The sequence below is a fragment of the Pseudomonas maumuensis genome, from assembly GCF_019139675.1.
Lineage (GTDB): Bacteria > Pseudomonadota > Gammaproteobacteria > Pseudomonadales > Pseudomonadaceae > Aquipseudomonas > Aquipseudomonas maumuensis.
Genome location: NZ_CP077077.1, coordinates 1 through 110048 on the forward strand (window position 1 = coordinate 1; position 110048 = coordinate 110048).

General features: G+C 63.7%; 108 protein-coding genes (1 of these 108 running past the window's edge). 56 read left to right on the top strand and 52 right to left on the bottom strand.

Annotated features, from left to right (window positions below):
• Genes dnaA through gyrB form a run of 4 tightly spaced genes read left to right on the top strand, consistent with a single transcriptional unit; the run spans position 1 to position 6215 of the window.
• Entirely contained in the window at positions 1-1527 is a 1527-nt protein-coding gene (dnaA, locus tag KSS90_RS00005; protein ID WP_217867751.1) for a chromosomal replication initiator protein DnaA, read from the top strand.
• A gap of 40 nt (positions 1528-1567) precedes the next feature.
• A complete protein-coding gene (gene dnaN, locus KSS90_RS00010) occupies positions 1568-2671 on the top strand; it encodes a DNA polymerase III subunit beta (protein ID WP_217867752.1) in 1104 nt (367 codons plus the stop codon).
• 15 nt (positions 2672-2686) lie between these two features.
• On the top strand, positions 2687-3790 hold the full coding sequence (gene recF / locus KSS90_RS00015) for a DNA replication/repair protein RecF (RefSeq protein WP_217867753.1): 1104 nt from the start codon (positions 2687-2689) through the stop codon (positions 3788-3790).
• Between the two features lie 4 nt (positions 3791-3794).
• Positions 3795-6215, top strand: a complete 2421-nt coding sequence (gyrB, locus tag KSS90_RS00020) for a DNA topoisomerase (ATP-hydrolyzing) subunit B (RefSeq protein ID WP_217867754.1) — start codon at positions 3795-3797, stop codon at positions 6213-6215.
• A gap of 74 nt (positions 6216-6289) precedes the next feature.
• On the opposite strand, the gene KSS90_RS00025 is transcribed toward gyrB, so the two are convergent.
• Positions 6290-7591, bottom strand: coding sequence for a sigma-54 interaction domain-containing protein (locus KSS90_RS00025; protein WP_217867755.1), 1302 nt, complete (start codon positions 7589-7591; stop codon positions 6290-6292).
• Positions 7592-7823: 232 nt separating this feature from the next.
• On the opposite strand from KSS90_RS00025, the gene KSS90_RS00030 reads away from it, so the two are divergent.
• From KSS90_RS00030 to KSS90_RS00040, 3 genes are read left to right on the top strand one after another with little or no spacing between them, the layout of a single operon-like run.
• Entirely contained in the window at positions 7824-8708 is an 885-nt protein-coding gene (locus KSS90_RS00030; protein WP_217867756.1) for an MBL fold metallo-hydrolase, read from the top strand.
• Between the two features lie 41 nt (positions 8709-8749).
• The gene (locus tag KSS90_RS00035; protein ID WP_217867757.1) at positions 8750-10030 is read left to right on the top strand and encodes an NAD(P)/FAD-dependent oxidoreductase; all 1281 of its coding nucleotides are present in this window, start codon (positions 8750-8752) and stop codon (positions 10028-10030) included.
• Positions 10027-10845, top strand: coding sequence for a sulfite exporter TauE/SafE family protein (locus tag KSS90_RS00040; protein ID WP_217867758.1), 819 nt, complete (start codon positions 10027-10029; stop codon positions 10843-10845). Before KSS90_RS00035 ends, KSS90_RS00040 begins: the two co-directional genes overlap by 4 nt.
• Here the strand turns inward: KSS90_RS00040 and KSS90_RS00045 are convergent.
• On the bottom strand, positions 10834-11721 hold the full coding sequence (locus KSS90_RS00045; RefSeq protein WP_046857656.1) for a LysR family transcriptional regulator: 888 nt from the start codon (positions 11719-11721) through the stop codon (positions 10834-10836). The genes KSS90_RS00040 and KSS90_RS00045 overlap by 12 nt on opposite strands.
• A gap of 252 nt (positions 11722-11973) precedes the next feature.
• Between KSS90_RS00045 and KSS90_RS00050 the strand changes: the two genes are divergently transcribed.
• Entirely contained in the window at positions 11974-13623 is a 1650-nt protein-coding gene (locus KSS90_RS00050) for a GMC family oxidoreductase (RefSeq protein ID WP_217867759.1), read from the top strand.
• 96 nt (positions 13624-13719) lie between these two features.
• On the top strand, positions 13720-15339 hold the full coding sequence (locus tag KSS90_RS00055) for an MFS transporter (protein ID WP_217867760.1): 1620 nt from the start codon (positions 13720-13722) through the stop codon (positions 15337-15339).
• A gap of 304 nt (positions 15340-15643) precedes the next feature.
• Here KSS90_RS00055 and KSS90_RS00060 read toward each other — a convergent pair whose 3' ends face one another.
• From KSS90_RS00060 to glyQ, 4 genes are all read right to left on the bottom strand, one after another.
• The gene (locus KSS90_RS00060) at positions 15644-16414 is read right to left on the bottom strand and encodes a lysophospholipid acyltransferase family protein (protein ID WP_217867761.1); all 771 of its coding nucleotides are present in this window, start codon (positions 16412-16414) and stop codon (positions 15644-15646) included.
• Between the two features lie 65 nt (positions 16415-16479).
• Complete coding sequence (gmhB, locus tag KSS90_RS00065; protein ID WP_217867762.1) at positions 16480-17007, bottom strand: D-glycero-beta-D-manno-heptose 1,7-bisphosphate 7-phosphatase; 528 nt, start codon at positions 17005-17007, stop codon at positions 16480-16482.
• Positions 17008-17011: 4 nt separating this feature from the next.
• Positions 17012-19066 carry a glycine--tRNA ligase subunit beta gene (gene glyS, locus KSS90_RS00070; protein ID WP_217867763.1) on the bottom strand — a complete coding sequence of 685 codons (2055 nt, stop codon included), beginning with the start codon at positions 19064-19066 and terminating at the stop codon, positions 17012-17014.
• A complete protein-coding gene (gene glyQ, locus KSS90_RS00075; protein ID WP_217867764.1) occupies positions 19063-20010 on the bottom strand; it encodes a glycine--tRNA ligase subunit alpha in 948 nt (315 codons plus the stop codon). The genes glyS and glyQ overlap by 4 nt, the downstream gene beginning before the upstream one ends.
• A gap of 84 nt (positions 20011-20094) precedes the next feature.
• Here glyQ and KSS90_RS00080 point away from each other — a divergent pair, with 84 nt between their 5' ends.
• Together KSS90_RS00080 and KSS90_RS00085 are read left to right on the top strand one after the other, a co-directional pair.
• Positions 20095-20646 carry a DNA-3-methyladenine glycosylase I gene (locus KSS90_RS00080; protein ID WP_217867765.1) on the top strand — a complete coding sequence of 184 codons (552 nt, stop codon included), beginning with the start codon at positions 20095-20097 and terminating at the stop codon, positions 20644-20646.
• Between the two features lie 41 nt (positions 20647-20687).
• Positions 20688-21575 carry a lysophospholipid acyltransferase gene (locus KSS90_RS00085; RefSeq protein WP_023629851.1) on the top strand — a complete coding sequence of 296 codons (888 nt, stop codon included), beginning with the start codon at positions 20688-20690 and terminating at the stop codon, positions 21573-21575.
• A gap of 87 nt (positions 21576-21662) precedes the next feature.
• Here the strand turns inward: KSS90_RS00085 and KSS90_RS00090 are convergent, their stop codons facing one another.
• The 5 genes from KSS90_RS00090 to def all read right to left on the bottom strand — a co-directional run bounded on the left by KSS90_RS00090 (position 21663) and on the right by def (position 26186).
• Positions 21663-21971 carry a hypothetical protein gene (locus KSS90_RS00090; RefSeq protein ID WP_217867766.1) on the bottom strand — a complete coding sequence of 103 codons (309 nt, stop codon included), beginning with the start codon at positions 21969-21971 and terminating at the stop codon, positions 21663-21665.
• An 11-nt stretch (positions 21972-21982) separates the two neighbouring features.
• Complete coding sequence (trkA, locus tag KSS90_RS00095; protein WP_217867767.1) at positions 21983-23356, bottom strand: Trk system potassium transporter TrkA; 1374 nt, start codon at positions 23354-23356, stop codon at positions 21983-21985.
• A gap of 24 nt (positions 23357-23380) precedes the next feature.
• On the bottom strand, positions 23381-24688 hold the full coding sequence (gene rsmB, locus KSS90_RS00100; protein WP_217867768.1) for a 16S rRNA (cytosine(967)-C(5))-methyltransferase RsmB: 1308 nt from the start codon (positions 24686-24688) through the stop codon (positions 23381-23383).
• Positions 24685-25617, bottom strand: coding sequence for a methionyl-tRNA formyltransferase (gene fmt, locus KSS90_RS00105; RefSeq protein ID WP_217867769.1), 933 nt, complete (start codon positions 25615-25617; stop codon positions 24685-24687). Before fmt ends, rsmB begins: the two co-directional genes overlap by 4 nt.
• Before the next feature lie 62 nt (positions 25618-25679).
• Positions 25680-26186, bottom strand: coding sequence for a peptide deformylase (gene def, locus KSS90_RS00110; RefSeq protein WP_003260000.1), 507 nt, complete (start codon positions 26184-26186; stop codon positions 25680-25682).
• A 209-nt stretch (positions 26187-26395) separates the two neighbouring features.
• Between def and dprA the strand changes: the two genes are divergently transcribed.
• From dprA to KSS90_RS00125, 3 genes are all read left to right on the top strand, one after another.
• A complete protein-coding gene (dprA, locus tag KSS90_RS00115; protein ID WP_217867770.1) occupies positions 26396-27493 on the top strand; it encodes a DNA-processing protein DprA in 1098 nt (365 codons plus the stop codon).
• Positions 27494-27531: 38 nt separating this feature from the next.
• Positions 27532-28089, top strand: a complete 558-nt coding sequence (gene tsaC, locus KSS90_RS00120) for an L-threonylcarbamoyladenylate synthase type 1 TsaC (protein WP_038707096.1) — start codon at positions 27532-27534, stop codon at positions 28087-28089.
• A 435-nt stretch (positions 28090-28524) separates the two neighbouring features.
• A complete protein-coding gene (locus KSS90_RS00125; RefSeq protein WP_110696911.1) occupies positions 28525-28836 on the top strand; it encodes a hypothetical protein in 312 nt (103 codons plus the stop codon).
• A 116-nt stretch (positions 28837-28952) separates the two neighbouring features.
• Here KSS90_RS00125 and KSS90_RS00130 read toward each other — a convergent pair whose 3' ends face one another.
• On the bottom strand, positions 28953-29930 hold the full coding sequence (locus KSS90_RS00130; protein WP_217867771.1) for an NADPH:quinone reductase: 978 nt from the start codon (positions 29928-29930) through the stop codon (positions 28953-28955).
• Positions 29931-30062: 132 nt separating this feature from the next.
• On the opposite strand from KSS90_RS00130, the gene hemF reads away from it, so the two are divergent.
• Positions 30063-30974 (top strand): oxygen-dependent coproporphyrinogen oxidase, encoded by a 912-nt coding sequence (gene hemF / locus KSS90_RS00135; protein ID WP_046853587.1) that lies wholly within the window; start codon positions 30063-30065, stop codon positions 30972-30974.
• A gap of 25 nt (positions 30975-30999) precedes the next feature.
• Positions 31000-31824 (top strand): shikimate dehydrogenase, encoded by an 825-nt coding sequence (aroE, locus tag KSS90_RS00140; RefSeq protein ID WP_217867772.1) that lies wholly within the window; start codon positions 31000-31002, stop codon positions 31822-31824.
• A gap of 145 nt (positions 31825-31969) precedes the next feature.
• On the opposite strand, the gene KSS90_RS00145 is transcribed toward aroE, so the two are convergent.
• The 3 genes from KSS90_RS00145 to betC all read right to left on the bottom strand — a co-directional run bounded on the left by KSS90_RS00145 (position 31970) and on the right by betC (position 36159).
• Positions 31970-33535, bottom strand: a complete 1566-nt coding sequence (locus KSS90_RS00145; RefSeq protein WP_217867773.1) for a SulP family inorganic anion transporter — start codon at positions 33533-33535, stop codon at positions 31970-31972.
• 168 nt (positions 33536-33703) lie between these two features.
• Positions 33704-34627, bottom strand: coding sequence for a choline ABC transporter substrate-binding protein (gene choX / locus KSS90_RS00150; RefSeq protein WP_217867774.1), 924 nt, complete (start codon positions 34625-34627; stop codon positions 33704-33706).
• Positions 34628-34641: 14 nt separating this feature from the next.
• Entirely contained in the window at positions 34642-36159 is a 1518-nt protein-coding gene (betC, locus tag KSS90_RS00155) for a choline-sulfatase (RefSeq protein ID WP_217867775.1), read from the bottom strand.
• Positions 36160-36268: 109 nt separating this feature from the next.
• Between betC and KSS90_RS00160 the strand changes: the two genes are divergently transcribed.
• Positions 36269-37168, top strand: coding sequence for a choline sulfate utilization transcriptional regulator (locus KSS90_RS00160; protein ID WP_217867776.1), 900 nt, complete (start codon positions 36269-36271; stop codon positions 37166-37168).
• A 138-nt stretch (positions 37169-37306) separates the two neighbouring features.
• A complete protein-coding gene (locus KSS90_RS00165) occupies positions 37307-37639 on the top strand; it encodes a DOPA 4,5-dioxygenase family protein (protein WP_011531491.1) in 333 nt (110 codons plus the stop codon).
• Positions 37640-37729: 90 nt separating this feature from the next.
• Here KSS90_RS00165 and trpA read toward each other — a convergent pair whose 3' ends face one another.
• Positions 37730-38539 carry a tryptophan synthase subunit alpha gene (gene trpA, locus KSS90_RS00170; RefSeq protein WP_217867777.1) on the bottom strand — a complete coding sequence of 270 codons (810 nt, stop codon included), beginning with the start codon at positions 38537-38539 and terminating at the stop codon, positions 37730-37732.
• Positions 38536-39753, bottom strand: a complete 1218-nt coding sequence (gene trpB, locus KSS90_RS00175; protein WP_217867778.1) for a tryptophan synthase subunit beta — start codon at positions 39751-39753, stop codon at positions 38536-38538. Before trpB ends, trpA begins: the two co-directional genes overlap by 4 nt.
• Before the next feature lie 111 nt (positions 39754-39864).
• On the opposite strand from trpB, the gene KSS90_RS00180 reads away from it, so the two are divergent.
• Positions 39865-40761, top strand: coding sequence for a LysR family transcriptional regulator (locus tag KSS90_RS00180; RefSeq protein ID WP_217867779.1), 897 nt, complete (start codon positions 39865-39867; stop codon positions 40759-40761).
• Here the strand turns inward: KSS90_RS00180 and KSS90_RS00185 are convergent.
• Positions 40758-41081 (bottom strand): ElaB/YgaM/YqjD family protein, encoded by a 324-nt coding sequence (locus KSS90_RS00185; RefSeq protein WP_023632598.1) that lies wholly within the window; start codon positions 41079-41081, stop codon positions 40758-40760. The two genes, KSS90_RS00180 and KSS90_RS00185, sit on opposite strands and share 4 nt — an antisense overlap.
• A 150-nt stretch (positions 41082-41231) precedes the next feature.
• Between KSS90_RS00185 and KSS90_RS00190 the strand changes: the two genes are divergently transcribed.
• Complete coding sequence (locus tag KSS90_RS00190) at positions 41232-41447, top strand: dodecin (protein ID WP_023632599.1); 216 nt, start codon at positions 41232-41234, stop codon at positions 41445-41447.
• A gap of 102 nt (positions 41448-41549) precedes the next feature.
• Positions 41550-41771: a DUF1161 domain-containing protein gene (locus KSS90_RS00195; protein WP_023632600.1), complete on the top strand. Its 222-nt coding sequence runs from the start codon at positions 41550-41552 to the stop codon at positions 41769-41771.
• A 50-nt stretch (positions 41772-41821) separates the two neighbouring features.
• On the opposite strand, the gene KSS90_RS00200 is transcribed toward KSS90_RS00195, so the two are convergent.
• Positions 41822-42826, bottom strand: coding sequence for an LLM class flavin-dependent oxidoreductase (locus KSS90_RS00200; protein WP_217867780.1), 1005 nt, complete (start codon positions 42824-42826; stop codon positions 41822-41824).
• Between the two features lie 153 nt (positions 42827-42979).
• Here KSS90_RS00200 and KSS90_RS00205 point away from each other — a divergent pair, with 153 nt between their 5' ends.
• Both KSS90_RS00205 and KSS90_RS00210 read left to right on the top strand, forming a co-directional pair.
• Positions 42980-43405: an OsmC family protein gene (locus KSS90_RS00205; protein WP_217867781.1), complete on the top strand. Its 426-nt coding sequence runs from the start codon at positions 42980-42982 to the stop codon at positions 43403-43405.
• 75 nt (positions 43406-43480) lie between these two features.
• On the top strand, positions 43481-43714 hold the full coding sequence (locus tag KSS90_RS00210) for a DUF1161 domain-containing protein (protein ID WP_217867782.1): 234 nt from the start codon (positions 43481-43483) through the stop codon (positions 43712-43714).
• A gap of 132 nt (positions 43715-43846) precedes the next feature.
• Here KSS90_RS00210 and KSS90_RS00215 read toward each other — a convergent pair whose 3' ends face one another.
• A complete protein-coding gene (locus KSS90_RS00215) occupies positions 43847-44260 on the bottom strand; it encodes a PA0061/PA0062 family lipoprotein (protein WP_217867783.1) in 414 nt (137 codons plus the stop codon).
• A 55-nt stretch (positions 44261-44315) separates the two neighbouring features.
• Positions 44316-44729: a PA0061/PA0062 family lipoprotein gene (locus KSS90_RS00220; RefSeq protein WP_217867784.1), complete on the bottom strand. Its 414-nt coding sequence runs from the start codon at positions 44727-44729 to the stop codon at positions 44316-44318.
• An 88-nt stretch (positions 44730-44817) separates the two neighbouring features.
• On the opposite strand from KSS90_RS00220, the gene KSS90_RS00225 reads away from it, so the two are divergent.
• Positions 44818-45936: an aminopeptidase gene (locus KSS90_RS00225; RefSeq protein ID WP_217867785.1), complete on the top strand. Its 1119-nt coding sequence runs from the start codon at positions 44818-44820 to the stop codon at positions 45934-45936.
• 7 nt (positions 45937-45943) lie between these two features.
• Here KSS90_RS00225 and KSS90_RS00230 read toward each other — a convergent pair whose 3' ends face one another.
• Positions 45944-46591: an HAD family hydrolase gene (locus KSS90_RS00230; RefSeq protein WP_217869709.1), complete on the bottom strand. Its 648-nt coding sequence runs from the start codon at positions 46589-46591 to the stop codon at positions 45944-45946.
• Positions 46592-46611: 20 nt separating this feature from the next.
• Entirely contained in the window at positions 46612-47160 is a 549-nt protein-coding gene (locus KSS90_RS00235; RefSeq protein WP_102682994.1) for a gamma carbonic anhydrase family protein, read from the bottom strand.
• Positions 47161-47226: 66 nt separating this feature from the next.
• Between KSS90_RS00235 and prlC the strand changes: the two genes are divergently transcribed.
• The 5 genes from prlC (at position 47227) to KSS90_RS00260 (ending at position 53584) form a co-directional block, all read left to right on the top strand.
• On the top strand, positions 47227-49314 hold the full coding sequence (gene prlC, locus KSS90_RS00240; protein WP_217867786.1) for an oligopeptidase A: 2088 nt from the start codon (positions 47227-47229) through the stop codon (positions 49312-49314).
• Entirely contained in the window at positions 49311-49595 is a 285-nt protein-coding gene (locus KSS90_RS00245; protein WP_217867787.1) for a YheV family putative zinc ribbon protein, read from the top strand. Before prlC ends, KSS90_RS00245 begins: the two co-directional genes overlap by 4 nt.
• Positions 49596-49795: 200 nt before the next feature.
• A complete protein-coding gene (locus KSS90_RS00250; protein ID WP_217867788.1) occupies positions 49796-50851 on the top strand; it encodes a PA0069 family radical SAM protein in 1056 nt (351 codons plus the stop codon).
• Between the two features lie 289 nt (positions 50852-51140).
• Positions 51141-51860, top strand: coding sequence for a carbonic anhydrase (locus tag KSS90_RS00255; RefSeq protein ID WP_217867789.1), 720 nt, complete (start codon positions 51141-51143; stop codon positions 51858-51860).
• 188 nt (positions 51861-52048) lie between these two features.
• Complete coding sequence (locus KSS90_RS00260) at positions 52049-53584, top strand: SulP family inorganic anion transporter (RefSeq protein ID WP_217867790.1); 1536 nt, start codon at positions 52049-52051, stop codon at positions 53582-53584.
• A 122-nt stretch (positions 53585-53706) separates the two neighbouring features.
• Here KSS90_RS00260 and KSS90_RS00265 read toward each other — a convergent pair whose 3' ends face one another.
• Entirely contained in the window at positions 53707-54348 is a 642-nt protein-coding gene (locus KSS90_RS00265) for a hypothetical protein (RefSeq protein WP_217867791.1), read from the bottom strand.
• Between the two features lie 381 nt (positions 54349-54729).
• Between KSS90_RS00265 and coxB the strand changes: the two genes are divergently transcribed.
• The 4 genes from coxB to KSS90_RS00285 are packed head-to-tail and all read left to right on the top strand — an operon-like array spanning position 54730 to position 58962.
• Positions 54730-55857: a cytochrome c oxidase subunit II gene (gene coxB, locus KSS90_RS00270; RefSeq protein WP_217867792.1), complete on the top strand. Its 1128-nt coding sequence runs from the start codon at positions 54730-54732 to the stop codon at positions 55855-55857.
• Positions 55858-55900: 43 nt separating this feature from the next.
• On the top strand, positions 55901-57490 hold the full coding sequence (ctaD, locus tag KSS90_RS00275; RefSeq protein WP_217867793.1) for a cytochrome c oxidase subunit I: 1590 nt from the start codon (positions 55901-55903) through the stop codon (positions 57488-57490).
• Positions 57491-57500: 10 nt separating this feature from the next.
• Positions 57501-58058 (top strand): cytochrome c oxidase assembly protein, encoded by a 558-nt coding sequence (locus KSS90_RS00280; RefSeq protein WP_217867794.1) that lies wholly within the window; start codon positions 57501-57503, stop codon positions 58056-58058.
• A gap of 16 nt (positions 58059-58074) precedes the next feature.
• Positions 58075-58962: a cytochrome c oxidase subunit 3 gene (locus KSS90_RS00285; RefSeq protein WP_217867795.1), complete on the top strand. Its 888-nt coding sequence runs from the start codon at positions 58075-58077 to the stop codon at positions 58960-58962.
• A 54-nt stretch (positions 58963-59016) separates the two neighbouring features.
• Here the strand turns inward: KSS90_RS00285 and KSS90_RS00290 are convergent, their stop codons facing one another.
• On the bottom strand, positions 59017-59220 hold the full coding sequence (locus KSS90_RS00290) for a twin transmembrane helix small protein (protein ID WP_023628968.1): 204 nt from the start codon (positions 59218-59220) through the stop codon (positions 59017-59019).
• A gap of 62 nt (positions 59221-59282) precedes the next feature.
• Between KSS90_RS00290 and KSS90_RS00295 the strand changes: the two genes are divergently transcribed.
• From KSS90_RS00295 to KSS90_RS00315, 5 genes are read left to right on the top strand one after another with little or no spacing between them, the layout of a single operon-like run.
• Positions 59283-60026 (top strand): SURF1 family protein, encoded by a 744-nt coding sequence (locus tag KSS90_RS00295; protein WP_217867796.1) that lies wholly within the window; start codon positions 59283-59285, stop codon positions 60024-60026.
• Positions 59992-60570: a PA_0111/PP_0108 family redox-active disulfide protein gene (locus KSS90_RS00300; RefSeq protein ID WP_217867797.1), complete on the top strand. Its 579-nt coding sequence runs from the start codon at positions 59992-59994 to the stop codon at positions 60568-60570. Before KSS90_RS00295 ends, KSS90_RS00300 begins: the two co-directional genes overlap by 35 nt.
• Positions 60571-60579: 9 nt before the next feature.
• Positions 60580-61653, top strand: coding sequence for a COX15/CtaA family protein (locus KSS90_RS00305; RefSeq protein WP_217867798.1), 1074 nt, complete (start codon positions 60580-60582; stop codon positions 61651-61653).
• A complete protein-coding gene (gene cyoE / locus KSS90_RS00310; protein ID WP_217867799.1) occupies positions 61638-62537 on the top strand; it encodes a heme o synthase in 900 nt (299 codons plus the stop codon). The genes KSS90_RS00305 and cyoE overlap by 16 nt, the downstream gene beginning before the upstream one ends.
• The gene (locus tag KSS90_RS00315; RefSeq protein WP_028688687.1) at positions 62534-63166 is read left to right on the top strand and encodes an SCO family protein; all 633 of its coding nucleotides are present in this window, start codon (positions 62534-62536) and stop codon (positions 63164-63166) included. Before cyoE ends, KSS90_RS00315 begins: the two co-directional genes overlap by 4 nt.
• A 117-nt stretch (positions 63167-63283) precedes the next feature.
• Here KSS90_RS00315 and KSS90_RS00320 read toward each other — a convergent pair whose 3' ends face one another.
• From KSS90_RS00320 to KSS90_RS00330, 3 genes are all read right to left on the bottom strand, one after another.
• Positions 63284-64054, bottom strand: a complete 771-nt coding sequence (locus KSS90_RS00320; RefSeq protein WP_102683007.1) for a MetQ/NlpA family ABC transporter substrate-binding protein — start codon at positions 64052-64054, stop codon at positions 63284-63286.
• Positions 64055-64118: 64 nt separating this feature from the next.
• Positions 64119-64790, bottom strand: coding sequence for a methionine ABC transporter permease (locus tag KSS90_RS00325; protein WP_023632566.1), 672 nt, complete (start codon positions 64788-64790; stop codon positions 64119-64121).
• Complete coding sequence (locus KSS90_RS00330) at positions 64790-65797, bottom strand: methionine ABC transporter ATP-binding protein (RefSeq protein ID WP_110696963.1); 1008 nt, start codon at positions 65795-65797, stop codon at positions 64790-64792. Before KSS90_RS00330 ends, KSS90_RS00325 begins: the two co-directional genes overlap by 1 nt.
• A gap of 223 nt (positions 65798-66020) precedes the next feature.
• Here KSS90_RS00330 and katE point away from each other — a divergent pair, with 223 nt between their 5' ends.
• The gene (gene katE, locus KSS90_RS00335) at positions 66021-68165 is read left to right on the top strand and encodes a catalase HPII (RefSeq protein WP_217867800.1); all 2145 of its coding nucleotides are present in this window, start codon (positions 66021-66023) and stop codon (positions 68163-68165) included.
• Positions 68166-68280: 115 nt separating this feature from the next.
• On the opposite strand, the gene KSS90_RS00340 is transcribed toward katE, so the two are convergent.
• The 4 genes from KSS90_RS00340 to zur form a co-directional block, all read right to left on the bottom strand.
• Positions 68281-68988 (bottom strand): PA5502 family lipoprotein, encoded by a 708-nt coding sequence (locus KSS90_RS00340; protein WP_217867801.1) that lies wholly within the window; start codon positions 68986-68988, stop codon positions 68281-68283.
• A gap of 129 nt (positions 68989-69117) precedes the next feature.
• Positions 69118-69900 carry a zinc ABC transporter permease subunit ZnuB gene (gene znuB, locus KSS90_RS00345; RefSeq protein ID WP_217867802.1) on the bottom strand — a complete coding sequence of 261 codons (783 nt, stop codon included), beginning with the start codon at positions 69898-69900 and terminating at the stop codon, positions 69118-69120.
• Positions 69893-70666: a zinc ABC transporter ATP-binding protein ZnuC gene (znuC, locus tag KSS90_RS00350; protein ID WP_217867803.1), complete on the bottom strand. Its 774-nt coding sequence runs from the start codon at positions 70664-70666 to the stop codon at positions 69893-69895. The genes znuB and znuC overlap by 8 nt, the downstream gene beginning before the upstream one ends.
• The gene (gene zur, locus KSS90_RS00355; RefSeq protein ID WP_046853615.1) at positions 70663-71148 is read right to left on the bottom strand and encodes a zinc uptake transcriptional repressor Zur; all 486 of its coding nucleotides are present in this window, start codon (positions 71146-71148) and stop codon (positions 70663-70665) included. The genes znuC and zur overlap by 4 nt, the downstream gene beginning before the upstream one ends.
• A gap of 18 nt (positions 71149-71166) precedes the next feature.
• On the opposite strand from zur, the gene KSS90_RS00360 reads away from it, so the two are divergent.
• Complete coding sequence (locus KSS90_RS00360) at positions 71167-72123, top strand: zinc ABC transporter substrate-binding protein (protein ID WP_217867804.1); 957 nt, start codon at positions 71167-71169, stop codon at positions 72121-72123.
• Positions 72124-72198: 75 nt separating this feature from the next.
• On the opposite strand, the gene KSS90_RS00365 is transcribed toward KSS90_RS00360, so the two are convergent.
• Positions 72199-73149, bottom strand: coding sequence for a homoserine kinase (locus KSS90_RS00365; protein ID WP_217867805.1), 951 nt, complete (start codon positions 73147-73149; stop codon positions 72199-72201).
• A gap of 71 nt (positions 73150-73220) precedes the next feature.
• The gene (locus KSS90_RS00370) at positions 73221-73508 is read right to left on the bottom strand and encodes a DUF2782 domain-containing protein (RefSeq protein ID WP_217867806.1); all 288 of its coding nucleotides are present in this window, start codon (positions 73506-73508) and stop codon (positions 73221-73223) included.
• 74 nt (positions 73509-73582) lie between these two features.
• Here KSS90_RS00370 and polA point away from each other — a divergent pair, with 74 nt between their 5' ends.
• On the top strand, positions 73583-76333 hold the full coding sequence (gene polA / locus KSS90_RS00375; protein WP_217867807.1) for a DNA polymerase I: 2751 nt from the start codon (positions 73583-73585) through the stop codon (positions 76331-76333).
• Between the two features lie 337 nt (positions 76334-76670).
• Here the strand turns inward: polA and yihA are convergent, their stop codons facing one another.
• Entirely contained in the window at positions 76671-77303 is a 633-nt protein-coding gene (gene yihA / locus KSS90_RS00380; protein ID WP_217867808.1) for a ribosome biogenesis GTP-binding protein YihA/YsxC, read from the bottom strand.
• A gap of 208 nt (positions 77304-77511) precedes the next feature.
• On the opposite strand from yihA, the gene KSS90_RS00385 reads away from it, so the two are divergent.
• The 8 genes from KSS90_RS00385 (at position 77512) to KSS90_RS00420 (ending at position 85289) form a co-directional block, all read left to right on the top strand.
• Entirely contained in the window at positions 77512-77814 is a 303-nt protein-coding gene (locus tag KSS90_RS00385) for a c-type cytochrome (RefSeq protein ID WP_217867809.1), read from the top strand.
• A gap of 31 nt (positions 77815-77845) precedes the next feature.
• Positions 77846-78463: a c-type cytochrome gene (locus KSS90_RS00390; protein WP_217867810.1), complete on the top strand. Its 618-nt coding sequence runs from the start codon at positions 77846-77848 to the stop codon at positions 78461-78463.
• A gap of 165 nt (positions 78464-78628) precedes the next feature.
• Positions 78629-79261: a thiol:disulfide interchange protein DsbA gene (gene dsbA / locus KSS90_RS00395; RefSeq protein WP_217867811.1), complete on the top strand. Its 633-nt coding sequence runs from the start codon at positions 78629-78631 to the stop codon at positions 79259-79261.
• 12 nt (positions 79262-79273) lie between these two features.
• Positions 79274-80128: an endonuclease/exonuclease/phosphatase family protein gene (locus KSS90_RS00400; RefSeq protein ID WP_046853623.1), complete on the top strand. Its 855-nt coding sequence runs from the start codon at positions 79274-79276 to the stop codon at positions 80126-80128.
• A gap of 96 nt (positions 80129-80224) precedes the next feature.
• The gene (locus KSS90_RS00405; protein WP_217867812.1) at positions 80225-82216 is read left to right on the top strand and encodes a GGDEF domain-containing protein; all 1992 of its coding nucleotides are present in this window, start codon (positions 80225-80227) and stop codon (positions 82214-82216) included.
• A 99-nt stretch (positions 82217-82315) separates the two neighbouring features.
• Positions 82316-82711, top strand: a complete 396-nt coding sequence (locus KSS90_RS00410) for a hypothetical protein (RefSeq protein WP_217867813.1) — start codon at positions 82316-82318, stop codon at positions 82709-82711.
• A gap of 71 nt (positions 82712-82782) precedes the next feature.
• Entirely contained in the window at positions 82783-83559 is a 777-nt protein-coding gene (locus tag KSS90_RS00415; RefSeq protein WP_217867814.1) for an N-acetylmuramoyl-L-alanine amidase, read from the top strand.
• Between the two features lie 110 nt (positions 83560-83669).
• Positions 83670-85289, top strand: a complete 1620-nt coding sequence (locus tag KSS90_RS00420; RefSeq protein ID WP_437180046.1) for an EAL domain-containing protein — start codon at positions 83670-83672, stop codon at positions 85287-85289.
• Between the two features lie 27 nt (positions 85290-85316).
• On the opposite strand, the gene KSS90_RS00425 is transcribed toward KSS90_RS00420, so the two are convergent.
• Complete coding sequence (locus KSS90_RS00425) at positions 85317-87095, bottom strand: KinB sensor domain-containing domain (protein ID WP_217867816.1); 1779 nt, start codon at positions 87093-87095, stop codon at positions 85317-85319.
• Positions 87092-88438: a sigma-54-dependent response regulator transcription factor AlgB gene (gene algB, locus KSS90_RS00430; protein WP_046853630.1), complete on the bottom strand. Its 1347-nt coding sequence runs from the start codon at positions 88436-88438 to the stop codon at positions 87092-87094. Before algB ends, KSS90_RS00425 begins: the two co-directional genes overlap by 4 nt.
• 210 nt (positions 88439-88648) lie before the next feature.
• Between algB and KSS90_RS00435 the strand changes: the two genes are divergently transcribed.
• The 6 genes from KSS90_RS00435 (at position 88649) to KSS90_RS00460 (ending at position 94133) form a co-directional block, all read left to right on the top strand.
• Positions 88649-89470, top strand: a complete 822-nt coding sequence (locus KSS90_RS00435; RefSeq protein ID WP_217867817.1) for a BON domain-containing protein — start codon at positions 88649-88651, stop codon at positions 89468-89470.
• Positions 89471-89644: 174 nt separating this feature from the next.
• The gene (locus KSS90_RS00440; protein ID WP_217867818.1) at positions 89645-89932 is read left to right on the top strand and encodes a hypothetical protein; all 288 of its coding nucleotides are present in this window, start codon (positions 89645-89647) and stop codon (positions 89930-89932) included.
• A 39-nt stretch (positions 89933-89971) separates the two neighbouring features.
• Positions 89972-90133, top strand: coding sequence for a DUF1328 domain-containing protein (locus KSS90_RS00445; RefSeq protein WP_008092060.1), 162 nt, complete (start codon positions 89972-89974; stop codon positions 90131-90133).
• Positions 90134-90138: 5 nt separating this feature from the next.
• On the top strand, positions 90139-90609 hold the full coding sequence (locus KSS90_RS00450; RefSeq protein ID WP_217867819.1) for an inhibitor of vertebrate lysozyme family protein: 471 nt from the start codon (positions 90139-90141) through the stop codon (positions 90607-90609).
• 730 nt (positions 90610-91339) lie between these two features.
• Entirely contained in the window at positions 91340-92674 is a 1335-nt protein-coding gene (gltP, locus tag KSS90_RS00455) for a glutamate/aspartate:proton symporter GltP (RefSeq protein ID WP_023629390.1), read from the top strand.
• A gap of 229 nt (positions 92675-92903) precedes the next feature.
• Complete coding sequence (locus KSS90_RS00460; RefSeq protein ID WP_046853634.1) at positions 92904-94133, top strand: nucleoside recognition domain-containing protein; 1230 nt, start codon at positions 92904-92906, stop codon at positions 94131-94133.
• On the opposite strand, the gene KSS90_RS00465 is transcribed toward KSS90_RS00460, so the two are convergent.
• The 9 genes from KSS90_RS00465 to KSS90_RS00505 all read right to left on the bottom strand — a co-directional run bounded on the left by KSS90_RS00465 (position 94115) and on the right by KSS90_RS00505 (position 104281).
• Positions 94115-94729 carry an ABC-type transport auxiliary lipoprotein family protein gene (locus KSS90_RS00465; RefSeq protein WP_217867820.1) on the bottom strand — a complete coding sequence of 205 codons (615 nt, stop codon included), beginning with the start codon at positions 94727-94729 and terminating at the stop codon, positions 94115-94117. The two genes, KSS90_RS00460 and KSS90_RS00465, sit on opposite strands and share 19 nt — an antisense overlap.
• Positions 94726-95664: an MlaD family protein gene (locus KSS90_RS00470; RefSeq protein ID WP_217867821.1), complete on the bottom strand. Its 939-nt coding sequence runs from the start codon at positions 95662-95664 to the stop codon at positions 94726-94728. Before KSS90_RS00470 ends, KSS90_RS00465 begins: the two co-directional genes overlap by 4 nt.
• 3 nt (positions 95665-95667) lie before the next feature.
• On the bottom strand, positions 95668-96453 hold the full coding sequence (locus KSS90_RS00475) for an ABC transporter ATP-binding protein (protein WP_225933116.1): 786 nt from the start codon (positions 96451-96453) through the stop codon (positions 95668-95670).
• Entirely contained in the window at positions 96450-97583 is a 1134-nt protein-coding gene (locus KSS90_RS00480; RefSeq protein ID WP_217867822.1) for an ABC transporter permease, read from the bottom strand. Before KSS90_RS00480 ends, KSS90_RS00475 begins: the two co-directional genes overlap by 4 nt.
• A 118-nt stretch (positions 97584-97701) precedes the next feature.
• Positions 97702-98712 carry a DUF5924 family protein gene (locus KSS90_RS00485; RefSeq protein WP_217867823.1) on the bottom strand — a complete coding sequence of 337 codons (1011 nt, stop codon included), beginning with the start codon at positions 98710-98712 and terminating at the stop codon, positions 97702-97704.
• A 97-nt stretch (positions 98713-98809) separates the two neighbouring features.
• Entirely contained in the window at positions 98810-100213 is a 1404-nt protein-coding gene (locus tag KSS90_RS00490) for a M16 family metallopeptidase (RefSeq protein ID WP_217867824.1), read from the bottom strand.
• A gap of 31 nt (positions 100214-100244) precedes the next feature.
• Positions 100245-101903, bottom strand: coding sequence for a Na/Pi cotransporter family protein (locus KSS90_RS00495; protein ID WP_217867825.1), 1659 nt, complete (start codon positions 101901-101903; stop codon positions 100245-100247).
• A gap of 227 nt (positions 101904-102130) precedes the next feature.
• Positions 102131-102901: a TerC family protein gene (locus tag KSS90_RS00500; RefSeq protein WP_023629725.1), complete on the bottom strand. Its 771-nt coding sequence runs from the start codon at positions 102899-102901 to the stop codon at positions 102131-102133.
• A gap of 72 nt (positions 102902-102973) precedes the next feature.
• A complete protein-coding gene (locus KSS90_RS00505) occupies positions 102974-104281 on the bottom strand; it encodes a CitMHS family transporter (protein WP_046853643.1) in 1308 nt (435 codons plus the stop codon).
• Between the two features lie 268 nt (positions 104282-104549).
• Between KSS90_RS00505 and KSS90_RS00510 the strand changes: the two genes are divergently transcribed.
• A complete protein-coding gene (locus KSS90_RS00510) occupies positions 104550-104951 on the top strand; it encodes a GFA family protein (RefSeq protein ID WP_217867826.1) in 402 nt (133 codons plus the stop codon).
• A gap of 109 nt (positions 104952-105060) precedes the next feature.
• On the opposite strand, the gene KSS90_RS00515 is transcribed toward KSS90_RS00510, so the two are convergent.
• From KSS90_RS00515 to KSS90_RS00540, 6 genes are all read right to left on the bottom strand, one after another.
• Complete coding sequence (locus tag KSS90_RS00515; RefSeq protein ID WP_217867827.1) at positions 105061-107019, bottom strand: DUF7844 domain-containing protein; 1959 nt, start codon at positions 107017-107019, stop codon at positions 105061-105063.
• Positions 107016-107336, bottom strand: coding sequence for a DUF2388 domain-containing protein (locus tag KSS90_RS00520; protein ID WP_011531558.1), 321 nt, complete (start codon positions 107334-107336; stop codon positions 107016-107018). Before KSS90_RS00520 ends, KSS90_RS00515 begins: the two co-directional genes overlap by 4 nt.
• A gap of 35 nt (positions 107337-107371) precedes the next feature.
• Positions 107372-107665: a DUF2388 domain-containing protein gene (locus KSS90_RS00525; RefSeq protein WP_217867828.1), complete on the bottom strand. Its 294-nt coding sequence runs from the start codon at positions 107663-107665 to the stop codon at positions 107372-107374.
• Between the two features lie 87 nt (positions 107666-107752).
• On the bottom strand, positions 107753-108070 hold the full coding sequence (locus KSS90_RS00530; RefSeq protein WP_217867829.1) for a DUF2388 domain-containing protein: 318 nt from the start codon (positions 108068-108070) through the stop codon (positions 107753-107755).
• A gap of 297 nt (positions 108071-108367) precedes the next feature.
• Positions 108368-108580: a DUF1127 domain-containing protein gene (locus KSS90_RS00535; protein WP_011531561.1), complete on the bottom strand. Its 213-nt coding sequence runs from the start codon at positions 108578-108580 to the stop codon at positions 108368-108370.
• A gap of 442 nt (positions 108581-109022) precedes the next feature.
• A protein-coding gene (locus KSS90_RS00540; protein ID WP_046853648.1) for a NorM family multidrug efflux MATE transporter crosses the window boundary here: on the bottom strand, positions 109023-110048 show its 3' portion. Its footprint extends 363 nt past the window's final position; the window shows 1026 of its 1389 coding nt (coding positions 364-1389); the start codon falls outside the window, past its right edge; the stop codon is at positions 109023-109025.

The following is a 110048-nucleotide window of genomic DNA, read 5'->3' on the forward strand; positions in this document are numbered from 1 at the left end:
GTGTCAGTGGAACTTTGGCAGCAGTGCGTGGAGCTTCTGCGCGATGAACTGCCTGCCCAGCAATTCAACACCTGGATCCGTCCGCTACAGGTCGAAGCCGAAGGCGACGAGTTGCGCGTCTATGCGCCCAACCGCTTCGTGCTTGATTGGGTCAACGAAAAGTACCTTGGCCGCTTGCTCGAACTGCTGGGTGAACAGGGCAGCGGCATTGCCCCTGCGCTTTCCTTGTTGATAGGCAGCCGCCGCAGTTCCGCAGCGCGTGCTGCCCCCAACGCCCCCGTCAGCGCCGCCGTTGCTGCAACGCTTGCACAGCAGGCACAGGTGCAGCCGGCAGTGTCGGTGACCCAGCCTGCGAATGCTCCCGTGGTCGAGCCAGCACAGGCTGCCGAGGTTGAAGAACCTTCGACGCGCGACAGCTTCGACAGCATGAGCGACACCACCACGACCCCGGTGGTCAGCGGGCGTACCGAGCAGCGCACGGTGCAGGTCGAAGGTGCCTTGAAGCACACCAGCTACCTGAACCGTACCTTCACCTTCGAAACCTTTGTTGAGGGTAAATCCAACCAGTTGGCCCGTGCGGCTGCCTGGCAGGTCGCCGACAACCCCAAGCATGGCTACAACCCACTCTTCCTTTATGGGGGCGTAGGCCTGGGTAAGACTCACTTGATGCATGCTGTGGGTAACCACCTGCTGAAAAAAAATCCGAATGCCAAGGTGGTCTACCTGCATTCCGAGCGTTTCGTGGCCGACATGGTCAAGGCGCTACAGCTGAACGCGATCAATGAATTCAAGCGTTTCTACCGTTCGGTCGATGCGTTGCTGATCGATGACATTCAGTTCTTCGCCCGCAAGGAGCGCTCGCAGGAAGAGTTTTTCCACACCTTCAACGCTCTGCTCGAAGGTGGCCAACAGGTGATCCTCACCAGTGACCGCTACCCTAAGGAAATCGAAGGCCTGGAAGAGCGCCTCAAGTCGCGCTTCGGCTGGGGGCTGACGGTTGCCGTCGAGCCGCCAGAGCTGGAAACACGCGTAGCGATCCTGATGAAGAAGGCCGACCAGGCCAAGGTCGAGCTGCCGCACGATGCCGCTTTCTTCATTGCCCAGCGTATTCGTTCCAACGTACGTGAACTCGAAGGTGCCCTGAAGCGGGTGATTGCCCACTCGCACTTCATGGGGCGCGACATCACCATCGAGTTGATCCGCGAGTCGCTCAAGGACTTGTTGGCATTGCAGGACAAGCTGGTCAGTGTGGATAACATTCAGCGCACAGTGGCCGAGTATTACAAGATCAAGATCTCCGATCTGTTGTCCAAGCGTCGCTCGCGTTCGGTGGCGCGGCCACGTCAGGTGGCGATGGCGCTGTCGAAAGAGTTGACCAACCACAGTCTGCCGGAGATCGGCGACATGTTCGGCGGCCGCGACCACACCACCGTGCTGCACGCTTGCCGCAAGATCAACGAATTGAAGGAATCCGACGCGGACATCCGCGAGGACTACAAGAACCTGCTGCGTACGCTGACGACCTGATGGCCGTCTGCGCAGCTATTTGAAGGCAAGGGACTAGACCATGCATTTCACCATTCAACGCGAAGCCCTGTTGAAACCCCTGCAACTGGTCGCAGGCGTCGTCGAGCGCCGCCAGACCTTGCCGGTCCTGTCCAACGTCCTGCTGGTCGTGCAAGGCCAGCAATTGTCGTTGACCGGTACCGACCTGGAAGTCGAACTGGTTGGCCGTGTACAGCTGGAAGAACCGGCTGAACCGGGCGAGATCACTGTCCCGGCGCGCAAGCTGATGGACATCTGCAAGAGCCTGCCTAGCGACGTGCTGATCGACATCAAGGTCGACGAGCAGAAGTTGCTGGTCAAGGCCGGTCGCAGCCGTTTCACCCTTTCCACCCTGCCGGCCAACGACTTCCCGACCGTGGAAGAGGGCCCTGGCTCGCTGACCTGCAACCTGGAACAGAGCAAGCTGCGCCGCCTGATCGAACGCACCAGCTTTGCCATGGCCCAGCAAGACGTGCGCTACTACCTCAATGGCATGTTGCTGGAAGTGTCTACCGATACCCTGCGTGCCGTGGCTACCGATGGCCACCGTCTGGCACTTTGCGCCATGCAGGCGCCGATCGGCCAGGCCGACCGTCACCAGGTCATCGTGCCGCGCAAAGGTATCCTGGAGCTGGCACGCCTGCTGACAGACCCGGAAGGTATGGTCAGCATCGTCCTCGGCCAGCATCACATTCGTGCTACCACCGGTGAATTCACCTTCACCTCCAAGCTGGTGGACGGCAAGTTCCCGGACTACGAGCGTGTTCTTCCAAAAGGGGGTGACAAGCTGGTGGTTGGTGATCGTCAGGCACTGCGCGAAGCGTTCAGTCGCACTGCGATTCTGTCCAACGAGAAGTACCGCGGCATCCGCCTGCAACTGGCCGCTGGCCAGTTGAAGATCCAGGCCAACAACCCGGAACAGGAAGAAGCGGAAGAAGAGATCAGCGTTGACTACAACGGCAGCTCGTTGGAGATCGGTTTCAACGTCAGCTACCTGCTGGACGTGCTGGGTGTGATGACCACAGAGCAAGTTCGTCTGATTCTGTCGGACTCCAACAGCAGCGCCCTGTTGCAGGAAGCCGGCAATGACGACTCGTCCTACGTTGTCATGCCGATGCGTCTGTAATTCATAGCAGGCGACATGTCCCTTCGACGTCTCTCGGTCACCGCGGTGCGCAACCTGCACCCGGTGACCCTCTCACCCTCCCCCCGCATCAACATCCTTTACGGCGCCAACGGCAGCGGCAAGACCAGCGTGCTTGAAGCCGTGCATCTGCTGGGGCTCGCCCGGTCGTTCCGCAGTACCCGGTTGAATCCGGTGATCCAGTACGATCAGCCGACGTGTACGGTGTTTGGCCAAGTCGAACTGGCTGAAGGCGGCATGAGTAACCTGGGTGTATCACGTGAACGCCAGGGGGATTTCACCATCCGCATCGACGGCCAGAATGCGCGCAGCGCTGCGCAATTGGCCGAGATGTTGCCGTTGCAATTGATCAACCCGGACAGTTTTCGGTTGCTCGAAGGTGCGCCGAAAGTGCGTCGTCAGTTCCTCGACTGGGGCGTGTTCCACGTGGAACCCCGCTTCATGCCGACCTGGCAACGCCTGCAGAAGGCCCTGCGGCAGCGGAACTCATGGCTGCGGCATGGTACACTGGACGCCGTTTCGCAAGCCGCCTGGGATCGAGAGTTGTGTCTCGCCAGTGCGGAGATAGATGAATACCGTCGCAACTACATCAAGGCCTTGAAGCCCGTCTTCGAGCAGACCCTGAGCGAACTGGTCGAACTGGACGGGTTGACCCTGAGCTACTACCGAGGCTGGGACAAGGACCGAGAGCTCAGTGAAGTTCTCTCGGCCTCTCTTCTTCGCGATCAGCAGATGGGGCACACCCAGGCCGGGCCACAACGTGCTGATTTGCGCCTTCGATTAGGCGCGAACAACGCGGCCGACATCCTTTCGCGGGGACAGCAGAAGTTGGTGGTCTGCGCTCTGCGCATCGCCCAGGGACATCTGGTCAGCCAGGTCCGTCGCGGTCAGTGTATTTATCTGGTGGATGACTTGCCGTCCGAACTGGACGAGCAGCATCGCCGCTCCCTGTGCCGCTTGCTTGAAGAATTGAACTGCCAGGTGTTCATCACCTGTGTAGACCACGAATTTCTGAGGGAAGGCTGGCAAACGGAAACGCCAGTTGCCTTGTTCCACGTGGAACAAGGCCGTATCACCCAGACCCACGACCATCGGGAGTGAAGGCATGAGCGAAAATCAAACGTACGACTCCTCCAGCATTAAAGTGCTGAAAGGGCTGGATGCCGTACGCAAACGTCCCGGCATGTACATTGGCGACACCGATGACGGCAGCGGCCTGCACCACATGGTCTTCGAGGTGGTCGACAACTCGATCGACGAAGCCCTGGCCGGGCACTGCGATGACATCACCGTCATCATTCACCCGGACGAATCCATCAGCGTCCGTGACAACGGCCGTGGTATTCCGGTCGATGTGCATAAAGAAGAAGGCGTTTCCGCGGCCGAGGTCATCATGACCGTGCTGCACGCCGGCGGTAAGTTCGATGATAACTCCTACAAGGTATCCGGCGGTCTGCACGGTGTAGGTGTATCGGTAGTGAACGCACTGTCCGAACAGTTGGTGCTCACTGTTCGCCGTAGCGGCAAAATCTGGGAACAGACCTACGTTCATGGGGTGCCCCAGGCGCCAATGGCGGTCGTCGGTGACAGCGAAACCACCGGTACCCACATCCACTTCAAGCCTTCGGCTGAAACCTTCAAGAACATCCACTTCAGCTGGGACATCCTCGCCAAGCGTATCCGCGAGCTCTCGTTCCTGAACTCCGGCGTTGGCATCCTGCTGAAAGATGAGCGCAGCGGCAAGGAAGAGTTCTTCAAGTACGAGGGTGGCCTGAGCGCTTTCGTTGAATACCTGAACACCAACAAGACCCCGGTCAACTCCCAGGTATTCCACTTCAACGTTCAGCGTGAAGATGGCGTGGGTGTCGAAATCGCCCTGCAGTGGAACGACAGCTTCAACGAAAACCTGCTGTGCTTCACCAACAACATTCCCCAGCGCGACGGTGGTACCCACCTGGTCGGTTTCCGTTCCTCGCTCACCCGTAGCCTGAACAGCTACATCGAGCAGGAAGGTCTGGCGAAAAAGAACAAGGTTGCCACTACCGGTGACGACGCCCGTGAAGGCCTGACTGCGATCATTTCGGTCAAGGTGCCGGATCCGAAGTTCAGCTCGCAAACCAAGGACAAGCTGGTTTCCTCGGAGGTGAAGACCGCCGTGGAGCAGGAGATGAACAAGTACTTCGCCGACTTCCTGTTGGAAAACCCCAACGAGGCCAAGGCCGTGGTCGGCAAGATGATCGATGCCGCACGTGCCCGTGAAGCGGCGCGTAAAGCGCGTGAGATGACGCGTCGCAAAGGCGCACTGGATATCGCTGGCCTGCCGGGCAAACTGGCCGATTGCCAGGAGAAGGACCCTGCCCTTTCCGAACTGTACCTGGTGGAGGGTGACTCCGCGGGTGGCTCGGCCAAGCAAGGTCGTAACCGCCGCACCCAGGCGATCCTGCCGCTGAAGGGCAAGATCCTCAACGTTGAGAAGGCGCGCTTCGACAAGATGATTTCCTCGCAGGAGGTCGGCACGCTGATCACTGCCCTGGGCTGTGGCATCGGTCGCGAAGAGTACAACATCGACAAGCTGCGCTATCACAACATCATCATCATGACCGATGCTGACGTCGACGGTTCGCACATCCGCACCTTGCTGCTGACCTTCTTCTTCCGTCAGCTGCCGGAACTGGTCGAGCGTGGCTACATCTACATCGCCCAGCCTCCGCTGTACAAGGTGAAGAAAGGCAAGCAGGAGCAATACATCAAGGACGACGAGGCCATGGAGGAATACATGACCCAATCGGCTTTGGAAGATGCCAGCTTGCACCTGGACGAGTCCGCACCCGCCGTATCTGGTGTGCAGCTCGAGGCCTTGGTCAATGAGTTCCGTGCTGTGATGAAGACCCTCAAGCGTCTGTCGCGCCTGTACCCGGAAGAGCTGACCGAGCACTTCATCTACCTGCAGGAAGTCACCCAGGAACAGCTGGGCAACCAGGCTGCCATGCAGACCTGGCTGGACAAGTTCCAGGAGCGTCTGAACAACAGCCAGAAATCTGGCCTCAGCTACGTTGCAAGTCTGCGCGAAGACAAGGAGCGCAATATCTGGCTACCGGAAGTGGAAGTCACCTCCCACGGTTTGGCCAGCTATGTCACCTTCAATCGCGAGTTCTTCGGCAGCAACGACTACCGTTCGGTCGTCGCCCTCGGTGCCAAGCTCGGCACCTTGCTGGGTGAAGGTGCCTACGTTCAGCGTGGTGAGCGTCGCAAGGCGGTCATCGAGTTCAAGGAAGGCCTGGACTGGCTGATGAACGAGAGCACCAAGCGTCACACCATCCAGCGATATAAAGGGCTGGGTGAGATGAACCCGGACCAGCTGTGGGAAACCACCATGGACCCGACCGTGCGTCGCATGCTCAAGGTGACCATCGAGGACGCTATCGCCGCCGATCAGCTGTTCAATACCCTGATGGGGGACGCGGTCGAGCCGCGTCGCGACTTCATCGAAAGCAACGCGCTGTCGGTGTCCAACCTGGACTTCTGATGAGTGGGTAGTAACAAAAAAGCCAATCCCCAGGGATTGGCTTTTTTTTGCCTTCACGAATGTTCCACGTGGAACTACGAAATTCCTAAGGCCTTCAGTCGACGGTACAACGTGCGCTCACTCATCCCAAGATAGTCAGCCAACTCACTGCGGGAGCCGTTAAAAGTTTCCAATGCGTGGGCCAGGTCGGCCATCTTGCTTGTTCCGCGTCCCCGGTTAATAGACGGGTTCGTATTCGGATGGATGTCTTCCGGGAGATGCTCCGGACGAATCAATCCATCATCAGCAAACAATCTCGCCCGCTCCAGTATGTTTCTGAGTTCGCGAATATTGCCTGGGAAGGTATGAACAACGAGGCGTTCGAGAGCCTCAGGGGCAACCTTCGGCGCATGCTTGCCGCCCATGCGTTGCAGCAGGCTTTCACAGAGCAACGGCAAGTCCTCGACCCGCTCACGCAGCGATGGCAGGCGAATCGGGAAACCGCTGATGCGGTAATACAGGTCTTCGCGGAACGTCCCTTCAGCGGCCATCTCTTTCAATGGCTTGTGCGTGGCCGAGACCAGGCGAAAATCCGAATGGACCGTGCGCGTGCTGCCGACCGGGCGGAAGCTGCCGGACTCGATCAGCCGTAGCAGTTTCACCTGCATGGCCAGCGGCACTTCACCGATCTCATCGAGGAACAAGGTTCCACCGTGAGCAGCTTCGGCCAGGCCAATCTTGCGTTGGGTCGCGCCGGTGAAGGCGCCCTTCTCATAGCCGAACAATTCACTCTCGAACAGCGACTCGGTGAGCCCGGTACAGTCCACCACCACCAAGGGGCCATTGGCTCGTGGGCTGCCCAGGTGCAAAGCACGGGCGAACAGCTCCTTGCCCGTACCGGATTCACCCTGGAGCAATACCGGAATTTGCGCGGGGGCCGCACGCTGCAAACTGGCGACGGCGCTCTTGAAGGCTGGCGCCCGGCCAACCAACCCCTGTTGCTGAGGTTGTGCGGATGCCAGGGTGACGCTGGTCAGGCGCTCGACGAAGGCCACTACCCTGCCCTCGTCGTCGATTATTGGCCGCAGCTCCACATCCACATGTTCCGGCCCACGTGGGGTGTGATGGATATGCAGCACGCGTTCGGGCACTTTGCTGTCCAGCGATTTGCGTAGCGGGCAATGCTCGCCGGCCTGATCGCAGGGGACGGCGTAGTGGTGTGAAACACGATGGCATTTTTCACCGATTGGCGCGTGCTCCTCGTTGCCGAACTGGCGGCGATACGCCGCGTTGGCAGCCAGGATGTTGTAGTCAGTGTCGAGCACGATACTGGGCAGCACATCGTGTTCGAGGTAGGACACCAGCGCGACAATCGCGGGATGGGAAGCGGCTAGCATGACGGCACCAGATGAAGGACCTGGCGAGGGTAGCAAGGACTGCCAAACACTGCCATGGGCTGACAGTCGACTGCCATTGACTGTCACCTTGGGCATCCGCTGACAGCAAAGTCGCGCGACAAGTCCGCGTCCAGCGGGGCCAAACGTCCATCAGAAAGGCTGGCATGCATCTTGATAAAGCCCCATCCACTGCCTAAGCCTTCAAGGAGGCCCGGGATAACTGGAGAGTGCAATGATCATCGGCAACAACCTTCACGTCGAAGAATTCTTCGACAGAGCGACGTGGACCATCAGCTATCTGGTCATGGACGGCGAAACACGCCAGTGCGCGTTGATCGACAGCGTACTGGACTATGATCCCAAGTCCGGGCGCACATGCACCGCTTCGGCGGACAAGCTGATTGCCCGCGTCGAAGCGCTGGGCGCCAAGGTGCAATGGATCCTGGATACTCATGTGCATGCCGATCACCTGTCCGCAGCGGCCTATCTCAAAGACAAGCTGGGAGGCAGCGTCGCGATCGGTGCGCAGATCACCCAGGTGCAGAAAGTCTTCGGTACCCTGTTCAACGTCGAGCCGGGTTTTGCTCGCGATGGCAGCCAGTTCGATGTCCTGTTCGAAGATGAAGAGGGCTTTTGCATCGGTAACTTGCATGCCCGCGCCCTGCACACCCCCGGACATACCCCGGCATGCATGAGCTACATGGTCCAGGACGCGGGGGAGATCGCCGTGTTCGTCGGCGATACCTTGTTCACACCAGACTACGGCACCGCCCGATGCGACTTCCCGGGTGCCAGCGCGAGAACCCTGTATCAGTCGATCCGACGTCTGCTTGCCTTCCCCGACCAGACCCGGTTGTTCATGTGTCACGACTACCTGCCCGGGGGGCGTGAGCTGCACTTCGTCACCACTGTGGCCGAGCAACGTGCCGACAACATCCATATTCATGAAGGGGTCAGCGAAGACAGCTTCGTGCAGATGCGCGAAGCCCGTGACAAGACCCTCGACATGCCCGTGCTGATCCTGCCGTCGGTGCAGATCAACATGCGCAGCGGGCAATTCCCCGAGCCTGAAGAAAACGGTGTGAGCTACCTGAAGATCCCGCTGAACAAGCTGTAAGTCACGCCGTACCCATAACGAGATTTCCAAGGAACACCGCCATGCCTGCTTTGCTGTCCCCTGCCGATTCTTCCCGTGCCGACCACCACAAAGTGGTGATCGTCGGCGCCGGTGCCGCCGGCATCGCCACTGCCTCCAGTCTGATCGCCCGCGATCCTTCGCTGGATATCGCGTTGATCGACCCTGCTGACGTGCATTACTACCAGCCGGGCTGGACCATGGTCGGTGCCGGTGTGTTCAAGGCGCCAAGCACCGCCCATACCATGGCGGGCACCCTGCCCCGTGGCGTGCGCTGGATCAAGGCACGGGTGGACGGTTTCGACCCTCAGGGGCAACTGGTGATGCTCGACGATGGCCGCGCTGTCAGTTACGAACAGCTGGTGGTCTGCCCGGGCTTGAAGCTCGATTGGAATGCCATCGAAGGCTTGAGTGAGACCCTCGGGCGTAACGGCGTCACGTCCAACTATCGCTATGACCTGGCGCCCTACACCTGGCAACTGGTGCAGAACCTCAAGCATGGACGCGCGCTCTTCACTCAACCGCCGATGCCGATCAAATGTGCAGGGGCGCCGCAGAAGGCGCTGTACCTGTCCTGCGATCACTGGTTGCGCAATGGTCACCTAGGCAATGTCAGGGCCAGTTTCTTCAATGCCGGCGCGGTACTGTTTGGCGTGGCGGACTATGTGCCGGCGCTGATGAGCTACATCGACAAGTACGCTGTGGACCTGAACTATCAGCATCGCCTGACGGCGGTCGATGGACCGAACAAGCGCGCCACGTTCATCCGTACCCTTCCGGATGGTAGTACCGAGACCCGGATCGAAGCCTTCGACATGCTGCATGTGGTGCCGCCCCAGGTGGCGCCTGACTTTATCCGCCAGAGCCCGCTGGCCGATGCGGCGGGTTGGGTGGATGTCGACCCGCACACCTTGCGCCATCGCCAGTTCGGCAATATCCACGCCCTGGGCGACGTAGCCAACACCACCAATGCCAAGACCGCCGCCGCCGCCCGCAAGCAGGCACCGGTGGTCGCCAACAATGTACTGGTGGCGCTTGGTCGGCTCGCAACCCTCGCGCAATACGATGGCTATGGTTCCTGCCCGCTGACGGTGGAGCGCGGCAAGATCGTCCTGGCCGAGTTCACCTACGGCGGCAAGCTGGCACCGAGCTTCCCGCGCTGGCTGCTCGATGGCCGCAAGCCAACCCGCCTGGCCTGGTTGCTCAAGGCGCAGATCCTGCCGCCGTTGTACTGGAAGGCCATGCTCAAGGGCCGCGAGTGGCTGGCCCGGCCGCAACCTCTGATGGTCGAGGCGCAGCAGTGATCGAACACCAACTGCTGGGCACCGGGCTCGGCGCGATCATTGGTGCGGTGTTGGCGCTGACCGGCGCCGGTGGCGGCATCCTCGCGGTTCCGCTGCTGGTGTTCGGCTTGGGGCTGAGCATGGTCGAGGCGGCTCCGATCGGCTTGCTGGCCGTGGGGTTGGCGGCAGCAGTCGGTGCGGTGCTCGGCCTGCGCCAGGGGCTGGTGCGTTATCGGGCGGCCCTGTTCATCGCGCTGATCGGGATTGCCTGCGCGCCGTTCGGCTTGATGCTCGCTCACCGTGTGCCCAACACACCGTTGGCCTTGGTCTTCGCCGGGGTGCTGGTGTACGCCTGTTTGCGGATCTGGCGCAAGGCAGCACGTGAGCTGCGTGGCGAGTCACCCTGCGGCGAACGGCAGATCATGCCTTGCGTGCTCAACCCGTTGCAGGGGCGCTTGCGCTGGACCCTGCCCTGCGCCCGCGCGCTGGCGTTTACCGGAATGCTGTCGGGGTTGCTGTCTGGCCTGTTGGGCGTCGGTGGCGGCTTCGTGATCATTCCGGCCTTGAACCGCTACACCAACCTGAACATGAAAAGCATCGTCGCCACCTCACTGGCGGTGATCGCCCTGGTGTCCACTGGCAGTGTGGTCAGCGCCAGCGTGGCGGGTGTGATGCATTGGTGGGTCGGCGCACCGTTCGCCGCAGGGGCGGTGCTTGGTTTGCTGCTGGCGCGGACATTGGCTGGCAAGCTTGCCGGTCCGCGCCTGCAGCAGCTGTTCGCCGTGGTGGGCTGCGGCGCTGCCGTGCTGCTCGCCGGCAAGGCGCTACTCGGCTAGCAACTCATCCTGTTCGGCGGCGCACAGCGCCAGCAGGTAGTCCCACACTACGCGCAGGCGCACCGACTTGTGCAGCTCGCGGCGAGTGCAGATCCAGTAGCTGCGCTGGATGGTCTCGCCGGGCAGCACGCGTACCAGCTTGGGATCGTGGCGGGCCATATAGTTGGGCAGCACGGCGATACCCAGCCCGGCCTGGGCGGCGTGCTGCTGGGCGATCACGCTGGTGCTGCGGAACACCACGTTGGGCGCTCGGCAGAAGCTGTTGAGGAACAGCAATTCCTGGCTGAACAGCAGGTCGTCGACATAACCGATCCAGTTGTGCCGGGCCAGATCTTCACGTGTGTCGAGCGGTGGCGCTTGATTCAGGTATTCCTGGCTGGCGTACAGGGCCAGACGGTAGTCGGTGAGCTTGCGGGTGATCAGCAGGTCGGCGTTGGGTCGTTCCAGGTGGATGCTGATCTCGGCTTCGCGGTTGAGGATACTTACGAACCGCGGGACCGCCACCAGTTCCACCTCCAGCCCTGGGTAACGTTGGAACAGTGCCTTCATACGTGGAGTGAAGAACATGATGCCGATGCCTTCGGTCACGCCAAGGCGGATCTTGCCCAGCGGCGTGATGGCCTGGGTGATCTCTTCCTGCGCCAGCAGGGCGACGTTCTCCATGGCTTCGGCGTGCTTGAGCAGCGCCTGGCCGGACGGCGTGAGTTCGTAGCCCTGCGCGTGCTGGACGAACAGCGCGGTACCCAGGTGCTTTTCGATGCTCTCGATATGCCGGGCCACGGTGCTGTGAGTGGTGTTGAGGCGCTTGGCGGCGCTAAGCAGGCGGCCGCTGCGCTGCAACTCGAGGAAAAATCGCAGATCGTTCCAGTCGAACATGCTGATCCCTTGGCTGTTCATTGGCGTCGATTCACTGTAGGAGCGGCTTTAGCCGCGATCATCCGCAAAGCGGATGCCAAGCACCGCGTAGGCTGCATCGCGGCTGAAGCCGCTCCTACAGGATTTGCGCCGATCATGACTCCGGCGCTGTGCTAAAACGCACAACGGCTGCGCGAAATCTCGTGTTTCCTCCACGAAATTAATCAATAAGATGGACCGGGACAAGAATAATAATCAGGCGCGAGGTTGCACATGCCATCAGCCGATTCTGTCTATGACTATGTGGTCGTGGGTGCCGGTCCCGCCGGTTGCCTGCTGGCCAATCGCTTGTCCGCCGACCCATCCTGCCGTGTGTTGCTGCTCGAGGCGGGTGGCCGTGACAACTATCCCTGGATTCATATCCCCGTCGGTTACCTCTACTGCATTGGCAATCCACGCACCGACTGGTGCATGAAGACCGAAGCCCAGCCTGGGCTGAACGGGCGTGCCCTGGGCTATCCGCGGGGCAAGGTGCTGGGTGGCTGTTCGTCCATCAACGGCATGATCTACATGCGCGGCCAGGCCGCCGATTACGACCGTTGGGCCGAGCAAGGTAACGAGGGCTGGGCATGGAAGGATGTGCTGCCGCTGTTCAAGGCCAGCGAGAGCCACTATGCCGGTGCCAGCGACAGCCATGGCGCCGACGGTGAGTGGCGGGTCGAGCAGCAGCGCTACAGCTGGCCGATCCTCGATGCCTTTCGCGATGCGGCCGAACAGAGCGGCATCGCCAGGATCGACGACTTCAATACAGGCGACAACGCCGGCTGTGGATACTTTCAGGTCAACCAGCGCAGCGGTGTGCGCTGGAACTCGGCCAAGGCATTTCTCAGGCCCATTCTCAAGCGCCAGAACCTGACCGTGCTGACCGGCGTGCAGGTCGACCAGGTGTTGCTCGGCAACACCCGCGCCCGGGCTGTGAGGGCGTTGTGGCAAGGTGCATGGCATGAGTTCGCGTCACGCCGCGAGATTATTCTCTGCGCAGGATCGGTCGGTTCGCCCGGCATCCTGCAGCGCTCGGGGATCGGCCCACGCAAACTGCTCGAAGGGCTGGGCATCGCCGTGCGCCACGACATGCCTGGCGTCGGGGGCAACCTGCAGGACCATCTGCAACTGCGGTTGATCTACCAGATCCAGAACACGCGCACCCTCAACCAGATGGCCAACAGCCTGTGGGGCAAGCTGGGCATGGGCCTGCGCTATGCCTACGACCGCAGTGGACCACTAGCCATGGCGCCGAGCCAGTTGGGCGCCTTCGCCCGTTCGAGCCCAGAGCAAGAGACCGCCAATCTTCAGTATCACGTCCAGCCCTTGTCGCTGGAGCGCTTCGGCGAGCCGCTGCACCGGTTCCCGGCCTTTACTGCGTCGGTATGCAACCTGCGTCCGGTTAGCCGTGGTCGAATCGATATTCGCTCGGCGGACATGAATGCCGCGCCGCTGATCGACCCCAACTACCTCAGCGCCCCCGAGGACCTGCGCGTGGCCGCCGACGCCATCCGCCTTACCCGGCGCATCGTCCAGGCCCCTGCCCTGGCCGCCTTCGAACCCCGCGAGTACCTGCCAGGCCCTGCCCTGCAGAGCGAAGAAGACCTGCACCAGGCCGCCGGCCAGATCGGCACCACCATCTTCCACCCGGTAGGTACCTGCCGTATGGGCAGTGGTGCGCTCGATGTTGTGGATAACCAGCTGCGCGTGCATGGCATTCCTGGCCTGCGTGTGGCGGATGCCTCGATCATGCCGCAGATCGTCTCCGGCAATACCTGTTCACCCACGTTGATGATTGCCGAAAAGGCGGCACAACTGATCCTCAAGGGGGCCAACACCCAGACCAACCTCAGCGACAGCAACGCGATACCGACGCCCTGACCCGGGTGTGTGCAACAGCGGCAGCTCGGTCAGCGGCTGCCGGCAGTGGAACAACAAGAATAATCACTGTGGCCCCAAGGGCCGAGGACAGCAACGATGTCGGATTACATCCAGGAACAGGGTGCGGTGGCGAGCAGCCCAAGCCGCCGTGAGGAACGCAAGATCATTTTCGCGTCATCCCTCGGGACAGTGTTCGAGTGGTATGACTTCTTTCTGTATGGCGCCTTGGCGGCGGTGATCAGCAAGCAGTTCTTTGCAGGGGTCAACGACACCACCGCGTTCATCTTCGCCTTGATGGCCTTCGCTGCCGGTTTCCTGGTGCGCCCGTTCGGTGCCTTGGTGTTCGGTCGTCTGGGGGACATGATTGGGCGCAAGTACACCTTCCTGGTGACCATCGTATTGATGGGCCTCTCGACCTTCGCCGTCGGTCTGTTGCCCACCTATGCGAGCATCGGCATCGCCGCGCCGATCATCCTCGTGGTACTGCGCATGCTCCAGGGACTGGCGTTGGGCGGCGAATACGGCGGCGCGGCCACCTATGTGGCCGAACACGCGCCAGCCGGAAAACGTGGCTTCCACACAGGCTTCATCCAGTCCACCGCCACGCTCGGCCTACTGTTGTCGTTGATCGTGGTCCTGGCCAGCCGCTACATCAGTGGCGATCAGTTCGAGACCTGGGGCTGGCGCCTGCCGTTCCTGCTGTCGATCGTTCTGCTGGCGATCTCCACCTGGATCCGCATGAGCATGCACGAGTCGCCGGCGTTCGTAAAAATGAAAGCCCAGGGCAAGATCAGCAAGTCGCCGATCCGTGAATCGTTCACCTCCTGGCCGAATCTCAAGGTGGTCCTGACCGCGCTGTTCAGCATCAACGCCGGGCAAGCGGTGACCTTCTACACCGCACAGTTCTATGTGCTGTTCTTCATGACCCAGATGCTCAAGATGGACCCGGCCCAGGCCAATACCCTGTTGATCATCAGCGTGGTGATCGGCGCGCCGTTCTTCGTGTTCTTCGGCTGGCTGTCGGACCGCATCGGGCGTAAGCCAATCCTCATGGTCGGGCTGTTGCTGGCCACCGTGTGCTACTTCCCGATGTTCAAGGCGCTGAGCCATTACGCCAACCCGCAGATCGACGCCGCCAGCCGGGAAGCGCCCATCGTCGTCAGCGCCAACCCGCAAGGCTGCACCTTCCAGTTCGACCCGGTAGGCAAGGCTCGTTTCGACAGCCCCTGCGACAAGGTAAAGACCTTCCTGGTCAAACAGGGCCTGCCCTACAGCTCGGTCGAGGCTTCCGGCAGCGAAGTGCAGGTGAGCATCGGCGACAAGACCATCAACGGCTTCGACGAGGTGGCCATGCGCAGCGCCATCGAAGCGGCTGGCTATCCGGCCAAGGCCGACCCGGCGCATGTGAACCAGGTGATGGTGGTGGTGCTGATCGTTGCCATGATCCTGATCGCCACCATGACTTATGGGCCACTGGCGGCGGTAATGGTCGAACTGTTCCCGACGCGGATCCGCTATACCTCAATGTCCCTGCCCTACCATATCGGCAACGGCTGGTTCGGTGGTTTCCTGCCAACGGTATCGTTCGCGTTGGTGGTGTACACCGGGGATATCTTCTATGGACTTTGGTATCCGGTGCTGATCACCGGAGTGAGCCTGGTGGTGGGGATCTTCTGCCTGAAAGAGACCAAGGACGTGGATATCGATAAGGTCTGAGGTGGCCGGGGCTGCTTTGCAGCCTTTCGCCGGCGAGCCGGCTCCCACCCCACCGCGCAACTTTCGAGATTGCGCAGCCCCTGTGGGAGCTGGCTTGCCAGCGATGGGCCGCCCAGCGGCCCCAGCCTGCGGCTTCACGGGCACAAAAAAAACCGGCGTAAAAGCCGGTTTTTTTATAGCGCGAAAAAACTTATGCACGATTTTCGCAAAAACGTCATACATGAAAATAAGCAGCTAATTCAATCACTTAGCATGTCTTAACGATCATTCATGCAAAACTTGCTAACAAGTTATCCACAGATCGTCAGGCTGGCTGCTGCTCCGGGTTCTCCGCCAGCGGCGGCAGCGAACCCATGGCCCGCTGGGTCGCTTCGTTCCAGGCCTGGGCGCGGTCGTTCAACTCGGCGATGGCACGTGGGCCGGTGCCCACTGCATACATCGGTTCACCGATCACTACCTCGATAGTGCCCGGGCGCTTGCCCCAGCCTTCACGCGGCCAGAACTTGCCGGCGTTGTGGGCAATCGGCAGTACCGGCAGGCCGGCGTTGACCGCCAGGGCGGTACCGCCGCGGGAGAACTTGCCGATCTGGCCATGGGGCACGCGGGTGCCTTCGGGGAAGATCAGCACCCAGGTGCCTTGCTTGAGCAGCTCGTCGCCCTGGCTGGCGACCTGGCGCAGCGCTTCCTTGGGGTTCTTGCGATCAATGGCGATCGGCCGCAGCATGGCCATGGCCCAGCCGAAGAACGGCACGTACAGCAGCTCACGCTTGAGCACCTGGCTCAGCGGCGAGAAATACGCGGAGAGCAGGAAGGTTTCCCAGGTGCTCTGGTGGTTCGACAGGATCACGCAAGGCACTTTCGGCACGTTCTCGGCACCGGTGATCTTGTAGTCGATGCCCAGGATCGTGCGCGCCAGGAACAATGCGCAGCGGCACCAGTACACGTTGATGAACTTGTAGCGCTTGGGGAACGGCAGGAAAGGCGCGACGAAGAAGCTCAGCGAGCACCACAGCAGCGAACTGGTGCCCAACAGCAGGTAAAAAAGAAAGATTCTGATCGCCTGCAGGATCGACATAGTGGCATGTACCGTTGCGGGACGTGCCCGCCTAATGAAAAGTGCGCCGGTCCTGGCGCACTCATTTAAATAAGTTCTCTGGCGATGGCTGCCAGATCGTCGAAAATCAGTGTAGTTCGCGGGACACCTTTTTCCAGGGTCCTCTCGCCCTTGCCGGTTTTTACCAGCACGGGTTGTGCATCGACGGCCAGGGCCGCCTCCAGGTCACCTTTGCTGTCGCCGACGAACCACACGCCGGCCAGGGGCACCTGGTAATGCTCGGCAATCGCCCGCAGCATGCCGGGCTTGGGCTTGCGGCAATCGCAGCCCTCGTCCGGGCCATGCGGGCAATGCACGATCAGGCCGACCTCGCCGCCCTGCTCGGCCACCAGCGCGCGCAGGCGCGCATGCATGGCCTCGAGGGTTTCCAGCGGGTAGTAGCCGCGGGCAATACCGGACTGGTTAGTGGCCACGGCCACCGTCCAGCCCGCCTTGCTCAACTGCGCGATGGCCTCGATCGAGCCGGGAATGGGGATCCACTCCTCCAGCGACTTGATGTAGGCGTCGGAGTCGTGGTTGATCACTCCGTCTCGATCAAGAATCAGCAGTTTCAACGACTTACCCCAGCAGCGAGATATCGGCCACGCCCAGGAACAGACCGCGCAGACGGCTGAGCAGGGCATAACGGTTGGCGCGTACCTTGGCGTCCTCGGCGTTGACCATCACCGCCTCGAAGAAGGCGTCGACCGGGTCGCGCAGGGCGGCCAGGCGGGCCAGGGCTTCGCTGTACTGGCGGGCCGCCGCCATCGGTTGCACGGCCTGGTCGGCCTGCTGGATGGCCGAGTACAGGGAGAACTCGTTGGCGTTGTCGAAGTACTTCGGCTCGACCTGATCGGCAATGGCGCCTTCGGCCTTGCCCAGCAGGTTCGACACGCGCTTGTTCGCCTGCGCCAGGGCTTCGGCTTCCGGCAGCTTGCGGAAGGCCTGCACGGCCTGCACGCGCTGGTCGAAGTCCAGCGCCGAGCCCGGCTTCAGGGCACGCACCGACAGGTAGGTGGAGACGTCGATGCCTTCGTCCTCGTAGCGCGCGCGCAGGCGGTCGAAGACAAACTCCAGCACTTGCTCGGACAGGCCGGCGGCCTTGACCTTGGCACCGAACTGCTTGACCGCGAACTCGACCGCGACATTCAGGTCCAGGTCCAGCTGCTTGTCGATCAGGATACGCAGCACGCCCAGGGCGGCACGGCGCAGGGCGTATGGGTCCTTGCTGCCGGTGGGCAGCATGCCGATGCCGAAGATGCCGACCAGGGTGTCGAGCTTGTCGGCGATGGCCACGGCGGCACCGGTGAGGGTCTGCGGCAGCTCGGCGCCAGCGCCGCGCGGCATGTACTGCTCGTTCAGCGCCAGGGCGACGTCTTCCGGCTCGCCATCGTTGAGGGCGTAGTAGTAGCCGGCAATACCCTGCATTTCAGGGAATTCGCCGACCATTTCCGAGGCCAGGTCGCACTTGGACAGCAGGCCGGCACGACCGGCGTTGGCGGCGCTGCCACCGATGTAGGGGGCAATGAAGGCAGCCAGCTTGGACACGCGCTCGGCTTTTTCGAACACGGTGCCCAGCTGAGCCTGGAACACCACGTTCTTCAGGCGCTCGTTGAAGCTTTCCAGCGGCTGCTTCTTGTCCTGCTTGAAGAAGAACTCGGCGTCGGTCAGACGTGGGCGCACGACCTTCTCGTTGCCTTCGACGATCTGCTTCGGATCGCGGCTCTCGACGTTGGCCACGGTGATGAAGCGCGGCAGCAGCTTGCCTTCGCTGTCCAGCAGGCAGAAGTACTTCTGGTTGTCCTGCATGGTGGTGATCAGCGCTTCCTGCGGCACCTCGAGGAAACGCTCCTCGAACGAGCACACCAGCGGCACCGGCCACTCGACCAGGGCGGTTACTTCGTCCAGCAGCGCCGGCGGCACGATGGCCGTGCCTTCCTGCTGCATGGCAAGCTCCGCGGTGCGCTTGCTGATCAGCTCGCGACGCTCGGCGAAGTCGGCCAGCACGTGGGCCTTGCGCAGGTCCTCGACGTAGTTGGCGGGGGTGGTGATCAGCACGTTTTCCGGGTGGTGGAAGCGGTGGCCACGGGATTCGCGGCCGGCCTTCTGGGCCAGGATGGTGCAGTCGACGACCTGATCGCCGAGCAGCATCACCAGCCACTGGGTCGGGCGCACGAACTCTTCACGGCTGGCGCCCCAGTGCATGCGCTTGGGGATCGGCAGGTCGTTGAGCGAATCCTCGACGATGGTTGGCAGCAGGCTGGCGGTGGCCTTGCCCGGAATGTGCTGGGAGAAGCGCAGCTTCGGGCCGCTCTGGTCGATGTCCGACAGCTCGACGCCACACTTCTTGGCAAAGCCCAGGGCAGCCTGGGTTGGCTGGCCTTCGGCGTTGAATGCGGCCTGCACGGGCGGGCCGTCGATGTTGATGCTGCGGTCCGGCTGCTGCACGTCTAGCTGGCGGATCAGCACGGCCAGGCGGCGTGGCGCGGCGTAGACCTGCTTGCCGGTGTAGTTCAGGCCGGCGGCCTGCAGGCCTTTCTCGATGCCGGCGAGGAAGGCATCGCCCAAGCTGGCGAGGGCCTTGGGTGGCAGCTCTTCGGTGCCCAGTTCAACCAGGAAATCTTGAGCACTCATTGTGCAGCCTCCAGCTTAGCCAACACTTCGTCACGCAGTTCGGGAGAGGCCATCGGGAAGCCCAGGCGTGCGCGAGCTTGCAGATAGCTTTGCGCCACGTCCCGGGCCAGGGTACGTACGCGCAGGATGTAGCGCTGGCGCTCGGTCACCGAGATGGCGCGGCGGGCGTCCAGCAGGTTGAAGGTGTGCGAGGCCTTCAGGACCATTTCGTAGGTCGGCAGCGGCAGGTCCAGCTTGATCAGGCGGTTCGCTTCGCTTTCGTAGAAATCGAACAGTTCGAACAGCTTCTCGACGTTGGCGTGCTCGAAGTTGTAGGTCGACTGCTCCACTTCGTTCTGGTGGAACACGTCGCCATAGGTGACCTTGCCGAACGGGCCGTCGGCCCACACCAGGTCGTAGACCGAGTCCACGCCCTGGATGTACATGGCCAGGCGCTCCAGGCCGTAGGTGATTTCACCAGTGACCGGGTAGCACTCGATACCGCCGACTTGCTGGAAGTAGGTGAACTGCGTCACCTCCATGCCGTTCAGCCAGATTTCCCAGCCCAGGCCCCAGGCGCCGAGGGTTGGCGATTCCCAGTTGTCTTCGACGAAGCGAATGTCGTGAACCAGCGGGTCCAGGCCGATGGCTTTCAGCGAGCCGAGGTACAGCTCCTGGAAGTTGGCCGGGTTCGGCTTGAGCACCACCTGGAACTGGTAGTAGTGCTGCAGGCGGTTGGGGTTTTCGCCATACCGCCCGTCGGCAGGGCGACGGCTGGGCTGCACGTAGGCGGCGTTCCAGGTCTCCGGGCCCACGGCGCGCAGGAAGGTAGCGGTGTGGAAAGTGCCGGCGCCTACTTCCATATCGTAGGGCTGAAGCACCACACAACCTTGCTCGGCCCAGTAGTTCTGCAGGGCGAGGATCAGGTCTTGGAAGGTACGCACGGCTGGCGTAGGCTGGCTCACGAAATTCACCTGTATCTGGGGATGCGGATGTAAAGAGCGGGAGTATAACCCGATTCGCCTCGCCCTCTACGTTATTGGAGCCTTATGCCACGCTGCTTTTGGTGTTCCGACGATCCGTTGTACCAGGCCTATCACGACCACGAGTGGGGAACGCCGCAGCGCGACCCGGCGTTGCTCTTCGAGATGCTTTTGCTCGAAGGGTTCCAGGCGGGGTTGTCGTGGATCACGGTATTGAAGAAACGCGAGCGCTATCGCCAGGTGCTGGACGGTTTCGACCCGGTGAAACTGGCGTGTCTGAGCGATGAGCGCATCGAGGAGCTTATGCTGGATGCCGGTATCATCCGCAACCGCCTCAAGCTCAAGGCCGTGCGCCGCAATGCCCAGGCCTGGCTGGCTGTGGATAACCCCGCCGAGTGGCTATGGTCGTTCGTCGGCGGCGCGCCGAAGATCAACCATTTCCAGGGGCGTGGCGACGTGCCGGCGGTCACCGATGAGGCCAAGGCGATGAGCAAGGCCTTGCAGAAGGCCGGCTTCACTTTCGTTGGCCCGACCATCTGCTACGCCTTCATGCAGGCCACCGGCATGGTCATGGACCACACCACCGAGTGCGATCGCTACGCCGCGCTGGTGCGCTGACGGGGTACAATGCGCGCCTTGCTGAAATAAGGAATTCGCCTGTGGAAAAGTTCAAGGGCGCCCTGATGGTCGGGGTGCTGCGACTGTTCGCCAAGTTGCCCTGGGGCGCGGTGCAGCGCGTTGGCGCCGGCATCGGCTGGCTGATGTGGAAAATCCCCAACGGCTCGCGCAATGTCGTGCGCATCAACCTGGCCAAATGCTTCCCGGAGATGGACCCGGCCGAGCGTGAGCAACTGGTCGGTCGTGCGCTCAAGGACATCGGCAAGTCGTTCGTCGAGAGTGCCTGTGCCTGGATCTGGCCGCCGCAACGCTCGCTCGACCTGGTCAAGGAAGTGCATGGCCTGGAAGTGCTGGAGCAGGCCCTGGCCTCGGGCAAGGGCGTGGTCGGCATCACCAGCCACCTGGGTAACTGGGAAGTGCTCAACCACTTCTATTGCAACCAGTGCAAACCGATCATCTTCTACCGCCCGCCCAAGTTGAAGGCGGTGGATGACCTGCTGCGCGAGCAGCGGGTGCAGATGGGCAACCGCGTGGCGCCTTCGACCAAGGAAGGCATTCTCAGTGTGATCAAGGAAGTGCGCCGTGGCGGCCAGGTGGGGATTCCCGCCGACCCGGAGCCGGCCGAGTCCGCCGGGGTATTCGTGCCGTTCCTGGGGACCCAGGCGCTGACCAGCAAGTTCGTGCCGAACATGCTCGCCGGTGGCAAGGCGGTCGGGGTGTTCCTGCACGCCCTGCGCCTGCCCGATGGTTCGGGCTTCAAGGTGTTCCTGGAGGCGGCGCCAGAGGCTATGTACAGCACCGATGTGAATGAATCGGCGGCGGCCATGAGCAAGGTGGTCGAGCGTTATGTGCGCGAGTACCCGAGCCAGTACATGTGGAGCATGAAGCGCTTCAAGAAGCGCCCGGCGGGTGAGGCGCGCTGGTACTGAGATTTTTGGGGGCGCTTTGCGCCCCTTTCGCTGGCTTGTCGTGGCGATGAACCGCAGCGAATGGGCTGCAAAGCAGCCCCGGCAATCTCAGACCTTGTTCAGCTTCTTCAAGAACACCGTCATTTCTTTTTCGGCTTGCTTGTCCCCATGGGCCTGCGCCGCCACGATCCCCTCTTCCCAGGCCTTGCGCGCGCCAGCCAAGTCACCCTGCAGCTGATACGCCTTGCCCAGCAGCTTCCACGCTGCCGAATACTTGGGGTCCTGCTTCACGCAACTGGCCAGGTGGATCGCCGCCTCAGCACCATTGGCTTCGTCCAGCCAGGCCTTGCCCAGGCCGAAGCGCAGCAGCGGGTTATCCACACCCTTGGCCAGCATCTTCTCCAACGATTCGCGCATGCCCTGCTCCTTTAGAAGAAACTCAAGCCCACGTGGAACAGCTTCTCTACGTCCCGAATATGCTTTTTATCCACAACGAACAGGATCACATGGTCGCCCGACTCGATCACTGTGTCGTCGTGGGCGATCATCACTTCGTCCTCGCGGATGATTGCGCCGATGGTGGTGCCCGGCGGCAGGTTGATGTCCTCGATGGCCTTGCCGACCACCTTGCTCGACTTCGAATCGCCATGGGCCACGGCCTCGATGGCCTCGGCCGCGCCGCGGCGCAGCGAATGCACGCTGACGATATCGCCACGGCGCACGTGGGCCAGCAGGGTACCGATGGTGGCCAACTGCGGGCTGATGGCGATGTCGATGTCGCCGCCCTGCACCAGGTCGACATAGGCCGGGTTGTTGATGATGGTCATCACCTTGCGCGCGCCCAGGCGCTTGGCCAGCAGCGACGCCATGATGTTGGCCTCGTCGTCGTTGGTCAGGGCCAGGAAGATGTCGGCGTCGGCGATGTTCTCTTCGAGCATCAGGTCCTTGTCCGAGGCGCTGCCCTGCAGCACCACGGTGCTTTCCAGGGTGTCGGAGAGCTGGCGGCAACGGGCCGGGTTCATCTCGATGATCTTCACCTGGTAGCGGCTCTCGATGGCCTCGGCCAGGCGCTCGCCGATCTGCCCGCCACCGGCGATGACCACGCGCTTGTTGCTCTCGTCGATGCGGCGCAGTTCGCCCATCACCGCGCGGATGTCCTTTTTCGCTGCGATGAAGAACACTTCGTCGTCGGCTTCGATCACCGTGTCACCCTGTGGAGTGATCGGCCGGTCGCGGCGGAAGATCGCCGCCACGCGGGTGTCGACGTTGGGCATGTGGGCGCGGATCTGGCGCAGTTGCTGGCCGACCAGCGGCCCGCCGTAGTAGGCCCGGACCGCCACCAGCTGGGCCTTGCCCTCGGCGAAGTCGATCACCTGCAGGGAGCCGGGGTGTTCGATCAGGCGCTTGATGTAGTTGGTCACCACCTGCTCGGGGCTGATCAGCACGTCCACCGGGATATGGTCGTTGTCGAACAGCTCTTCGCGGGTCAGGTAGGCCGACTCGCGCACCCGGGCGATCTTGGTCGGGGTGTGGAACAACGAGTACGCCACCTGGCAGGCGACCATGTTGGTCTCGTCGCTGTTGGTCACCGCCACCAGCATGTCGGCGTCGTCGGCGCCGGCCTGGCGCAGCACCGTCGGCAGCGAGGCGCGGCCCTGCACCGTGCGGATGTCCAGGCGGTCGCCGAGGTCGCGCAGGCGCTCGCTGTCGGTGTCGACCACGGTGATGTCGTTGGCTTCGCTGGCCAGGTGTTCCGCCAGTGTGCCGCCCACCTGCCCTGCGCCGAGGATGATGATCTTCATCCACTACTCCCTACGTTCTTGTGCTTACCGCGAGGCGGCGATCTTGATCAGCTTGGCATAGTAGAAGCCGTCGTGGCCGCCTTCCTGGGCCAGCAGCTGGCGCCCGTGGGGCTGGCGCAGGCCGGCCTCGGTGGCAAGGTCCAGCTCACGGGCACCTGGGGTGCGGGCGAGGAAGGCGTCGATCACTTCGGTGTTCTCGGTGGGCAGGCTCGAGCAGGTGGCATAGAGCAGCATGCCGCCCACTTCCAGGGTCGGCCACAGGGCGTCGAGCAGCTCGCCTTGCAGTGCGGCCAGGGCCGGGATGTCGTCTGCCTGGCGGGTCAGCTTGATGTCCGGGTGGCGGCGAATCACCCCAGTGGCCGAGCACGGGGCGTCGAGGAGGATGCGCTGGAACGGCTTGCCGTCCCACCAGCTGGCGGTGTCGCGGGCGTCGCAGGCGATCAGCTCGGCATCGAGCTTGAGGCGGTCGAGGTTCTCGCGCACGCGGGTCAGGCGCTTGGCCTCGAGGTCGATGGCGACCATGTGCGCCAAGCCCGGTTCGGCTTCAAGCAAGTGGCAGGTCTTGCCGCCTGGGGCGCAGCAGGCGTCGAGGACGCGCTGACCGGGGGCCAGTTCCAGTAGGTCGGCGGACAGCTGCGCGGCTTCGTCCTGCACGCTCACCCAACCTTCGGCGAAGCCTGGCAGGCCGCGCACGTCGCAAGCCTCGGCCAGGACGATGCCGTCACGGCTGTACTGGCAGGCGCTGGCGCCGATACCGGCCTCGGCCAGCAGCGCGAGGTAAGCGTCGCGGCTGTGATGGCGGCGGTTGATGCGCAGGATCATCGGCGGGTGGGCGTTGTTGGCGGCGCAGATGGCTTCCCACTGTTCAGGCCAGAAGGCCTTGAGCGACTTCTGCAGCCAGCGCGGGTGGGCGGTGCGCACCACCGGGTCGCGCTCCATGTCGGCCAACAGTGCCTCCCCTTCACGCTGGGCGCGGCGCAGCACCGCGTTGAGCAGGCCCTTTGCCCAAGGCTTCTTGAGCTTGTCGGCACACCCGACGGTCTCGCCGATGGCTGCGTGGGCCGGAATGCGGCTGTAGAACAGCTGGTACAGACCGACCAGCAGCAGCGCCTGCACATCGGCGTCGGCGGCCTTGAACGGCTTCTGCAACAGTTGCGCGGCCAGCAGGTCCAGGCGCGGTTGCCAGCGGGCGGTGCCGAAGGCAAGGTCCTGCGTCAGGCCACGGTCGCGTTCCTCGACCTTGTCCAGTTGCGCCGGCAGCGAGCTGTTCAGCGAAGCCTTGCCGCTGAGCACAGCGGCCAAGGCACGGGCGGCAGCCAGGCGTGGATTCATTGGCCGAGCACCTTGCCACTGGCGAATTTCTCGCGGCGGCTGTTGAACAGGTCGGCGAAGTTCAGGGCCTTGCCACCCGGCAGTTGCAGGCGGGTCAGGCTCAGGGCCTGGTCACCGCAGGCGACCACCAGGCCGTCCTTGCTGGCCGACAGGATTTCGCCGGGGGCGCCCTGGGCTGTGGACAAGTTGGCGGCCAGTACCTTCACGCTTTCGCCGTCCAGGGTGCTGTGGCACACCGGCCAGGGGTTGAAGGCGCGGATCAGGCGCTCAAGCTCCACGGCCGTGCGGCTCCAGTCGATGCGCGCTTCGTCTTTATTCAGCTTGTGGGCGTAGGTGGCCAGGGCATCGTCCTGTACTTCACCTTGCAGGCTGCCATCGGCCAGGCCGGCGATGGCCTGGATCACCGCAGGCGGGCCCATTTCGGCGAGGCGGTCGTGCAGGGTGCCGCCGGTGTCCTCGGCGCTGATCGGGGTGACCACCTTGAGCAGCATCGGGCCGGTGTCCAGACCTGCTTCCATGCGCATCACGGTCACGCCGCTCTCGGCGTCACCGGCTTCAACGGCGCGCTGGATCGGCGCGGCGCCGCGCCAGCGCGGCAGCAGCGAGGCGTGGCTGTTGATGCAGCCCAGGCGTGGGATATCCAGCACAGCTTGCGGCAGGATCAGGCCGTAGGCGACCACCACCATCAGGTCCGGTTTCAGTGCGGCGAGCTCGGCCTGGGCGTCGGCGTTGCGCAGGGTCTGCGGCTGGTACACCGGGATGTCATGGGCCACGGCCAGCGCCTTGACCGCGCTCGGCATCAGCTTCTGGCCACGCCCGGCCGGGCGGTCGGGCTGGGTGTAGACGGCCACGATCTCGTACGGGCTGTCGAGCAAAGCCTTGAGGTGTTCGGCGGCAAACTCTGGAGTGCCTGCGAAGACGATGCGCATGGAGTTCTCGCTTCTTGAAAAAGAAAAAGGCTTGCCGGAGCAAGCCTTCTGGAAGGTGGGGATCAGGCTTGCTGGCGGTGCTGCTTTTCCAGCTTCTTCTTGATCCGGTCACGTTTGAGCTGCGACAGGTAGTCGACGAACAGCTTGCCGTTGAGGTGATCGAACTCGTGCTGCACGCACACCGCCAACAGGCCCTCGCATTCCAGCTCGTACGGCTTGCCGTCGCGGTCCTGGGCCTTGACCCGGACGCGCAGCGGGCGGTCGACGTTTTCGTAGAAGCCCGGCACCGACAGGCAGCCTTCCTGGTACTGGCCCATGTCGTGGGTCAGCTCTTCTACGGTGGGGTTGATGAAGACGCGCGGCTCGCTGCGATCTTCGCTCAGGTCCATCACTACGACTTGTTGATGCACGTTGACCTGGGTCGCAGCCAGGCCGATGCCCGGGGCCTCGTACATGGTTTCGAACATATCGTCGATCAGCTGGCGCAGGGCGTCGTCGAACACCGTTACCGGTTTGGCAATGGTACGCAGGCGCGGATCGGGGAATTCGAGAATGTTCAAAATGGCCATGGCGGTCAGGCAGTCACTGTGCGGTCGGTTGAAAACTGAGCACACATAATAAAGGGAAAAGGTGGACAAGGCACCTGTGAAAGCTCGGCTAGGGTCTTTATGGGCTTGATAGCTGCCATTTAATGGACAGCTTTTCAAAGTATTACCCACAAAGTTATCCACAGGTTGTGCCACGCCGATGGCCCCCTGTCGATCAAGGAGGATCACCCATGAGCACTCTCCGTTCGTCGCCTTGCTCGCCTGCCGAACTGGAGGCGCGGCTGCGTCTGCATCGCCTCCCCGACATCGGCTTGCGGCGCTTTCTTACCCTGATCGAAGCCTTTGGCAATGCCTCATCGGCACTCAGTGCGCCGGCCAGTGCTTGGCGTGCGCTGGGGTTGTCAGCCGCCAGTATCGATGCCCGTCGCAGCCCTGAGGTGCGCGACGGCGCATTGGCTGCAATGGCCTGGTTAGAGCGTCCGGGCCAGCATTTGCTGATGTGGGACGGCCCTGGCTATCCCGCATTGCTGAGTGAAATCGACGACCCGCCACCCCTGCTATTCGTTGCCGGTGACCCCGCTTTGCTGGAGCATCCGCAGCTGGCGATTGTGGGTAGCAGGCGTGCTTCACCACCAGCGCTGGATACTGCGGCTGCGTTCTCGCATTGCCTGGCGCAAGCCGGATTCACCATCACCAGCGGGCTGGCGCTGGGCGTTGACGGTGCCGCTCATCGGGCCGCGCTGAAAGCCGGAGGGAAGACCATTGGAGTGCTCGGCACGGGGTTGCAAAAACTTTATCCACAGCGCCACCGTGACCTTGCCCGGGCGATGCTCGACAGTGGCAGCGCGCTGGTTTCCGAGTACCCGCTGGATGCCGGGCCGTTGGCCGGTAACTTCCCCAGGCGCAACCGCATCATCAGCGGGCTGTCGCTCGGCGTGCTGGTGGTCGAGGCGAGCATCGCCAGCGGCTCATTGATCACCGCGCGCCTTGCCGCGGAGCAAGGGCGCGAGGTGTATGCCATTCCGGGTTCGATCCACCACCCCGGCGCCAAGGGCTGCCACCAGCTGATTCGCGACGGCGCGTTGCTGGTGGAAAGCGTGGAGCAGATCCTCGACAGCCTGCGCGGTTGGCAGAACCTGCCGGGCGCGCCGGTGGGCAAAGCCGACCATCCCCTGCTCGCCTTGCTCCACGCCGCACCCCACACCAGCGAGGGCCTGGCGCACAGCAGCGGCCAGCCGTTGGCCCAGGTGCTGGCCAGCCTGACCGAGTTGGAGCTCGAGGGCCGGGTCAGCAATGAAGCCGGGCGTTGGTTTGCCCGTTCCGGCTAAGTACACTGCGCACACGGCGTTTATGCGGAGAGACGGAAATGGTGAGCAGTTGGCGTGTGCAACAAGCCGCGCGTGAGGTGAAGGCGGGTGCGGTGATCGCCTATCCGACGGAAGCGGTCTGGGGCCTGGGCTGCGACCCGTGGAACGAGGACGCGGTGTATCGCCTGCTGGCGCTCAAGTCGCGCCCTGTGGATAAAGGCCTGATCCTGGTTGCCGACAGCATCCACCAGTTCGACTTCCTGTTCGAAGACTTCCCCCAGGACTGGATCGACCGCATGGCCGCCACTTGGCCGGGGCCGAACACCTGGCTGGTGCCGCACCAGGACCTGCTGCCCGAGTGGGTGACCGGGCAGCATGACAGCGTGGCGCTGCGGGTCAGTGATCATCCGCAGGTGCGGGAGCTGTGCGCGTTGGTCGGGCCGTTGATTTCCACGTCCTGCAACCCGGCCGGGCGCCCGGCGGCGAAGAGCCGGTTGCGGGTGGAGCAGTATTTCCACAAGCAGCTGGACATGGTGCTGGGTGGGGCGTTGGGGGGGCGGAAGAATCCGAGCCTGATTCGCGACCTGGCGACCGGTGAGGTTGTGCGCCCGGGGTGAAGACTCAAGCCCTGTGAGTAACCTTTGTGGGAGCTGGCTTGCCAGCGATGAGGCCAGCAGGGGCAGCATCATTGCCTGAACTGGCCCTATCGCTGGCAAGCCAGCTCCCACAGGAGCGGTGCTAGCTTCAGCATTTTCTGATTTTGATCCCCAAGGCTGCCCATCTCGAATGCAGAGAATTATCCTACGCTGCCTGTCGACTGCCATTACCTTCTCAGTGGGAACTCTTGCCTCTAGGCTCCAGACCGTCGCCGAATAACTCGGCGATCGGGTGTGGTAACCCGAGCAGGGAGAGATCTTGGCAGTCTATGGTGGCTGCATGCGGGAGGCCTCGTGCCTGCCGGGTTTTGAGATCTCTCCCGGTTTACCACCCCGTATGCAGCTGCCACCCATCCGTGTGGTAACGGATGCGTGCCGGTCTAGATGCGAGATCTCATGATGAAAAAGATCGTCCCCGATCCACCCCTCCCCAACACCTCCACCCACCCCTTCGGCCGCTGCGATGCTGGCCATCCGCCGCTCTTCACCGTAAACCCCAACATCGAAGCCCACGATGCCCTGGTGCATGTAGCACTTTACCTGCGCTGCGCCTACGACACCGGCATCAAGGCACTCGACCACCTGCGCGATGAGGGGCGAGGCATGTACTGGTCGAGCCTACATTCGCTGGAAATGGCGGAGGGGTTGGTGGAGGCGATGCTTGAGGGCATTGAGTCAGCTTCTGTAGCCGAAAGGCCCGCTGGCTGAACTGACGCCATCGCCGGCAAGCCGGCTCCCACAGGTACAGCGTCATCCAGGAGGTTTGCGCGGTCCCTGTGGGAGCTGGCTTGCCAGCGAATGGGCCGCAAAGCGGCCCCAGGATTTCAAGGCAGCAGAACAGTCGAGCCCACCGTCCGCCGCGCCGACAACTCACTCTGCGCCTTGGCCGCCTCACTCAACGGATACCGCTGTTGGATATCCACAACCAGCTTGCCACTGGCGATCATCGCGAACAGGTCATCGGCCATGGCCTGGGTGTTCTCGGCGTTGTTGGCGTAGCTCCCCAGCGTCGGTCGGGTCACATACAGTGAGCCCTTCTGCGACAGGATCCCCAGGTTCACCCCGCTCACCGCCCCCGACGCATTGCCGAAACTCACCATCAACCCTCGCGGCCTCAGGCAATCCAGCGAAGTCAGCCAGGTATCGGCCCCCACGCCGTCATACACCACCGCGCACTTCTGACCGTCTGTCAGCTCCAGCACACGCTTGGCCACATCTTCATGGCTGTAGTCGATGGTCGCCCAGGCCCCGAGTGCCTTAGCCCGCTCAGCCTTCTCGGCGGAACTGACAGTACCGATCAGCTTCGCCCCCAGTGCCTTGGCCCACTGGCAAGCCAGCGATCCGACACCACCGGCAGCAGCATGGAACAGCACGAAATCCCCCGGCTGCACGGCATAGGTCTGTTTTAGCAGGTACTGCGTGGTCAGCCCCTTGAGCATCACCGCCGCCGCCTGCTCGAAGCTGATCGCATCCGGCAGCTTGACCAGGTTGGCCTCCGGCAGCGTATGCACCTCGCTGTAGGCCCCCAGCGGCCCACCGGCATAGGCTACGCGGTCGCCGACCTTGATCCGGTTGACGTCCTCGCCCACTGCCTCGACCACGCCGGCGGCCTCGGTACCCAGCCCGGAAGGCAGCGACGGCGGCGCATACAGCCCGCCACGGAAATAGGTGTCGATGAAGTTCAGGCCGATCGCATGGTTGCGCACGCGCACTTGCTGCGGGCCGGGCGGGGCCGGGTCGAACTCCACCAACTGCAACACTTCCGGGCCGCCATGCTGGCTGAACTGGATACGCTTGGCCATCACACACTCCTGTCATTGGGGCTGCAAAGGCCTTCTATCGGACGCCTTTGCTTGATCGCCGTCAACTGCGGCGCGGGGTTTGCCGGTGGTATGCTACGCGGCGAATTTTCCCCGCTCCTTCCAGGTGACCCGATGACCAGCCGCACCGAGGCCGTGAAAGCCTACCTGCTCGACCTGCAAGACCGCATCTGCACTGCCCTCGAGACCGAAGACGGCGGCGCCCGCTTCGTCGAGGATGCCTGGGTGCGCGATGCCGGCGGCGGCGGTCGCACGCGGGTGATCGGCGACGGCAAGGTGATCGAAAAGGGCGGCGTGAACTTCTCCCACGTGTTCGGTAGCGGCCTGCCGCCGTCGGCCAGTGCCCACCGCCCGGAGCTGGCGGGCCGTGGTTTCGAAGCGCTGGGCGTGTCGCTGGTAATCCACCCGCACAACCCGCATGTGCCCACTTCCCACGCCAACGTGCGGTTCTTCATCGCCGAAAAAGAGGGTGAAGAGGCAGTATGGTGGTTCGGCGGCGGCTTCGACCTGACCCCCTACTACGGCAATGAAGAAGACTGCGTGCACTGGCACCGCGTGGCCGAGCAGGCCTGCGCGCCGTTCGGCGCCGACGTGTACCCGCGCTACAAGGCCTGGTGCGACCGCTACTTCCACCTCAAGCACCGTGGCGAGCCACGCGGCATCGGCGGCCTGTTCTTCGACGACCTGAACGAGTGGGACTTCGATACCTGCTTCGCCTTCATCCGCGCCATCGGTGACGCCTACGTCGAGGCTTACTTGCCGATCGTCCAGCGCCGCAAGGGCACCCCATACACCCCCGCCCAGCGCGAATTCCAGGAATATCGCCGTGGCCGCTACGTCGAGTTCAACCTGGTCTACGACCGTGGCACCCTGTTCGGCCTGCAGTCCGGGGGCCGCACCGAATCGATCCTGATGTCGCTGCCGCCGCAAGTACGTTGGGGCTATGACTGGAAAGCCGAGCCTGGTAGCGAAGAAGCGCGCCTGACCGAGTACTTCCTGCAAGACCGCGACTGGCTCGCCCAGTAAGCCTGTGGAAACCCGAGGATCACCCATGGACCAGTACGTTGTTTTTGGTAACCCCATCGGCCACAGCAAATCGCCGCTGATCCACCGTCTGTTCGCCGACCAGACCGGCGAGGACCTGGAGTACAACACGCTGCTGGCGCCGCTGGACGAGTTCAGCGACTGTGCCCGGGGCTTCTTCAAGCAAGGCAGCGGCGCCAACGTCACCGTGCCGTTCAAGGAAGAGGCCTATCGCCTGTGCGACAGCCTCACCCCGCGTGCCCAGCGTGCCGGCGCGGTGAACACCTTGAGCAAGCTGGCTGACGGCACGCTGCAAGGCGACAACACCGATGGCGCCGGGCTGGTGCGCGACCTCACCGTCAACGCCGGGGTCGAGCTGGCCGGCAAGCGCATCCTTATCCTTGGTGCCGGTGGCGCAGTGCGTGGCGTGCTGGAGCCGATTTTGGCGCACAAACCGCAGTCGCTGGTGATCGCCAACCGCACGGTGGAGAAGGCCGAGCAGCTGGCCCGTGAGTTCGATGAGCTGGGGCCGGTGGTGGCCAGCGGTTTTGCCTGGTTGCAGGAGCCGGTGGACGTGATCATCAATGCCACCTCGGCGAGCCTGGCTGGCGAGCTACCGCCGATTGCCGACAGTCTGGTCGAGGCGGGGCGTACGGTTTGCTACGACATGATGTATGGCAAGGAACCGACGCCGTTCTGCCAGTGGGCGAGCAAGCTGGGTGCGGCCAAGGTGCTGGATGGGTTGGGGATGCTGGCTGAGCAGGCGGCCGAGGCGTTCTTTATCTGGCGCGGGGTTCGGCCTGAGACCGGGCCGGTGCTGGATGAGCTGCGTCGGCAGCTAGCTCGCGGCTGAATTCGAGATTTTGGGGCCGCTTTGCGGCCCTTTCGCTGGCAAGCCAGCTCCCACATGGACCGCGCTTTGCGCAAGACTAGTGCGGTACCTGTGGGAGCTGGCTTGCCAGCGAAAGGGCTGCAAAGCAGCCCCTGGATTTCAAAGCTCATTCCTCAAATCGAATGGGACACAGTTCAACCCCCTCCAGCTTCTGCAGCTCCTCCACCACCTGCGGCCGTGCCCGCTGCAACGTCAGGCTCCCGCCACTGCGCATCAGCCGTCGCGCCTCGCGGTGCAACATATCCACACCCGAGTAATCGATGAAGTTCACCTGCCGCGCATCGATCACTACGTGTGGCCCCTGGCAGCGCTGAAGGCGCACCTGCAGGTAATGCGCCGCGCCAAAGAAGATCGACCCGCCCACCCGCAAGATGTCCGCCTCCCCTTCCCGGCTTTGCTGCACCCGTGGCCTCGACGTGCGCTTGAGGTAGAAGAACAGCGACGCCAGCACCCCGGCATAGATCGCCGTCTGCAGCTCCAGCAGCAGCGTCGCGGCTGCCGTCAGCGTCATCACCAGGAACTCCGAGCGGCTGACCCGGAACAGCGCGCGAATGCCGCGATGGTCTACCAGCCCCCAGCAAATCAGCAGGATGCTCCCCGCCATCGCCGGGATCGGCAGGTGGGCGATCAGCCCGGCGCCGGTCACCGCGAACAGCGCCACCCACAGCGCCGAGAACACCCCGGCCAGCGGCGAGCGGGCGCCAGCGTCGTAGCTCAGGCCCGAGCGAGTGAAGGAACCTGCGGACAGATAACCGGAGAAAAACGCGCCGCCGATATTAGACAGGCCCTGTGCGCGGATTTCCTGGTCAGGGTCGATCAGTTGCTCCGAACGTGCCGACAACGAGCGGGCAATCGACAGGCTGGTAACCAGCCCCAGCATGCCCACCGCCACAGCGCTGGGCAGCAGGCGCAGCATCAGTTCCACGTCCAACAGCGGCAGCGGGCTGAAGGGCGGGAGCTGCCCGGTAAACGCAGACACCCTGGGTACGTGGCCGAACACGCCGGGTAACAGCCAAGCCACCAGGCTGACCAGCAGCAGGCTTATCAACAGGCTTGGCCAGCGCGGGCGCCAGAGCTTGAGGGCGATCCCGATCACCAGCGTGGCCAGGCCCAGGGCCAGCGATGGCAGATCCACTTCGCCCATGTGCCCAGCCAGGTCCTGCACGGTCTTCAACGCCGTGGCTTGGCTCGGCAGGTCCATCCCCAGCAGGTTCGGTAACTGCCCAAGGGCGATGACGATGGCGGCGCCGAGGGTGAAGCCCAGCACCACCGAGTGGGAAACGAAATTGACCAGCGCGCCGAAGCGCAGTAGCCCCAGCAATAGCTGGAAAAGACCGCCAAGGAAGGTCAGCAGCAGTACCAGGGTCACATAGTCGGCACTGCCGGCCACGGCCAGCGGGCTGATACTGGCGTAGAGGACGATGGAGATTGCGGCGGTGGGGCCGCAGATCAGGTGCCAGGACGAGCCCCACAGGCAGGCGATCAGCACGGGTACGATGGCGGCGTACAGGCCGTATTCGGCGGGCAGGCCGGCGATCAGGGCGTAGGCGATGGACTGTGGCAGGGCAAGGATGGCGCCGCTCAGGCCCACCAGCAGGTCCTGGCGCAAGCTGCGACCCGATTGGCGGGGCAGCCAGGTGAGGAAGGGCAGCAGGTGGGTCAGGCGGGGCATGGGGCAACTCGCTCAGGATCCGATCTTGTGTTGGCCTTGCTGGCCTCATCGCCGGCAAGCCGGCTCCCACAGTGATACCACAAGCCTCAAGCCTGTCGCTGTACCTGTGGGAGCTGCGGTTCGCCGCTGCGACTTGCCAGCGATGAGGCCGGAATTGGCAGCAAGGCTCTAGAGTCGGGCTGTTACGGCCTCTTGGGCGTGGCCACCGGTTTTAGTGGTCACCCCGGCCAACCACCCTTCCAACAGTTCTGGATGCGCCTTCACCCAAGCCTTGGCCGCCTCATCGAAGCTCACCTTCTTATCCACAACCTCGGCCATGATGCTGTTCTCCATCTCCAGCGAGAACTTCAAGTTCCCCAGCAGCTTCGCCGCATTCGGGCAGGCTTGTGGATAACCTTTGCGGGTCAGGGTGTAGACATCGCCCTTGCTGCCGAACCATTTCTCCCCGCCCGTGAGGTAATGCATCTTCAGCTTCACGTTCATCGGGTGCGGCGTCCAGCCAAGGAAGGTGATGAACTGCTGCTTCTTCACTGCCCGGTCCACTTGAGCGAGCATCGCCTGCTCGCTGGACTCGACCAGTTTCCACTGGCCCAGGTCGAACTCATTCTTGTCGATGATCTCTTTCAGCGACAGGTTGGCCGGCGCGCCGGAGCCGATGCCGTAGAGCTTCTTGTCGAACTGCTCGGCATGCTTTTGCAGGTCGGCGAAGTCCTTCACGCCTGCGTTCCATACATAGTCGGGCACCGCCAGGGTGAACTCGGTGCCTTCCAGGTTCTTCGCCAGTTGCTGTACATCGCCATTGGCGATGAACTTGTCATGGAAACCCTGCTGCGCCGGCATCCAATTGCCGAGGAAAGCATCCACCCGGCCATCTTTCAGGCCGCCGTAGATGATCGGCACGGCCAGGCTGTCGATCTTCACCTGGTACCCCAGGCTTTCCAAAAGCAGCCGGGCCACGGCGTTGGTGCTGGCGATATCGCTCCAGCCGGGGTCGGCCAGTTTCACGGTGCTGCATTGCGCGTCGCTGTCGGCGGCGTGTGCCGTGCCCAGGCTCAGGGCCAGGGTGAGCACGGCGGTGGAGAACTTCTGCATGGCGGTCTCTCTTCTCAATCCAGGGGTGCGGGCTGTGGATAACGTGCCTTGCGCTCGAGGTCGTCGAGATCGATATGGTTGCGCATGTACTGTTGGCTGGCGTCCACCAACGGTTGGTGGTCCCAGCTTTTCAGTTTGCCGATGGCCAGTGCCTCGGCCACCAGGCGGCGGCGCCGTTGGCTGGCCAGCACCTGCTGGCGCAGGGCCGGGATATCCCAGCGCTTCCTGGCTTCATCGGCAAATGCCTGCAGCAGCGCCTGGTGGTCCGGGCTGCCGGTGAGGTTCTCCCGCTCGTGCGGGTCGCGGCTCAGGTCGTAGAGTAGCCATGGGTCGTCTTCGCTGTACACGAACTTGTAGGGGCCACGGCGGATCATCATCAGCGGGCCGACCGTGCCTTCGGCCATGTACTCGCCTATTACTTCGTCATGCCCGCCCTGCCCTTGCAGGTGGCCGAGCAGCGAGCGGCCATCCAGATGCAGGTGGTTTTCCACAGCGCCGCCGGCCAGTTCGACCAGGGTCGGCAGCAGGTCACAGGTGGACACGCTGGCGCCGATTCGCGCCGGTGCGAAGCGCTTGGGCGCATGGATTAACAGCGGCACCCGCGCCGCCATCTCGAACCAGTGCATCTTGTACCAGAGCCCGCGCTCGCCAAGCATGTCGCCGTGATCGCCCGAGAACACGATCAGGGTGTCGTCGGCCAGGCCACAGTCCTCGAGGGTTTGCAGCAGCTTGCCGATGTTGTCGTCGATGTAGCTGCAGGCGCCGAAGTAGGCGCGGCGGGCGTCGCGGATCTTGTCCACGGGCAGTGGCTTGTTCCACAGGTCGTAGACCTTGAGCAGGCGTTGCGAGTGCGGGTCCTGCTCGCCTTGAGCGATCTCGTCCCGCGGCAGTGGGATATCCACATCCTGGTACATGTCCCAGTAGTGCTTGGGAATGGTGTAGGGGTCATGGGGGTGGGTCATGGAGACGGTCAGGCAGAATGGCCGGCCGTCGTCCTCGCGTACATGGTCATAGAGGTACTGGCGCGCCTTGAACACCACCTCTTCATCGAAATCCAGCTGGTTGGTGCGCACGCAGGGCCCGGCTTGCAGCACCGAGGACATGTTGTGGTACCAGCTCGGGCGCACCTCCGGTTCATCCCAGTTCACCGCCCAGCCGTAGTCGGCCGGGTAGATATCGCTGGTCAGGCGTTCTTCGTAGCCGTGCAGCTGGTCCGGGCCGCAGAAGTGCATCTTGCCCGATAGCGCTGTGCGGTAGCCGAGCCGGCGCAGGTAGTGGGCGTAGGTGGGCACGTCGGCGGGGAAGTCGGCGGCGTTATCAAAGGCGCCGATGCGGCTGGGCAACTGGCCGCTGACCAGGGTGAAGCGCGACGGCGCGCACAACGGGCTGTTGCAATAGGCGCTGTCGAACACCACGGCCTGCTCGGCGAGGCGGGCCAGGTGGGGCATCTTGATCGGCGATGGGTTGTAGATCGGCAGCAACGGCGCGGCCATCTGATCGGCCATGATGAACAGGATGTTGGGTCGCTTCATGGGTGCCTTCCATCGTCGAGAGTTATGGGTACCACTTGCAATCCAGCATGCGGCTGTGGATAACAGGGGTAAAGCCCATGCCGGGCAATGACTGGGATTAGCCAAGCTTATGTTTGAGCACCTTGCCGACCTGCCCCTCGACACCTTGCGCGTGTTCGAGGCCGCCGCCCGCCTGCGCAGTTTCACCGCTGCCGCCGTGGAGCTGGGCACCACCCAGCCGGCGGTCAGCCAGCAGATGAAGCGCCTGGAGGCGCAGTTGGGCACAAGGTTGTTCGACCGGATCTACCGGGGTATCGAGCTGACCGAGGCGGGGTTGCTGTTGTTCGAGCAGGTGCATCAGGGCTTGCAGGCGATGGACGATGGCGTTGCCCAAGCCAGCGGGCGCGGCCAGCGCGAGGTGCTGCAGGTGGCGACCGACTTCGCCTTTGCGGCGTTCTGGCTGATGCCGCGCTTGCAGCGTTTCCACGAGGCTTATCCACAGGTGGACGTGAGCCTGGTGACCGGAGAGCGCAGCCAGGCGATGCTGCGCCCGGACATCGATGTGGCGGTGCTGTTCGGTGATGGTCGCTTCCATCAGGGCGAGAGCCGCTGGCTGTTCGATGAGGAGGTTTTCCCGGTGTGCAGCCCTCGGCTGATTCATGGCAAACCCTTGTCAGCCGTGGCTTTGCAGCGATTGCCATTGCTGCACTTGAAGGGTGAGCAGGCCAGTCGCTGGTTCGATTGGGCCGGGGTTTTCCGTGGTCTTGGTGTGGACAGCCCTCCTCCGTCCGGTCAGCTGCGGTTCGACAACTACACCCTGCTGATTCAGGCCGCGATTGCCGGCCAGGGCGTGGCGATCGGCTGGGCGCACCTGGTGGATGGGCTGGTCGAGCAGGAGCTGCTGTGCCGGCCGCTGGAAGGCAGTTTGCGCTCGAAGCGGGGGTATTACGTGGTGCTGCCGCCACGCAAGCGGCGTGGGGCGTTGATCGAGCGGTTTGTGGATTGGCTGGAGCAGGAGCGTGGGTCGTAACTGGGTTGCTGCGCAACCCATCGCCGGCAAGCCGGCTCCCACAGGGACCGCGCCAGGCTTATCCATGTGGGAGCGGGCTTGCCCGCGAAGCAGACAACGCCGATGCTAAGGCAAAGCGCCGCCTAAACAGGAGCCACCGTGCAAAGGATCAAGGGTTACCACGCCCACGTGTACTACGATGCGTCGACCATGGAGCAGGCCCGCGAGCTGTGCGAAGAAGCGACGCGGCTGTTCCCCGTGACCATGGGCCGCATGCACCAGAAACCGGTCGGGCCGCACCCGGACTGGAGCTGTCAGCTGGCGTTCGGGCCGGAGGTGGTGGGGGTGGTGCTGCCGTGGCTGGCGCTGTATCGCAAGGGGTTGGTGGTGTTCCTGCACCCGGAGACCGGGGATGAGCTGGCGGATCACCGCGATCATGCGATCTGGATGGGGGCGATCAGGCCGCTGGATCTGTCGATCTTTGAAGGCTAGGTTGCTCTGACGGCCCTATCGCCGGCAAGCCGGCTCCCACAGGTCTTGTGGGAGCCGGCTTGCCGGCGATCGAGGGCGAAGCCCTCGCGCTTAGTTGCGTGCCGCGCGCACACCTTCAGCCAGCGCCGAGCAAAGGCTCAGCACATCAGTCACGGCCTGCTCGGCACCCTTGGCCTGGGCAATCTTGTCGACCAGCGCCGAGCCCACCACCACGCCATCGGCCAGGCGGGCGATAGCCGCAGCCTGCTCCGGCGTACGAATGCCGAAACCAACGCTGATCGGCAGGTCGGTATGCCGACGCAGGCGCGCAATGGCCTCGGTCACATGCTCGGTGGTCGCCGAGCCCGCACCGGTCACACCGGCCACCGAGACGTAGTAGACGAATCCGGAGCTGCGCTCCAGCACGCGTGGCAGGCGCACGTCGTCGGTAGTCGGGGTGGTCAGGCGGATGAAGTCGATGCCGGCGGCCTGGGCCGGGGTGGCCAGCTCGGCGTCATGCTCGGGCGGCAGGTCGACGATGATCAGGCCATCGACACCAGCTTCCTTGGCTTCGGCGACGAACTGCTCCACGCCGAAGCGATGGATCGGGTTGTAGTAACCCATCAGCACGATCGGGGTGGTTTGGTTATCCACACGGAATTCACGCACCATCTGCAGGGTCTTGGCCAGGGTCTGGCCAGCTTCCAGGGCGCGCAGGGTGGCGAGCTGGATCGCCACGCCGTCGGCCATCGGGTCGGTGAACGGCATGCCCAGCTCGATCACGTCGGCGCCGGCGGCCGGTAGGCCCTTGAGGATTTTCAGCGAGGCATCGTAGCCGGGGTCGCCTGCGGTAACGAAGGTGACCAGTGCCGAGCGGCCTTCGGCCTTGAGATCGGCGAAGCGTTGTTCGAGACGGCTCATGCCTGTTTCTCCTGGGCGGCCATGTGGTTCATCACGGTTTGCATGTCCTTGTCGCCGCGACCGGACAGGCAGATCACCATCAAGTGGTCCTTGGGCAGCGTCGGCGCGCGTTTGATCGCCTCGGCCAGGGCGTGGGAGCTTTCCAGCGCCGGGATGATGCCTTCCAGGCGGCAGCTGATGTGGAAGGCGTCGAGGGCTTCGTCGTCGGTGATGCTCACGTACTCCACGCGCTTCACTTCGTGCAGGTAGGCGTGCTCCGGGCCGATGCCGGGGTAGTCCAGGCCTGCGGAAATCGAGTGGGCGTCGGTGATCTGGCCGTCGTCGTCCTGCAGCAGGTAGGTGCGGTTGCCGTGCAGCACGCCTGGTACGCCGCCGTTCAGGCTGGCCGCGTGCTTGTCGGTGTGTACGCCGTGGCCGCCGGCCTCGACGCCGATGATCTTGACGCTTTCATCTTCGAGGAAGTCGTGGAACAGGCCCATGGCATTGGAGCCGCCGCCGACGCAGGCGATCAGGCTGTCGGGCAGGCGCCCTTCCTTCTCGTGCAGCTGGGCGCGGGTCTCTTTACCGATGATCGACTGGAAGTCGCGGACCATCGCCGGGTACGGGTGGGGACCTGCCACGGTGCCGATCAGGTAGAAGGTGTCTTCGACGTTGGTGACCCAGTCGCGCAGGGCCTCGTTCATGGCGTCCTTGAGCGTGCCGGTGCCAGCGGTGACCGGGACGATCTCGGCGCCCAGCAGCTTCATGCGGAACACGTTAGCCTGCTGGCGCTCGATGTCGGTGGCGCCCATGTAGATCACGCAGGGCAGGCCGAAGCGCGCGGCGACGGTGGCGGTGGCCACGCCGTGCATGCCGGCGCCGGTCTCGGCGATCAGGCGCTTCTTGCCCATGCGCTTGGCCAGCAGCACCTGGCCGATGCAGTTGTTCACCTTGTGCGCGCCGGTGTGGTTGAGTTCTTCACGCTTGAAGAAGATCTTGGCGCCGCCGCAGTGCTCGGTCAGGCGCTCGGCGAAGTACAGCGGGTTGGGGCGGCCAATGTAGTCGCGCTGGAAGTAGGCCAGCTCTTCGAGGAACTTGGGGTCGGCCTTGGCGGCTTCGTATTCGCGGGCAAGGTCGAGTACCAGCGGCATCAGGGTTTCGGCCACGTAGCGGCCGCCGAACGAGCCGAACAGGCCGTTGGCGTCGGGGCCGGGGCGGTATTGGGTCTGGGTCATGGGGCGCTCCGTAGGCGAAGTAGAGATTCGATGGGCTTTACTCTAACCACGACGTGGCCGGCTGAAAACCGATAAGATTGCGCAAACCTGTCAGAAAAACTCACAAGTAAGATGGCTCAGGACCTTCCTCCCCTCAATGCGTTGCGGGCCTTCGAGGCGACAGCCCGGCTGAACAGTGTCAGCCAGGCAGCAGAAGCGCTGCATGTCACCCATGGCGCGGTCAGCCGGCAGATCAAGGTGCTTGAGGAGCATCTGGGGGTAGCCTTGTTCGTCAAGGACGGGCGCGGCGTCAAACTCACAGATGCCGGTGTGCGTCTGCGCGATGCCAGCTTCGAGGCCTTCGACCGGCTGCGCGGTGTCTGCGCCGAGCTTTCCCGCGATGCCGACGAAGCGCCGTTCGTGCTCGGTTGCTCCGGCAGCTTGCTGGCGCGTTGGTTCATCCCCCGCCTGGGGCGCCTGAAAGCCGACCTGCCGGAGCTGCGCCTGCACCTGTCAGCGGGTGAAGGCGACCTTGATCCGCGACGCCCGGGGCTGGACGCACTGCTGGTTTACGCAGAGCCACCGTGGCCGGCGGACATGCAGGTGCATGTGCTCGCCGAGGAACGTATTGGCCCGGTGATGAGCCCGCGCTTTGAGGACTTCGATCGTTTGAAAGCCTCGCCAGCCGTGGCTTTGCAGCATGTTGCCGTACTCCATACGACCTCGCGGCCGCAGGCTTGGCCTACTTGGGCGCGACAGCATGGGCTGGCGCCCGAAACGCTGAAGTACGGGCAAGCCTTCGAGCATCTTTACTATTTGCTGGAAGCCGCAGTGGCCGGGCTGGGTGTGGCTATTGCCCCGCAACCGCTGGTGGCGGACGACCTGAAGGCCGGGCGGCTGGCCGCGCCATGGGGCTTCTCCCCCACCAATGCGGCACTGGCCTTGTGGGTACCCCGGCGCGCCGCGGACGGGCGCGCCGAGCAACTGGCGCAATGGCTGCGCCAGGAGCTGCAGCGACAGACGGGTTAGTTGCGGCGGCACATCAGGTAGGCGGCCAGCAGGCCCAGGGCGCCCACCGCGACACCTGCGGTGGTCCAGGGGTGTTCCTGGGCATAGTCGCGGGTGGCTACGCCGGTTTCGCGGGTGCGGGTCTTCACTTCCTCGTAGGCATCGCTGAGCAGGCTGCGTGAGTGCTTGAGGGCGCTTTCGGCGTTGCCGCGCAGCGTCTTCATGGTCTTCTGCGTTTCTTCCGACGCATCGTGCTTGAGGCCTTCCAGAGTCTTGAGGAGGCTTTCGATCTCGGCTTCCATGCTTTCCAGTGAGGTTTTGCGCAACGCATTGCGTGCCATGTCGACTCTCCTTGCTGAGTGGGGATGTACAGGTTGCGACTGCGCAGCTGGGTGAAAGTGCGATCGAACTTTCCCCTGCGGCGATCGCTCGCAGGTAAACCGGGCCTGTGCTGCTAGGCTCAAGCCACTACCCACTCAAGGAGAGCGCTCATGTCGGATCATCACACCTACAAGAAGATCGAGCTGGTCGGGTCTTCGCCCACCAGCATCGAAGAAGCGATCAACAACGCCCTGGCCGAGGCCGGCAAGAGCATCAAGCACCTGGAATGGTTCGAGGTGATCGATACCCGCGGGCATATCCGTGACAACAAGGCCGCGCATTTCCAGGTGACGCTGAAGGTTGGGTTCCGCATCGCCAACAGCTGAAACCAAGCTGGGCTAGGCTTGCCCGGCGTGTTGGGGTATCAAGGTTGCAGGGCGCGTGCTTCGCGCCCTTTTTGTCTTTGATCTGTACAAGGAAAGCGATCGATGAAGAAATTGATTCTGGCCGTGGGCCTGATGGTGTTGGCTGGCGGCGCGATGGCGGCGGGCAAGCCGTGCGAGGAGCTCAAGGCTGAGATTGCGGCGAAGCTGGATGCCAAAGGGGTCAAGGGGTACTCGCTGGAGATCGTCAACAAGGGCGAGCCGGCCGGCAAGGTAATCGGCAGTTGCGAGGGTGGGACCAAGGAAATCGTCTACCGCCGCGGCTGATCGAGTCCTTATCGCGGGGCAAGTCGCAGCGGCCTGCCCCGCGATTGAGTTCACTCGGCCTTGAGCGCCTGCGCCATCAGTTCATAGGACTTGATCCGGTCGGCGTGCTCATACAGGTCACTGGTAAAGATCAGCTCGTCTGCCCCCGTCTGCTCAAGCAACACCTCGACCTTCGCCCGCACCTTCTGCGGGCTGCCGATCATCGCCAGGCCCAGGAAGCTACTCACCGCATCACGTTCATGGGGCAGCCAAAGGCCATTCATGCTCTCGACGGGCGGACGCTGCATCAGGCTCTGGCCACGGATCAGCGCGAGGATGCGCTGGTACACCGAGGTGGCCAGGTATTCGGCCTTTTCGTCGGTTTCAGCCACTACCATCGGAATGCCCAGCATCACGTAAGGCTTGTCCAGCGTCGTCGACGGTTTGAAATGGTCGCGATAGATGCGGATCGCCTCGTGCATGTAGCGCGGCGCGAAATGCGAAGCAAAGGCGTAGGGCATGCCGCGCATGCCGGCGAGTTGGGCGCTGAACAGGCTGGAGCCGAGCAGCCACATGGGCACCTCGGTGTCGTGGCCGGGTACGGCGATGACCTTCTGGTCGTCGGTGCGCGGGCCCAGGTAGCGCGACAGCTCTTCGACATCGTCCGGAAAGTCGTCGGCGCTGCCGGAGCGCTCGCGGCGCAAGGCGCGGGCGGTCATCTGGTCGGAACCGGGGGCGCGGCCCAGGCCCAGGTCGATGCGGCCTGGGTACAGGCTGGCGAGGGTGCCGAACTGTTCGGCGATCACCAGCGGTGCGTGGTTGGGCAGCATCACCCCGCCAGAGCCGATGCGGATGGTCGAGGTACCACCGGCGAGGTAACCGATCAGCACGGCGGTGGCCGAGCTGGCGATACCGTCCATGTTGTGGTGTTCGGCGACCCAGAAGCGGTTGTAGCCGAAACGCTCGACGTGTTGCGCCAGGTCCAGCGAATTGCGCAACGCTTGCGCCGGGCCGCCGTCGGCGCGCACGGGCACCAGGTCGAGGGTGGAAATCTTCAGGTCTCGCAGGTGCGTCATTGGAGCCTCCGCTACAGGTGGTTGGCCATGGGCCTTCTGGACTCTGTATGGGCATATTCGCTGGATTCAATGCCTTCTTGCGGATTGATCTGAACTTGGCGTGGGCCTGGTCCTCAGAACCTTAGACACCCCAACCCTGTGACAGGAGGCAGCATGAAGAAGACAGCATCGGCGGTCTGGCAAGGTGGCCTGAAGGATGGCAAGGGCCAGATATCCACTGAAAGCGGCGCGCTCAAGCAAGCGCCCTACGGCTTCAACACCCGTTTCGAAGGCTCGCCCGGGACCAACCCGGAAGAGCTGATCGGCGCTGCCCATGCCGGCTGCTTCTCCATGGCGTTGTCGATGATGTTGGGTGAGGCGGGATTCACGCCGGAACGGATCGACACTCACGCCGAGGTGAGTCTGGACAAGCAGGCCGATGGCTTTGCCATCACCGCCGTTCACTTGATCCTCAAGGCCAGCGTGCCTGGGGCCAGCGAGGCGCAGTTCCAGGAGATCGCCAACAAGGCCAAGGCCGGCTGCCCGGTGTCCAAGGTGTTGAACGCGACGATCAGCCTGGACGCCACCTTGCTTTCCTAGGCGGCGTAACGGCGGCGGTTTGCTGTAGTCTAAACAGCGTTGGCAGCTCGTCTGCCCTGTTTCAGGAGCCGTTCCATGATCCGCGTAGTAATTGGTGTGCTGGCTTCCCTGCTGGCCACGGCTGCCCTGGCTGCGCCCAAGCCGTGCGAGGAACTGAAGGCCGAGATCGAAGCGAAGATCCAGGCGAACAAGGTTTCTTCCTACACGCTGGAGATCGTGCCAAATGCCGAGGTCAGTGACCCCAACATGGTCGTGGGAAGTTGTGAGGGTGGAACCAAGAAGATCATCTACCAGAAGAACGATCGATAACACAGGGGCCGCGTTGCGGCCCATCGCCGGCAAGCCGGCTCCCACATGGTTTGCGTCATTCTCCAGGTCGGCGCCATGACTGTGGGAGCCGGCTTGCCGGCGAAAGGGCTGCGCAGCAGCCCCGTGGTTCACTCAAGGAATGCAGGTGACGTTGCTCGGTTCGTTCACCACCACCTTGCGGCTGGCGTCGTACAACAGCACCTGCGGCTGCATCGCCGGAGCCCGGGCCTCCAGGCGGTAACGCTCGCCAGCCTTGAAATCGTCGTAGCGCACGGTCAGGTAGCAGGTCCGCTCGGTCGGGTCGGTACTGAAGCCACCGGCGTAGATCTCGTAGTCGAAGCGCACCACCAGTTCATGCCGGCCCGGCGTCACCTGAAAATAGCGGCCATCGTCCAGGCGCTTGCCGTCCAGGCGGTCGGCCATGAGGGTGCGGCCGGGAGTGATGGTGTACATGTCGATCCAGGCCTTGCTAGGGTCGGCGGGGGGCAAGGGGCTGGCGCAAGCCCCCAAAGCACTGAGGGCCATCAGCATCATGGGCTGGCGCATGGTGAAACTCCCGCTCACGGTTCACAGGCTACAAGCATAGCGCCGTTCGCGGTGTTCAGGTGCGCTGGCAGCCTGCCGGTTCGCCCTGGCCGATCAGCTTCTGGCGCTGGTCGTAGAGTTTGATCCACGGCCGGAAACCGATGCTGCCGGCCTGCATCTGGTAGCGCTGGCCGGCAGTGAAGTCCTTGAAGGTGAGGTTGAGCTGGCAGTCGCGCCACAGCGGATGCTCCACCGGGCCGATGTTGCTGGGCGTCACGGCGAACTGGTAGCGCACTGTCAGTTCATGGTTGCCGGGCTGTACCTCGAAATAGCGGCTGTCGGTCCAGTCGCGCTCATCCACTTGCAGGGCGTGCAGCGAATCGTTGTCACCCGGAGCCAGGTCTACCCAGGCCTGATTCGGGTCCGGGTCGGGCAAGGTGGAACACCCGGTCAACAGCACGAGCGTGCCGACGGCAAACAGTGTACGCATGGCAAAGCTTCCCCTTGGCGAGATAGTCTTGGTCGCATTCGGCCGACGAGCGAGATAGACAGCCTCGATGTTTGGACTTTTTCTTTTCATGCGCTGCAGCCGTCGGGCTCTCGACCGCGTTTTCACCCGGTTTGTTCCCGTGACGCTGGGTGTCCTGCTGAGCGGTTGCTCAAGCGTGGGCTATTACGGTCAGCTGGCCGAGGGGCAATGGCAGCTGTTGCGGGCACGCCAACCGCTGGAACGGGTGATTGCAGACCCTGCCACCAGCCCGGCCTTGCGTCAGCGCCTGTTGTTCGCCGAAAAAGCCCGGGCCTTCGCCAGCGCGCAACTGAGGTTGCCGGACAACGGCAGCTACCGCGTGTATGCCGACCTCGGCCGGCCCTACGTGGTGTGGAACGTGTTCGCCACCCCGGAGCTGTCATTGCAGCCGGTGACCCATTGTTTCCCCATCGCCGGTTGCGTGGCCTATCGCGGCTACTACCGCCAGGGTGCCGCCCGCGGAGCGGCGGCGCTGATGCGCCAGGAGGGTCTGGATGTCTATGTCGGGGGCGTGGAGGCCTACTCCACCCTGGGCTGGTTCGACGACCCGATTCTTTCGACCATGACCGGCTGGGGCGAGGAACGCCTGGCCACGGTGATTTTCCACGAGTTGGCGCATCAGCGCTTCTACGTACAGGACGATACCGAGTTCAACGAATCGTTCGCGTCGTTCGTCGAGCAGGAGGGCACCCGGCAATGGCGCGCGGCGCGCGGGATGGAGGCGGTCGAGGAGCATGGTGCCGGGCAACGCGACGCCTTCATACGCCTGGTGCTCGCCAGCCGCGAGCGCCTGCAGGCGATCTATGCCGGGCCGCTGGATGCGGCGGGCAAGAGGGCGGCCAAGCAGACGGAGTTCGAACGGTTGCGGCGCGAGTACCGAGAGGTGCGGGATCGGGATTGGGCCGGGGATCGGCGTTTCGATGCCTGGATGTACGGGCCGATGAACAATGCGAAGTTGTTGCCGTTTGGCCTGTATGACCAGTGGGTGCCGGCTTTTTCGCAGTTGTTCAAAGAGGTTGGTGGGGATTGGCTGCGGTTTTATGAGCGGGTGGAGGCGCTTGGGAGGTTGCCGATCGAGCAGCGCAAATTGGCGTTGGCAGCGCTGGCCTCATCACGGGGCAAGCCCGCTCCCACGACAGCGCGTGGGGGCGGGCCTGATCCGCGATAAAGCGGGATCAGCGCACGAATGCCTGGTGCAGCTCGGCCAGCGTCTCGAAGTGGAACGCCGGCGCCTCGGCCTCCAGCTCCTCCCGGCTGCCGAACCCATAGCCCACCGCCACCGCCTGCAAACCGTTGCTCCGCGCACCGATCAGGTCATGCTTGCGATCCCCGATCATCAAGGTCTGCGTCGGATCCAGCCCCTCTTCGTCCAGCAGGTGGCGGATCAGCTCGACCTTGTTGGTCCGCGTGCCATCGAGCTCGCTGCCGTAGATCACCTTGAAGTGATGGTCGAAGGCGAAATGCCGGGCGATTTCGCGGGCGAACTCCCAGGGTTTTGAGGTGGCGATGTACAGGGTGCGGCCTTGGCCATTGAGCGCTTGCAGCAACTCGGGCACGCCGTCGAACATCAGGTTTTCGTACAGCCCGGTTACCTTGAAGCGTTCACGGTAGAAGTTCACCGCGTCCCAGGCCTTGGCCTCGTCGAAGGCATAGAACTGCATGAACGCCTGCAGCAAGGGCGGGCCGATGAAGTGCTCGAGGCGGGTAAGGTCCGGCTCGTCGATGCCCAGCTTGGCCAGGGCGTACTGGATCGAGCGGGTGATGCCCAGGCGCGGGTCGGTCAGGGTGCCGTCGAGGTCGAAGAGGATGTTCTGCTGGTGCATGGTGTTCTCTGCAGTCGAATTCATTCCGGGCGGTCGTAGCCTTCGGCCAGGTGCTGGTCCTTGAGCTTGACGTAGTTGCCGGCGCTGTAGGGGAAGAACGCGTGTTCCTGCTCGCTCAGCAGGCGCACCTGCTTCACCGGGCTGCCCATGTACAGGTAGCCGCTGACCAGGCGCTTGCCGGGTGGCACCAGGCTGCCGGCGCCGATGATCACTTCGTCCTCGACGATGGCGCCGTCCATGATGGTGCTGCCCATGCCGACCAGGATGCGATTGCCCAGGGTACAGCCATGCAGCATGACTTTGTGACCGATGGTCACCTCGTCGCCGATGATCAGTGGGTAGCCATCGGGGTTGAACGGCCCGGCGTGGGTGATGTGCAGCACGCTGCCGTCCTGCACGCTGGTGCGCGCGCCGATACGGATGCGGTGCATGTCGCCGCGTACCACGGTCAGCGGCCAGATCGAGCTGTCCTCGCCGATCTCGACGTCGCCGATGACCACCGCCGAACGGTCGACGAAGGCCCGTGGTCCCACTTTCGGCGTGTGTTCCCGAAACGTGCGGATGGCCATGATAGTGTTCCTCTGCAATGCCGATAGGCAGGCTGCCTGCTGCGGTCGGCGTCGATTGTAATTAAGATGGTCCCGTGTTTCTCCTGCCAAGGTACCCGAACCGTGAGTGCGAACAACCCGCTGCTGCAGTCCCATGATCTGCCGCCCTTCTCGGCGATCCGCGCCGAGCATGTGCTGCCGGCGATCGAGCAGATCCTCGCCGACAACCGCAAGGCCATCGCCGAGATCCTCGAAAAGCAGGGCAAGAGCCCGACCTGGGCCGGCCTGGTGCTGGCGATGGACGAACTCAACGACCGCCTGGGCGCCGCCTGGAGCCCGGTCAGCCACCTCAACGCGGTGTGCAACAGCCAGGAACTGCGCGAGGCCTACGAGTCGTGCCTGCCGGCCCTGAGCGCCTATTCCACCGAACTGGGCCAGAACCGTGCCCTGTTCGAGGCTTATGAAGCCTTGGCCGCCAGCCCTGAAGCCGCCAGCTTCGACGTGGCGCAGAAGACCATCATCGACCACGCCCTGCGCGATTTCCGCCTGTCGGGCATCGACTTGCCGGCCGACAAGCAGCAGCGCTACGCCGAGGTGCAGAGCAAGCTCAGCGAACTGGGCAGCCGCTTCTCCAACCAACTGCTCGACGCCACCCAGGCCTGGACCAAGCACGTCACCGAAGAAGCCGCGCTGGCCGGCCTGACCGACTCGGCCAAGGCGCAGATGGCCGCCGCAGCGCAGGCCAAGGGCCTGGACGGCTGGCTGATTACCCTGGAGTTCCCCAGCTACTACGCAGTGATGACCTACGCCAGCGACCGCGCCCTGCGCGAAGAGCTGTATGCCGCCTACTGCACCCGTGCCTCCGACCAGGGCCCGAATGCCGGCCAGTTCGACAACGGCCCGGTGATGGAAGAGATCCTCGACCTGCGCCAGGAGCTGGCCGGACTGCTGGGTTACAAGAACTTCGCCGAGCTGAGCCTGGCCACCAAGATGGCCGAATCCAGCGACCAGGTGCTGAGTTTCCTGCGCGACCTGGCCAAGCGTTCCAAGCCATTCGCCGCCCAGGACCTGGAGCAGCTCAAGGCCTATGCCGCCGAGCAAGGCACCCCCGAGCTGGCCAGCTGGGACGCCGGCTACTTCGGCGAGAAGCTGCGCGAGCAGCGCTACAGCGTGTCCCAGGAAGCGCTGCGCGCCTACTTCCCGATCGACAAGGTGCTGTCCGGCCTGTTCGTCATCGTGCAGCGCCTGTACGGCATCGAGATCAACGAACTCAAGGGCTTCGACAGCTGGCACCCGGATGTGCGCCTGTTCGAGATCAAGGAAAACGGCCAGCACGTCGGGCGCTTCTTCTTCGACCTCTACGCCCGCGCCAACAAGCGCGGCGGCGCATGGATGGACGGCGCCCGCGACCATCGCCGCACCGCCAATGGCAGCCTGCAGAGCCCGGTGGCCAACCTGGTGTGCAACTTCACCCCAGCCACTCCAGGCAAGCCTGCACTGCTGACCCACGACGAAGTCACCACGCTGTTCCACGAGTTCGGGCACGGTCTGCACCACCTGCTGACTCGCATCGAGCATGCCGGCGTGTCTGGTATCAACGGCGTGGCCTGGGACGCGGTGGAGCTGCCGAGCCAGTTCATGGAGAACTGGTGCTGGGAGCCCGAGGGCCTGGCGCTGATCTCCGGCCACTACGAGACCGGTGAGGCATTGCCCCAGGACCTGCTGGACAAGATGCTGGCGGCGAAGAACTTCCAGTCCGGCATGATGATGGTGCGCCAGCTGGAGTTCTCGCTGTTCGACTTCGAGCTGCACGCCACCCACGGCGACGGCCGCAGCGTGCTGCAGGTGCTCGAAGGCGTGCGCGACGAGGTCTCGGTGATGCGTCCGCCGGCCTACAATCGCTTCCCCAACAGCTTCGCGCACATCTTCGCCGGCGGCTACGCGGCGGGCTACTACAGCTACAAGTGGGCCGAAGTGCTGTCGGCCGATGCCTTCTCGCGCTTCGAAGAAGAAGGCGTGCTCAATGCCGAGACCGGCCGCGCGTTCCGCGAGGCGATCCTGGCCCGGGGCGGTTCTCGCGAGCCGATGGTGCTGTTCGTCGACTTCCGTGGCCGTGAGCCTTCCATCGATGCACTGCTGCGCCACTGCGGCCTGAGCGAGGACGCAGCGGCATGAGTGAGGTAGCTGTGAGCATAACCAAGCGACGCTTTATCGCCGGGGCCGTGTGCCCGGCGTGCAGCGAGATGGACAAGCTGATGATGTGGAGCGTGGATGGCGTGCCGCACCGTGAGTGCGTGGGCTGCGGGTTCACCGACACCCTGAACGAACAAGGGTTGTCGGTGCCTTCCGAGCTTGGCACCCGGGTCAACCAACTGGCGCCGAAGGCGGCACCTGTGAAAGTGCAGGTGCAGACCGTGCAGTTCTTCCCCAATCCGAAGCTGAAGAAGCCTGAGTGATACTGGGGCCGCTTTGCGGCCCATCGCCGGCAAGCCGGCTCCCACAGGGTATCGCGCTCTTCTGTGGGAGCCGGCTTGTCGTGGCGACGAACCGCGGCGATGGGCTGCGCAGCAGCCCTTTGCAATCCGCCTGATGGCACTGGCACTCCAGATAAACCCGGATTACTGTATGCGCATACAGTGATCCGGGTTTTTTAATCATGAAGCCAACCTCCCTCCGTGGCCGCGGCACCGCCGCCAACCCGCACAACCGTTTCGCCCCCAACCACTCTGTGGCCGAGGACGACGGCTGGTACCAGGAAGTCCCGCTCACGCAAGGTACCGAGGTGCGAATCGAGCTGGCCAAGACCATCATCGCCCGCAATACCTCCCCCGACCTGCCCTTCGACCGCTCCATCAACCCCTACCGTGGCTGCGAGCACGGCTGCATCTACTGCTACGCCCGGCCCAGCCACGCCTACTGGGACCTCTCCCCCGGCCTGGACTTCGAAACCAAGCTGATCGCCAAGACCAACGCCGCCGAGGTGCTAGAACAGCAACTGAGCAAGCCCGGCTACGTCTGTGCGCCGATCAATCTGGGCTCCAACACCGACCCTTATCAGCCCATCGAGCGCGAACAGCAACTCACCCGGCGCCTGCTGGAGGTGCTGCTGCGCTACCGCCACCCGGTCACCATCGTCACCAAGGGCTCGCTGATCTTGCGCGATCTCGACCTGATCAGCGAACTGGCCAGCCAGCGCCTGGCGCGGGTGATGATCAGCCTGACCACCCTGGACGATGAGCTCAAGCGTACGCTAGAGCCCCGCGCAGCCGCACCGAAAGCGCGTTTGCGCGCGATTCGGGTCTTGCGCGAGGCCGGTGTGCCGGTGGGCGTGCTGTGTTCGCCGATGATCCCGATGATCAACGACAGTGAACTGGAACGCCTGCTGGAGGCGGCGAAGGACGCCGGCGCGCAGAGCGCGGCGTACATGATGCTGCGATTGCCGCTGGAGGTGGCGCCGTTGTTCGAGCAGTGGCTGCGCGATCATTACCCGCAACGCGCCGACCATGTGCTGAGCCTGATCCGCCAGAGCCGTGGTGGCGAGCTGTACGACAGCCGATTTGGCGCGCGAATGCGTGGTGAAGGGGTGTTCGCCGAGTTGCTGGCGCAGCGGTTTCGCAAGGCAGCGAGGCGCCTGGGGTTCGAGGGGCGGGAGGAGCTGGCGCTCGATTGCATGGCGTTCTGCCCGCCGGGTGGGCAAATGGCGTTGTTCTGAATGTGTGTAAAAGCCATCATCGAATACCGCTCATGTAAGCCGCTAATTTCTTTGCTGGCTATTGGCAATTGATGCTTTTTTGCTATTATCCAAATCCCGCCAAAAACTTCTGGAACGCCCGTTCTAGAGCCTTCCAAATTAAGTTTCAGTTAAGTTTTCTTCGCTAGCGTAGGCCCCCAGTCCACCTCGACTGTGATCTATTGCCTGTGCGCGTCATCTAATCCCCGCATAGCCATAATCTTTCCCCGGTAACATGGAACTTACCTTCAAACCGTCAAGAGGATGAATCATGCCCATCAAGGACCCATCCAAGGTTGTCCCGGCCGCACCCGCCGAAAGCGCCGATGCCGCCCTGAAGCATATCGTCGACGGCTTCCTGCGGTTCCACACCGAGGTCTTCCCCGAGCAGCAAGAGCTGTTCAAGAAGCTAGCCACCGCGCAAAAGCCCCGCGCGATGTTCATCACCTGTGCCGACTCGCGCATCGTCCCCGAGCTGATCACCCAAAGTTCGCCGGGCGACCTTTTCGTCACCCGTAACGTCGGTAACGTCGTACCGCCGTACGGGCAGATGAACGGCGGTGTGTCGAGCGCCATCGAGTACGCGGTGCTGGCCTTGGGCGTGCATCACATCATCGTCTGCGGCCACTCCGACTGTGGCGCCATGCGCGCGGTGCTCAACCCGCACTCGCTGGACAAGATGCCGACCGTTGCGGCCTGGCTGCGCCACGCCGAGGTGGCGCGTACCGTGGTCGAAGACAACTGCTCCTGCGATACCCCGCACGAAAGCATGCAGCTGGTGACCAAGGAAAACGTCATCGCTCAACTCCATCACCTGCGCACCCACCCGTCGGTGGCTTCGCGCCTGGCCGCGGGCCAGCTGCACATCCATGGCTGGCTGTACGATATCGAGACCAGCCAGATCGAAGCCTACGATGCCGCCAGCGACCGCTTCCTGCCGCTGACCGCAGGCCAGCCGATCCCCAGCGCCACTCCGAGAGGCCGCTACTAAGCGACCCGACCACGCTGAAAAAACCTTGATAGCCGGCTGCACCCCACGGGTGCGGCGCGGCCTTCGCCTGCCTTGAATTCCCCTGAACGCCTTGCCGGCAAACCCGCTGGCGGCCCGCGCCTGCGCGCGATTCAGGGTTCACAGTGCTCGCGGCCAGAGGAATGGCCGTGAATCGATAAAGGAGCGTCATGGTGAACAAGACACAGATCAAAGCGGCATTGCCGCGCGAGTTGCTCGCTTCGGTGGTGGTGTTCCTGGTGGCCCTGCCCTTGTGCATGGGCATCGCCATCGCCTCGGGCATGCCACCGGCCAAGGGCCTGATCACCGGGATCATCGGCGGCATCGTGGTGGGCTTTCTGGCCGGCTCGCCGCTGCAAGTCAGTGGCCCGGCGGCGGGCCTGGCGGTGCTGGTGTTCGAGCTGGTGCGCCAGCACGGCGTGGCCATGCTCGGGCCAATCCTGCTGCTGGCGGGCCTGCTGCAGTTGCTCGCCGGGCGGTTGAAGCTGGGATGCTGGTTCCGGGTGACCGCGCCAGCGGTGGTGTACGGCATGCTTGCTGGTATCGGTGTGCTGATCGTGCTGTCCCAGATGCATGTGATGTTCGATAGCGCACCGCAACCGTCGGGCGTGGACAACTTGCTGGGCTTCCCGACAACGCTGGTCGCAGCGCTGCCGCTGGAAAGCGCGGGCAATGGCTGGCAGGCCGGCGCGCTGGGCCTGGGCACTATCGCCATCATGTGGGGCTGGGAGCGCTTGCGCCCGCAGCGGCTGCGCTTCATCCCGGGTGCGTTGCTGGGGGTGGCGGCGATGACCGCCATCAGCCTGTGGCTGGCGCTGCCGGTCAATCGTGTGCAGGTGCCGGCGGACCTGTCCCAGGCCATCGACTGGCTGCGCCCGGACGACCTGCTCAAGCTGGCCGACCCGACCCTGCTGGTGGCGGCCTTCGCCCTGGCCTTCATCGCCAGCGCCGAGACCTTGTTGTCCGCGGCGGCAGTCGATCGCATGCACAGTGGCCAGCGCTCGGATTTCGACCGAGAGCTGTCGGCGCAGGGTATCGGCAACATGCTCTGCGGCGTGCTCGGCGCGTTGCCGATGACCGGGGTGATCGTACGCAGTTCGGCCAATGTCCAGGCCGGTGCGCAGACCCGCGCCTCGGCGATCCTGCATGGCCTGTGGTTGTTGGCGTTCGTCGTGGCGCTGAGCAGTGTGCTGCAGCAGATCCCGGTGGCCAGCCTGGCCGGGGTGCTGGTCTATACCGGGGTGAAGCTGGTCGACTTCAAGGCATTCCGCGGCCTGGGCCGCTATGGGCGGATGCCGATGTTCACCTATGCGGCGACGGCCCTGGCAATCATCTTTACCGACTTGCTGACCGGCGTGCTGCTGGGCTTTGCCCTGACCCTGCTGAAGCTGGCGTTGAAGGCGGCGCGGTTGAAGATCAACCTGGTGATGTTGGACAAGCCGGGGCACATGGAGCTGCGCCTTGGCGGCGCGGCCACCTTCCTCAAAGTGCCGGCTCTGGCCCAGGTGCTCGATAGCGTGCCGGAGGGGACAACACTGCACGTGCCCCTCGGCAACCTGAGCTATATCGACCATTCCTGCCTGGAGCTGTTGGAGGACTGGGGCCGCAGCGGCGCAGCCAAGGGCTCGCGGCTGGTGCTGGAGCAGCGGCGTTTGAAACGCCGGGTCGAGGGACGGTTGCGGACTACGGCGGGGGTTGGCGTCTAAGAGGGCCGCCTAGCGGCCCATCGCCGGCAAGCCGGCTCCCACGATGACGGCGCCGGTATCAAACCCTGCGTTGTACTTGTGGGAGCCGGCTTTCCGGCGATGAGGCCAGTCGAGATGCAAGCTCAGGCCGACTGGCTCAACTCCACGCCCAGCTGGCGCGACAGGCACGGCCAGCGTTTCCAGGCCTCTCCGGTTTCCGGGTTCGACAGCTTGTCGCGATAGCGCTCCACTGACTCCACGGCGAAGCTCTCGTCATCGAGCATCTCGTCCACCGAGTGATGCACCACCTCATCTAGCTGGTTGGCGAAGGTCTCGCCGATCAGCTGGTGGGCGATCAGGTTGGCGACCGTGGTATCCACCGGAATCAGCGGCTGCTGGAAGTGGCGGATATACAGGTCGTTGACCTCCTCGACCAGGCGATGCGCCAGGTAGGCCTCGTCCAGCAGGCAATCGAGCCCGACCTGTCCCGCCATCACGGTCGGTGGCTGCAGGAAATAGGCCTCGGCAATCTTCAGCACCGGCTTGATCTGCGATTCGATGCCGGCCTCGAGGGCCACGGTGTGCGCGGCTTCGAGCAGTTCTGGAACCTCGTTGATATAGGCGCCGACGAAGCGGGCCAAAGTACCCTGGGCGTCCTGCTTGGGTAGGTGGATCGAAGGGTGCAGGTGTGGCAGTTGCTTCTCGAGACGGTTCTTCAGTTGGCCTGTGCGGCTCTCATGTTGATGGGCGTTTTCGATCTGCTCGCGTACAGCAGCGATGTTCATGACAACTCCAGGGACAAGGCGTTACAAACGGAAGACACTAAGTTAGCTTGCTTACGAGAATCGCTAAGACGCATTTGTTATATCTCTTAGGCGCGTGTAGGAAATTCGCTATATCAATGTGCCATTATTGTGTCCCGGCCCAGTATCCATGCGCCTTTCAGCGCAAACGTTTGGTTGCATGAAGATCATTTCAGTCCCTGCGTTGCGCCCCATTGGTCGGTGTCTATACTCCGCTTGAAACGTGATTCGTTGATGAGGCCCGACTGCCTTAAGCAGGGGGCTCGGTCGTCGAAGCCAGGCAGTCTTGGCCACCGTTCCCCCCTTTGTCGTAGCAGGTCGTCCACGCCTCCGGGACTACAAGAACGATAAGGGGAACCCGCAATGATGCGACATCCACATGTCTGGATGGGCCTGTTGCTGTGGTCATTGTTTGGTCAGGCACAGGCAGCATGGACGGTGAACATGGCGCCCGGGGCGACGGAAGTCTCCCACGCGGTGTTCGACCTGCACATGACCATCTTCTGGATCTGCGTAATCATCGGCATCGTGGTGTTCGGCGCGATGTTCTGGTCGATGGTCATCCACCGCCGCTCCACCGGGCAGAAGGCCGCGCACTTCCACGAGCACACCTGGGTCGAGATCCTCTGGACCGTCGTGCCCTTCCTGATCCTCGTGGCCATGGCCATTCCGGCCACCAAGACCCTGATCGACATCTACGACGCCAGCGACTCGGACATCGATATCCAGGTCACCGGTTACCAGTGGAAGTGGCACTACAAGTACCTGGGCCAGGACGTCGAGTTCTTCAGCAACCTGGCCACCCCCGCCGAGCAGATCCACAACAAGTCACCGAAGGACGAGCACTACCTGCTCGAAGTCGACCAGCCGCTGGTGCTGCCGGTGGGCGCCAAGGTGCGCTTCCTGGTGACCGCCGCCGACGTCATCCATTCCTGGTGGGTGCCGGCCTTCGCGGTCAAGCGTGATGCCATCCCCGGTTTCGTCAACGAGGCCTGGACCCGGGTCGAGAAGCCGGGCATCTATCGCGGCCAATGCACCGAGCTGTGCGGCAAGGACCATGGCTTCATGCCGGTGGTGGTCGAGGTGAAATCCAAGGCCGACTACGACACCTGGCTCGGCGAGCGCAAGGCCGAGGCGGCCAAGCTCAAGGAGCTGACCAGCAAGGAATGGACCCTCGAAGAGCTGGTGGCACGTGGCGACAAGGTCTACCACACCACCTGCGTGGCCTGTCACCAGGCCGAAGGCCAGGGCTTGCCGCCGATGTTCCCTGCCCTCAAGGGCTCGAAGATCGCCACCGGGCCCAAGGAAGCGCACCTGGGCATCGTCTTCCACGGCAAGCCGGGCACCGCCATGGCGGCATTCGGCAAGCAGCTTTCGGAAGTCGATATCGCCGCGGTGGTCACCTACGAGCGCAACGCCTGGGGCAACAACAAGGGCGACATGGTCACGCCGAAGGACGTGCTGGCGCTCAAGCAGGCCGAAGCGCAATGAACCGGGCTACCCGCGGCAGTCAGTGGATTGCAGGAGACAGGACATGAGTGCAGTGATCGACGACCACGCCCACGGTCATGAACACGCCCACGGCCCGGCCAAGGGCCTGATGCGCTGGGTGCTGACCACCAACCACAAGGACATCGGCACGATGTACCTGTGGTTCGCCTTCACCATGTTCCTGCTCGGCGGCTCGTTCGCCATGGTGATCCGCGCCGAGCTGTTCCAGCCCGGCCTGCAGATCGTGGAGCCGGCGTTCTTCAACCAGATGACCACCATGCACGGGCTGATCATGGTGTTCGGCGCGGTGATGCCGGCCTTCGTCGGCCTGGCCAACTGGATGATCCCGCTGATGATCGGCGCGCCGGACATGGCCCTGCCGCGGATGAACAACTTCAGCTTCTGGCTGCTGCCGGCGGCCTTCCTGCTGCTGGTCTCGACCCTGTTCAGCCCGGGCGGCGGGCCGAACTTCGGCTGGACCTTCTACGCCCCGCTGTCGACCACCTACGCGCCGGCCAGCGTGACCTTCTTCATCTTCGCCATCCACCTGATGGGCATCAGCTCGATCATGGGCGCGATCAACGTGATCGCCACCATCCTCAACCTGCGCGCCCCGGGCATGACCCTGATGAAGATGCCGCTGTTCGTCTGGACCTGGTTGATCACCGCGTTCCTGCTGATCGCGGTGATGCCGGTGCTGGCGGGCGTGGTGACCATGATGCTGATGGACATCCACTTCGGCACCAGCTTCTTCAGCGCCGCCGGTGGCGGTGACCCGGTGCTGTTCCAGCACGTGTTCTGGTTCTTCGGCCACCCCGAGGTGTACATCATGATCCTGCCGGCGTTCGGCGCGGTCAGCTCGATCATCCCGGCGTTCTCGCGCAAACCGCTGTTCGGCTACACCTCGATGGTCTACGCCACCGGGGCGATCGCCTTCCTGTCGTTCATCGTCTGGGCCCACCACATGTTCGTGGTCGGTATCCCGGTGGTGGGCGAGCTGTTCTTCATGTACGCGACCATGCTGATCGCCGTGCCCACCGGGGTGAAGGTGTTCAACTGGGTCAGCACCATGTGGGAGGGTTCGCTGACCTTCGAGACGCCGATGCTGTTCGCCATCGCCTTCGTCATCCTGTTCACCATTGGTGGTTTCTCCGGGTTGATGCTGGCCATCGCACCGGCGGACTTCCAGTACCACGACACCTACTTCGTGGTGGCGCACTTCCACTATGTGCTGGTGCCCGGGGCGATCTTCGGCATCTTCGCCTCGGCCTACTACTGGCTGCCGAAGTGGACCGGGCACATGTACGACGAAACACTGGGCAAGCTGCACTTCTGGCTGTCGTTCATCGGCATGAACCTGGCCTTCTTCCCCATGCACTTCGTCGGGCTTGCCGGCATGCCGCGGCGGATCCCCGACTACAACCTGCAGTTCGCCGACTTCAACATGGTCTCGTCGATCGGTGCGTTCATGTTCGGCGCCACGCAGATCTTCTTCCTGTTCATCGTCATCAAGTGCATCCGTGGCGGCGCGCCGGCGCCGGCCAAACCGTGGGACGGTGCCGAGGGGCTGGAGTGGTCGATCCCGTCGCCGGCGCCCTACCACACCTTCCAGACTCCGCCGGAAGTGAAGTAGGAGCCCGCCCATGGACGGCCTGTCGCTCAAACGCCTGGTCACCCGTTTGCTGATGCTCACCGTGGTGATGTTCGCCTTCGGTTTTGCCCTGGTGCCGATCTACGACGTGATGTGCAAGGCCTTCGGCATCAACGGCAAGACCGGCGGGCAGTACGCGGGCACCCAGGTGAGCGACCCGACCCGTTCGGTGCGGGTGCAGTTCATGTCGACCAATGCCGGCGACATGAGCTGGGAGTTCCACTCCAGCGCCGACCAGATCGAGGTCAACCCGGGGGCGGTGAACCAGATGATCTTCGTGGCCCGCAACCCGACCAACCAGCCCATGAGCGCCCAGGCCATCCCCAGCATCACCCCTGCCGAGGCCGCGGCGTACTTCCACAAGACCGAGTGCTTCTGTTTCACCCAGCAGGTCCTGCAGCCGGGCGAGCGCATCGAGATGCCGGTGCGCTTCATCGTCGACCGCGACCTGCCGGAGTCGGTGAAACACCTGACCCTGGCCTACACCCTGTTCGACATCACCGCTCGCCACCCCCCGGTCGCCCACGCCGCGACCGAGGGCGCCCGCTGAGGGAAGGAGATACATCATGGCAAGCCACGAGCATTACTACGTACCGGCGCAGAGCAAGTGGCCGATCATTGCCACGATCGGCATGTTCATCACCGTGTTCGGGCTCGGCACCTGGTTCAACGACCTCAAGGCCGGCCACCCGGAGTCCCACGGGCCGCTGATCTTCTTCGTCGGCGCGCTGTTCCTGGCCTACATGCTGTTCGGCTGGTTCGGCGCGGTGGTCAAGGAAAGCCACGCCGGGCTCTACAGTGCGCAGATGGACCGCTCGTTCCGCTGGGGCATGAGCTGGTTCATCTTCTCCGAGGTGATGTTCTTCCTGGCCTTCTTCGGCGCGCTGTTCTACGTGCGGGTGCTGGCCGGGCCGTGGTTGGGGGGCGAAGGCGACAAGGGCGTGGCGCACATGCTCTGGCCCAACTTCGAGTTCGTCTGGCCGCTGCTGCACACACCGGACCCGAAACTGTTCCCACCGCCCAAGGAGGTCATCGATCCGTGGCACCTGCCGCTGATCAATACCATCCTGCTGGTGAGTTCCAGTGTGACCGTGACCATTGCCCACCACGCCCTGCGCAAGGGGCACCGCGGCACGCTGAAGCTTTGGCTGGGGCTGACGATCCTGCTGGGGCTGGCGTTCCTCGCCCTGCAGGCCTACGAGTACCACGAGGCATACAACGAACTCGGGCTGACCCTGGGTTCGGGCATTTACGGTGCGACGTTCTTCATGCTCACCGGGTTCCACGGCGCACATGTGACCTTGGGCACGCTGATCCTGTTCGTGATGTTCTGCCGGGTGCTGCGTGGGCACTTCGAACCGGACAAGCACTTCGGCTTCGAGGCGGCGAGCTGGTACTGGCACTTCGTCGATGTGGTGTGGGTGGGGTTGTTCATCTTTGTGTATGTCCTGTAGTGCGGCTTCGCGGGTGATCGCGGCTGAAGCCGCTCCTACAGGGATGGTGTGAATTCAGAAGGGGGCGTGCGACACCAGTTGCCCACTGATCAGGCCCCAGGCCACCAGGGCGATGGTCAGGGTGGCGAGGGCGACGCGCACGGTAAGGGCCTTGAGCAGGCGGGTCGACTGGTCGTCGTCCTTGACCAGGAACACCAGGCCACTGAACAGGCTGGCGATGGTGGCCAGCAGCATCAGGACAATTGCGGCCTTGAGCATGGCGAAACTCCGGGGGATGCGGTGATGGATACAAGTATAGCGCTCGACCTCACGAGGCCTTGGTGAAGCCGTTTCGCCCAGGCCTGATACCGACCCTGGTGGTGCTTGCGCTGCTGCCGGGGTTGATCGCACTCGGCTGCTGGCAACTGCGGCGCGCGGACGAAAAGCGTGACCTGCTGGCTACCTACACCGAGCGCCAGATCGAGGCGCCGGTCACCGCTGACCGGTTGCGCCAGCTGCCGGACCCGGCGTTCTACCCCGTGCATCTGTATGGCCGATTCGATGCCGGTCACAGCCTGCTGCTGGACAACCAGATGCGTGATGGCAAGGCCGGCGTCGAGCTGCTGCAGCCCTTCCACGACCAGGCCAGCGGCCTGTGGTTGCTGGTCAATCGCGGCTGGCTGGCGTGGCCCGACCGTCGCGTGCCGGTGCGCTTCGACACGCCGAGCCAGGCGCTGGCGCTGGACGCCACGGTCTACGTGCCGCCGGGCAAGACCTTCCAACTGCACCCGGACAACCCCGACGGCCAGTGGCCGCAACTGCTGACGGCAATCGAACCGGTCGGGCTCTGGCAGCAGCTGGGCCGTGAGGGCTTTGCCCAGGAGCTACGCCTGCAGCCAGGCCCTGCCGCCTACCGCCTGGACTGGCCGGTGGTCGCCATGGGCCCGGAAAAGCACCAGGGCTACGCCGTGCAGTGGTTCGCCCTGGCCAGCGCGCTGGTCTTGCTCTACCTGTATTTCGGCTGGCATCACAACGACAAGGAGAACCGCCATGGCCGCCGCCACGAGTCCACTGGACGTGCCTGACCGCCGCAAGCCCCGCGGGCGCCTGCAACTGCTGTTGATCCTGTTCGTCGTGCTCGGGCCGATGATCCTTGCCACCAGCATGTACAAGCTCAAGTTCTGGGTGCCGGAGGGGCGCAGCTATCACGGTGTGATGATCGGCAATGGCGAGGGCCGGGCCGATATCGGCATTGATGCCCAGGACGAGCGTTGGCAGCTGTTGGTCAGCGCCCCAGGCGCCTGTGCCGAGGAGTGCCGGCAACTGGTGTACCTGGCCCGGCAGATCCAGGTCGGCCTGGGCCGCGATGCCAGCCGCGCCAGCCATGCCCTGGCGGCGGCCCAGCCGCTGGCCGCCGACTACCAGGCGCTGCTGGGCCGTGAGTACCCGCAGTTGCAACGCTACCCGCTTGACGCCCAGCGCTATATCCAGAAGGTCGGCGACACTGCCCCGCAACTGTGGATCGTCGATCCTCACGGCAACCTGGTGCTGCGCTACGACGCCAAGGTCAAGGGCAAGCATGTGCTGGACGACCTGCGTCACCTGCTCAAGCTGTCCAACATCGGCTAGGAGGCTGTCATGGCCAGACCCGGATTCCGCCTTGCTGTGTTCGCCACGCTGCTGGCGCTGCTGGTCGTGCTGCTCGGCGCCTACACTCGCCTGACTCACGCCGGTCTTGGCTGCCCCGACTGGCCAGGTTGCTACGGTTTCATCAGCGTGCCCAAGACCGATGCCCAACTGGCCCATGCCGAGCTGCACTTCCCTGAGCACCCGGTGGAAGAAGCCAAGGGCTGGGCAGAGATGGTCCATCGCTATTTCGCCGGCACCCTGGCGCTGGTGATCGCGCTGCTTGCCTTCCAGGCTGTACGCCGGCATGCCCATGACGGCCAGCCCTACCGCCTGCCGGTGTTGCTGCTGGGGGTGGTGCTGGCCCAGGCGGCGTTCGGCATGTGGACCGTGACACTGAAACTGTGGCCCCAGGTGGTGACCGCGCACCTGCTTGGCGGGTTCACCACGGTGAGCCTGCTTTTCCTGCTATCCCTGCGTCTATCCCGGGCCTTTGCGCCCTTGCCGAAACTGCCGCTGAGCCTGCGACGGATCGCCGCGCTGGCGCTGCTGGTGGTGATCGGCCAGATCGCCCTGGGGGGTTGGGTCAGCGCCAACTACGCGGCGGTGGCCTGCATCGACCTGCCTACCTGCCATGGCCAGTGGTGGCCGGCGGCGGACTTCAGCAACGGCTTCCACCTGACCCAGCATGTCGGCCCCAATTACCTGGGCGGGCAACTGGACAGCGATGCGCGCACGGCGATCCATGTCAGCCACCGGCTCGGCGCCATGCTGGTACTGGCGGTTCTCTCGATGCTCGGCTGGAAGCTGCACCGCCATGGCCTGAGTGGGCTGGCGCGCCTGGTATTGCTGGCGCTGGCGCTGCAGTTGGGCCTGGGCATCAGCAATGTATTGTTCCACCTGCCGCTGGGCGTGGCCGTTGCCCACAACGCCGGCGGTGTGCTGCTGCTGCTGACCATGGTGCTGGTGAACTACCGCATCCGCGTGGTCGACAAGGTTCGCGTGGGCCATGGCTGGCGTCTGACACCGGTGGTCGGGGGGCAACTCACTCATCACATGAGGAACGATTCGTGGCGACGGTTCTGAGCACGGAACGCCAGCGCGCCGGGTGGCGCGACTATCTGGAACTGACCAAGCCGAAGGTGGTGGTGTTGATGCTGATCACCTCGCTGGTGGGGATGTTTCTCGCCACCCGCGCGGGGGTGGCCTGGAGCGTCCTGCTGTTCGGCAACCTGGGAATTGGCTTGTGCGCGGGTGCCGCGGCGGCGGTCAACCACGTGGTCGACCGCCGCGTCGATGCGCTGATGGCCCGTACCCACAAGCGCCCGCTGGCCCAAGGCCGGGTGGCGCCCTTGCCGGCACTGCTGTTCGCCTTGCTGCTGGCTGCGACGGGGATGGTTTTGCTGCTGGCGTTCACCAATCCCCTCACCGCCTGGCTGACCCTGGCCTCGCTGCTGGGTTACGCGGTGCTCTACACCGGCTTTCTCAAGCGGGCCACGCCGCAGAACATCGTAATCGGCGGCCTGGCCGGGGCCGCACCACCATTGCTGGGCTGGGTGGCGGTCAGCGGGCACCTGGGCGCCGAGCCGCTGCTACTGGTGCTGATCATCTTCGCCTGGACACCGCCGCACTTCTGGGCCCTTGCGATTCATCGCAAGGAGGAGTACGCAAAAGCTGATATTCCTATGCTACCCGTTACCCATGGCGAGCGTTACACGGCCCTGCATATCCTGCTCTACACCTTGATATTGCTGGCCGTGAGCCTGTTGCCCTACGCCATTCACATGAGCGGCCCGCTGTACCTGGCCTGTGCCCTGGTGCTGGGCCTGCGCTTCCTGCACTGGGCCTGGGTGTTGTACCGTGGCACCCGGCCGCACGCGGCGATCAAGACGTTCAAGTATTCCATCGGCTACCTGTTCGCCCTGTTCATCGCATTGCTCGTAGACCACTACCTGTTGCTGAACCTATGACCCGAACCCAGAAAACCGTCTTTATCCTCGTTGCCCTGGTCGCGCTGATCATGGGCCTGACCGTCAACAAGGTACTCAACGACCGAGGTCAGTTGAACCCCACCGAACTGATCGATGCCGGAATCATCCTGCTGCCGCAGAGCCGTACCGTGCCGGACGTGACCATGACCGACCAGAACGGCCAGCCGCTGGTGCTGGACCAGCTCAAGGGCAAGTGGTCGTTGCTGTTCTTCGGCTACACCTACTGCCCGGATATCTGCCCGACCACCCTGGCCCAGCTGCGCCAGGTGAAGAGCGAGCTGCCCAAGGAGGCGCTGGAGCGTCTGCAGGTGGTGCTGGTGAGCGTCGACCCGAACCGCGACACACCGAACCAGCTCAAGCAGTACCTGGGCTACTTCGACAAGGATTTCGTCGGGGTGGCGGGCTCGATCGAGGATACCCAGAAGTTGGCCAACGCCTTGAGCATCCCGTTCATTCCGGCCGATACCAGCAAGCCCGGGTATACCGTGGATCACAGCGGCAACCTGGCAGTGGTCGGGCCTGACGGGCGTCAGCGTGGGTTCATCCGTGCGCCGTTCAACAACCAGAAACTGGTGGCGCAGTTGCCGGGGCTGGTCAAGCGCGATTGAGATAGTTGGGCCTGCTGCGCAGGCCTTTCGCCGGCAAGCCGGCTCCCACAATCGTGCAGTCTCTGTGGGAGCCGGCTTGCCGGCGATAGGGCCTCGAAGCGGCCCCAGGCTGCAGGCTTAGAACGCAGGAACGACAGCGCCCTTGTACTTCTCGGTGATGAACTGCTTCACTTCAGGCGAGTGCAGGGCCTGTACCAGCTTCTTCACCGCGTCCGCGTCCTTGTTGTCCTCGCGGGTCACCAGGATGTTCACGTACGGAGAGTCCTTGCCTTCGATGGCCAGGGCGTCTTTTTCCGGGTTGAGCTTGGCTTCCAGCGCGTAGTTGGTATTGATCAGGGCGGCATCGACCTGGGTCAGCACACGTGGGATGGTGGCGGCTTCCAGTTCGCGGAACTTCAGGTTTTTCGGGTTCTCGGCGATGTCCTTGATGGTCGACAGGATGTTCGTGTTGTCCTTGAGCTTGATCACCCCGGCCTTGTCCAGCAGCAGCAGGGCGCGGCCGCCGTTGGTGGCGTCGTTGGGAATGACCACGGCGGCGCCGGAAGGCAGTTCGTCGAGCTTCTTGACCTTGGTCGAGTACACGCCCAGCGGCTCGATATGCACGCCGGCGACGCTTACCAGGTGAGTACCCTTGGCCTTGTTGAACTCATCCAGGTACGGCTGGTGCTGGAAGAAGTTGGCGTCCAGGCGCTTTTCCGACACCTGCACGTTCGGCTGGATGTAGTCGGTGAATTCCTTGACCTTCAGTTCCACGCCTTCCTTCGCCAGCTGCGGCTTGACGAAGTTGAGGATCTCGGCGTGCGGCACCGGGGTGGCGGCGACCGTCAGGGTCTCGGCGTGGGCCGAGAAGGCCGCGACCGCGGCGACAACAGCAAGCAGCTTCTTCATTGATCACTCCTTGTGAGGGCCGCGACGGCCCCCGAACGGGTCGGCTGGGCCGACCCCATTGGGGTTACTTACGGGAAAAATGCACGACCAGCTTGTCGCCGATCATTTGCAGTACCTGGACCAGGATCACCAGCAGCACCACGGTGACGATCATCACGTCGGTCTGGAAGCGTTGGTAGCCGAAGCGGATCGACAGGTCACCCAGGCCTCCAGCCCCGACCACGCCGGCCATGGCGGTGTAGGACACCAAGGTGATGGCGGTCACGGTAATGGCGGCGATGATGCCCGGCATCGCTTCAGGCAGCACGGCCTTGAAGATGATCTGGCGGGTGGTGGCGCCCATCGACTGGGTAGCCTCGATGATGCCGCGGTCCACTTCACGCAGGGCGGTTTCCACCAGCCGCGCGAAGAACGGCGTGGTCCCCACCACCAGCGGCGGGATGGCACCGGCAACGCCCAGCGAGGTGCCGGTGATCAGCACCGTGATTGGGATCATCACGATCAGCAGGATGATGAACGGCACCGAGCGCACGATGTTGACGATGGTCGCCAGCACGGCGTAGACCTTCTTGTGCTCGAACATCTGCCGTGGGCTGAACAGGAACAGCACGACGCCCAGTGGCAGGCCCAGCAGGATGATGAAGGCCAGCGAGATGAACAGCATGACCATGGTGTCGTTGGTCGCCTGCCAGATCTCGACCCAGTCGACGTTGGCGAAATAGCTGAGGATGTCCATCAACGCAGTACCTCCATATGTACGTCAGCTGCAGTGAAGCGGGCGAATGCCGCCTCCATGTCTCCACCGATCAGGGCAAGGGTCAGCTGGCCATAGGGAATGTCCTTGATGCGGTCGATGCGCCCGGCAAGGATGCTGTAGTCCACGCCGGTTTCGCGGGCCACGGTGCCCAGCAGCGGCGCGTAGGTGGCGCAGCCCTGGAAGGTCAGGCGCACGATGCGCCCCGGCACATGGGCGAAATCGTCGCGTTGCTCGTTCTCGTCGACCTGCTCGTCTTCCTGGACGAAACGCTTGGTGGTGGCGTGCTGCGGGTGCAGGAACACGTCGGCCACCGGGCCCTGCTCGACGATCTGCCCGGCGTCCATCACCGCCACGCGGTCGCAGACCCGGCGGATCACGTCCATCTCATGGGTGATCAGCACGATGGTCAGCTTCAGCTCGCGGTTGATCTCGGCCAGCAGTTGCAGCACCGAGGCGGTGGTCTGCGGGTCGAGGGCGCTGGTAGCTTCGTCGCACAGCAGGATCTTGGGGTTGGTGGACAGGGCGCGGGCGATGCCGACGCGCTGCTTCTGCCCACCCGACAGTTGCGCCGGGTACTTCTTCGCGTGCTCGGAAAGGCCGACACGGGCCAGCAGCTCGGTGACGCGCTTGTCGATCTCGCCACGCGACAGCTCGCCCGCCAGCACCAGCGGCAGGGCGACATTGTCGGCGACGGTCTTGGAAGCCAGCAGGTTGAAGTGCTGGAAGATCATGCCGACCTGCTGGCGGAAGCGCCGCAGCTGGTTCGAGTCGAAGGCGGTGACGTCTTCACCGTCGACCACGATCTTGCCGCCGGACGGCTCCTCGAGGCGGTTGATCAGGCGCAGCATGGTGCTCTTGCCGGCACCGGAGTGGCCGATCAGGCCGAACACCTGACCATCTTCGATGGTCAGGCTGGTCGGGTTCAGGGCCGGGATATCCCTACCGGCGACGCGGTAGGTCTTGTGGACATTTTGAAACTCGATCACTGAGCGAACCTTGTGGGGCGCATGGAATTTGGGTCAGCGGTTAGCCGGGGTCGCGCATTTTAGCCTTTTCCCCTGGGTGTTCTTAGCATTAATTTCGCAATGCTCCAATCCAATCGGCATAACGCGACGGTCGGCAATCCGATTGAACGCATCCGACGGCGGCCCAGTCACTAATTGAACAAGCCCGAACGGGCAGCCTGATGACTGATGAGGAGAGCCGAAGATGCCCAGCAAGACGCCCCAGGCGCCACAGCCCAGCCCTGTCGCCGGCACCGACACCCCGGACAAGGCCAACACCAACGCCAAGCTGCAGAGCTTGGAGGCGTTTCGCAGCGACGCCAGCGGCCAGGCGCTGCGTACCAACCAGGGGGTGAAGGTTGCCGACAACCAGAACAGCCTCAAGGCAGGCGCCCGTGGGCCTTCGCTGCTCGAAGACTTCATCATGCGCGAGAAGATCACCCACTTCGACCATGAGCGCATACCCGAGCGCATCGTCCATGCCCGTGGGACTGGCGCCCATGGTTACTTTCAGAGCTACGGTTGCCATGCCGAACTGACCAAGGCCGGTTTCCTGCAAGACCCCGAGAAGATAACCCCGGTGTTCGTACGCTTTTCTACAGTGCAGGGTCCACGTGGCTCGGGCGACACGGTGCGCGATGTGCGCGGCTTTGCGGTGAAGTTCTACACCGATGAAGGTAACTTCGATCTGGTCGGCAACAACATGCCGGTGTTCTTCATCCAGGATGCGATCAAGTTTCCCGACTTCGTCCACGCGGTCAAACCCGAACCGCACAACGAGATGCCCACCGGTGGCTCGGCCCACGATACCTTCTGGGACTTCGTATCGCTGGTGCCGGAATCCGCGCACATGGTCATGTGGGCGATGTCCGACCGGGCCATTCCGCGCAGCCTGCGCATGATGGAAGGCTTTGGCGTGCATACCTTCCGGTTGATCAATGCCCAAGGCGTGGCCAGCTTCGTCAAGTTCCACTGGAAGCCACGCCAGGGCGTGCATTCGGTGCTGTGGGACGAAGCCCAGAAGCTTGCCGGTAAGGACACCGACTATCACCGCCGCGACCTGTGGGAAGCGATCGAGACCGGTCATTACCCGGAATGGGAGCTGGGCGTGCAGATCGTGCCGGAGGCCGATGAACACAAGTTCGACTTCGACCTGCTCGACCCGACCAAGATCATCCCCGAGGAGCTGGTGCCGGTAACGCCGCTGGGCAAAATGGTGCTCGACCGCAACCCGGACAATTTCTTCGCCGAAGTGGAGCAGATCGCCTTCTGCCCCGGACATATCGTGCCGGGCATCGATTTCAGCAACGACCCCTTGCTGCAGGGCCGGCTGTTCTCCTACACCGACACCCAGATTAGCCGCCTGGGCGGACCGAACTTCCACGAGATCCCGATCAACCGCCCCGTCGCGCCCAATCACAGCAGCCAGCGCGATGCCATGCACCGCATGACCATCGACAAGGGGCGAGCTTCCTACGAGCCCAACTCGATCGATGGCGGCTGGCCGAAGGAAACACCGCCCGCCGCACAGGATGGCGGTTTCGAGAGTTACCAGGAACGTATCGATGCAAACAAGATCCGCCAGCGCAGCGAGTCGTTCGGCGACCATTTCTCCCAGGCGCGGCTGTTCTTCCACAGCATGAGCCCCACCGAGCAGCAGCACATCATCAAGGCCTACAGCTTCGAACTGGGCAAGGTCGAGCGCGAGGCGATCCGGGCGCGGGAGGTGAACGAGATCCTGGCCAACATCGATCTCAAGTTGGCGGCAGCGGTGGCGGCCAACCTCGGGCTGCCGGCGCCGAAGGCCGGCACGGTCAAGGTCAAGGGCAGCAAGCCGGCGCAGTCAAAGGCCTTGAGCCAGATGAACCACCCCGGAAACATCGGCATCAGTGGGCGCAAGATCGCCATCCTGGTGGCTGATGGCGTGGATGACGCGAGTGTCGACAAGGTGGTCAAGGCGCTGGAGGCGCAAAGTGCGCGCCCCATGCTGCTGGGGCCGACGTCGGCACCAGTGAAGACTGCAGGTGGCAAGCAGCTGTCGGTGGATGCGTCGATGGAGGGCATGCCGTCGGTGATGTTCGACGGTGTATGGGTGCCGGCGGGCAAGGCTTCGTTGGAGGCGCTGGAAAACAGCGGCGTGGCCAAGCACTTCCTGCTCGAGGCCTATAAGCACCTCAAACCCATGGGCATCGCCAGTGAGGGCAAGCTGCTGCTGAACAAGCTGGGGCTCAAGGTAGATGCGGGGCTGTTGCTGGGCGATGACCAGAAGGCGTTCGAGGCCTTCTTCAAGGCAGTCGAGGGGCACCGGGTGTGGGCGCGGGAGGCAGTTGCCGAAGCTGTTCCTGCATAATCGGGGGCTGCTTTACAGCCCATCGCCGTGGTTCGTCGCCACGACAAGCCGGCTCCCACAGATTGTAGGCGGCCCCTGTGGGAGCCGGCTTGCCGGCGATGAGGCCCTGACAGGTTTATTGCTGATGAGGAATCAACACCACCTGCGCCGGCAATGAACGCTGGATCTCATGCTTCTGCTTCAGCTCGAAGCCACTGTCGAGCTTGCGCACCCGCTTCTCCAGAAGGGTCTTGAGCCAAGGTGCATCCTCGGTGCGCGGCACCTGGAACACCACCTCGCACTGATAACTCACCACGTCTGCCGCGATATCGTCCAGCTGGCGGCGCATCGCCCGGCTATCGGTGGTTTTCAGCGCCACGACGGTGGTCGGCGCGGTCGGGTCGATCACCCGGGCCTTGGGCTTCGACGCGGCAGCCTTGAGCGCCGCTTCGGCCTTTTCCAGTTCGGCCTTGCGTGCCTGGGCCACGGCATCGCCGCCGGTCAGGGCCGGTGCTTGCGGCATCAACGCCCGGGCACGGGCCAACGCCGTGGCGGCGGCGTTCACATCGCCTTTTTGCAGGACGATCTGGCTACGGCGCAGGTAGGCCTCGGCCAACTGGCGCTGATGCGGTTCGAGGCGGGCATCATCCGGCGCCTGGGTCTGCAAGGCGGTCAGTTGATCCTCGGCGGTGGCCAACTCGTTGCTGGCGATGCTTTGCTCGAGCTGCTGCCAGGCATCGGGTTGGGCAGGCGCCACCGGCTGTTCGGCCGGCTTGCTGGAGCAGGCAGCCAGGAACAGGGAAAACGCGGCAACAAGTAGATAACGTGAGGCGAACGGCTTCATTCCTGCGACTCTCTATTTGCGCAAAAAGCGAGCAAGTCTACACCCAGGTGCGCACGCTCGAAAACAGGTCTTCTCAGACTCGAAACCTGCAAAAAGGTTGCAGGATGTGCCTGCGCACACCCTGAAAATTCAGCGTTTCGGCAACGCCAGGCTCAGCAAGAATAGCACTGCCGCACAGACCACGATCGAAGGCCCGGCCGGGGTGTCCTTGAACCAGGACAGCGCCAGGCCCCCGCAGACCGCGCAAACGCCAAGCAGGCTGGCGCCCACGGCCATCTGTTCCGGTGAGCGGGCGTGACGCTGTGCCGCGGCGGCCGGGATGATCAGCAGCGAGGTGATCAGCAGCACGCCGACGATCTTCATCGCCACCGCGATCACCACGGCGATCAGCAGCATCAGCGCCAGGCGCAGGCCGGTCACTGGCAAACCTTCGACCATCGCCAGTTCCTCATGCACGGTGACAGCCAGCAGGGGCCGCCAGAACATCGCCAGCAGCATCAGCACCAAGGCGCTGCCGCCGAGGATCCAGGCCAGGTCGGTGGTGCTGATCGCCAGCAGGTCGCCGAACAGGTAGGCCATCAGGTCGATGCGCACATCGTGCATGAAGCTCAGCACCACCAGGCCCAGCGACAGGGTGCTGGGGGCGAGGATGCCGAGCAGGGTGTCCGAGGCCAGTGGCTGGCGCTGTTGCAGAGTCACCAGCAGGATCGCCAGCAGCAGACAGCCGATGGTCACCGCCAGTGCCGGGCTGACGTCCAGGGCGAAGCCCAGGGCCACGCCGAGCAGCGCGGCATGGGACAGGGTGTCGCCGAAATAGGCCATGCGCCGCCAGACCACGAACGAACCCAAGGGGCCGGCGACCAGCGCCAGCGATACACCGGCAAGCAGGGCGTAGAGAAGAAAATCAGCCATGCTTGCAGTGCTCTCCGTGAACATGGGCGCCGGGGGCGATCACCGAACCGTGCAGGTCGTGGCTGTGATCGTGATGGTGGTGATAGATGGCCAGGCTCGGGGCGTTCTGGCCGAACAGCTCGACGAAGGCCGGGTCGTTGCTGACCTGTTCCGGGTGGCCCGAGCAGCACACATGGCGGTTGAGGCAGACCACCTGGTCGGTGGCGCTCATCACCAGATGCAGGTCATGGCTGACCATCAGCACGCCGCAGCCGTGGCGGTCGCGTAGGCGGGTGATCAGGTTGTACAGCTCGGTCTGGCCAACCACGTCGACGCCCTGCACCGGTTCGTCCAGTACCAGCAGTTCGGGTTCGCGCAACAACGCGCGGGCCAGCAGCACGCGCTGCATCTCGCCGCCGGAGATAGTCTGGATCGGACTGTCGATCACCTGCTCGGCGCCGACTTCCTGCAGCGCCGCCAAGGCTGTCGCACGGTCTACACCGGGCACCAGGCGCAGGAAGCGCAGCACCGACAAGGGCAATGTGGCGTCCACCTGGATCTTCTGCGGCATGTAGCCGATGCGCAGCCTGGGCTTGCGCCATACCTTGCCGCGGTGCGGCTTGAGCAGGCCCAGCACGGCGCGCACCAGGGTGGTCTTGCCGGCGCCGTTGGGGCCGATCAGGGTGACGATCTGCCCGGGCGCGACCGCCAGGTCGATGCTGTCGAGCACCGCTTCGCCGCCGAAACTGACGCCGACCTGCTCGAGGCGGATCAAGGCGTCGCTCATGCCTTGCCCCGGCAGTTGCCGCACAGGCCGACCACTTCGACCGTTTGCGTCTCGACCGCAAAACCCACGGCATTGGCGCTGCTGACGATGGCGTCGCTGATGCTGTTCTGTTCCAGCTCGATGGCCACGTGACATTCGCGGCAGATCAGGAACTGCCCCTGGTGCGCATGCTCGGGGTGACTGCAGCCGATGAAGGCGTTGAGCGAGGCGATGCGGTGGACCAGGCCGTTTTCCAGGAGGAAGTCCAGGGCACGATAGACGGTCGGTGGCGCGGCGCGGCGGCCGTCCTGCTCGCTGAGCACGGCGAGGATATCGTAGGCGCCCAGCGGCTTGTGGCTCTGCCACACCAGTTCCAGCACGCGGCGGCGCAGGGCGGTCAGGCGCAGGCCCTGACGGTTGCACAGCGCGTCGGCCTCGGCCAGCGCACTGTGGACGCAATGGGAGTGATCGTGGGGACGGTGGGCCAGCGGCGTGATGGACATGGGCAGCGACGGTTCAGGATGGAGACGTTATTATGTTACCTGTTTCTGACGACCCGAGTATCCACCGTGTCCCGAATCCTTGCCCTCTTTGTCGCTTTCATCGCTTTTTCTGCCCACGCTGACGTGCGCGTGCTGACCAGTATCAAGCCCCTGCAACAGATCGCCGCCGCCGTTCAGGACGGTGTCGGCAGCGCCGATGTGCTGCTGCCGCCGGGCGCCTCTCCACACAACTATGCGCTGCGCCCCTCTGACGTGCGCAAGGTCGCCGATGCCGACCTGTTGTACTGGATCGGCCCGGACATGGAAGGCTTCCTGCCCCGTGTGCTGAGCAGTCGCGCCAAGCCGAGCGTGGCCGTGCAGTCGCTTGCGGGCATGCAGCTGCGCCATTTCGGTGAGGACAGCCACTCTCACGAGGAGGAAGACCACGACGATCACGACCATGACCATCGTCCTGGCAGCCTCGATGCGCATCTGTGGCTGTCGTCGGTGAATGCTCGGGTGATCGCGACGAAGATGGCCGGCGACCTGGCGACGGCCGATCCGGCCAATGCCGCGCGCTACCAGGCCAACCTCAAGCAGTTCTTCGAGCGCCTGGATGCCCTGGATGCGCGCATCAAGCAGCGCGTGGCGGGAATCGCCGGCAAGCCATATTTCGTGTTTCACGAGGCGTTCGACTACTTCGAGGCCGCCTATGGCCTGAAGCACACCGGCGTGTTCAGCGTGGCCTCCGAAGTGCAGCCGGGCGCGCAGCATGTTGCCGCCATGCGCAAACGCCTGCAGGCGGTGGGCAAGACCTGTGTGTTCAGCGAGCCGCCGCTGAGGCCGCGCCTGGCCGAGACGCTGACGGCCGGGTTGCCGGTGCGGTTGGCGGAGCTGGATGCGCTGGGTGGGGGCGACAAGGTGGATGGCAAGGGCTATGAGCGCTTGCTGGAGAAGCTGGGCGGCGACCTGGCCGGCTGCCTGGAGCAGCTGTAGGAGCGGCTTCAGCCGCGAAACGGGCGCCACGCTGTGTGGCACCCGCTTCGCGGGTGATCGCGGTGTTATCGCCCTTTAGAGCGCGAACGGCAGCTTTAGCGCCACCTGCTGGCGTTGTGCCAGACGCACCTCGAACTCGCTCGGGTCATGGATCATCACGTCCATCCCGGCGAACGCCTGCGCCGCGATCAGGCGCGACAGCCAGAAGCGCACGCACGCCACCCGCAGCATCACCGGCCACAATTCGGCTTCGGCGGCGGTGAACGGGCGCAGTGCCGCGTAGGCGCCCAGCAATGCCTGGGCGCGTGGCAGATCGATACCACCCTGCTCGTCCAGGCACCAGTCGTTCACGGTGATGGCGATGTCATACAGCATCGGCCCGGAGCAGGCGTTGTAGAAGTCGATCAAGCCGGTCAGGTGGGTGCCTTCGAACATCACGTTGTCACGGAACAGGTCGGCGTGCAGGTTGGCCTTGGGCAGGGCGAGGATCTGCGCCTTGTGCGCGGTGATTTCCGCCAGCGCCGGTTGCAGCAGCCCGGTTTGCGCCTGGTTCAGGCTCGGCAGCAGTTCGGCGCCAGATTCCAGCATCCAGTCCAGACCCCGGTCGGTGCGGCGCTCGATGATGCGCTCGCGGGTGGCCAGGTGAATGTGCGCCAGCAGCTCGCCGACCTGGGCGCAGTGCTGGTTGTTCGGCAGCTTGATGTGCTTGCCCGACAGTCGTGGCTGCAACAGCGCAGGCTTGCCGCACAGTTCGCGCAGGCCATGCCCTTCGCGGTCGCGCAGGGCGTAGGGCACAGGCATGTCGGCAGCGTGCAGCACGTCGAGCAGTTCGATGAAGAACGGCATGTCTTCAGCCGGCCCACGCTCGATCAGTGTGAGGACGAACTCCCCCTTTTCCAGGCTGACGAAGAAATTGCTGTTCTCGGTACCGGCGGCGATGCCCTGGAAGTCGAGCAGGCGACCCAACTCGTACGGCGCCAGAAAGGTTTCCAGCTCAGGCCGGGACACAGGGGTGAAGACTGACATGTTGAAGAATTGCCCATGCGGGCACTTCCGCCGGAAGTGCCTGGTTGATAAGAACGATACGCGTTACTAGCTTACCACTCGAAGATCTTCCAGGACGGAATCAGCATGTCCGGCTGGTCGGAACGAATGAAATTGCCTTCGGAGCCATCGGCGCGTACCAGGAAATAAGGCTTGCCGTTCTTCGGCGTGACCTTGATCGCATACAGGAAGCCGTTTTGACGGTACTCCTGGATGGTTTTGTCGCCTTCCGTGCGAATGGTTACATCGGGATCGGCCGATGGGGCTTCGTCCGCCGCCAGGGTGACGACTGGCATGGTGGCCAGCAGACCGAGCAGTAACAGGCGATTGAGTGTGCGCATGATAACCTAGTCCTTTTGTCGTCATTGATCCGGCTATTCTAGCGCCGGCCCCGTCGAAAAGGTTGATTCTCCTCATGAGCCAAGCGCCCCTCGTCCTGGTGGACGGTTCGTCCTACCTCTACCGCGCCTTCCACGCGCTGCCGCCGCTGACCACCTCCAAAGGCATGCCCACCGGCGCGGTCAAGGGCGTGCTGAACATGCTCAAGAGCCTGCGCAAGCAATATCCGGACAGCCTGTTCGCGGTGGTTTTCGACGCCAAGGGCGGGACCTTCCGCGACGCCATGTTCGCCGAGTACAAGGCCAACCGCCCGAGCATGCCCGACGATCTGCGAGTGCAGGTCGAACCGCTGCACGCCAGCGTCCGCGCCCTAGGCTACCCGCTGCTGTGCGTCGAAGGCGTGGAGGCCGACGATGTGATCGGTACCCTGGCGCGCAGCAGTGCCGCCGCCGGCCGCCCGGTGATCATCTCGACCGGTGACAAGGACATGGCCCAGCTGGTGGACGGCCACGTCACCCTCGTCAATACCATGACCGGTAGCGTGCTCGACGTCGCTGGCGTACACGAGAAGTTCGGCGTAGGGCCCGAGCACATCATCGATTTTCTCGCCCTGATGGGCGACAAGGTCGACAACATCCCCGGCGTACCCGGCGTTGGCGAGAAGACCGCGGTCGGTTTGCTGACCGGTATCGGTGGCGGCCTGAGCGATGTGTACCAGAACCTGGACAAGGTGCCGGGCCTGGCCATTCGTGGCGCCAAGACTCTCGCCGCCAAGCTCGAGGAGCACCGCGACGCGGCCTTCCTCTCCTACGAACTGGCCACCATCAAGTGCGATGTCGAGCTGGATGTCGAAGTGGACGCCCTGGTCTGCGGCGAACCCGACCGTGAAGCGCTGCTGGCGCTGTACACCGAGATGGAGTTCAAGAGCTGGGTTGCCGAAGTCCAGCGCAGCGCGCCCCAGGCAGGTGATGGCGCCGCTGCCGCCGAGGCTCCTGTTGCCGAGAAGGTCGAGCCGAAGTACGAAACCATCCTCGACCAGGCTCGCTTCGACGCCTGGCTGGAAAAGCTGCGCCGGGCGCCGCTGTTCGCCTTCGATACGGAAACCACCGGCCTGGATGCCCAGCAGGCGCAGATCGTCGGCCTGTCGTTCGCCGTCGAGCCCCATGAGGCTGCCTATGTGCCCTTGACCCACGACTACGAAGGCGCTCCGGCCCAGCTGGATCGCGAGCGCGTGCTGCTGGCGCTCAAGCCGCTGCTGGAGGATCCGGCCAAGGGCAAGGTCGGCCAGAACGCCAAGTACGACATCAACATCCTGGCCAACGGCAGCCCGGCCATCCACATGCGCGGTGTGGCCTACGACACCATGCTTGAGTCCTACGTGCTCGACTCCACCGCCACTCGTCACGACATGGACAGCCTGGCGCAGAAGTACCTGGACCACACCACCATCGCCTTCGAGGATATCGCCGGCAAGGGCGCCAAGCAGCTGACCTTCAACCAGATCCCACTGGACAAGGCCGGCCCCTACGCCGCCGAGGACGCGGACATCACCTTGCGTCTGCACCACGCGCTGCAGGCGCGTCTGGCCCAGACGCCCAGCGTGCTGCCGGTGCTGATGGATATCGAGATGCCGCTGGTGCCGGTGCTGGCGAAGATCGAGCGCCAGGGCGCGCTGGTCGACGCCAGGCTGCTCGGCGTGCAGAGCGGCGAGCTGGGGGCGAAGCTGGTCGAGCTGGAGCGTGAGGCGTATGCGCTAGCCGGCGAGGAATTCAACCTGGGCTCGCCCAAGCAGCTCGGCGCGATTCTCTACGACAAGTTGGGCATGCCGGTGCTGAGCAAGACCGCCAAGGGCCAGCCGTCCACCGCCGAGGCGGTGCTTGATGAGCTGGCCGAGCAAGGCTACCCGCTGCCCAAAGTGCTGATGCAGTACCGCAGCCTGAGCAAGCTCAAGAGCACCTATACCGACAAGCTGCCGGGGCAGATCAACCCGCGTACCGGACGCATCCATACCTCGTATCAGCAGGCCGTGGCTGCCACCGGTCGCCTGTCGTCCAGCGACCCGAACCTGCAGAACATCCCGATCCGCACCGCCGAAGGCCGGCGCATTCGCCAGGCCTTCGTCGCCAGCCCCGGCTACAAACTGCTGGCGGCGGACTATTCGCAGATCGAGCTGCGCATCATGGCCCACCTGGCCAAGGACGAAGGGCTGCTGCATGCCTTCCGCAATGACCTGGACGTACACCGTGCCACCGCTGCGGAAGTGTTCGGTGTCGCCCTCGAGGACGTCACCACCGACCAGCGCCGCAGCGCCAAGGCGATCAATTTCGGCCTGATCTATGGCATGAGCGCATTCGGCCTGGCCAAGCAGATAGGTGTAGATCGCAAGCAGTCCCAGGACTACATCGACCGCTATTTTGCCCGTTACCCCGGCGTGCTGGCCTATATGGAGCGCACCCGCGCCCAGGCCGCTGAAAAGGGCTTCGTCGAAACTCTGTTCGGACGTCGTTTGTACCTGCCGGACATCAACGCCAAGAACCCGGCCTTGCGCAAAGGCGCCGAGCGTACCGCGATCAATGCGCCGATGCAGGGCACCGCGGCGGACATCATCAAGCGTGCCATGGTGGCGGTGGACAACTGGCTGAGCGAGAGCGGGCTGGATGCGCGGGTGATCCTGCAGGTACACGACGAACTGGTGCTCGAAGTGCGCGAGGACCTGGTCGAGCAGGTGAAAACCGAGATTCGCGTTCACATGAGCGGCGCAGCGCAGCTGGACGTGCCGTTGCTGGTGGAAGCGGGCGTTGGCTCGAATTGGGATGAAGCTCACTAAACGCCGCGTGAAAGCTGTGTAGGATCTGCGACGTAGTGTCGCGGATCCGGTGCAGGCTTCGGGCCTTAGATCGAGCGCTTCATGAAACTATCGCAAATAGTTTCTAGGGGCTCGGAACTAAACCGGTGAACCGCCACTCAGAGGTACTGAATGGCTGGTGAAGCCTTTCGATGCTCCTATGTTGTGTTAAGTGTTGGCAGATATCTGGACCCCGCCCTAGCGGTCCGGACTTGGACCCCGAACTTCCCCCTCCCCATACGAAGTCCGGGGTTTTTTTTGCCCGGAATTCGGCGTCATGCCTGCCGGGCTCGCTCCACGAGCCCGCAAGGCCGCGAAGTCAGGCCGCCGGCTTGTCTTCCAGCTCCATCCAGTCCGCCAGCACGCGATAGGCCTCTTCCAGGCCCAGGCGCTTGGGTGCCGAGAACAACTGGATGGTCGCGGTATCGCCCCAACCCTTGCGAATCTCCGACTGCACCTTGAGCAAGGTGTTCTTGCCAGCGCCGTGGGTCAGCTTGTCGGCCTTGGTCAGCAGGATATGCATTGGCATGCCACTGGCCTTGGCCCAGTCGAGCATCATCTTGTCGAAGTCGGTCATTGGATGGCGGGTGTCCATCATCAAAATGATCCCGCGCAGGCATTCGCGGCTGCCCAGGTAGGCCTCAAGGTGTTTCTGCCAGTGCTGCTTGAGCGGAATCGGCACTTTTGCATAACCATAGCCCGGCAGGTCGACCAAACGCCGTTCATCGTCCAGACTGAAGAAATTCAGCAGCTGGGTGCGGCCGGGGGTCTTCGAGGTGCGCGCCAGGCTGGCGTGGGTCAGGGTGTTGAGGGCGCTGGATTTACCGGCGTTGGAACGGCCGGCGAAAGCCACCTCGTAACCCTGGTCTTCGGGGCATTGTTCAACCTTGGCGGCGCTGAGGGCGAATTTGGCTTTCTGGCAGAGGCCGAGGATGGGGTTCTTGACTTGCATGGGATTTCCGATGTGGGTGTTGCCCAGCGCTGGAGGCGTAGGACCAGGCCTGGCAAGCGGTGTCGTTTCCGTTTGGCTGGCGGAAGTATATAATGCCCCAGTTTTTGTGTGCTCATTCGCCCAGCGAAGGCAATTGAGCATGGGGTGTCGAACAATAGCTCGCGCAACAGAACGCAGCGCGGCCCCCAACCCTGTCAGGTCGTTTCGCATGGCGAAATGGCTGCTTGCTGTCGGTATGTTCCTGCCGTTTTTCAGCGCACAGGCTACACAGGATCCCGAGGCGTTGTACAACCGCACGTGCGCGGCCTGTCACGCCGGACAACTGCCCCAGGCACCGAAAAGCGGTGACCGGGCGGCCTGGGAGCCAAGGCTGGCGCAAGGCATGGCGCAACTGGTGGTACATGTTACACAGGGTTTCAAGGCTATGCCGCCGCGTGGATTGTGCATGGACTGCAGTGCCGAGGACTACCGTTTGGTCATCCTTTGGATGAGCGGCAGTCCCGATACATAACATTTCACCCTTAGCCGTGTTGGATTAGCTGATGAACAAACTAGTCGTGAGTCTGCTGTTGACCATGGGGGTCGCAGGTGCGGCAACTGCTGCGGGACCCATCAAAGGCGATGCCGCCGCCGGCCAGGCCAAAACCGCTGTCTGTGGGGCCTGTCACAACCCCGACGGCAACAGCCTGGCACCGAACTTCCCGAAACTCGCCGGCCAAGGTGAGCCCTACCTGAACAAGCAGTTGCACGACATCAAGGACGGCAAGCGGACCGTGCTTGAGATGACCGGCATGCTGGCCAATTTCAACGACCAGGACCTGGCCGACATCGCCGCTTATTTCGCCAGCCAGAAAGGCAGCGTGGGTGCTGCCGACCCGAAACTCGTCGAGCGTGGTCGTGCCTTGTTCAACGGCGGCAGCCTGGAGAAAGGCATGCCGGCCTGCACTGGCTGCCACTCCCCGAACGGTGCAGGCATCGCCCTGGCGAAGTTCCCGCACCTCAGCGGCCAGCACGCGCAGTACGTCAGCAAGCAGCTGACCGACTTCCGCGAAGGCAACCGCACCAACGACGGCGACGCCATGACCATGCGCACCATCGCCGGCAAGCTCAGCAACAAGGACATCGAAGCGTTGTCCAGCTACATCCAGGGCCTGCACTGAAGTGCGCGTTAACACTCGGTTAATGCTTCAGCGCTAAAGATGAAAAGGGCAGCCGACGCTGCCCTTTTTTCTGTCCGTAGCCGTTACACTACAGAACTCTTGCCCTTCCCGACCTGTCCTACACAGGTCGCGTCGAGGCGACCAAAGACTGCTCAGGAGTAAAGCATGCGTAAACTGATTCTCAGCGCTGCGCTGGTCGCCGCCAGCGTATTCGGTATGGCCGCGGTACAGGCCGCGGAGCCTGTGGCGGGCAAGGAATATATCGAGCTGAGCAACCCCGTTCAGGTGTCGGTGCCAGGCAAGATCGAGGTCGTCGAGCTGTTCTGGTATGGCTGCCCGCACTGCTACCACTTCGAACCGACCATCAACCCTTGGGTCGACAAGCTGCCCAAGGACGTCAATTTCAAGCGCGTCCCTGCCATGTTCGGTGGCCCCTGGGATGCCCACGGCCAGATGTTCCTGACGCTTGAAGCCATGGGTGTTGAGCACAACGTCCACAATGCGGTGTTCGATGCCATCCAGAACAAGCGCATGCGCCTGACCAAACCTGAGGAGATGGCCGAGTTCCTGGCCACCCAGGGCGTGGACAAGGACAAGTTCCTCGCCACCTTCAACTCCTTCGCCATCAAGGGCCAGGTCAATCAGGCCAAAGAGCTGGCCAAGAAGTACGAAATCACCGGCGTACCGAGCCTGGTGGTCAACGGCAAGTACCGCTTCGACCTGGGTACCGCCGGTGGTCCGGAAGGCGTGCTGAACGTCGCCGACCAGCTGATCGCCAAGGAGCGCGCCGCTAAGTAAGCGGCGACTGCCATGGGCCGCTTTCGCTCAACCCGAAGCGTCGGCCTGCACCAGCCGCAGGTCAACGAGCATCACCTGCAGGCCAGCGGCCTGCCGGCCGATGGTCGCCTGCGGCTGCTCAGTTTCAATATCCAGGTCGGTATCAGCACCGAGCGCTATCGCCACTATGTGACCCGCAGCTGGCAGCACCTGCTGCCGCACAACGGGCGGGCCGGTAACCTGCAGAAGATCGGTGACCTGCTCAACGACTTCGACCTGGTGGCCCTGCAGGAAGCCGACGGTGGCAGCCTGCGCTCCGGCTTCGTCAACCAGGTGGAGCACCTGGCCCAGCTGGGGGCCTTCCCCTACTGGTACCAGCAGCTCAACCGCAACCTGGGGCGTTTCGCCCAGCACAGCAACGGCGTGCTCAGCCGCCTCAAGCCCCAGCACCTGGAAGACCATCCCCTGCCCGGCCCGTCTGGTCGAGGGGCGATCCTGGTGCGTTTCGGCGAAGGTGCCGACGCCCTGATCGTGGTGATGATGCACCTGGCACTTGGCTCCAAGACCCGCGCCCGGCAGTTGGCCTACATCCGCGAGCTGATCGGCGGCTATCGTCACCAGATCCTCATGGGTGACATGAACACCCATGCCAACGACCTGCTCGACCACTCGCCCTTGCGTGACCTCGGTCTTGTCGCACCCCAGGTCGAGGCCACTTTTCCCAGTTGGCGCCCCCAGCGTTGCCTTGACCACATCCTGCTCAGCCCGAGCCTTACGCTGGAACGCGTCGAGGTGCTGGCACAGCCAATTTCCGATCACCTGCCCGTCGCCGTCGAGATCCGATTGCCTGATGCCCTGACTGTGGATACGCTGCCGGTCCTGAGTTAGTCCTGCCTGGGCGAATCCTGCACTCAAGTGTTGGGCTTTTCCGCCGAAATCCAGTGATTGCAGGACTAGATGCCACTACCCGTTGCGGATCCAGGCATGACCGAAGAAGCCGAGCGCTGGAAAGAAAAATACCTCAAGAGCATCGAGCGGCAGGAAAAGCTCGAGCGGCGCTGGGAAGCCCGCCTCGATCTGCTGCGTCGTGGCCTGGTGCGCAGCACCCTGGCGGCTGAAGGTAGCGACAAGACCGTTGACCAGTGCATGAAGGAAATGCGCGAGGTCATCCGCAGCGACAACATGGACGCCGGCCTCGCCGGGCTGATTCCGCGCCTGGAAAAAGCCGTGCTCGACTCCGAGCAGCGCCGCGAAACCCGCATGAACCAGGTCAGCGAAGCGCTGACCGCGCTGGTTACCCAGCTGCAGACCTTGCCGCTGCCGGGTGATGTGGCACGTCCGTTGAAAAAGCTGGCGAAGAAGCTTGACGGTGGCGTCAGCCAGTCCCGCGAGCTACCACCCTTGCTGGGCGAGCTCAGTGGTTTGCAGGGGCGCGCCCTGGATGCGGTGCAAAAGCCCGATGATGAAGCTCGCCCCGGGTTCCTGCAGCGCCTGTTCGGTGGCCGTGACGAGCCCCAAGGGGAATTGGCGACCGCACCTGTTGCCGTCGAGGCGACGTCGCCCGCACCGCAGCCAGCCCCGGTCATCGCACCTGAGCCACAGCCCAGGGATGCCGACGAACTGCACGCCCTGGCACCTGCCCCTCAAGCTTTGCCCGAGGTAGCACAGGCAGTGGATGAAACGGTGCCCATCGAGCCGGCTGAAGCGCAAGTCGAATTGCCCGGCCCGGCGCTGGTTGAAACCACGCCGTTGGTCGTTGCCGATCCGCATCCCGAAGCCGAGCCATCGGTGGCCGCGGTTGCCGAACCTGTACCCGAGCCTTTGACCGTCATCGAGACGGAGCAAGCCGCAACGGATGAGCCGGACACCGTGGCGGAGCTGGCCACCGTCGATGATGGCCCTTATGCCCTACCCGATGCGGTCGAGCCGCCCTATAGCCAGGTTGCCGCCCATATCGAGCAGACGCTGATCGGCCTGCTCGACGACCTGAGCCTGCCCGAGCGCCACAAGGCCCAGGCTCTGGAGATGCGCGAGCGGGTTTCGCGGGGGCTGAACTGGTACGAGCTGATCCCGGTACTGGATGACCTGGCTGTGCTCATGCTGGCGATCACCGACAGCGGCCAGCATGAGTTCGAGGCTTACCTGCAGCAGCTCAACGAGCGCCTGGAAACCTTCCAGAGCCACCTGCACGAAGCCAGCGCCGGCCATGCCGACAACAGCTCCGCCGCCCGAGAGCTCGACAGCCAACTGCGCGAGCAGGTCGATGGCCTGCAGAGCAGTGTGCAGGGTGCTGCCGATGTCGACAGCCTCAAGCATATCCTGGAGAACCGCCTCGAAGGTCTGCTGGTGACCATGGATGATCACCAGCACGAGCGTGACCGCCGAGAGCATGAGCTGGCCAGCCGCCTGCAAGGTCTGGCCGAGCGCGTGGCGAGCATGGAGCAGGAAGCCCTGGGCTATCGCGAGCATCTCGAGGAGCAACGCCAGAAGGCCATGATCGATCCGCTCACCGGCCTGCCTAACCGGGCGGCCTGGAGCGAGCAGGTCGAGCGCGAGGTGCTCGACTGGCAGGAAAACGGCGGCCACCTGGCCATGGCCATCCTCGATCTCGACCATTTCAAGCGCATCAACGATGGCTATGGCCACCTGGCGGGCGACAAGGTGCTGAAGATCGTGGCCGACCAACTGCGCAAGCGCCTGCGTGGGCGCGACTTCATTGCCCGTTTTGGTGGCGAGGAATTCGTCCTGCTGCTGCCGCAGACCTCGCCGCCAGCGGCGGTCCAGGTAGCAGAGGCGTTGCGTGCGGCCATCGAAGCCTGCCCTTTCCATTTCAAGGGTGAGCGGGTGGTGATCACCACGTCCATTGGCATCAGTGCATTCCGCTCCGGGGAGCGTGGCGACCAGGTGCTCAAGCGCGCCGACGAGGCGCTGTACCGGGCCAAGGACGGTGGGCGTAACCGAGTCGAGCAGGCATAGATAATTAACGCCCCGCAGCTCTCGGATCGATCGACACTTCTGGCCCGCGCTGACTCTCCAGCGCATCGCCAACAGATCGATTGTGAAAGGAGTTGAAGGATGAATGTAACCAGATGGCTCATGCTGGCCGTGCTTGGCCTGGTCTTCCAGAGCAGTGCCATGGCCAAGGACATGCTGCTTACCGCGCATGTTGGGGCCGATGGCAAGGTACTGCGCCAGTGGCCGGAGTGGATTAGCCAGGTGGAGCGTCAGGCGCAGGCCAACTACTTCACCCAGTACACGCTGAAACTCAATCCGCGCATCGTGCATCAGGACCCGGGTTTCTGCTCGGTATCGCCGATCGACGCCAGCAGCTACGACCGGCAGATGCACGGCCAGGCCAAAGTGATCGGCAAGCCACTGGCCGAACATCTGAGCGTGATGACCCAGCTGGTGGACATGAAAGGCGCCAGTGGCGACAACTCGCTGGAATTTCTGCTGCTGTGCGTACGCTGAACGTAACGTCGCCACAAGAGCACGTTATACTGTAGCGCTGTTGTCGCCTACTCAATGACGTGCTCCCCGCAATGAAAAGACTTTTCACCGCCCTGCTCCTGTTGACCCTGGCAGGCTGTTCCAGTGGCCTGCGTATCGACCGCAGCCACCCCTCGGCCAATCAGGACAGCCGCATCCAGTTCGTCGTCCTGCATTACACCAACGCGTCGCTGGAGCGCTCCCTCGCCCTGCTGACCCATGGCGAGGTCAGCAGCCACTACCTCATCGGCGACGGTCCGGCCACGGTCTATCAACTGGTGGACGAGAACCGCCGCGCCTGGCACGCCGGCGACAGCCAGTGGCAGGGCCGCACCTGGCTCAACTCCAGCTCCATCGGTATCGAGATCGTCAACGAGGGCTACATGGACACGCCGACCGGGCGGGTCTGGCACCCTTACAGCGAAGCTCAGGTGCAGGCGTTGATCGCCTTGCTCAAGGACATCGTCAAACGCAACAACATCGACCCGCGCCACATCATTGGTCATAGCGACATCGCCCCGCTGCGCAAGCTCGATCCGGGTCCGCTGTTCCCCTGGAAGCGCCTGGCAGACGCTGGTCTGGGCATCTGGCCGGATGCGCCGTCAGTGGCGCGGCAGCAGGCCTATTTCGAGGCCAACCCGCCGACGATCAGTTGGTACCAGCAGCAACTGGCGCGTTTTGGCTACGCCATCGAGCAGACCGGCGAGCTGGATGTGGCTACCCGGCATGTGATCGCGGCCTTCCAGATGCGTTTCCGCCCTCTGCTCTTCGACGGCACGCCGGATGCACAGACCGCGGCGATATTGCAGGTACTCAACCGCAAGCGCTGAGCCGAGCTTTTCGGACGCTTGGTGCGAGCGCGGGCCGATCCACACGCCCAGCGGCTGCGCCAAGCTACGATTCAGTTGCTATACCTTTGGTATTCAACTGGATGCCGCGCATGCTTGCCCTCTTCACTTCGGTGCGTCAATTTTTCCACCGTCCCTGGCTGTTGGCCGTACTCGCGGCTTTGGCCAGCGCCGCACTGTTGCTGGCGATTAGCGTCAACGTGACCTTGCAGCAGATGAAGCAGGGCGAAAGCGCGCAGATGAATGCCCAGGGCGAACGGTTCCTGGAGCGTCTGGAGCAGGTGTTCGGGCAGTTGCGCGAGGGCGTGGACCAGCTCCAGGCCCAGCCGCTGCGCGGCTGCGATCCGCAGATGCTGGCGCAACTGCAGCAGGTGGCGCTGAAGTCGCGCTTCATTTATGAAGCGTCTTACGTGGATGGCACGCGAGCCTGTTCGAACCGCGGTGGCGAACGGATCATCGAGCCGTTGCGCAGCCCCGACATCCAAGGTCCGACCTACAGTTACTGGCTCAACACCACGACGGAGCCGAACGAGAACCTCGCGGCCCTGATGCTGGGCCGGGGCCGGTTCGTGGTTTCCACGTCGCGTGGGCATCTCACCGACGTGGTCGACCTGCCGCCCGGCGGCAGCCTACTGGTGGTTCTGGATCGTGGGACGCGAGCGATACCCGTGCTGGGCCCGACGCAACCCTGGCCGCCGACCACCGAATGGCCGCCTGCGCAGGGCAAATCGTTGATCGAACTGCCCGACCGTCTGGTCTATCGCATGTCCACCAAATCACCGGATTACCAGTTGGTGCTGATCGCGCCGCGAGCGAGCCTGCCTTTGAAGCTCAATGGCCTGCTCTGGTTACTGTTTCCCGGTAGCCTTCTACTGGCTGGCTGTATTGGCTGGCTGGTGCTGCAACTGATCCTGCAGCGCCGCTCGATGAGTTCGGAGCTACAGCAGGCATTGCGTCGCGGCGAACTCCAGGTGCTGTATCAGCCGATCTTCGAACTGGACAGTCGCCGCTGCGTCGGCGCCGAGGCGCTGGTGCGCTGGCGCCGCCCGGACGGCAGCCTGACCAGTCCGGAGCTGTTTATTCCGCTGGCCGAGAATACCGGCCAGATTCGACAGATCACCGACTTCGTCCTGCAGCGGGTGCTCGAGCAACTGGGGCAACTGCTGCGCGCCAATCGCCAGTTGTACATCTCGGTGAACCTGGCGGCTTGCGACGTCATGGCACCGCGAATCGGTCGGGTGGCGGCCCGGTTGCTGGCGCACCATCGGGTCGCCCCCAGCCAGATCGCCTTCGAGGTGACCGAGCGTGGCCTGATCGATGTTGTGGTGGCGCGGGACAACCTGCAAGCCCTGCGCGCCGTCGGACACCAGGTGCTGATCGATGACTTCGGCACCGGCTATTGCAGCCTGGCCTACCTGCAGACCCTGCCGGTGGACTGCCTGAAAATCGACAAGTCGTTCATCGACGCCCTGGGCCATGACGCCGCCAGCAGCGGCGTGGCGCCGCACATCATCCGCATGGCCCATGACCTGCATCTGCGGGTGATCGCCGAGGGTATCGAGTGCGAAGACCAGGCGGTGTTGCTGAACAGCGAGGGCGTCCACTACGGCCAGGGTTGGCTGTTTGCCCATCCGCTGAACGCCCGCCAGTTTGCCGAGTTGATTACCCGCGGGCGGCGTGTGGCTGGGCGGCGGATCGATGATGAGCCTTGAGGCTGGCGTGCTCCTGGCAGCGCCATGTCAAACCGGCAGCGCCATGTAGAACTGCGTGCCCTGCCCCGGTCGCGAGAATACCCCCATTCGTCCGCCATGCAACTGCACGATTTCCTTGCACAGCGCCAAGCCAAGCCCGGCCCCGCCCTTCTTGCGGCCCACCTGTACGAACGGTTCGAAGATCCGGCCCTGCTGACCATAGGCGATGCCCTCGCCGTTATCCTCGACGCTGATGATCACGCGCTCGGCATGACGCCGTGCGTGCAGGCGGATACGCCCGCCGCTGCCGGTGTGGCGAAGGGCGTTGTGCAACAGGTTGTCGAGCACCCGGTCGAGCTGCGCAACGTCGGCCTGGATGCGCGGCAGTGGTGGCTCCAGCTCGCGGACAATCTCGATCTGCTTGCCCGAGGCTTGTTCGGCGAAACGCGCCTGGGCACGTTCGAACAGCTCGTCGAGTACGCAGGGAGCAAGTTCGAGTTTCTGCAGGCCATTTTGATAGCGGGAGAAGTTGAGCAGGTCGTTGATCAGCTGGGTGAGGCGCTGCATTTCCTCGGCTATGGTTTCGAGCAGGTCGTTCTCCCGTGCTTCGGGAGGGAAGCTGATGCGCTCACGCAGCAGGCCGAACGCCATGTGCATGCCCGTGACGGGGGTGCGCAGCTCGTGGGAAGCGCGCAGTACGAACTCGCTGCGTACCCGTTCGAAGGCACGCTGTTCGGTGACATCATGCAACACCATCACCGCGCCCAGAATAGGGCCTTCCGGGTGGCTGACCGGAGTCAGGCTGTAGGTCAGCAATCTGGTCTCTTCATCCACCTCCAGGCTCAGGTCTTCCGGCAGGCGGTCCAGGCTGCCACCGCGCAGCACCTGACGTAGCTGTTGCTCCAGTTCGGGGCGCTGCAGGGCTTCGGCCAGGCTCACGCCCAGACGGCTCGGGTCCCAACCGAGCTGGCGCTGGGCCACCGGGTTGAGGTGCTCCAGGCGCCCCTGGCGGTCGATGATCAGCAGGCCATCGTCGATGCTGTCCAGCACCGCCTGCAGGCGCTGCTGTCCGGCCTGCAGCTCATCGATGTTGGTGGCCTGGTGCTGGCGCAGGGCGTCGGCCATCAGGCCGAAGCGGCGGGTCAGCAGGTTGAGCTCGGTGGCCTGGGTCACTGGCAGGGTGACGTCGAAGTTGCCCTGGCCGACCTGGTCGGCTGCCTTGGCCAGCGCCTCGATCGGCTGGCCAAAGCGGCGGGCGATGTTGTGTGCGGTGATGAAGCCGAGGACCAGCACGACCAGGCCCATCAGGCCGAGCAAGCCGCTGATGAGCAAGGCGTGGTCGCGCGATGCTTCTTCACTGCGGGTAATGTGCTCCACGGCCTGGCGGTGCGAGTCGAGCAGGTCAGTGCGCACCTGGTTGAAGGCGGCGCCGAGGGGCTGGTCCACGCCCATGCTGCGAGCCGGCGCCGGGCTCTGCCGATAAGCTTGGACGAACGCCTGGTAGTTGCTGGCGGCCTTGCTGAAGCCGGTACGCTCACCGCCTTGTTCCAGCCCCTGTTTGAGCAGTGTCTGGAACTGCTCCTGCAGGGTGACTAGATTGCTCGGGGCCGTGTCCTCATCGAGGATGAGGTTGAGTTGCTCGCCCAGGTTCTGGCGCAACTTCAGGGCTAACTCGAGGGTTTGGGTGGTGTCCTGCACCACGCGCTGCTGCAGGGCCGCCATCTGCAGCACGCTGAACAATCCCAGCAGCAGGCCCAGCAGGGCCACGGTGACCAGTGCCGAGATGCTCAGGAACAGCCGTGTGCGCAGCTTCATCGGCCATTTCATAGGTTGTACTGCTTGCGCTTGCGGTACAGGGTCGAGGCATCGATGCCCAGGGTCTTGGCTGCCTGGTCGAGGGTGTCGCTGGTGGCCAGCACCGCACCGATATGGGCGCGTTCGAGCTCGTCCAGGCTCAGCGCCGCACCGACCCGCGGCGCGTTGCCGGCGGGTTGCTCGGCCATGCCCAGGTGGCTGATCTCCACACGTTCCTGTGGACAGATGATGCTGGCGCGCTCGATCACGTTGCGCAGTTCGCGGATGTTGCCCGGCCAGCGGTAGTTCAGCAGCGCGGCGCGCGCTTCGTCGCTGAAGCCACGGGCCGGGCGCGAGTACTCCTTGACGAAGCGCGCCAGGAAACGGTCGGCCAGGGTCAGGATGTCCTCGCTGCGCTCGCGCAGGGGCGGCAGGTGCAAGGTGATGACGTTCAGCCGGTACAGGAGGTCTTCACGGAAACGGTTCTCGCGGACCATCTCGTCGAGGTTGAGGTTGGTGGCCGCCAGGATTCGTACATCCGCCCTGCGCGTGACGGGGTCGCCGACCCGCTCGTATTCCTTGTCTTGGATGAAACGCAATAGTTTCGGCTGCAACGTGAGGGGAAAGTCGCCGATTTCGTCAAGAAACAGCGTGCCGCCATCGGCCTGGCTGACCCGCCCCAAGGTACTTTCGCTGGCGCCGGTGAAGGCGCCACGAGTATGGCCGAACAGTTCGCTTTCCATCAGCTCGGCATTCAGCGAAGGGCAGTTGATGGTCACGCAGGCCTTGCGCGCGCGCTTGCTCCAGCCATGGATGGCGCGGGCCAGCTCGCCCTTGCCGGTACCGGACTCACCGAGGATGAGAATGTTGGCATCGGTGGTCGCTACCTGGCGGGCGGTTTCCAGCACCGCCATCATCGCCGGGCTGTGGGAGTCCAGGCCGTCCTTGGGCTTGCGTACTTCACCTTCGAGGGCTTCCAGGCGAGCCGACAGTTGGCGCACTTCCAACTGCTTGGCCGTGGCCAGGCGCAGTTGGTCGGGGCTGCATGGCTTGACCAGGTAATCGGCGGCGCCGGCCTGGATCGCGTCCACTGCGGTATCGATGGCCGAGTGCGCGGTAACGATCACCACTCGCATCCATGGCGCCTGGATGCGCATTTGCGCCAGCACGTCCAGGCCGTTGTCCTCGCCCAGGCGCAGGTCGAGGAAACACAGGTCGAACACCTGGCGCTGCAGCAGGGTCTCAGCCTGGGCGGCGCTGTTGGCGGTAGCCACGCTATAGCCCTCGTCCTCGAGGCAGTAGCGGAAGGTACGCAGGATGGCGGACTCGTCGTCCACCAGCAGAATGCGGCCTTGGTTGTCCTGGGCTGATTCCATTTCCTGCGCTCCTTTGGGATTGATCTCAATTAGTGTCGGAAAAATCGGGCAAGTTGCATGGTCGATTCTGATTGATTCTGCTCCATGCATGCTAGCTGTATGCCTTCATGATGGCTAAGTGGCTGATAAATATGAAGTTGATTGTCAGTAAATGGCTGGCACGCGGGTTGCGACGGTCTTGGGTTGAGTGATGCGAAAGGAGGTTTGCTGATGTCCATTTACCCTCGAATGGCCTTGTTGGCGGCCTGTGCTTTGTCGGTGATCGCACAGGCCCAGGCCGACCCGGTGCAGGATGCGCGTCTGGAAGGTGCCCTGCAGACGGCCCTGTCCCTTAACCCCATGCTCAATCCGTTCCCTATAAAGGTAGAAGTCGATGGCCAGCAGGCGAGGCTCTCGGGTGACGTGGAGAATCCGGTGGAGCGCGCATTGGCCGAGCAGGTTGCCCTGGCCACCCGCGGTATCGAACGGGTGGACAACCAACTGCGGATCGATCCCGGCCTGGTGGACAGGCCTCTGGAGTTGCGCGCTTACGCCCAGCGTCTGGAGGACGTCACCTTGGCTGCGGTGGTGCGCGCACGACTGCTGTGGAGCCGGGTCACCGAGAAGGCCCCTATCGAAGTGGAAAGCCGCGAAGGCGTGGTGACTTTGCGTGGCAAGGTGGACAGCCCCGAAGCCAAGGAGCTTGCCGGGGTGCTGGCTCGCACGACTGAGGGAGTGTACCTGGTCAACAACCTCGTCAGCCTGGACAGCATGGCCTTGGCCAAGGCCCGGGAAAAGCCACTTGATGCCCCTGACGGTCCGCAGCCCAGCGATAGTTGGATCGTCGACAAGATCCAGGCCAGCTACCGCTTCAGCCGCAATCTCGACGGATTGAACATCAAGGTGGCCAGCGATGAAGGGCTGGTCAGGTTATCTGGCGAGGTGGTCAGCAGTGAGCAGAAGGCCATTGCCGTGGACGTCGCTAGGCAGATCGTCGGGGTACGCGGCGTCGACGCCGATTTACTGAAGGTGGCGACCAAAGTGGAGGGCTGATCGTGCAAATCGCACGACCCCACGACGGGCATCGTGCAGGATACGTCCTTGCCAGTGATGACAATGTTGCATATCTATTTGATTTAAAAGGATTTTTTAAAAAAATAACGGCTGGCATGCAGGCTGCACTGATCTTCCCAAGAACGGATAACAAGTACAGCAGGAGGAGCCGGCATGAATCGCCCCAACGTCAACCGCACGCAGAGCGCTGTGGTACCCATGCAGCAACTGCTGTTCCTCGGTATGGCCCTGCTGCTGACCTTGGCGGTCGGCCTGTTTCACCATAGCTGGCAGACCGCCCGGCTGGCCGAGCAAGTGGCCGCGCAGACCGCGCTGTTGACACAACTGCGGGCGACGACCCACGCCAGCACTCTGGTCAAGGCCGCCGAGTCTCTGCCTAGTGCCGAGACTGCCCCCGTCGTTCTCGAACGCGTAGAGCCTCAGCAGCGTTGGGTGTTCTGACATTGCTGATCGATTTCGTACAAGAAAAGGAGAAACATCATGCTGAGTTGGGCTATTACCTTCCTGATCATCGCCATCATCGCCGCGGTACTGGGCTTTGGCGGTATCGCCGGCGCTGCGACCGGTATCGCGAAGATCTTGTTCATCGTCTTCCTGGTGCTGTTCGTTGCCTCCTTCTTCTTCGGACGCGGTAGAGGTTGACGACCATGAGCAGGATGCTCCCGAAGGCCTTGGCCGTCGCGCTGCTGCTGGGAAGTGGCGCGTCGGCGCTGGCCGCCAATGACGGTCAGGTGCGGGTCAACCAGTTGCTTGGTTCGGACCCCGAGTATCAGAAGACCTGGCAGAAGACGATAAAGAAAGAAGAGCGTTTGCCTGAATGGGTGATCAACCTCAGCGGCAGCTCGGCGCAGCAGATGTCGGCGGTGACCGAGGACGGCGACCAGTATCTGGTCGGCCCGCTCTGCGAGTCTGAAGGTAAATGCACCTACAAACGCCTGGTCGTGGCCTTCAGTTGGGATAAGGACGAGGCCTACGGCATGCTGGTGGAAGTGCCCGAGGGCTTGCCTGCGGACAAATCACCGACCCGCCATGCGGACTATCGCTGGCTGGGCAAGCCTGACGAAGGCATGAAAGCTTTGCTGCAGGAGCAGCTCAAACGCGACCCGAACTGGTACTGACCAGCGGTCGCGCACTGTAACGCGATAGAAGCTGAACCTTTTTATCTTTCAGGCTTCTATGATGCGCCGCCCCGAGGAGGGGTGGCGCATGACCAGGGGGCCGGGCGGTTCTGACCGATGCAGGGTCGGAGTGGCCTAGGGGTACAGGGAGTGCCTCCGTCGTGGGCCGGGTCAGGAGAGGGTGGCATCGGAAGTTGCAGGTCGACCACGTCCGGAAATGGATGAAGAAATCGATCTGGCTTCCGAAGCGCCTGTGAGGTTCCTTCCTTCTATACGAGTGACTTTTCTGTTCAGACACATTTTGTCGCTACCGTATATCTAATTTTTTTTAGTTGTCCGACAGGTCAGGCCACGTGGCATTTCAGCCATTCGGATTGTCGAACACGCCATCAAACACCCTCCTGTCATACCTCCAAATCTGCCGAAAAATGGCGTATTGGCCTTGTTCGGAAATCCGAACGTTGAAAATCAAGGCTTTGGCGATGCTCGATTTTGGCTTCCGGTCTCATGCCGATTCGGCATGGGGTAGTCGTTTCCGGCATTAGACTGCCCCTGCCCACGTCGCAATAGTTGCCGCCTTTTTCCTTGGCCCGAGCGCCAGAAATGCTCGCTCGCGGTGTCCTTACAGAGGGGCCCGGAACGGAACATGTAGCCGCCCAGAAGCACTAAAAGGCTCTGGAACGCGACTTTCCGTCAGGTGCCCGTGACCACTACAACAAAGGGTAACGACATGAAGAAGGCAAAACTGAGCCTCGCCTGGCAGATCGTCATCGGTCTGTTGCTGGGCGTTGCAGTCGGCGCGCTACTGAATCATTTCAGTGCGGAAAAGGCATGGTGGATCAGCAACGTCCTCCAGCCGGCCGGCGACATCTTCATTCGCCTGATCAAGATGATCGTCGTCCCGATCGTGATTTCGTCGCTGATCGTGGGCATCGCCGGGGTTGGCGACGCGAAGAAACTGGGCAGCATCGGCCTGAAGACCATCATCTACTTCGAGGTGGTGACCACCATCGCCATCGTGGTCGGCCTGGTCCTGGCCAACGTGTTCCACCCGGGTGCCGGCATCGACATGAGCACCCTGGGCACCGTCGACATCTCCAAGTACCAGGCCACCGCGGCCGAGGTGCAGCATGAGCACGCGTTCATCGAGACCCTGCTCAACCTGATCCCGTCGAACATCTTCGCGGCGCTGATGCGTGGCGAGATGCTGCCGATCATCTTCTTCTCGGTGATGTTCGGCATGGGCTTGTCGAGCCTCAACGCCGACCTGCGTGAGCCGCTGGTGCGTACTTTCCAGGGCGTGTCGGAGACCATGTTCAAGGTCACCCACATGATCATGAACTACGCCCCGATCGGTGTGTTCGCCCTGATCGCCGTGACTGTCGCCAACTTCGGCTTCAGCTCGCTGCTGCCGCTGGCCAAGCTGGTGCTGCTGGTGTACTTCGCCATCGCCTTCTTCGCCTTCATGGTGCTGGGCCTGGTGGCTCGCCTGTTCGGCTTCTCGGTAATCAAGATCATGCGCATCATGAAAGATGAGCTGATCCTCGCCTACTCCACCTCCAGCTCCGAGACCGTGCTGCCGCGCGTGATCGAGAAGATGGAGAAGTACGGTGCGCCGAAGTCGATCTGCTCGTTCGTGGTCCCGACCGGCTACTCGTTCAACCTCGACGGTTCGACCCTGTACCAGAGCATCGCGGCGATCTTCATCGCCCAGCTGTACGGCATCGACCTGTCCTGGAGCCAGCAGCTGCTGCTGGTGCTGACCCTGATGGTCACCTCCAAGGGTATCGCCGGCGTGCCGGGTGTATCGTTCGTGGTACTGCTGGCCACCCTGGGCAGCGTGGGCATCCCGCTGGAAGGCCTGGCCTTCATCGCCGGTGTCGACCGCATCATGGACATGGCCCGTACCGCGCTGAACGTGGTCGGCAACGCCCTGGCCGCAGTGGTCATCGCCAAGTGGCAGGGTATGTACGACGCCGAGAAAGGCGAGGCGTACTACAAGTCGCTGGTGCTGGAAAAAGGCAAGAAAGAGGCCGTGGTGGCGGGCAAGACCGTCAACCAGTAAGCCGCTGAGCTGAACCAAGAGCCCCGACTTTGTCGGGGCTTTTTGTTGTCTGGAAGTTGACCGCGGCCGTGTTACCCACACTGGCCCCATCGCCGGCAAGCCGGCTCCCACAGGGATTTGCGATACCCGTGTGGGAGCCGGCTTGCCGGCGATGGGGTGCGAAGCGCCCCCAACAGCGCGCACGTTGATTGCGCTATCATTCGGGCATTTTTCACGGGGGAACACACGGATGCTCAACGGCCTCTGGCTCGGCTTTTTCCTGATTGCGGCCATCAGCGCCCTGGGCCAATGGCTGGTGGGCGGCAATGCCGGCATCTTCGCCGCGATGGTCGAGAGCATCTTCGCCATGGCCAAGCTCTCGGTAGAGGTGATGGTCCTGCTGTTCGGCACCCTGACCCTGTGGCTGGGTTTTCTCAAGATTGCCGAGAAGGCCGGTATCGTCGAATGGCTGGCCAAGGTCCTCGGGCCGCTGTTCGCCCGGCTGATGCCGGAGGTACCGCCGGGCCACCCTGCCCTGGGCCTGATCACCATGAACTTCGCCGCCAACGGCCTGGGCCTGGACAACGCCGCCACGCCCATCGGCTTGAAGGCCATGCGCTCGCTGCAGGAGCTCAACCCCAGCAGCACCACGGCGAGCAACGCGCAGATCCTGTTCCTGGTACTCAACGCCTCGTCGCTGACGTTGCTGCCGGTGACCATCTTCATGTACCGCGCCCAGCAGGGCGCGCCCGATCCAACCATGGTGTTCCTGCCGATCCTGTTGGCCACCAGTTGCTCGACCCTGGTCGGCCTGCTGTCGGTGGCGGTGATGCAGCGCCTACGCCTGTGGGATCCGGTGGTGCTCGCCTACTTGATCCCGGGAGCCTTGTTACTGGGCGGTTTCATGGCCTTCCTCGGTACGCTGTCAGCCGCCGCGCTGGCCAGCCTGTCGTCGATCCTGGGCAACCTGACGCTGTTCGGCGTGATCATTCTGTTCCTGGTGATCGGCGCGTTGCGCCGGGTTCAGGTGTACGAGGCGTTCGTCGAAGGCGCCAAGGAGGGCTTCGACGTGGCCAAGGGGCTGCTGCCCTACCTGGTGGCGATGCTGGTGGCCGTGGGCGTGCTGCGTGCCTCCGGCGCCCTGGAACTGGCCCTCGACGGCATCCGCCATGCGGTGACCTGGATGGGCCTGGATACGCGCTTCGTCGAGGGCCTGCCCACGGCGCTGGTCAAGCCGTTCTCCGGCAGCGCGGCGCGGGCGATGTTGATCGAGACCATGCAGACCCAGGGCGTGGACAGCTTCCCGGCGCTGGTGGCGGCGACCATCCAGGGCAGCACCGAAACCACCTTCTACGTGCTGGCGGTGTACTTCGGCGCGGTGGGTATCCAGCGCGTGCGCCATGCGGTGGGCTGCGCGCTGCTGGCCGAGCTGTCCGGGGTGATCGCGGCGATCTTCGTCTGCTACTGGTTCTTTGCCTGAGCCTGGCTGACGGTCCAGTCGATCACCTGGCGCGCCAGCTGGTCGCTGGCCGTACCGAAGCCGGCGACCACCGCCGGCACTTGCTGGCTGCCTAGCGGCTGGCGTACCTCGAAGCGTTTACTCGCGAGGATGCGCTGGCTGCGGCCCTGCACCAGCCGGGCATCGTAGCGGATCACCACCTCCACCGCCCCGCCTGGGCGGTACTCGCTCTGGAACGCCTGCAGTTCGCCACCCAGCTCGTAGTCCGCCTGCAGGTTGCTGTCGTCGGCACTCAGGCGCTGCACTCGGCCATCGCGCTGGAAGCCGTCGAGCAGGCGATTGCGCACCAGCATCGGCGTCGGGTCGCTCCAGCGGGCGCCCTTGTAGCTGCTGATCACATTCCCCTGGGGAATGACCGCGATACGCGGCCCGGCCAGCGCTTCGCTGGCCAGTGGCTTGTTCAGGCGCAGCGACCAGTCCAGCGGCGCGGCGCTACGGGTGGTCTGGCTCACCGGCAGGCGATAGATATCCACAGGCTCGGACTGCGGCAGGATCGAGCAGGCCGTAGCCAGGCTCAGGGCGGTAACGAGTGCGGCCAGGCGCAGCGACAGCTTCATGGCTGGAACTCCTTGTTGTTGTCGCGGCCCAGCAGGTAGCCGCTGGGGTCGGCTTCCAGGCGCCGGGAGATGCCCTTGAGCGAGTTGAGGGTCTCGCGTAGTTCGCGGATCGCCGGGGCGATCTGGTTCAGGCCCTGGGCACCGTCGTCCAGGGACTGGCGGTTGTCCTGCAACAGGCTGTTGATGGTCGCGGTGCTTGCGGCCAGCGACTGCATGGCCTGCTCGGCGCTGCCGATGGCCTGCTTGCCCTGGGTGCCCAGCAGGCCGTTGGCATTGCGCATCAGGGCCTGGGTCTCGGCCAGGGTGGCATTGGCCTGCTTGCCGACCTGGGCCAGCTGTTCGATGGCCTCGGAAATCCCACCCTTCTGGTTGGCGAAGGCGCCGGTGGTCTGCTCGAGGTTGGCCAAGGTATTGCTGAGGCGCTCGATGTTGCTCGAGGAGAACATCTGGTTGGCGTTGTGCAGCAGCAGGTTGATGTTGGTCACCAGGTCGCTGCTGTCGTTGAGCAGGCGCGAGATTGGCGATGGCGAGGCGACGATCACCGGCAGCTTGCCGTCCTTGCCCTTGAGTTCCGGGCTTTGCGGCGTGCCGCCGCTGAGCTGGATGAACGAGTTGCCGGTCACCCCCGCCAGGGTCAGCTTGGCCTGGGTGTCCTCCTTGACCGGCGTGTCGCCGCTAAGGCGCACGCGAGCCAGGACCCGGCGCGGATCCTTCGGGTCCAGGCGCAGGCTGCTGACATCACCGACCTTGATGCCGTTGTACTGCACCGGGCTGCCGCGGGACAGGCCCGAGACCGCCTCGTTGAACACCACTTCGTAGTCCTTGAAAGCGTCGTCGACACTGGACTTGGTCAGCCACAGGCCGAACAGCATGGCGCCGGCCACCACCAGCACGGTGACCAGGCCGATCAGGACATGATGAGCTCGGGTTTCCATCGTTCAGCGCTCCTGGCGGGCGCGCAGGGCGGCGTCTTCGGCCGCCCGGCCACGCGGGCCGTGAAAGTATTCGTGAATCCAGGGATCAACGGTCTGCTCGACCTCGGCCAGGGGCCCGGCTACCAGCACCTTCTTCTGCGACAGCACCGCCACTCGGTCGGTAATGGTGTAGAGGGTGTCCAGGTCGTGGGTGATGAGGAACACCGACAAGCCCAGGGCGTCGCGCAGGGTGAGGATCAACTGGTCGAAGGCGGCGGCGCCGATCGGGTCGAGGCCGGCGGTGGGCTCGTCGAGGAACAGGATGTCCGGGTCCAGGGCCAGGGCGCGGGCCAGGGCGGCGCGCTTGATCATGCCGCCGGACAGCGAGGCCGGGTACTTGTCGGCAGCGCTGATCGGCAGCCCGGCCAATGCCAGCTTGACCCCGGCCAGGTGCTCGGCGTCGGCCCGTGACAGCCCGGCATGCTCGATCAGCGGCAGGGCGACGTTCTCGGTAACGGTCAGTGAGGAGAACAGCGCGCCCTTCTGGAACAGCACGCCGAAGCGGCGTTCGACCAGCGAGCGCTGGTTTTCGTCGAGCGTGGCCAGGTCCTGGCCGAATACCTTGACCGTACCTTCATTGGGCCGGCGCAGGCCGACGATGCTGCGCAGCAGCACCGACTTGCCGCTGCCCGAACCGCCGACCACGGCGAGGATCTCGCCGCGGTACAGATCCAGATCGAGTTGTTCATGCACGCTCTGGCTGCCGAAGCGGTTGCACAGGCCCCGGGCTTCGATCACGGCTTCAGTCACCAGCCCATCTCCATGAAGAACAGCGCGGCCACCGCGTCCAGCACGATGACCACGAAGATCGATTGCACCACGGCGGAGGTGGTGTGGGCACCCACCGACTCGGCGCTACCGCTGACCTTGAAGCCTTCCAGGCAGCCGATGGCGGCGATCAGGAAAGCGAAGAACGGCGCCTTCGCCATGCCTACGAGAAAATGCTGCACGCCGATGTCGCTCTGCAGCAGCGAGAGGAACATGGCCGGCGAGATGTCCAGGGTCAGGGCGCAGACCACCGCGCCGCCGATCATGCCGCAGAGCATCGCGACGAAGGTCAGCAATGGCAACGCGATCAACAGTGCCAGCACTCGGGGCACAACCAGCAGCTCGATCGGGTTAAGGCCCAGGGTGCGAATGGCGTCGATCTCTTCGTTGGCCTTCATCGAGCCGATCTGCGCGGTGAACGCGCTGGCGGTGCGCCCGGCCATGAGGATGGCGGTCAGCAGCACGGCGAACTCGCGCAGGAAGGAGAACGCCACCAGGTCGACGGTGAAGATGGTTGCGCCGAAGTCGGCCAGCACCGTGGCGCCCAGGAAGGCCACAACGGCGCCGACCAGAAAGGTCAGCAAGGCGACGATGGGCGCGGCGTCCAGGCCGGTCTGCTCGAGGTGCGCGACCACCGGGGTGACCCGCCAGCGATGCGGCTGGAACAGGCGCAGGAACAAGGTCTGCAGGATCAGGCCGATGAAACCCAGCACCTGGTTGGTGTCCTGCCAGAGCTGGTCGACGGCGCGGCCGATGCGCGCCAGCAGGAGCAGCAGCACTGGCTGCTCCGGTTCCTTGACCGGGATGCAGTAGTCCTGCACCGAGCAGTAGACGTTCTTCAGCAAGGCTCGGCTGGCGTCGGGGAGTTCGTCGCTGCAGCGCGACAGGCGTTCGGAGCCCAGCAGTTCGGCCAGCAGCGAGGCGCCGGCGGTGTCCAGGCGGCCCAGCTGGCTGAGGTCGACCTGGGTGTCATCGCCATACTGGCTGCCCAGGCGCTCGCATTCGCGCTTGAGCTCGGTGTAGTGGGCCAGGGTCCAGTCGCCGACGATGCGCAGGCGGGTCGGCTGCTGCTGGGTGTCCAGGGTAGCGCTCGGGGCGGTCATAGGCTCCATGCATCTGACTGGGGAATCGGCGACTCAGATCATAGCCCATCACGGGGCAAGCCCGCTCCCACCAGAATCATGGCTATGGGAGCGGCGGTGCGCCGATGCGACTTGCCCCGCGATCTTGTCAGGAGTCCACCACCTTGAAGCGCAACACCCCGATCACCTGCCCGTCCTCGGTAAGCACCCTCACCTGCCACTTGCCCACCGGGTTGGGCGGGAAGTTCTGCTTGTGGGTCCAGGCGCGGTAGCCTTCCTTGCGCCCGCCGTGGATGTCCAGAGCGATGCGGTCGACCTCTTTGCCGTCGAGCTGCCACACATGGTAGATGCGCTCGTTCAGCCCGCGCGGCGCGTTGATGGCGGTGTAGGCATACAGCCCGCCACTGCGGATGCGGCTGGCCGCCACTTCCTCCAGCGACGAACCCGGCTGACGATTGAGCACTTCGGTGCTGATCGCCACGTCGGTCATCCACAGCGTGGCCGGCGGCACCCAGGAGCGCAGCAGCCAGCCGCCGCCGCCCACCGCCAGGGTCACCAGCACCAGGGCCACGCCCCGACGCCAGTTGTTGATCGGGAAGCTGCTGGCCAGGCTTGGGAACGACAGCGCCATGGCGGCTATCAGTGCCAGCTTGAAACTTTGCGCGGTAGTCAGATGAAGGATGATCGGCAATGCCGTAAGCATGGCCGCGAACAGCGTCAGGGTGTGCAGCGCCAAGAACAGCCAGCGCCTTGGCGCCAGCCACTTGTGGTACAGCGGGTCGACGATCGAGATCAGCCCGGCGGCGCCGAGCAGGCCGGTGAAGATCAGCTGGCCGCTGTTCCAGGTGGTGGTGATGAAGAAGAACGGCAGGACGAAGAACAGGCTTTCCTGGTGGATCATCTGCGTCGCGAAGCGCAGCAGCGGTTGCGGGATCTCGCGCTTGAAGGTGCGGGCGAACAGCTCGGTGAGGGTGTTCTCCAGCATCAGCCAGACCCAGCTGACCAGCATCGCGATGGCGATCCACCTGGCCAGACCGGCCTGGCGGTCGACCAGGATGAAGCTGCCGATGCCCGAGAGGAAACCGTAGAGCGCGATGATGCCGGGGTAGCGCTTGAGCAGCTCGATGATGCGCAGGATGAAGCTGGGGAGTGGGGGCATGAGGCAAGCAACAGGGAGCGGTGGATGGCTGTGCCGGCTTCATCGCGGGGCAAGCCCGCGATGAGCGCTAGCGAAAGGTTTACAGGATACCGCCGAATCAAGGCGCCCGTGTAGCACCGCTGGGCTTGGCGCGTGGCCCGCGCCGGCGGATCAGCCCGACCGCCAGGACCAACCCCAGCAACAACGCCACCAACCCATACAGCTCGTCATACCCCAGCAACGGCTTTTCGATGCGCAGGTACCCTGGCTCCTTGAGCAGCTCGCGCAGCGCCGCATCGGCCTGTTTCAGGCTGACCTGGCGAAGCTCTCGCACCGGGTCGGTGAAACGCCCGTCCTCGTAGGCGTTGAGCGCCCCCCAGTAGTAGTCGGCGAGCGCCGGGTTGCCCTGGGTGGTCCAACTCTCCCGGGCAATTGCCGCCTCCTTGATGCGGGCGAAGGTGTCCGGGTCCAGGCCATGCTTGCGCAGGTGGTCGAACAACTGCTCGAGTACCTTGAGTGCCTTGTCGAGGTCCTGGCGCTCGAGGTCGGCATTCAGGCTTAGCAGCCCGCTGTCGCCAAAGCTCTCGCGTTGTGCCGACGGCCCGTAGGACAACCCGTGACGCAGGCGCAACTGGTCGTACAGCGCCCAGTCCAGGTAGCGCGACAGCAGCTCGAGGGTCTGGTCGTGCCCCTCCTCCAGCGTCGGCTCGATGAACAGCCAGTGCAGCTTGACGCTGTCGCCCAGCCAGCCGCGGGTCAGGTCGCGGCGCTGCTCGGCCTGCTGGCTGATGCTTTCGAGGTTGCGGCGCTCTTCGGGCTCGGTCGCCGGCAGCTCGCCAAAGGTGCGTTCCAGGTAGGCTGGCAGCAGGCGGTCGAGGCCGCCGACGACGATCAGCGACATGTTGTTGGCCACATACCAGTGCTCGCGCAACTGCTGGACCTGTTCCAGCGTCATGTCGTCGAGGTTGGAGCGCTCGGGGCATTTCAAGCCCAGTTCGGTGGCCAATTGGTCGCTGGCTGGGTGGCCGATGTCCTGGCGATCGAGCCAGCGCTGCAGGCGGCCGTAATGGCCACCGTCCTCGCGTTCGATGATCTTTTTCGCGGTGGCCAGCGCCTTGGCGTCGATGTGGGTGTCGCGGACCACCGCCAGCAGCAGGTCGAGCACCTTGCGCTGGTTGCGCGCCGGGGCTTCGATGACGAAGGTGGTGTCGGCGCTGCTGGTGAAGGCGTTCCACTCCCCGCCCAGGGCCTGGATGCGCTCCTCCAGGCCGCCCTCGCCCGTCTCGTCGATACCGCTGAACAGCAGGTGCTCGAGCAGGTGCGGCAGCTCGCGCTGGTCACAGTCGAAGTCGTCCAGGCCCACGCCTACCACCAGGCGGATCGACACATGGTCGCGCTCGTAGCCGGACTTGAGGATCACCTGCAGGCCGTTGGGCAACAGGTAGCCCTCGACCCGCGAGCGGTCGAGGGCGAGCGTGGGCAGGCTGCAGATCAGCAGGCAAACGAACAACAGGCAACGCATGGGCGAGCTTCGGTCTCCGGGGTGTCTTGGCTCAAGGCTGGCGGGCTTCGTCCGGCACGCTGTCGAGCATCAGCCCGCCGGTGTCGGTGCCGCCCAGTACCACATAGGCACTGCTGCAGAACAAAGAGTTCAAACGTTTCATGTCGGCAATCAGCTCCAAGTGTAGCGAACTGGTCTCGATACTCTGCACCACTTTACGTTGCAGGCGGCTGACATGGGCGTGGGCAAGGCGCCGTTCCTGGGCGCGAAAGCGGCGTTTCTCGCGCAGTAGCTGGTGCGCGCTCTGCGGGTCGGCGCTGAGGAACACCGACAGGCCCAGGCGCAGGTTGGCCAGCAGCTGCTCCTGCAGGCCGGTCAGTTCCTCCAGGCCGACCTGGGAGAACTCCCGGCGTTGCGAGGTCTTCTGCTGCTGTACCTTGCGCAGCATGCGCTCGATGAGGTCGCTGGCCAGCTTGAGGTTGATCGCCAGCTCGATGATCTCCGCCCAGCGCCGGTTGTCCTGCTCGGCGAGGTCTTCACGGGGCATCTGCGCCAGGTACAGCTTGATGGCGTTGTACAGCGCCTCGGCATCCTCCCCGAGGGCCCGGACCTGTTGCGGCAAGGCTGTCTGGGTGCCGCGCAGGGCGCCAAGCATGGCCTCGAGCAGGCTGTCGACGATATCGCCCAGGCGCAGGGTCTCGCGCACGGCGTTGGCCAGCGCCAGGCTGGGGGTGTTCAACGCGGTCGGGTCCAGGTGGCGTGGCTGATGGTGGCCGTTGCCGTTGTCGCGTTCGGGCAGCAGGTAGCTGCACAGGCGGCCCATGGGTTTCACCGTTGGCAGCATCAGCAGGCAGCGCAAAGTGTTGTAGAGCAGGTGGAAGCCGATCACCAGTTCTTGCGGGCTGAAGCTCAGGCTGTCCATCCATTCCACCAGCGGGTGCAGCACCGGGATGATCAGCAGCAGGCCGATCACCTTGTACAGCAGGCTGCCCAGCGCCACCCGGCGCCCGGCGCTGTTCTGCAGGCTGGTGGTGAGGAAGGCCAGCAGGCCGCTGCCGATGTTGGCGCCGATCACCAGGCCGATGGCCACCGGCAGGCTGATCACTTCGGCGCCCGCCAGGGTCGCGGTGAGCAGCACGGCCGCCAGGCTGGAGTAGGAAACCATGGCGAACAGCGCGCCGATCAGGGCGTCGAGGAGGATATCGCCGGTCAGCGAGGCGAACAGCACCTTCACCCCTTGGGCGTGGGTGATCGGCGCGGCGGCGTGGACGATCAGTTGCAGCGCCAGGATGATCAGGCCCAGGCCGATGCCGACGCGGCCCAGCTGGCCGGCGCGGGTCTGCTTGCGCGAGAGGAAGAAGATCACCCCGAGGAAGATCAGCAGCGGCGACAGCCAGGACAGGTCGAAGGTCAGCACCCGCGCCATCAGCGCGGTCCCGACGTCGGCGCCGAGCATGATCGCCAGGGCCGGGGTCATGGCCATCAGGCCCTGGCCGACGAACGAGGTGACCAGCATGGCGGTGGCGTTGCTGCTCTGCACCATGGCGGTGACCAGGATCCCGGCGATGAAGGCCAGCGGGCGCTTGTTCATGTTCTGGCCGAGCACCCGGCGCAGGTTCGAGCCATAGACCCGCAGGATGCCGGTACGCACGATATGGGTGCCCCACACCAGCAACGCCACGGCGGAGAGCAGATTGAGCAGGGTCAGCATGGTCGGGCCCCCTTTTCTTCTATGCCCCTGGGCGGGGCCAATGGGTGCAGCGGTGAGCCTGGCCCGGGGGTGGGCTGTTTTTTCCAGTGCTCACTGAAGCTTTAGTTGTTTTGCGTGGCTGGCGCCAGCTTGGCATGGGTGAAACCTATTTGAAACATGCGCTAGCACAGGCCAGAACGCAAAAAGGGCCCTGCGAAGGGCCCTTTGTCTTTCTGCGCTTCCTGGGTTTATTGACCCGGGATGTCCTTGCGCAGTTTCACTGGATCGTGTTCCTTGCCCTTCTTGCGTGCCATCGCCGTGCGCATGCGGATGTTGATCGCCTCCACCGCCAGCGAGAAAGCCATGGCGAAGTAGACGTAGCCCTTCGGCACATGCACATCGAAAGATTCGGCGATCAGCACGGTACCGACGACGATCAGGAACGAAAGCGCGAGCATCTTCAGCGACGGGTGCTTGTCGATGAAGTCGCTGATGGTGCCGGCGCAGAGCATCATCACCAGTACCGCGACGATGATCGCGGCGATCATCACCGGCACGTGGGAGACCATGCCCACCGCAGTGATCACCGAGTCCAGCGAGAACACGATGTCGATGATGGCGATCTGGATGATGGTGTAGAAGAACTTGCCACCTGCCCCTTTCGGCTCGTCGGGGTTTTCGTCCTCGCCTTCCAGGCCGTGGTAGATCTCCTGGGAGCTTTTCCACAGGAGGAACAGGCCGCCGAAGAACAGGATCAGGTCGCGCCCGGAGATACCCTCGCCCAGCACATGGAACAGGTCATCGGTTAGGCGCATGACCCAGGTGATGGACAGCAGCAGCATGATCCGCGTGACCATGGCCAGGGCCAGGCCGAAGATCCGCGTGCGCGGTTGCATGTGCTTGGGCATGCGGCTGACCAGGATCGAGATCATGATGATGTTGTCGATCCCGAGCACGATCTCAAGCGCGGTGAGGGTGAAAAAGGCAACCCAGATTTCCGGGCTGGTCAGCCATTCCATGTGTATTCCTTCGAGCGGTAAAGGCAAAGCGCCCTGATGGCGGGCGCTTTGCGGTTGGATGAGGCGCTTGTATTACAGACTGCTGAACAGCGGGAAAGTCCCCAGTGCCAGTGCGCCGAACATTATGCACAGGCACACCAGCACTGCCCACTTGAGGGTGAAGCGCTGGTGATCGCCGAACTCGATGCCGGCCAGGGCCACCAGCAGGTAGGTGGAGGGTACCAGCGGGCTGAGCAGGTGTACCGGCTGCCCGACGATCGACGCGCGGGCCATTTCCACCGGGGTGACGCCGTAGTGGCTGGCGAACTCCGACAGCACCGGCAGCACGCCGTAGTAGAAGGCGTCGTTGGACATGAAGAAGGTGAACGGCATGCTGACCAGTGCGGTGATCACCGCCATGTAGGGGCCGAACGCTTCCGGGATCACCGCCAGCAGGCTCTTGGACATGGCATCGACCATGCCGGTACCCGACAGGATGCCGGTGAAGATGCCGGCGGCGAAGATCAACCCGCTCACGGCCAGCACGCTGGAGGCGTGGGCGGCGATGCGGTCCTTCTGCTGCTGCAGGCACGGGTAGTTGACGATCATGGCGATGCTGAAGGCGATCATGAACAGCACCGGCAGCGGCAGCACGCCGGCGATCAGCGCGACCATCAGCGCGGCGGTCAGGGCGCCGTTGAACCACAGCAGCTTGGGCCGGCGGGCTTCCGGGAACTGCGATACGCTGATTTCGCTGTGGTCGATGTCGTCGGTCGGCAGGTGCAGTTCACCGAGGCGGGCACGTTCGCGCAGGCCGTACCAGTAGGCGATGGCGAGGATCGCCAGCACACCGAAGGCCATGGCCGGGATCATCGGCACGAAGATGTCCGAAGGGTCCACGTGCAGGGCGCTGGCGGCGCGCGCGGTAGGGCCGCCCCACGGGGTCATGTTCATTACCCCGCCGGCGAGGATGATCAGGCCGGCCATGATCCGCGGGCTCATGCCCAGGCGGCTGTACATCGGCAGCATCGCGGCGCAGCAGATCATGTAGGTGGTGGCGCCGTCACCGTCCAGGGACACCACCAGGGCCAGCACCGCGGTGCCGACCGAGACTTTCAGCGGGTCGCCCTTGACCAGCTTGAGGATCTTGCGCACGGCCGGGTCGAACAGGCCGGAGTCGATCATCAGGGCGAAGTAGAGAATGGCGAACATCAGCATCACGCCGGTGGGCGCGAGCTTGCTGATGCCCTGCAGCATCATCGGGCCGATGTCGCTGTAGAAGCCGCCGAACAGGGCGAACAGGATCGGTACCAGGATCAGCGCGATCAAGGCCGACAGGCGCTTGGTCATGATCAGGTACATGAAGGTGATGACCATGGCGAAGCCGAGGAAGGTCAGCATGGCGGTACTCCAGGCGTGGCGCGGCGAAAGGAAGGACGATTCGGGCGGATCAGCGCGTCAGGCGCTGCGCGAGGAGCAGGCGGAGGGGGACTGCGAAAAGGCGGGCACAGGAAAACATCAGAATCACCATTGTTGTTGTTGATTGGGCCGGGCGCGGAAATTTCCGGGTGCCCTGGCTGACCGGTCTGCTGCCGGTGGTGGCGCTATCCTATGTGGGCAAGCTTTCAGCCAGCTTTCGGCTGGTGCCAGGCGACGGGAGGTCGTTTCGATGTCGGATGTCGTGGAAGGCGGGTGCCATTGCGGTGCCCTGCGTTATCGCTTGTCGGGCGCCTTGGACGATGTCGCCCATTGCCATTGCTCGATCTGCCGGCGGGTCAGCGGGGGCACTCTGGTGACCTGGGTCACCCTGCCCTTCGAGGCTTTCCAGTGGCTGGCGGGCTCACCGCAGCGCTACATGGCGCCGGAAACCTGTAGCCGCTATTTCTGTGGCAGTTGCGGGGCGCACGTGGCGCTGGTGACGACCCATAGCCCGGATTCGATCGATGTAACCGTGGCGACGCTGGATCACCCGGAGCGGGTGCCGGCCAATCGGCATATCTGGGTGGGGAGCCGGTTGCCGTGGTTGCAGGTGGATCAAGGGTTGCCGGAGGAAGACGAGGAAAACCTGTAGGGTATTGTGCTGCCTCTTCTGGCCCTATCGCCGGCAAGCCGGCTCCCACAGGGTTATGCGATCCTTGTGGGAGCCGGCTTGCCGGCGATAGAGGCTGACCTGCCATGTACTAGGGCAGCTGCAACCCCCCGGCCGCCTTGTGCAACGCCCTCAGGTGCTCGCCCACCTGCTTGATATTGGCCTCTACTGCCTTGATCTCCCGGCCCCGCTCGGGCCCCAGCAGCGCCCTCACCTGCTGGTCGAGATCGGTGCTCAGGCGCAGCAGCTGCGCCTGGCGCTCGCTGCTCACCTGTTCCAGTTGCTTGCGCTCGCCCGGCTGCGGCAGGCCGTAGCCCCCTGCCCCGAGCAATTCCGCCGGGCGGCTGAGGAAGCCGCTGTTGGCCAGCATCGCCTGCAAGGTTTCGTTGGCCTTGTCGAAACTGCCGTCCTTGAGCGCCCGTCCGTTCAGGTAGCGTTGCTTGACCTCATCCTGGGCCAGCAGCAGCTGGCGCCGCAGCCCGGCCTGTTCGAGCAGCAGCAAGGCCGCGCTGGTGCGCAGGTCGGCGCGGTCGAACCACTGGCGGCGCTGCTCGGCTTCCAGGGCCAACCAGTCTTCCACCGTCGTCTGTTTGATCGGCAGCTGCTTGCGCAACACCTCGAACATGGCCTGGTAGCGGTCGCGGTAAGAGTCGAAGCGATAGCCCAGGCGCAGCGCTTCGCGTGGATCGTCGAGCACGCTGGTATCGGCCAGTCCCCTGCCCTTCATGACCTCGAGCAGGCCGTTGGGCATGATGCTGTCCAGGTCGTTCAGGCGTGGATTACCGGTGCCGCTGCGTAGCAGCTTGAGCGACTCCACCGCGCAGTTGTTGGACAGGAAGTAGTAGTTGCCGTCGTAGCTCCAATGCATCTCGGCGGCCTGGCGCACCAGGTTTTCGATCTCGGCGCGGCTGAGCTTAAGCGGCACCGAGGCCAGGCTGCGCAGCTCGGTCTTGGTGTACTCGTCGATCACCTGCCCCAGCGGCAGCACGAACAGCCGCGAGGGGTAGGCGCCGACCAGGCCGTCCCAGCTGGACAGCTGCACGTCGTTGACGAAGGCGCGGTATGACAGCACCAGGCTCTGGTCGAGGTCCAGGCGACAGGCCGGCCCACGTGGGCGGCCCGGGGCGCAGATCACCAGGCGCAGCATGCTGTGGCCCCAGCGGCTGACCCAGTTCTGGTTGGCCTCGGCCAGCAGGTAGTCGACCTCGTAGACCCGCTCCGGGTCGATCTCGCCCAAGGGTTGGCGGGCGAAGTCGTTGCCGGCGTTGAGGAACGGTAGGCCCTTGGCGCAGGCGTCCTGGCGCGGCGCCCAGTCGAAGTGGTCGCGCAGGTACTGGTTCAGCGCCGGGCGGCGACAGGCGTAGCTCGGGTCGAGGAGGAAGTACTCCATGTTGACCGCGACGAACTCCTTCGGGCTGCTCAGCTCGTAGGGATCCGGGCTGCGCACCAGCTGGCCGTTGTGCTGCTCTCGCTCGCCGCGCCGGCCGACGTACTGCGGCCAGCCGGCCAGGTCCAGCAGGCGCGGGTCGTCGCTCAAGGTGAAGCGGCGTTCGGCCTGGCCGCGACAGTCCTGCGGCAGGCCGACCTTGCCAAGTGCGCCCTGCTGGCGCTTGCAGCGGCTGATCAGCTGGCGCTCGGCCTGCGGCCACAGGCGGGCGCGGTCATAGATATGGGTCAGCTCGTGGAGCACGGTGGCGAGCAGTTCTTCACGGACCGTGCCATGGGGGCGGTTGGTCTTCTCGCGGACGGCGCTGCCGTCTACGAGGCCCGGCAGCAGGCGCCGGTTGAGATCCAGGCTGGCGACCGGCGAAGCCTGGCCATAGGCATCCTCGGGCATGCGCGAGGTCCAGCTGACCAGGATCTGCCGGTCGAGCTGCTGCTTGAAGCGCGGTGGCAGCTTGGCCATGGCTTCGTCGAGCAGCACCTGGCTGGCCTGCTGTTGCGAAGGGTCGAGGCCGTCGGTCTGCAGCACCAGCTGCAGATCGGCCAGGGCGGGCGTGCCAAGCAGCGTCAGGGCGCAGCCCAGCAGCCAGGCACGCATGCGCTTCACAGGGCGAGGATGGCTTCGGCCAGCACCTGGTCGCTGGCGTCGCGGGCTTCGGGCACGCGAGCGCGCAAGGTGTCGAAGGCGGCTTCGAGCTGCGCACCGCGGATGTCGCCATTGCTGGCGACGAAGCTGGCGGCGTCGTCGTGGGCTTCACGCACCACTTTCGAGTCGCGGATCGAGGTGGTGGTGTCAGAGGTGAAGTCGATCGAACGGCCAAAGGCGCGGACGATGATGTTGCTGGTGGCCACCAGGGTGTGTGCCTGGGCCAGGTCGGCGAGCAGCAGCATGCCGAGGGTGGCGGCGATCAGCGGTTTACGCATGGAGCATCTCCGGAAATGCAAGGGAGCGGGTGTAGTTATTGGACGAGAATCGCCTCGGCCAGTTCACGGTCGCCGACAGAGTGCCGGGCGCAGCCTTGGCGCAGGGCGTCGAACGCCGCCTCCAGGCGGGCGCCACGGATCAGCCCGTCGCTGGCGACGAACACGGCGGCATCGTCACGGGCCGCGACGATCCGTTTGCGGTCGAAGGGGGCGGCCGTGACCTGGCTGGTGACGTAGCCCGTGATGACCAGGCTCTGGGTAGTGGCATCCATCGCCTGGGCGCTGTTTATGCAGGCCAGGGCGGCAAAGGAAAGCAATAGGTAACGCATGGGCTCTGGAAGTGGCGATTGTCTCGGGCTGCGAAGGCTACCCCGGATGCACGGCTCGGGGCCAGTGAATCCGGGGCAAGGGCAGGGTCAGATAGCGAGGATGGCGCGCGCCAGCTGCGCATCGCTGGCTTGCAGGGCCGGCAACTGCTGGCGGATATGCACGAATGCGCTTTCCAGCTTGGCACCGCGGATGGCGCCATCGCTGCCGACGAAGCTGGCGGCATCGTCACGGGCGGCCTTGACGATCTTGTCGTCGCGGAACGAGGAGGAGATATCGGACGTGGCGTCGGTCGAGGCGGCTACGGCGCCGACGACGGCGTCGGTGGTGACGACGAAGCTGGTGGCGTTGGCGGCACCGGCGAGGGACAGCAGCAAGGCGGCGCCAATCAGTTGATAACGGGACATGTTGGTGGACTCCTGCACAGGGTCAAGGGTGGTTCTGGTTATCGGACGCTCGCTTGGCTCGTCACGGTACTTTAAGTGCCAGGCGCGTAAGACAAGCGTATCACGCGGCGGTTCTGACGCCTGGGCGCGAAAAACGGATCAAATCGTAACTGTATCTATAGATTTTCAATTCTATAAAACTGTTATGTTTGCGTACGCAAGTGCTCTACTGCGCGGCTTAAAACAAAAAACCCGCCGCAGTTGCCTGCGGCGGGTTCTTGAGAATTCACGGTGCCGGCCTGGGCCGGCGGCCGGCGCTTAGCGCCAGAAAGGCTTGCTCAGCTCTTCGTAGCGCTGCGACTCGCTGATACCGGCGTCCGCCAGCAGGCGGGAGTCCAGGCGCGCCAGTTGGCGGCGGCTGGCCATGCGGCGCTGCCACAGTACCAGGGTGGACAGGACGCGCAGCGGCAGGGCGGCGTTGGAAGCTTGGGCGTTTTCGAAAACCAGGTCGGAACTGAGGGTACGTTCCATGATGTGTCATCCTTCCGCTTGTGGCGGCATTAGGGAGTGATTTAACTGGTGCCCATCTTCCTCCTCTCTCGTCCAGAACAGTAGGTACAGTTCATGTGTATTGTGATGGGCCAGTTAACTGTTGAAAGCGACTGTTGCACCGGTTATTGAGGGAACTGTACTGGTGCGCACTTTTTTGGTGCGATTTTGTGGTGTTGGCAGGGAAATGGTCGGCAGGAAGTGAGGTATATAGCAGTACAGTAGTACAGTTTTATATGGATGCTGGCTTCAAAGTGTTCAGCGATACAGTTGCGGCGCTTGTGAAATCGAGCGCCGCCCGCGCGGCGCATCGCCGGCAAGCCGGCTCCCACATCTGTTTCGGGCCAATCATGCCTGTGCCGCCGCGGCTGTACGCCTTGTTAGTGCGACGCGATTTCTGTGGGAGTGGGCTTGTCGTGGCGCCTCAAGCAGATACTGCAGCCCGCCGCGCACGCTCAGCCTTGCCCAGCAGTCGCTTCATCCGCCATTCGAAGCCGAACGTCAGCGCCACCGCCGCGCAGGCCAGCCCCAGCGCCAGCCCCCACCAGATACCCTGTGCGCCGCCACCGAAGGTGAAGGCGAACAGCCAGGCGCTTGGCGCACCCACCAGCCAGTAGCACACCAGGCCGATCAGGAAGGTGGTCTTGGCGTCCTTCAGGCCGCGGATCGAGCCCATGGCGATGGTCTGCACGCCATCGAACAGTTCGAACCACGCCGCCACCATCACCAATTGCACCGCCAGCATGAAGATCGCGGCGAAGGCCGGGTCGTTGCGATCGATGAACAGTCCGACCAGGGCGTCCGGCAGCAACCAGAACAGTGCCGCGAAGGCGAACATCAGCGATGCGCCAAAGCCAATACCCACGCGCCCGGCGCTACGGGCCGCCAGCAAGTTGCCGGCGCCGTAATAAAGGCCGACGCGCATGGTCACCGCATACGAAAGGCCCGTCGGCACCATGAACGCGGTGGAGACGATCTGCAGGGCGATCTGGTGCGCCGCCAGCTCCGTGCTGCCGAGCACGCCCATGCACAGGGCGGCAAAGGCGAACAAGCCCACTTCGACCATATAGGTGCCGCCGATCGGCAGGCCCAGCCGCCACAGCTCGCGCAGTGCCGGCAGGGAAGGGCGCAGCAGGCCCTTGCGCAGCGGGTAGGCGGCATAGGCCTTGTGCCAGCGGATATACAGTGCGAGCGCGATGGCCATGCCGAGGGTCACCACCGCCGTGACCAGGCCGATCCCCATCAGGCCCAGCTTGGGCAGGCCGAACATGCCCTCGATCAGGGCGTGGTTGAACAGGTAGTTGAACACCGTGCCCACCAGGCTGATGACCATCACCGGCGTGGAGTGGCCCAAGGCGCTGGTAAAACCGCGCAGGGCCATGAACGTCATGTAGCCGGGGAGGGCGAGCGGCAGCAGGGTCAGCAACTGCATCGCCGAGTCGACGTTCTC

What these genes read in the sequence shown, in the direction of transcription:
- KSS90_RS00415 (WP_217867814.1), top strand. Translation starts at nt 82,783, where the DNA reads ATGAAAAGACTTTTCACCGCCCTGCTCCTGTTGACCCTGGCAGGCTGT.
- algB (WP_046853630.1), bottom strand. Translation starts at nt 88,438, where the DNA reads ATGGAATCAGCCCAGGACAACCAAGGCCGCATTCTGCTGGTGGACGAC.
- KSS90_RS00445 (WP_008092060.1), top strand. Translation starts at nt 89,972, where the DNA reads ATGCTGAGTTGGGCTATTACCTTCCTGATCATCGCCATCATCGCCGCG.
- choX (WP_217867774.1), bottom strand. Translation starts at nt 34,627, where the DNA reads ATGCAGAAGTTCTCCACCGCCGTGCTCACCCTGGCCCTGAGCCTGGGC.
- KSS90_RS00050 (WP_217867759.1), top strand. Translation starts at nt 11,974, where the DNA reads ATGCCATCAGCCGATTCTGTCTATGACTATGTGGTCGTGGGTGCCGGT.
- KSS90_RS00200 (WP_217867780.1), bottom strand. Translation starts at nt 42,826, where the DNA reads ATGACGCACCTGCGAGACCTGAAGATTTCCACCCTCGACCTGGTGCCC.
- KSS90_RS00265 (WP_217867791.1), bottom strand. Translation starts at nt 54,348, where the DNA reads ATGAACATCGCTGCTGTACGCGAGCAGATCGAAAACGCCCATCAACAT.
- KSS90_RS00390 (WP_217867810.1), top strand. Translation starts at nt 77,846, where the DNA reads ATGAACAAACTAGTCGTGAGTCTGCTGTTGACCATGGGGGTCGCAGGT.
- ctaD (WP_217867793.1), top strand. Translation starts at nt 55,901, where the DNA reads ATGAGTGCAGTGATCGACGACCACGCCCACGGTCATGAACACGCCCAC.
- dnaN (WP_217867752.1), top strand. Translation starts at nt 1,568, where the DNA reads ATGCATTTCACCATTCAACGCGAAGCCCTGTTGAAACCCCTGCAACTG.
- fmt (WP_217867769.1), bottom strand. Translation starts at nt 25,617, where the DNA reads ATGCGCATCGTCTTCGCAGGCACTCCAGAGTTTGCCGCCGAACACCTC.
- zur (WP_046853615.1), bottom strand. Translation starts at nt 71,148, where the DNA reads ATGTCCATCACGCCGCTGGCCCACCGTCCCCACGATCACTCCCATTGC.
- KSS90_RS00045 (WP_046857656.1), bottom strand. Translation starts at nt 11,721, where the DNA reads ATGTTCGACTGGAACGATCTGCGATTTTTCCTCGAGTTGCAGCGCAGC.
- KSS90_RS00505 (WP_046853643.1), bottom strand. Translation starts at nt 104,281, where the DNA reads ATGCTGACCTTCCTCGGCTTCGCCATGGTCATCACCTTCATGTACCTG.
- KSS90_RS00250 (WP_217867788.1), top strand. Translation starts at nt 49,796, where the DNA reads ATGAAGCCAACCTCCCTCCGTGGCCGCGGCACCGCCGCCAACCCGCAC.
- dprA (WP_217867770.1), top strand. Translation starts at nt 26,396, where the DNA reads ATGAGCACTCTCCGTTCGTCGCCTTGCTCGCCTGCCGAACTGGAGGCG.
- KSS90_RS00210 (WP_217867782.1), top strand. Translation starts at nt 43,481, where the DNA reads ATGATCCGCGTAGTAATTGGTGTGCTGGCTTCCCTGCTGGCCACGGCT.
- tsaC (WP_038707096.1), top strand. Translation starts at nt 27,532, where the DNA reads ATGGTGAGCAGTTGGCGTGTGCAACAAGCCGCGCGTGAGGTGAAGGCG.
- znuC (WP_217867803.1), bottom strand. Translation starts at nt 70,666, where the DNA reads ATGAGCGACGCCTTGATCCGCCTCGAGCAGGTCGGCGTCAGTTTCGGC.
- KSS90_RS00315 (WP_028688687.1), top strand. Translation starts at nt 62,534, where the DNA reads ATGACCCGAACCCAGAAAACCGTCTTTATCCTCGTTGCCCTGGTCGCG.
- KSS90_RS00305 (WP_217867798.1), top strand. Translation starts at nt 60,580, where the DNA reads ATGGCCAGACCCGGATTCCGCCTTGCTGTGTTCGCCACGCTGCTGGCG.
- KSS90_RS00035 (WP_217867757.1), top strand. Translation starts at nt 8,750, where the DNA reads ATGCCTGCTTTGCTGTCCCCTGCCGATTCTTCCCGTGCCGACCACCAC.
- KSS90_RS00230 (WP_217869709.1), bottom strand. Translation starts at nt 46,591, where the DNA reads ATGCACCAGCAGAACATCCTCTTCGACCTCGACGGCACCCTGACCGAC.
- KSS90_RS00215 (WP_217867783.1), bottom strand. Translation starts at nt 44,260, where the DNA reads ATGCGCCAGCCCATGATGCTGATGGCCCTCAGTGCTTTGGGGGCTTGC.
- KSS90_RS00500 (WP_023629725.1), bottom strand. Translation starts at nt 102,901, where the DNA reads ATGGAATGGCTGACCAGCCCGGAAATCTGGGTTGCCTTTTTCACCCTC.
- KSS90_RS00245 (WP_217867787.1), top strand. Translation starts at nt 49,311, where the DNA reads ATGAGTGAGGTAGCTGTGAGCATAACCAAGCGACGCTTTATCGCCGGG.
- KSS90_RS00525 (WP_217867828.1), bottom strand. Translation starts at nt 107,665, where the DNA reads ATGCGTTACCTATTGCTTTCCTTTGCCGCCCTGGCCTGCATAAACAGC.
- KSS90_RS00420 (WP_437180046.1), top strand. Translation starts at nt 83,670, where the DNA reads ATGCTTGCCCTCTTCACTTCGGTGCGTCAATTTTTCCACCGTCCCTGG.
- trpA (WP_217867777.1), bottom strand. Translation starts at nt 38,539, where the DNA reads ATGAGCCGTCTCGAACAACGCTTCGCCGATCTCAAGGCCGAAGGCCGC.
- gyrB (WP_217867754.1), top strand. Translation starts at nt 3,795, where the DNA reads ATGAGCGAAAATCAAACGTACGACTCCTCCAGCATTAAAGTGCTGAAA.
- KSS90_RS00440 (WP_217867818.1), top strand. Translation starts at nt 89,645, where the DNA reads ATGAATCGCCCCAACGTCAACCGCACGCAGAGCGCTGTGGTACCCATG.
- KSS90_RS00130 (WP_217867771.1), bottom strand. Translation starts at nt 29,930, where the DNA reads ATGGCCAAGCGTATCCAGTTCAGCCAGCATGGCGGCCCGGAAGTGTTG.
- KSS90_RS00060 (WP_217867761.1), bottom strand. Translation starts at nt 16,414, where the DNA reads ATGTCGATCCTGCAGGCGATCAGAATCTTTCTTTTTTACCTGCTGTTG.
- KSS90_RS00485 (WP_217867823.1), bottom strand. Translation starts at nt 98,712, where the DNA reads ATGCCCCCACTCCCCAGCTTCATCCTGCGCATCATCGAGCTGCTCAAG.
- KSS90_RS00435 (WP_217867817.1), top strand. Translation starts at nt 88,649, where the DNA reads ATGTCCATTTACCCTCGAATGGCCTTGTTGGCGGCCTGTGCTTTGTCG.
- KSS90_RS00370 (WP_217867806.1), bottom strand. Translation starts at nt 73,508, where the DNA reads ATGCGCACACTCAATCGCCTGTTACTGCTCGGTCTGCTGGCCACCATG.
- prlC (WP_217867786.1), top strand. Translation starts at nt 47,227, where the DNA reads ATGGTCCCGTGTTTCTCCTGCCAAGGTACCCGAACCGTGAGTGCGAAC.
- KSS90_RS00285 (WP_217867795.1), top strand. Translation starts at nt 58,075, where the DNA reads ATGGCAAGCCACGAGCATTACTACGTACCGGCGCAGAGCAAGTGGCCG.
- KSS90_RS00145 (WP_217867773.1), bottom strand. Translation starts at nt 33,535, where the DNA reads ATGCCCCGCCTGACCCACCTGCTGCCCTTCCTCACCTGGCTGCCCCGC.
- KSS90_RS00425 (WP_217867816.1), bottom strand. Translation starts at nt 87,095, where the DNA reads ATGAAATGGCCGATGAAGCTGCGCACACGGCTGTTCCTGAGCATCTCG.
- KSS90_RS00325 (WP_023632566.1), bottom strand. Translation starts at nt 64,790, where the DNA reads ATGGACATCCTCAGCTATTTCGCCAACGTCGACTGGGTCGAGATCTGG.
- KSS90_RS00280 (WP_217867794.1), top strand. Translation starts at nt 57,501, where the DNA reads ATGGACGGCCTGTCGCTCAAACGCCTGGTCACCCGTTTGCTGATGCTC.
- KSS90_RS00055 (WP_217867760.1), top strand. Translation starts at nt 13,720, where the DNA reads ATGTCGGATTACATCCAGGAACAGGGTGCGGTGGCGAGCAGCCCAAGC.
- KSS90_RS00180 (WP_217867779.1), top strand. Translation starts at nt 39,865, where the DNA reads ATGGCTCAGGACCTTCCTCCCCTCAATGCGTTGCGGGCCTTCGAGGCG.
- KSS90_RS00125 (WP_110696911.1), top strand. Translation starts at nt 28,525, where the DNA reads ATGATGAAAAAGATCGTCCCCGATCCACCCCTCCCCAACACCTCCACC.
- KSS90_RS00470 (WP_217867821.1), bottom strand. Translation starts at nt 95,664, where the DNA reads ATGGAAACCCGAGCTCATCATGTCCTGATCGGCCTGGTCACCGTGCTG.
- KSS90_RS00025 (WP_217867755.1), bottom strand. Translation starts at nt 7,591, where the DNA reads ATGCTAGCCGCTTCCCATCCCGCGATTGTCGCGCTGGTGTCCTACCTC.
- KSS90_RS00235 (WP_102682994.1), bottom strand. Translation starts at nt 47,160, where the DNA reads ATGGCCATCCGCACGTTTCGGGAACACACGCCGAAAGTGGGACCACGG.
- KSS90_RS00205 (WP_217867781.1), top strand. Translation starts at nt 42,980, where the DNA reads ATGAAGAAGACAGCATCGGCGGTCTGGCAAGGTGGCCTGAAGGATGGC.
- KSS90_RS00260 (WP_217867790.1), top strand. Translation starts at nt 52,049, where the DNA reads ATGGTGAACAAGACACAGATCAAAGCGGCATTGCCGCGCGAGTTGCTC.
- yihA (WP_217867808.1), bottom strand. Translation starts at nt 77,303, where the DNA reads ATGCAAGTCAAGAACCCCATCCTCGGCCTCTGCCAGAAAGCCAAATTC.
- KSS90_RS00255 (WP_217867789.1), top strand. Translation starts at nt 51,141, where the DNA reads ATGCCCATCAAGGACCCATCCAAGGTTGTCCCGGCCGCACCCGCCGAA.
- KSS90_RS00405 (WP_217867812.1), top strand. Translation starts at nt 80,225, where the DNA reads ATGACCGAAGAAGCCGAGCGCTGGAAAGAAAAATACCTCAAGAGCATC.
- KSS90_RS00080 (WP_217867765.1), top strand. Translation starts at nt 20,095, where the DNA reads ATGCCACGCTGCTTTTGGTGTTCCGACGATCCGTTGTACCAGGCCTAT.
- KSS90_RS00320 (WP_102683007.1), bottom strand. Translation starts at nt 64,054, where the DNA reads ATGAAGAAGCTGCTTGCTGTTGTCGCCGCGGTCGCGGCCTTCTCGGCC.
- KSS90_RS00480 (WP_217867822.1), bottom strand. Translation starts at nt 97,583, where the DNA reads ATGGAGCCTATGACCGCCCCGAGCGCTACCCTGGACACCCAGCAGCAG.
- gltP (WP_023629390.1), top strand. Translation starts at nt 91,340, where the DNA reads ATGAAGAAGGCAAAACTGAGCCTCGCCTGGCAGATCGTCATCGGTCTG.
- KSS90_RS00450 (WP_217867819.1), top strand. Translation starts at nt 90,139, where the DNA reads ATGAGCAGGATGCTCCCGAAGGCCTTGGCCGTCGCGCTGCTGCTGGGA.
- KSS90_RS00465 (WP_217867820.1), bottom strand. Translation starts at nt 94,729, where the DNA reads ATGAAGCTGTCGCTGCGCCTGGCCGCACTCGTTACCGCCCTGAGCCTG.
- glyS (WP_217867763.1), bottom strand. Translation starts at nt 19,066, where the DNA reads ATGAGTGCTCAAGATTTCCTGGTTGAACTGGGCACCGAAGAGCTGCCA.
- hemF (WP_046853587.1), top strand. Translation starts at nt 30,063, where the DNA reads ATGACCAGCCGCACCGAGGCCGTGAAAGCCTACCTGCTCGACCTGCAA.
- KSS90_RS00490 (WP_217867824.1), bottom strand. Translation starts at nt 100,213, where the DNA reads ATGCGTTGCCTGTTGTTCGTTTGCCTGCTGATCTGCAGCCTGCCCACG.
- KSS90_RS00220 (WP_217867784.1), bottom strand. Translation starts at nt 44,729, where the DNA reads ATGCGTACACTGTTTGCCGTCGGCACGCTCGTGCTGTTGACCGGGTGT.
- KSS90_RS00030 (WP_217867756.1), top strand. Translation starts at nt 7,824, where the DNA reads ATGATCATCGGCAACAACCTTCACGTCGAAGAATTCTTCGACAGAGCG.
- dsbA (WP_217867811.1), top strand. Translation starts at nt 78,629, where the DNA reads ATGCGTAAACTGATTCTCAGCGCTGCGCTGGTCGCCGCCAGCGTATTC.
- KSS90_RS00460 (WP_046853634.1), top strand. Translation starts at nt 92,904, where the DNA reads ATGCTCAACGGCCTCTGGCTCGGCTTTTTCCTGATTGCGGCCATCAGC.
- KSS90_RS00190 (WP_023632599.1), top strand. Translation starts at nt 41,232, where the DNA reads ATGTCGGATCATCACACCTACAAGAAGATCGAGCTGGTCGGGTCTTCG.
- KSS90_RS00410 (WP_217867813.1), top strand. Translation starts at nt 82,316, where the DNA reads ATGAATGTAACCAGATGGCTCATGCTGGCCGTGCTTGGCCTGGTCTTC.
- aroE (WP_217867772.1), top strand. Translation starts at nt 31,000, where the DNA reads ATGGACCAGTACGTTGTTTTTGGTAACCCCATCGGCCACAGCAAATCG.
- KSS90_RS00360 (WP_217867804.1), top strand. Translation starts at nt 71,167, where the DNA reads ATGGAGACGTTATTATGTTACCTGTTTCTGACGACCCGAGTATCCACC.
- KSS90_RS00495 (WP_217867825.1), bottom strand. Translation starts at nt 101,903, where the DNA reads ATGCTGACCCTGCTCAATCTGCTCTCCGCCGTGGCGTTGCTGGTGTGG.
- KSS90_RS00090 (WP_217867766.1), bottom strand. Translation starts at nt 21,971, where the DNA reads ATGCGCGAATCGTTGGAGAAGATGCTGGCCAAGGGTGTGGATAACCCG.
- KSS90_RS00290 (WP_023628968.1), bottom strand. Translation starts at nt 59,220, where the DNA reads ATGCTCAAGGCCGCAATTGTCCTGATGCTGCTGGCCACCATCGCCAGC.
- KSS90_RS00185 (WP_023632598.1), bottom strand. Translation starts at nt 41,081, where the DNA reads ATGGCACGCAATGCGTTGCGCAAAACCTCACTGGAAAGCATGGAAGCC.
- katE (WP_217867800.1), top strand. Translation starts at nt 66,021, where the DNA reads ATGCCCAGCAAGACGCCCCAGGCGCCACAGCCCAGCCCTGTCGCCGGC.
- KSS90_RS00510 (WP_217867826.1), top strand. Translation starts at nt 104,550, where the DNA reads ATGTCGGATGTCGTGGAAGGCGGGTGCCATTGCGGTGCCCTGCGTTAT.
- def (WP_003260000.1), bottom strand. Translation starts at nt 26,186, where the DNA reads ATGGCCATTTTGAACATTCTCGAATTCCCCGATCCGCGCCTGCGTACC.
- KSS90_RS00365 (WP_217867805.1), bottom strand. Translation starts at nt 73,149, where the DNA reads ATGTCAGTCTTCACCCCTGTGTCCCGGCCTGAGCTGGAAACCTTTCTG.
- KSS90_RS00520 (WP_011531558.1), bottom strand. Translation starts at nt 107,336, where the DNA reads ATGCGTAAACCGCTGATCGCCGCCACCCTCGGCATGCTGCTGCTCGCC.
- trpB (WP_217867778.1), bottom strand. Translation starts at nt 39,753, where the DNA reads ATGACCCAGACCCAATACCGCCCCGGCCCCGACGCCAACGGCCTGTTC.
- KSS90_RS00400 (WP_046853623.1), top strand. Translation starts at nt 79,274, where the DNA reads ATGGGCCGCTTTCGCTCAACCCGAAGCGTCGGCCTGCACCAGCCGCAG.
- trkA (WP_217867767.1), bottom strand. Translation starts at nt 23,356, where the DNA reads ATGAAGATCATCATCCTCGGCGCAGGGCAGGTGGGCGGCACACTGGCG.
- KSS90_RS00160 (WP_217867776.1), top strand. Translation starts at nt 36,269, where the DNA reads ATGTTTGAGCACCTTGCCGACCTGCCCCTCGACACCTTGCGCGTGTTC.
- KSS90_RS00385 (WP_217867809.1), top strand. Translation starts at nt 77,512, where the DNA reads ATGGCGAAATGGCTGCTTGCTGTCGGTATGTTCCTGCCGTTTTTCAGC.
- KSS90_RS00195 (WP_023632600.1), top strand. Translation starts at nt 41,550, where the DNA reads ATGAAGAAATTGATTCTGGCCGTGGGCCTGATGGTGTTGGCTGGCGGC.
- KSS90_RS00535 (WP_011531561.1), bottom strand. Translation starts at nt 108,580, where the DNA reads ATGGAACGTACCCTCAGTTCCGACCTGGTTTTCGAAAACGCCCAAGCT.
- rsmB (WP_217867768.1), bottom strand. Translation starts at nt 24,688, where the DNA reads ATGAATCCACGCCTGGCTGCCGCCCGTGCCTTGGCCGCTGTGCTCAGC.
- betC (WP_217867775.1), bottom strand. Translation starts at nt 36,159, where the DNA reads ATGAAGCGACCCAACATCCTGTTCATCATGGCCGATCAGATGGCCGCG.
- coxB (WP_217867792.1), top strand. Translation starts at nt 54,730, where the DNA reads ATGATGCGACATCCACATGTCTGGATGGGCCTGTTGCTGTGGTCATTG.
- polA (WP_217867807.1), top strand. Translation starts at nt 73,583, where the DNA reads ATGAGCCAAGCGCCCCTCGTCCTGGTGGACGGTTCGTCCTACCTCTAC.
- KSS90_RS00530 (WP_217867829.1), bottom strand. Translation starts at nt 108,070, where the DNA reads ATGTCCCGTTATCAACTGATTGGCGCCGCCTTGCTGCTGTCCCTCGCC.
- KSS90_RS00300 (WP_217867797.1), top strand. Translation starts at nt 59,992, where the DNA reads ATGGCCGCCGCCACGAGTCCACTGGACGTGCCTGACCGCCGCAAGCCC.
- KSS90_RS00340 (WP_217867801.1), bottom strand. Translation starts at nt 68,988, where the DNA reads ATGAAGCCGTTCGCCTCACGTTATCTACTTGTTGCCGCGTTTTCCCTG.
- recF (WP_217867753.1), top strand. Translation starts at nt 2,687, where the DNA reads ATGTCCCTTCGACGTCTCTCGGTCACCGCGGTGCGCAACCTGCACCCG.
- KSS90_RS00225 (WP_217867785.1), top strand. Translation starts at nt 44,818, where the DNA reads ATGCGCTGCAGCCGTCGGGCTCTCGACCGCGTTTTCACCCGGTTTGTT.
- znuB (WP_217867802.1), bottom strand. Translation starts at nt 69,900, where the DNA reads ATGGCTGATTTTCTTCTCTACGCCCTGCTTGCCGGTGTATCGCTGGCG.